This is a genomic window from Pandoraea terrigena (genome assembly GCF_902459705.1).
Lineage (GTDB): Bacteria > Pseudomonadota > Gammaproteobacteria > Burkholderiales > Burkholderiaceae > Pandoraea > Pandoraea terrigena.
Genome location: NZ_CABPRU010000012.1, coordinates 57,672 through 173,014, shown reverse-complemented (window position 1 = coordinate 173,014; position 115,343 = coordinate 57,672). Strand labels below are relative to the sequence as shown.

At 63.3% G+C, this 115,343-nt stretch carries 85 protein-coding genes, 1 tRNA gene, 2 pseudogenes and 2 riboswitches (1 of these 90 only partly in view); of the genes and pseudogenes, 37 read left to right on the top strand and 51 right to left on the bottom strand.

Annotation, left to right across the window (positions count from 1 at the left end; translation table 11 throughout):
* The 10 genes from PTE31013_RS20590 to PTE31013_RS20545 all read right to left on the bottom strand — a co-directional run.
* Nucleotides 1-736, bottom strand: the 5' portion of a protein-coding gene (locus PTE31013_RS20590; protein ID WP_150614493.1) for an ABC transporter ATP-binding protein. Its footprint begins 35 nt before the window's first position; 736 of the gene's 771 nt are visible here — the first part of the coding sequence; the start codon lies at nucleotides 734-736; the stop codon falls past the left edge of the window.
* Complete coding sequence (locus PTE31013_RS20585) at nucleotides 733-1,707, bottom strand: branched-chain amino acid ABC transporter permease (protein WP_150614492.1); 975 nt, start codon at nucleotides 1,705-1,707, stop codon at nucleotides 733-735. The genes PTE31013_RS20590 and PTE31013_RS20585 overlap by 4 nt, the downstream gene beginning before the upstream one ends.
* 8 nt (nucleotides 1,708-1,715) lie before the next feature.
* Nucleotides 1,716-2,636 carry a branched-chain amino acid ABC transporter permease gene (locus PTE31013_RS20580; protein ID WP_150614491.1) on the bottom strand — a complete coding sequence of 307 codons (921 nt, stop codon included), beginning with the start codon at nucleotides 2,634-2,636 and terminating at the stop codon, nucleotides 1,716-1,718.
* Nucleotides 2,633-3,505, bottom strand: coding sequence for an alpha/beta hydrolase (locus tag PTE31013_RS20575; RefSeq protein WP_150614490.1), 873 nt, complete (start codon nucleotides 3,503-3,505; stop codon nucleotides 2,633-2,635). The genes PTE31013_RS20580 and PTE31013_RS20575 overlap by 4 nt, the downstream gene beginning before the upstream one ends.
* Nucleotides 3,506-3,661: 156 nt before the next feature.
* Nucleotides 3,662-4,855, bottom strand: coding sequence for an ABC transporter substrate-binding protein (locus tag PTE31013_RS20570; protein WP_150614519.1), 1,194 nt, complete (start codon nucleotides 4,853-4,855; stop codon nucleotides 3,662-3,664).
* 209 nt (nucleotides 4,856-5,064) lie between these two features.
* On the bottom strand, nucleotides 5,065-6,060 hold the full coding sequence (locus tag PTE31013_RS20565) for an amidohydrolase family protein (protein WP_150614489.1): 996 nt from the start codon (nucleotides 6,058-6,060) through the stop codon (nucleotides 5,065-5,067).
* Nucleotides 6,061-6,097: 37 nt separating this feature from the next.
* Nucleotides 6,098-6,652 carry a 3-hydroxyanthranilate 3,4-dioxygenase gene (locus PTE31013_RS20560; protein ID WP_150614488.1) on the bottom strand — a complete coding sequence of 185 codons (555 nt, stop codon included), beginning with the start codon at nucleotides 6,650-6,652 and terminating at the stop codon, nucleotides 6,098-6,100.
* A gap of 47 nt (nucleotides 6,653-6,699) precedes the next feature.
* Nucleotides 6,700-7,134 carry a RidA family protein gene (locus PTE31013_RS20555; protein ID WP_150614487.1) on the bottom strand — a complete coding sequence of 145 codons (435 nt, stop codon included), beginning with the start codon at nucleotides 7,132-7,134 and terminating at the stop codon, nucleotides 6,700-6,702.
* Between the two features lie 88 nt (nucleotides 7,135-7,222).
* Nucleotides 7,223-8,695 carry a 2-hydroxymuconic semialdehyde dehydrogenase gene (locus PTE31013_RS20550; RefSeq protein ID WP_150614486.1) on the bottom strand — a complete coding sequence of 491 codons (1,473 nt, stop codon included), beginning with the start codon at nucleotides 8,693-8,695 and terminating at the stop codon, nucleotides 7,223-7,225.
* Nucleotides 8,696-8,868: 173 nt separating this feature from the next.
* Nucleotides 8,869-9,435, bottom strand: a complete 567-nt coding sequence (locus PTE31013_RS20545; protein ID WP_150614485.1) for an SRPBCC family protein — start codon at nucleotides 9,433-9,435, stop codon at nucleotides 8,869-8,871.
* Between the two features lie 304 nt (nucleotides 9,436-9,739).
* Between PTE31013_RS20545 and PTE31013_RS20540 the strand changes: the two genes are divergently transcribed.
* The 6 genes from PTE31013_RS20540 (at nucleotide 9,740) to PTE31013_RS20515 (ending at nucleotide 15,614) form a co-directional block, all read left to right on the top strand.
* Nucleotides 9,740-10,783, top strand: coding sequence for a LacI family DNA-binding transcriptional regulator (locus PTE31013_RS20540; protein WP_246174765.1), 1,044 nt, complete (start codon nucleotides 9,740-9,742; stop codon nucleotides 10,781-10,783).
* Between the two features lie 194 nt (nucleotides 10,784-10,977).
* Complete coding sequence (locus PTE31013_RS20535) at nucleotides 10,978-11,991, top strand: extracellular solute-binding protein (RefSeq protein ID WP_150614483.1); 1,014 nt, start codon at nucleotides 10,978-10,980, stop codon at nucleotides 11,989-11,991.
* Nucleotides 11,992-12,046: 55 nt separating this feature from the next.
* Nucleotides 12,047-12,871 (top strand): ABC transporter permease, encoded by an 825-nt coding sequence (locus tag PTE31013_RS20530; RefSeq protein ID WP_150614482.1) that lies wholly within the window; start codon nucleotides 12,047-12,049, stop codon nucleotides 12,869-12,871.
* Nucleotides 12,811-13,692: an ABC transporter permease gene (locus PTE31013_RS20525; RefSeq protein WP_425495580.1), complete on the top strand. Its 882-nt coding sequence runs from the start codon at nucleotides 12,811-12,813 to the stop codon at nucleotides 13,690-13,692. Before PTE31013_RS20530 ends, PTE31013_RS20525 begins: the two co-directional genes overlap by 61 nt.
* A gap of 43 nt (nucleotides 13,693-13,735) precedes the next feature.
* Nucleotides 13,736-14,779: an ABC transporter ATP-binding protein gene (locus PTE31013_RS20520; RefSeq protein ID WP_150614480.1), complete on the top strand. Its 1,044-nt coding sequence runs from the start codon at nucleotides 13,736-13,738 to the stop codon at nucleotides 14,777-14,779.
* Between the two features lie 7 nt (nucleotides 14,780-14,786).
* The gene (locus tag PTE31013_RS20515; protein WP_150614479.1) at nucleotides 14,787-15,614 is read left to right on the top strand and encodes a phosphodiesterase; all 828 of its coding nucleotides are present in this window, start codon (nucleotides 14,787-14,789) and stop codon (nucleotides 15,612-15,614) included.
* A 91-nt stretch (nucleotides 15,615-15,705) separates the two neighbouring features.
* Here PTE31013_RS20515 and hmpA read toward each other — a convergent pair whose 3' ends face one another.
* From hmpA to PTE31013_RS20500, 3 genes are all read right to left on the bottom strand, one after another.
* Nucleotides 15,706-16,908, bottom strand: coding sequence for an NO-inducible flavohemoprotein (hmpA, locus tag PTE31013_RS20510; RefSeq protein WP_150614478.1), 1,203 nt, complete (start codon nucleotides 16,906-16,908; stop codon nucleotides 15,706-15,708).
* A 276-nt stretch (nucleotides 16,909-17,184) separates the two neighbouring features.
* On the bottom strand, nucleotides 17,185-18,690 hold the full coding sequence (locus PTE31013_RS20505; protein WP_150614477.1) for an ankyrin repeat domain-containing protein: 1,506 nt from the start codon (nucleotides 18,688-18,690) through the stop codon (nucleotides 17,185-17,187).
* A 383-nt stretch (nucleotides 18,691-19,073) separates the two neighbouring features.
* Nucleotides 19,074-20,279: a hypothetical protein gene (locus PTE31013_RS20500; protein WP_150614476.1), complete on the bottom strand. Its 1,206-nt coding sequence runs from the start codon at nucleotides 20,277-20,279 to the stop codon at nucleotides 19,074-19,076.
* Between the two features lie 157 nt (nucleotides 20,280-20,436).
* Between PTE31013_RS20500 and PTE31013_RS20495 the strand changes: the two genes are divergently transcribed.
* Entirely contained in the window at nucleotides 20,437-21,114 is a 678-nt protein-coding gene (locus PTE31013_RS20495; RefSeq protein WP_246174762.1) for a DUF1415 domain-containing protein, read from the top strand.
* A 727-nt stretch (nucleotides 21,115-21,841) separates the two neighbouring features.
* Here the strand turns inward: PTE31013_RS20495 and PTE31013_RS20490 are convergent.
* Nucleotides 21,842-22,387: pseudogene (locus PTE31013_RS20490) on the bottom strand (transposase); the annotation flags it as partial.
* A gap of 185 nt (nucleotides 22,388-22,572) precedes the next feature.
* Here PTE31013_RS20490 and PTE31013_RS20485 point away from each other — a divergent pair.
* The 8 genes from PTE31013_RS20485 to rffA all read left to right on the top strand — a co-directional run bounded on the left by PTE31013_RS20485 (nucleotide 22,573) and on the right by rffA (nucleotide 32,857).
* A complete protein-coding gene (locus PTE31013_RS20485) occupies nucleotides 22,573-24,783 on the top strand; it encodes a glycosyltransferase family protein (protein ID WP_150614474.1) in 2,211 nt (736 codons plus the stop codon).
* A gap of 716 nt (nucleotides 24,784-25,499) precedes the next feature.
* A complete protein-coding gene (locus tag PTE31013_RS20480; protein WP_150614473.1) occupies nucleotides 25,500-26,426 on the top strand; it encodes a glycosyltransferase family 2 protein in 927 nt (308 codons plus the stop codon).
* Entirely contained in the window at nucleotides 26,423-27,199 is a 777-nt protein-coding gene (locus tag PTE31013_RS20475; RefSeq protein ID WP_150614472.1) for a sulfotransferase family protein, read from the top strand. Before PTE31013_RS20480 ends, PTE31013_RS20475 begins: the two co-directional genes overlap by 4 nt.
* Nucleotides 27,196-28,194: a lysylphosphatidylglycerol synthase transmembrane domain-containing protein gene (locus PTE31013_RS20470; RefSeq protein WP_150614471.1), complete on the top strand. Its 999-nt coding sequence runs from the start codon at nucleotides 27,196-27,198 to the stop codon at nucleotides 28,192-28,194. Before PTE31013_RS20475 ends, PTE31013_RS20470 begins: the two co-directional genes overlap by 4 nt.
* 66 nt (nucleotides 28,195-28,260) lie before the next feature.
* Nucleotides 28,261-28,779 carry a class I SAM-dependent methyltransferase gene (locus PTE31013_RS20465; protein ID WP_150614470.1) on the top strand — a complete coding sequence of 173 codons (519 nt, stop codon included), beginning with the start codon at nucleotides 28,261-28,263 and terminating at the stop codon, nucleotides 28,777-28,779.
* Nucleotides 28,763-30,064 (top strand): DegT/DnrJ/EryC1/StrS family aminotransferase, encoded by a 1,302-nt coding sequence (locus PTE31013_RS20460; protein ID WP_150614469.1) that lies wholly within the window; start codon nucleotides 28,763-28,765, stop codon nucleotides 30,062-30,064. The genes PTE31013_RS20465 and PTE31013_RS20460 overlap by 17 nt, the downstream gene beginning before the upstream one ends.
* Nucleotides 30,048-31,682, top strand: a complete 1,635-nt coding sequence (locus PTE31013_RS20455) for a GMC oxidoreductase (RefSeq protein WP_150614468.1) — start codon at nucleotides 30,048-30,050, stop codon at nucleotides 31,680-31,682. Before PTE31013_RS20460 ends, PTE31013_RS20455 begins: the two co-directional genes overlap by 17 nt.
* Complete coding sequence (rffA, locus tag PTE31013_RS20450; protein WP_150614467.1) at nucleotides 31,679-32,857, top strand: dTDP-4-amino-4,6-dideoxygalactose transaminase; 1,179 nt, start codon at nucleotides 31,679-31,681, stop codon at nucleotides 32,855-32,857. The genes PTE31013_RS20455 and rffA overlap by 4 nt, the downstream gene beginning before the upstream one ends.
* Nucleotides 32,858-33,109: 252 nt before the next feature.
* Here the strand turns inward: rffA and cysN are convergent, their stop codons facing one another.
* Nucleotides 33,110-35,026 carry a sulfate adenylyltransferase subunit CysN gene (gene cysN, locus PTE31013_RS20445; RefSeq protein WP_150614517.1) on the bottom strand — a complete coding sequence of 639 codons (1,917 nt, stop codon included), beginning with the start codon at nucleotides 35,024-35,026 and terminating at the stop codon, nucleotides 33,110-33,112.
* Nucleotides 35,027-35,034: 8 nt separating this feature from the next.
* Nucleotides 35,035-35,982 carry a sulfate adenylyltransferase subunit CysD gene (gene cysD / locus PTE31013_RS20440; protein WP_217426250.1) on the bottom strand — a complete coding sequence of 316 codons (948 nt, stop codon included), beginning with the start codon at nucleotides 35,980-35,982 and terminating at the stop codon, nucleotides 35,035-35,037.
* Nucleotides 35,983-36,794: 812 nt separating this feature from the next.
* On the opposite strand from cysD, the gene PTE31013_RS20435 reads away from it, so the two are divergent.
* Nucleotides 36,795-37,574: a sulfite exporter TauE/SafE family protein gene (locus tag PTE31013_RS20435; protein ID WP_150614465.1), complete on the top strand. Its 780-nt coding sequence runs from the start codon at nucleotides 36,795-36,797 to the stop codon at nucleotides 37,572-37,574.
* 544 nt (nucleotides 37,575-38,118) lie between these two features.
* On the opposite strand, the gene PTE31013_RS20425 is transcribed toward PTE31013_RS20435, so the two are convergent.
* The 3 genes from PTE31013_RS20425 to PTE31013_RS20415 all read right to left on the bottom strand — a co-directional run bounded on the left by PTE31013_RS20425 (nucleotide 38,119) and on the right by PTE31013_RS20415 (nucleotide 40,860).
* Nucleotides 38,119-38,194 (bottom strand) — tRNA-Thr (locus tag PTE31013_RS20425).
* A 202-nt stretch (nucleotides 38,195-38,396) separates the two neighbouring features.
* Complete coding sequence (locus tag PTE31013_RS20420) at nucleotides 38,397-39,410, bottom strand: class 1 fructose-bisphosphatase (protein WP_150614463.1); 1,014 nt, start codon at nucleotides 39,408-39,410, stop codon at nucleotides 38,397-38,399.
* 166 nt (nucleotides 39,411-39,576) lie between these two features.
* Nucleotides 39,577-40,860, bottom strand: coding sequence for an aspartate carbamoyltransferase (locus PTE31013_RS20415; RefSeq protein ID WP_150614462.1), 1,284 nt, complete (start codon nucleotides 40,858-40,860; stop codon nucleotides 39,577-39,579).
* 135 nt (nucleotides 40,861-40,995) lie between these two features.
* Between PTE31013_RS20415 and PTE31013_RS20410 the strand changes: the two genes are divergently transcribed.
* The 3 genes from PTE31013_RS20410 (at nucleotide 40,996) to PTE31013_RS20400 (ending at nucleotide 44,507) form a co-directional block, all read left to right on the top strand.
* Nucleotides 40,996-41,937, top strand: a complete 942-nt coding sequence (locus tag PTE31013_RS20410; RefSeq protein WP_150614461.1) for a LysR substrate-binding domain-containing protein — start codon at nucleotides 40,996-40,998, stop codon at nucleotides 41,935-41,937.
* A 500-nt stretch (nucleotides 41,938-42,437) separates the two neighbouring features.
* On the top strand, nucleotides 42,438-43,856 hold the full coding sequence (locus PTE31013_RS20405) for an MFS transporter (protein WP_150614516.1): 1,419 nt from the start codon (nucleotides 42,438-42,440) through the stop codon (nucleotides 43,854-43,856).
* A gap of 57 nt (nucleotides 43,857-43,913) precedes the next feature.
* Nucleotides 43,914-44,507: a class I SAM-dependent methyltransferase gene (locus PTE31013_RS20400; RefSeq protein WP_150614460.1), complete on the top strand. Its 594-nt coding sequence runs from the start codon at nucleotides 43,914-43,916 to the stop codon at nucleotides 44,505-44,507.
* Between the two features lie 34 nt (nucleotides 44,508-44,541).
* Here the strand turns inward: PTE31013_RS20400 and PTE31013_RS20395 are convergent, their stop codons facing one another.
* Nucleotides 44,542-45,465 (bottom strand): LysR family transcriptional regulator, encoded by a 924-nt coding sequence (locus tag PTE31013_RS20395; protein ID WP_150614459.1) that lies wholly within the window; start codon nucleotides 45,463-45,465, stop codon nucleotides 44,542-44,544.
* A 132-nt stretch (nucleotides 45,466-45,597) separates the two neighbouring features.
* Here PTE31013_RS20395 and metE point away from each other — a divergent pair, with 132 nt between their 5' ends.
* Nucleotides 45,598-47,904 carry a 5-methyltetrahydropteroyltriglutamate--homocysteine S-methyltransferase gene (gene metE, locus PTE31013_RS20390; RefSeq protein ID WP_150614458.1) on the top strand — a complete coding sequence of 769 codons (2,307 nt, stop codon included), beginning with the start codon at nucleotides 45,598-45,600 and terminating at the stop codon, nucleotides 47,902-47,904.
* 116 nt (nucleotides 47,905-48,020) lie between these two features.
* Here metE and pepN read toward each other — a convergent pair whose 3' ends face one another.
* Nucleotides 48,021-50,732, bottom strand: coding sequence for an aminopeptidase N (pepN, locus tag PTE31013_RS20385; protein ID WP_150614457.1), 2,712 nt, complete (start codon nucleotides 50,730-50,732; stop codon nucleotides 48,021-48,023).
* A 200-nt stretch (nucleotides 50,733-50,932) separates the two neighbouring features.
* Between pepN and PTE31013_RS20380 the strand changes: the two genes are divergently transcribed.
* Nucleotides 50,933-51,541 (top strand): DUF4136 domain-containing protein, encoded by a 609-nt coding sequence (locus tag PTE31013_RS20380; RefSeq protein WP_174978650.1) that lies wholly within the window; start codon nucleotides 50,933-50,935, stop codon nucleotides 51,539-51,541.
* A gap of 116 nt (nucleotides 51,542-51,657) precedes the next feature.
* Here the strand turns inward: PTE31013_RS20380 and PTE31013_RS20375 are convergent, their stop codons facing one another.
* The 7 genes from PTE31013_RS20375 to xdhA all read right to left on the bottom strand — a co-directional run bounded on the left by PTE31013_RS20375 (nucleotide 51,658) and on the right by xdhA (nucleotide 61,740).
* Nucleotides 51,658-52,215 (bottom strand): TMEM165/GDT1 family protein, encoded by a 558-nt coding sequence (locus tag PTE31013_RS20375; protein ID WP_150614515.1) that lies wholly within the window; start codon nucleotides 52,213-52,215, stop codon nucleotides 51,658-51,660.
* 16 nt (nucleotides 52,216-52,231) lie between these two features.
* Nucleotides 52,232-52,415, bottom strand: a riboswitch (yybP-ykoY riboswitch).
* Between the two features lie 251 nt (nucleotides 52,416-52,666).
* Nucleotides 52,667-53,995: a guanine deaminase gene (guaD, locus tag PTE31013_RS20370; protein WP_150614455.1), complete on the bottom strand. Its 1,329-nt coding sequence runs from the start codon at nucleotides 53,993-53,995 to the stop codon at nucleotides 52,667-52,669.
* Between the two features lie 19 nt (nucleotides 53,996-54,014).
* Complete coding sequence (locus tag PTE31013_RS20365; RefSeq protein ID WP_246174761.1) at nucleotides 54,015-55,439, bottom strand: NCS2 family permease; 1,425 nt, start codon at nucleotides 55,437-55,439, stop codon at nucleotides 54,015-54,017.
* A gap of 261 nt (nucleotides 55,440-55,700) precedes the next feature.
* Nucleotides 55,701-56,741: an adenosine deaminase gene (locus tag PTE31013_RS20360; RefSeq protein ID WP_150614454.1), complete on the bottom strand. Its 1,041-nt coding sequence runs from the start codon at nucleotides 56,739-56,741 to the stop codon at nucleotides 55,701-55,703.
* Nucleotides 56,742-56,827: 86 nt separating this feature from the next.
* Nucleotides 56,828-57,907, bottom strand: a complete 1,080-nt coding sequence (gene xdhC / locus PTE31013_RS20355; protein WP_150614453.1) for a xanthine dehydrogenase accessory protein XdhC — start codon at nucleotides 57,905-57,907, stop codon at nucleotides 56,828-56,830.
* Nucleotides 57,907-60,255, bottom strand: a complete 2,349-nt coding sequence (gene xdhB, locus PTE31013_RS20350; RefSeq protein WP_150614452.1) for a xanthine dehydrogenase molybdopterin binding subunit — start codon at nucleotides 60,253-60,255, stop codon at nucleotides 57,907-57,909. The genes xdhC and xdhB overlap by 1 nt, the downstream gene beginning before the upstream one ends.
* Before the next feature lie 12 nt (nucleotides 60,256-60,267).
* Complete coding sequence (gene xdhA / locus PTE31013_RS20345; RefSeq protein ID WP_150614451.1) at nucleotides 60,268-61,740, bottom strand: xanthine dehydrogenase small subunit; 1,473 nt, start codon at nucleotides 61,738-61,740, stop codon at nucleotides 60,268-60,270.
* A 189-nt stretch (nucleotides 61,741-61,929) separates the two neighbouring features.
* On the opposite strand from xdhA, the gene PTE31013_RS20340 reads away from it, so the two are divergent.
* Nucleotides 61,930-62,895, top strand: coding sequence for a LysR substrate-binding domain-containing protein (locus PTE31013_RS20340; protein ID WP_150614450.1), 966 nt, complete (start codon nucleotides 61,930-61,932; stop codon nucleotides 62,893-62,895).
* 99 nt (nucleotides 62,896-62,994) lie between these two features.
* Here PTE31013_RS20340 and PTE31013_RS20335 read toward each other — a convergent pair whose 3' ends face one another.
* From PTE31013_RS20335 to PTE31013_RS20320, 4 genes are all read right to left on the bottom strand, one after another.
* Nucleotides 62,995-63,507, bottom strand: coding sequence for a disulfide bond formation protein B (locus PTE31013_RS20335; RefSeq protein ID WP_150614449.1), 513 nt, complete (start codon nucleotides 63,505-63,507; stop codon nucleotides 62,995-62,997).
* Nucleotides 63,508-63,728: 221 nt separating this feature from the next.
* Nucleotides 63,729-65,114, bottom strand: coding sequence for an amidase (locus PTE31013_RS20330; protein ID WP_150614448.1), 1,386 nt, complete (start codon nucleotides 65,112-65,114; stop codon nucleotides 63,729-63,731).
* Nucleotides 65,115-65,116: 2 nt separating this feature from the next.
* Nucleotides 65,117-65,824, bottom strand: coding sequence for a GntR family transcriptional regulator (locus PTE31013_RS20325; protein WP_425495579.1), 708 nt, complete (start codon nucleotides 65,822-65,824; stop codon nucleotides 65,117-65,119).
* A gap of 76 nt (nucleotides 65,825-65,900) precedes the next feature.
* Nucleotides 65,901-66,587 carry a DUF2848 domain-containing protein gene (locus PTE31013_RS20320; RefSeq protein ID WP_150614447.1) on the bottom strand — a complete coding sequence of 229 codons (687 nt, stop codon included), beginning with the start codon at nucleotides 66,585-66,587 and terminating at the stop codon, nucleotides 65,901-65,903.
* Nucleotides 66,588-67,061: 474 nt separating this feature from the next.
* On the opposite strand from PTE31013_RS20320, the gene PTE31013_RS20315 reads away from it, so the two are divergent.
* Nucleotides 67,062-68,843, top strand: a complete 1,782-nt coding sequence (locus PTE31013_RS20315) for a cation:proton antiporter (RefSeq protein ID WP_150614446.1) — start codon at nucleotides 67,062-67,064, stop codon at nucleotides 68,841-68,843.
* A 135-nt stretch (nucleotides 68,844-68,978) separates the two neighbouring features.
* On the opposite strand, the gene ribB is transcribed toward PTE31013_RS20315, so the two are convergent.
* Nucleotides 68,979-69,653, bottom strand: a complete 675-nt coding sequence (ribB, locus tag PTE31013_RS20310) for a 3,4-dihydroxy-2-butanone-4-phosphate synthase (RefSeq protein WP_246174768.1) — start codon at nucleotides 69,651-69,653, stop codon at nucleotides 68,979-68,981.
* A 184-nt stretch (nucleotides 69,654-69,837) separates the two neighbouring features.
* Nucleotides 69,838-70,017, bottom strand: a riboswitch (FMN riboswitch).
* A gap of 217 nt (nucleotides 70,018-70,234) precedes the next feature.
* Nucleotides 70,235-70,435, bottom strand: coding sequence for a heavy-metal-associated domain-containing protein (locus PTE31013_RS20305; RefSeq protein ID WP_150553128.1), 201 nt, complete (start codon nucleotides 70,433-70,435; stop codon nucleotides 70,235-70,237).
* Nucleotides 70,436-70,705: 270 nt separating this feature from the next.
* Here PTE31013_RS20305 and PTE31013_RS20300 point away from each other — a divergent pair, with 270 nt between their 5' ends.
* The 4 genes and pseudogenes from PTE31013_RS20300 (at nucleotide 70,706) to PTE31013_RS20285 (ending at nucleotide 75,252) form a co-directional block, all read left to right on the top strand.
* A complete protein-coding gene (locus PTE31013_RS20300; protein WP_150614444.1) occupies nucleotides 70,706-73,258 on the top strand; it encodes a heavy metal translocating P-type ATPase in 2,553 nt (850 codons plus the stop codon).
* 176 nt (nucleotides 73,259-73,434) lie between these two features.
* Nucleotides 73,435-74,241 (top strand): endonuclease/exonuclease/phosphatase family protein, encoded by an 807-nt coding sequence (locus PTE31013_RS20295; RefSeq protein ID WP_150614443.1) that lies wholly within the window; start codon nucleotides 73,435-73,437, stop codon nucleotides 74,239-74,241.
* A gap of 7 nt (nucleotides 74,242-74,248) precedes the next feature.
* A pseudogene (gene cueR, locus PTE31013_RS20290) lies at nucleotides 74,249-74,638 on the top strand (Cu(I)-responsive transcriptional regulator); the annotation flags it as partial.
* 473 nt (nucleotides 74,639-75,111) lie between these two features.
* Complete coding sequence (locus tag PTE31013_RS20285) at nucleotides 75,112-75,252, top strand: DUF3563 family protein (RefSeq protein ID WP_017234185.1); 141 nt, start codon at nucleotides 75,112-75,114, stop codon at nucleotides 75,250-75,252.
* Between the two features lie 349 nt (nucleotides 75,253-75,601).
* Here PTE31013_RS20285 and PTE31013_RS20280 read toward each other — a convergent pair whose 3' ends face one another.
* From PTE31013_RS20280 to PTE31013_RS20270, 3 genes are all read right to left on the bottom strand, one after another.
* Nucleotides 75,602-76,267 carry a DUF799 domain-containing protein gene (locus tag PTE31013_RS20280; protein WP_150614441.1) on the bottom strand — a complete coding sequence of 222 codons (666 nt, stop codon included), beginning with the start codon at nucleotides 76,265-76,267 and terminating at the stop codon, nucleotides 75,602-75,604.
* Nucleotides 76,264-76,635 (bottom strand): DUF4810 domain-containing protein, encoded by a 372-nt coding sequence (locus tag PTE31013_RS20275; RefSeq protein ID WP_150614440.1) that lies wholly within the window; start codon nucleotides 76,633-76,635, stop codon nucleotides 76,264-76,266. The genes PTE31013_RS20280 and PTE31013_RS20275 overlap by 4 nt, the downstream gene beginning before the upstream one ends.
* A gap of 128 nt (nucleotides 76,636-76,763) precedes the next feature.
* Complete coding sequence (locus PTE31013_RS20270; protein WP_150614439.1) at nucleotides 76,764-77,405, bottom strand: CsgG/HfaB family protein; 642 nt, start codon at nucleotides 77,403-77,405, stop codon at nucleotides 76,764-76,766.
* A 295-nt stretch (nucleotides 77,406-77,700) separates the two neighbouring features.
* Here PTE31013_RS20270 and PTE31013_RS20265 point away from each other — a divergent pair, with 295 nt between their 5' ends.
* On the top strand, nucleotides 77,701-78,177 hold the full coding sequence (locus tag PTE31013_RS20265) for a nuclear transport factor 2 family protein (protein WP_150614438.1): 477 nt from the start codon (nucleotides 77,701-77,703) through the stop codon (nucleotides 78,175-78,177).
* A 45-nt stretch (nucleotides 78,178-78,222) separates the two neighbouring features.
* Here PTE31013_RS20265 and PTE31013_RS20260 read toward each other — a convergent pair whose 3' ends face one another.
* The gene (locus tag PTE31013_RS20260) at nucleotides 78,223-79,533 is read right to left on the bottom strand and encodes an Nramp family divalent metal transporter (protein ID WP_150614437.1); all 1,311 of its coding nucleotides are present in this window, start codon (nucleotides 79,531-79,533) and stop codon (nucleotides 78,223-78,225) included.
* 148 nt (nucleotides 79,534-79,681) lie between these two features.
* Here PTE31013_RS20260 and imuA point away from each other — a divergent pair, with 148 nt between their 5' ends.
* From imuA to PTE31013_RS20245, 3 genes are read left to right on the top strand one after another with little or no spacing between them, the layout of a single operon-like run.
* Nucleotides 79,682-80,551, top strand: a complete 870-nt coding sequence (imuA, locus tag PTE31013_RS20255) for a translesion DNA synthesis-associated protein ImuA (protein ID WP_174978649.1) — start codon at nucleotides 79,682-79,684, stop codon at nucleotides 80,549-80,551.
* Nucleotides 80,481-82,010, top strand: a complete 1,530-nt coding sequence (locus PTE31013_RS20250; protein ID WP_174978648.1) for a Y-family DNA polymerase — start codon at nucleotides 80,481-80,483, stop codon at nucleotides 82,008-82,010. Before imuA ends, PTE31013_RS20250 begins: the two co-directional genes overlap by 71 nt.
* A 21-nt stretch (nucleotides 82,011-82,031) precedes the next feature.
* Nucleotides 82,032-85,322: an error-prone DNA polymerase gene (locus PTE31013_RS20245; RefSeq protein WP_150614434.1), complete on the top strand. Its 3,291-nt coding sequence runs from the start codon at nucleotides 82,032-82,034 to the stop codon at nucleotides 85,320-85,322.
* Nucleotides 85,323-85,393: 71 nt separating this feature from the next.
* Here PTE31013_RS20245 and PTE31013_RS20240 read toward each other — a convergent pair whose 3' ends face one another.
* The 6 genes from PTE31013_RS20240 to PTE31013_RS20215 form a co-directional block, all read right to left on the bottom strand.
* Nucleotides 85,394-86,764, bottom strand: a complete 1,371-nt coding sequence (locus PTE31013_RS20240) for a nucleobase:cation symporter-2 family protein (protein ID WP_150614433.1) — start codon at nucleotides 86,762-86,764, stop codon at nucleotides 85,394-85,396.
* 445 nt (nucleotides 86,765-87,209) lie between these two features.
* Nucleotides 87,210-88,727, bottom strand: coding sequence for an HDOD domain-containing protein (locus PTE31013_RS20235; protein ID WP_150614432.1), 1,518 nt, complete (start codon nucleotides 88,725-88,727; stop codon nucleotides 87,210-87,212).
* Nucleotides 88,728-88,745: 18 nt separating this feature from the next.
* Complete coding sequence (locus PTE31013_RS20230; RefSeq protein WP_174978647.1) at nucleotides 88,746-90,518, bottom strand: putative bifunctional diguanylate cyclase/phosphodiesterase; 1,773 nt, start codon at nucleotides 90,516-90,518, stop codon at nucleotides 88,746-88,748.
* A 472-nt stretch (nucleotides 90,519-90,990) separates the two neighbouring features.
* Complete coding sequence (gene cuyB, locus PTE31013_RS20225) at nucleotides 90,991-91,746, bottom strand: cysteate racemase (protein ID WP_150614430.1); 756 nt, start codon at nucleotides 91,744-91,746, stop codon at nucleotides 90,991-90,993.
* Between the two features lie 61 nt (nucleotides 91,747-91,807).
* Nucleotides 91,808-92,710 (bottom strand): transporter substrate-binding domain-containing protein, encoded by a 903-nt coding sequence (locus PTE31013_RS20220; RefSeq protein ID WP_150614429.1) that lies wholly within the window; start codon nucleotides 92,708-92,710, stop codon nucleotides 91,808-91,810.
* A gap of 199 nt (nucleotides 92,711-92,909) precedes the next feature.
* Nucleotides 92,910-94,166, bottom strand: a complete 1,257-nt coding sequence (locus tag PTE31013_RS20215) for a D-amino acid dehydrogenase (RefSeq protein ID WP_150614428.1) — start codon at nucleotides 94,164-94,166, stop codon at nucleotides 92,910-92,912.
* 222 nt (nucleotides 94,167-94,388) lie between these two features.
* On the opposite strand from PTE31013_RS20215, the gene PTE31013_RS20210 reads away from it, so the two are divergent.
* The gene (locus PTE31013_RS20210; RefSeq protein ID WP_150614427.1) at nucleotides 94,389-95,348 is read left to right on the top strand and encodes a LysR family transcriptional regulator; all 960 of its coding nucleotides are present in this window, start codon (nucleotides 94,389-94,391) and stop codon (nucleotides 95,346-95,348) included.
* 15 nt (nucleotides 95,349-95,363) lie between these two features.
* Here the strand turns inward: PTE31013_RS20210 and PTE31013_RS20205 are convergent, their stop codons facing one another.
* The gene (locus PTE31013_RS20205; RefSeq protein ID WP_150614426.1) at nucleotides 95,364-95,975 is read right to left on the bottom strand and encodes a hypothetical protein; all 612 of its coding nucleotides are present in this window, start codon (nucleotides 95,973-95,975) and stop codon (nucleotides 95,364-95,366) included.
* Between the two features lie 75 nt (nucleotides 95,976-96,050).
* Complete coding sequence (gene dbpA / locus PTE31013_RS20200; protein WP_150614425.1) at nucleotides 96,051-97,463, bottom strand: ATP-dependent RNA helicase DbpA; 1,413 nt, start codon at nucleotides 97,461-97,463, stop codon at nucleotides 96,051-96,053.
* 177 nt (nucleotides 97,464-97,640) lie between these two features.
* Here dbpA and PTE31013_RS20195 point away from each other — a divergent pair, with 177 nt between their 5' ends.
* Entirely contained in the window at nucleotides 97,641-102,656 is a 5,016-nt protein-coding gene (locus tag PTE31013_RS20195; RefSeq protein WP_150614424.1) for an NAD-glutamate dehydrogenase, read from the top strand.
* A gap of 259 nt (nucleotides 102,657-102,915) precedes the next feature.
* Nucleotides 102,916-104,136 (top strand): MFS transporter, encoded by a 1,221-nt coding sequence (locus PTE31013_RS20190; protein WP_150614423.1) that lies wholly within the window; start codon nucleotides 102,916-102,918, stop codon nucleotides 104,134-104,136.
* Between the two features lie 18 nt (nucleotides 104,137-104,154).
* On the opposite strand, the gene pdxR is transcribed toward PTE31013_RS20190, so the two are convergent.
* Nucleotides 104,155-105,774, bottom strand: coding sequence for a MocR-like pyridoxine biosynthesis transcription factor PdxR (gene pdxR / locus PTE31013_RS20185; RefSeq protein WP_246174757.1), 1,620 nt, complete (start codon nucleotides 105,772-105,774; stop codon nucleotides 104,155-104,157).
* A gap of 239 nt (nucleotides 105,775-106,013) precedes the next feature.
* On the opposite strand from pdxR, the gene PTE31013_RS20180 reads away from it, so the two are divergent.
* Nucleotides 106,014-106,739, top strand: a complete 726-nt coding sequence (locus tag PTE31013_RS20180) for a GNAT family N-acetyltransferase (protein WP_150614422.1) — start codon at nucleotides 106,014-106,016, stop codon at nucleotides 106,737-106,739.
* A 107-nt stretch (nucleotides 106,740-106,846) separates the two neighbouring features.
* Here PTE31013_RS20180 and PTE31013_RS20175 read toward each other — a convergent pair whose 3' ends face one another.
* The 3 genes from PTE31013_RS20175 to PTE31013_RS20165 form a co-directional block, all read right to left on the bottom strand.
* Nucleotides 106,847-108,139, bottom strand: a complete 1,293-nt coding sequence (locus PTE31013_RS20175) for an NCS2 family permease (RefSeq protein ID WP_150614421.1) — start codon at nucleotides 108,137-108,139, stop codon at nucleotides 106,847-106,849.
* Between the two features lie 91 nt (nucleotides 108,140-108,230).
* On the bottom strand, nucleotides 108,231-109,271 hold the full coding sequence (locus tag PTE31013_RS20170; RefSeq protein WP_150614420.1) for a porin: 1,041 nt from the start codon (nucleotides 109,269-109,271) through the stop codon (nucleotides 108,231-108,233).
* Nucleotides 109,272-110,416: 1,145 nt separating this feature from the next.
* Nucleotides 110,417-111,256 (bottom strand): metal-dependent hydrolase, encoded by an 840-nt coding sequence (locus tag PTE31013_RS20165; protein ID WP_150614419.1) that lies wholly within the window; start codon nucleotides 111,254-111,256, stop codon nucleotides 110,417-110,419.
* A gap of 158 nt (nucleotides 111,257-111,414) precedes the next feature.
* Here PTE31013_RS20165 and PTE31013_RS20160 point away from each other — a divergent pair, with 158 nt between their 5' ends.
* Entirely contained in the window at nucleotides 111,415-112,065 is a 651-nt protein-coding gene (locus tag PTE31013_RS20160; RefSeq protein WP_246174754.1) for a TetR/AcrR family transcriptional regulator, read from the top strand.
* Nucleotides 112,066-112,202: 137 nt separating this feature from the next.
* Here PTE31013_RS20160 and PTE31013_RS20155 read toward each other — a convergent pair whose 3' ends face one another.
* Entirely contained in the window at nucleotides 112,203-114,443 is a 2,241-nt protein-coding gene (locus PTE31013_RS20155; RefSeq protein WP_150614418.1) for an NADP-dependent isocitrate dehydrogenase, read from the bottom strand.
* Between the two features lie 289 nt (nucleotides 114,444-114,732).
* Here PTE31013_RS20155 and PTE31013_RS20150 point away from each other — a divergent pair, with 289 nt between their 5' ends.
* Nucleotides 114,733-114,942 carry a hypothetical protein gene (locus tag PTE31013_RS20150; RefSeq protein ID WP_150614417.1) on the top strand — a complete coding sequence of 70 codons (210 nt, stop codon included), beginning with the start codon at nucleotides 114,733-114,735 and terminating at the stop codon, nucleotides 114,940-114,942.
* Nucleotides 114,943-115,343 lie beyond the last annotated feature (401 nt).

Here is a 115,343-nt window from a genome sequence, read left to right as displayed (position 1 = left end):
CGTCCCCGAGATAGGCTTCGCGCACGCCCGCATCATTGCGGATAGTGTCGGCGTTGCCGCAAGCGATGGCGCGTCCGTAGACGAGCACGGTGATGCGGTCGGCCAGGGCGAAGACGGCGTCCATGTCGTGTTCGACCAGAACGATGCCGTAGTCACCTTTGAGATCGGCAAGCAGATGCGTCATCTGTTCAGACTCAGCCTGTGACATGCCGGCCATCGGCTCGTCGAGCAGCAGCAATTTCGGACGCCCCGCGAGTGCCATGGCCAGTTCGAGCTGGCGATGTTCGCCGTGGGCGAGGGCGCTGGCGGGCACATGCATGCGCGCGGCCAGTCCGGTGCGCGCCAGGATCTCGCGCGCGGGTTCGACAAGCGCCGCTTCGCGAATGGCCGGCCGCCAGAAACCGAAGCTATGGCCCTGCATCGCCTGCACGGCCACCAGCACGTTCTCCAGCGCGGTGAACTCGCGAAACACCGACGTGATCTGGTACGAGCGCGTGAGCCCCGCGCGGGCGCGCTGCTCGATCGGTAGGGTCGTGATGTCGTGCCCGTCGAAATGAATGGTGCCTTCGTCGGCGCGCAGCTCGCCGGCCAGTTGGCCGATAAGCGTGCTCTTGCCGGCGCCGTTCGGGCCGATGATGGCGTGCAGCTCACCCGGCGCGACGTCGAGGCAGAAGTGATCGGTGGCGGTCAGCCCGCCGTAGCGTTTGACCAGTTGGTCGACTCGGAGCAACGTCATGCTTTGCCCTCCGCGGTACGGGCACGGCGCGCGAGCCGCACCTGCAGGTCGCCGAGCAGGCCATACAGGCCGCGCCGCGACACCAGCACTGCCACGACGATGAGCGCGCCGAAGATGATCATCCAGTGCTCCGTCATGCCCTTGAGCCATTCCTCGATCAGCAGCATGGCGGCACTGCCGAGGACCGGTCCGAAGAACGAGCCGAGCCCGCCGAGCACGACCATCACGATCAACTCGCCCGAAGCCGTCCAGGCCATGTACGCGGGCGAGACGAAGTGCGTGAGATTGGCGTAGAGCATGCCCGCTACGCCGCAGGTCATGGCGCTGATGACGTAGGCCACCAGCTTGTAGCGCAGCGTCGGATAGCCGAGCGCGCGCATGCGACGATCGTTCTGGCGGGCGCCGCGAAGCACCATGCCGAAGCGTGCATCCACCAGCCGGCGGCCGGCCCACACGCACAGGCACAGCACCGCGAATGCCACGTAATACAGCGCGGCGGGGTCGTCGAGCGTGATGTTGCCGAAGCGGCTGCCGGCCGAGACCGGCAGGCCGTCGTCGCCGCCGTACTGCCTCAGTCCGACGGCGAGGAAGTAGAACATTTGGGCGAACGCCAGCGTAATCATGATGAAGGCGATGCCGGTCGTGCGCAGCGACAGCAGGCCGGTGACGGCACCGACGACCGCGCACAGCAGCAGCGTCACCCCGAGATGGAGGAAGCCGTTGTCCATGCCGTGATAGCTGAGGATGCCGACGACATAGGCGCCCAACCCCAGATACAGCGCGTGGCCAAAACTCACCATGCCGCCGTAGCCGAGAATCAGGTCGAGCGAGACCGCCGCGATGGCGAACACGACGATGCGCCCGAACAGCGTGAGATAGAACGGTTGCTGGGCAAACGTCGCGTAAAGGGGCACCAGCGCCAGTACGGCGAGCAACAGCAGCGGCACGGCGGTGCGAAGATTCAGTTTCATTTCCATCGTCAACCGTGTTTGACCGGGAAGAGACCTTGCGGACGCACGGCAAGCACGGCGGCCATGACAAGGTAGATGAGCATCGAAGCGAGGGCGGGCCCGGCGGTGTCGGCGGTGCTGCGCTCCATGAGGCTGCGCAGCAGCGTGGGCAGGGCGGTACGCCCCACCGTATCGACCACACCGACGATCAGCGCAGCGAGGAATGCCCCGCGCACCGAGCCGATGCCGCCGATCACGATGACGACCATCGTCAGGATCAGGATCGGCTCGCCCATGCCCGGCTGCACCGACAGGATGGGGCCTGCCATGAGCCCGGCAATCCCGGCGAGAACCGCGCCCAGGCCGAACAGCAGCGAGTTGAGCAGCACGATATTCACGCCGAGCGCGCCGACCATCTGGCGGTGTGTCGACCCGGCGCGGATCAGCATGCCGATGCGCGTACGGTGAATCAGCAGATAGCAGCCCAGCGCCACCGCCAGCCCCACCACGATGATGAGGAAGCGATACGCCGGATATGCGAGGCCGAACAGGTCCACCGTGCCGGAGAGCCAGTCGGGCACTTCCATGTAATACGGCGACGGCCCCCAGATCATGCGTGCCAGCTCGTTGAAGAACAGGATCAGGCCGAAGGTGGCCAGCACCTGGTCGAGGTGATCTCGGTCATAGAGCGTCTTGAGCGCGACGAATTCGACGATCAGGCCGATCAGCAGCATGGCGGGGACGATGGCGATGGCGGCGAGCGCGAACGACCCTGTGTAGTTGTATACGGTCGCGGCGATGAACGCCCCGATCATGTAGAGCGAGCCGTGCGCGAGGTTGACGAAGTTCATGATGCCGAACACCAGCGTGAGGCCGGCGGCCATCAGGAACAGCAGCACCCCCAGTTGCAGCCCGTTCAGGCACTGCATGATGAAGAGTGTCAGACTCATGCGGCCTCCCGGGGCAGCCCCATCAGACGGAAGATGGCTTGCGTGAGCGGGCTGGCGGTGTCGTTGAGCGTGAGCACGATATCGAAGTGATTGGTACCGGGCATCGGGACATATTCACCCGCGAAGCCGCGGGCGCGCCATGCCGCGAGGTAGTCCGCGCTCTGACGCTTGAACTCCGCCGTCTCGCTCTCGCCGTACGACACCACGATCGGGCAGCCGTGCGCGGGCAGGTGGAAGTGAGGGCTGTTGCGATGTGCATCGTCGCCGGACAGCTTCATCCACGCGTTGATGTGCGTGAACGGGATCGGGGTGAGATCGAACAGGCCGGAGAGCGGGATGGCGCCGGCGATGACGTCGTTCGGCACGCCGTAATCGTTGTGCCAACCGTGGGCGAGAAGCATGCCCACGAGGTGGCCGCCGGCCGAACTGCCACAGATGTAGAGGCGGCGCTCGTCGCCGTGATGCTCGCCAATGTGGCGGTACACCCACGCCAGGGCGCGGCGCGTCTGGTCGACGATGGTGTCGAGCGAGGCGCCGGGCGCAAGCGAATAGTTGATCGTGACGACGGTGGCACCCGCGCGCGTGAACGCCGGGGCCATGTTGCTCGAATCGTCCTTGCCGAGCGCGCGCCAGTAGCCGCCGTGAACGAAGAAGAACACGGGGGCGCCGGGGGTCGGCGACGGGAAGATGTCGAGTGTCTCGTCGGGGTGATCCCCGTAGGCGACATCGAGGACACAGGGCGTGGTCGCGCGGGCGTGCGCGCTCTCGGTGGCGTACTGCGTCAGGATGTCGAGAACGTTGGGGGTGGTGGCGCGAGCGTTGTACTGCACGTCCAGCTCGGCTTCGTCGAAATTGCGGTAGCGCTTCATAAACCCTCGATATTGCTCAGGTACGGCTCGGGTCGTGCAACGGCAGTGCCGCCGGCGGATCGCGTCGTCTCGCGTCCTCCCTGGGGGCCGGGCGGCACATCAGCAACCGCGGGCAGCGCACGCGTCAGACCGCGCGCACGATGCCCGCGTCTCGTGTTACGACTTGATCTTGCACTGCGAGGCCAGGTCGGCACGCGTCTTGATATGAATCTGCCCCTTGGTCGCGAACTTGGCGCCGTTGGCGTCCTTCACGACATCCACGCGATAGAACTGCGCCACCGGGAACTGGTTGCTGGCGAACTTGAACGGCCCGCGCACGGACGCAAAGTCGGCCGCCTTGAGCGCGGCGCGCAGGGCTTCGCGATCGGCCACGCTGCCCTTGGTCTTCGCCAGTGCCGAGTCGATCAGGTTGGCGGCATCGTACGACTGCGCGGCATACATCGACGGCGCGCGGTGGTACTTCTTCTGAAAGGCGGCGACGAACTGCTTGTTCTGCGCGTTGTCGAGATCGGGCGAGTATGGCGCGCTGGTGATCGCTCCGACCGCGAGTTCCTTGAGGGCGGGCAGGGTCGAGCCGTCGATCGTCGACACGGAGATCAGCGGAATCTTGCCGAGCAACCCGGCCTGACGGTATTGCTTGACGAAGTTCACGCCCATGCCGCCCGGATAGAACACGTAGACGGCGTCGGGCTTGGCGGCCTGCAACTGGGCGATTTCGGCCGAGTAGTCGGGCTGGTTGACCTGCGTGTACACCTCGTCGACGATCTGGCCTTTGTAGTCTCGCTTGAAGCCGTGTACGGCGTCGCGTCCGGCCTGATAGTTCGGGGCCATCACGTACATCTTCTTGTACCCCAGGTCCGTCGAGAGCTGACCGCCGGCTTCATGCAGTTCGTCGTTATCCCATGATGTCGAGAAGAAGTTCGGCGAGCATTGCGCACCGGCAATCGGGGTCGGGCCGGCGTTCGAGCCGACCATGACCACGCCCGCGTTCGTGACGCTCTTGTGGATGGCCATCATGACGTTCGAGAACGTCACGCCGGTGATGAGCGACACCTTGTCGCGCTCGACCAGCTTCTGCGCGGCCTGCACGCCGACGTCGGGCTTGAGCTGGTCGTCTTCCTTGATCACCTGCACCGGCACGCCGCCCAGTTTTCCCCCCTTTTGCTCGATGGCGAGCATGAAGGCGTCGTACTGGTCCTGGCCGAGCGCGCCGCCCGGGCCGGAGAGCGTACCGATGAAGCCGATCTTCACCTGGGCGTGCACGCCGCTCGAGGCGAACATCGCCGCGCCTGCGGCTAGGGCGCCCAATACGGCGATGGCTTTGCGTTGCGTGGTCTTCGTTCCCGTCATCATGGTCTCCAAACTAAGTTCCGAAACTGGCAAACACTTACCGCAGAGGACTCGCGCCGGCAGACTTGACCGCTTCTTCCCGTCGGTCATCGCAGGTCTGGCGCGTCAGATGCATTAAATTGTTTAAGCATCAAATATTTAAGTGCCCAGCGTAAACGACGCCTTTTGCGTAGGCAAGCGATTTCAAAAACACTTCGGGAAAGCCCCAGTTACAGCCCGAAGAACTCGCGGGCGTTCGCTGCCAGGATGCGATGCCGAGCCGCGTCGTCCAGATCGGGGTGGCTGGCCACCAGGCGCCCGATATCCTGCTCGCCGAGCGGGAACGGATGGTCCGAGCCCAGCATGATGCGCTCCACCCCCATGGTGTCGACCAGCAGGCGCAAGGCCCGCGGGTCGAACACGGCGCTGTCCACGTAGAAGCGATCCAGATAATGGGAGGGCGGGTGCGGGCTGTCGGCGCGCACGATGTCGCGGCAATGCCAGGCGTTCTCGGCGCGGCCCAGCAGATACGGGAAGGCGCCGCCGCCATGCGCGAAGCACAGTTTGAGCGAGCGGGGCAGGCGCTCGAACGCGCCCGAGAGGATCAGCGAAAGGATCGAGAGCTGCGTCTCGGCGGGCATGGCGACCAGCCACGGCATCATCCATCGCTTCATGCGGCCGTCGGTCATCATGTCCCACGGATGGACGAGCACGGGAATGTGTTCGTTGCCGCAGTGCCGCAAGAACGCCACCAGTGCTTCGTCGTCCAGGTCCTTGTCGCCGAGATGGTTGCCGATCTGCACGCCGATATGGCCGCTCGCCTTGGCGCGCGACGCCTCCGCGCAGGCCAGGTCGAGATCCTGCAGCGGGACTTGCGCCATGGCCTTCAGGCGCGTTGGCGCGTAGGCACAGTGCGCCAGTGCCAGATCGTTCATGCGCTGCACCCATTCCATGACCGCGTGCCCGTCGTAGCGATAGCCGAACATGATCGGCGTGGCGCACACCACTTGCAGGTCGATGCCGTGACGGTCGAGTTCTTCGACGCGCAGCGCAGGGTCCCACAACGCGCGGTAGACCGGGCGGAAGGCGCGGTCGTCGAGCATGATGTTGCCGGTCTCGCCGCCCTCGTCGATGCGCAGCCAGGGCGCGGTGGCGGGGTCGAGGCGGGCCGCGTCCTCCCGCGTGATGCGCGGGAAGAAGTGGGCGTGCATGTCGATTTTCTTCATGACGTGACGTGTGAGGTTCGGGGCACGGCGCCGCGGGTCAGGCGCGCGACGCGGCCGGGGTCTTGGGTTGGGCCGCGCGGCCTGGATGGATCTCGCCGCAGCTCGGGCAGCGGCGCAGCGACTCGGAGCCATAGAACGCTTCGAACAGCGGCGGCAGGTCGGTCACGATGCTCTTGAGTTGCACTTCCACGCGGTGTACCTGCGTGCCGCAATGGAGGCAGTACCACTCGAAGCCGTCGAGCCGTCCGGGCGGGCGCTGGCGTTCGATCACCAGGCACAGGCTCCCCGCCTCGGGCCGCTGCGGCGAGTGGCGCACGTGCGGCGGCAGCAGGAAGATGTCGCCTTCCTTGAGGTCGATGCGCTCCGGGCGGCCGTCTATCCAAAGATTGACCCACGCGTTGCCCTTGAACTGATAGAAGAACTCTTCGAGCGGATCGTCATGGTAGTCGGTGCGGTGGTTTGGTCCGCCCACCACCGTCACGATGAAATCGCTGTCCTGCCAGACCTGCTGATTGCCGACGGGCGGCTTGAGCAGATGCGCGTGATCGTCGATCCAGCGCTGGAAATTGAACGGCTTGCCATACGTCAACATGCTGTCTCCCGGGTCATGTGGCGTCAGGTGGAGTGCTGGGCTGCGCTTCAGCGCGAACGCGGCGCGTAGGCCACGCACTTGATTTCGATGAGCAGCAACGGATGCGGTAACTGGTGCACCGCCACCGTGGTGCGCGTCGGGCCGCTTTCGTCGAAATACTCGCCATACACGGCGTTGTAGCCACCGAAGTCGTTCATGTTCACGAGGAACGCGCCGACCTCGACCACGTCGGCCAGCGTGGCGCCTTCGCTGGCAAGAATGTCACGGAGGTTTTCGATGACGGCGCGCGTCTGCTCGCGGATGTCGAGTTGCGTCACGCCCAGCGCATCGACCTGTGCGCCGGCGTAGGTGTTGTCCGGGCGGCGCGAGCTGGTACCCGAGACGAACAGGAAATCGCCAGCGCGCTTGATGTGCGGGAACCTGCCGCGCGGCTTGGCCTTGCCGGCCACCACGCGGGCCTGCGTGTCTTGTGATGCGCTCATGAGTCGTCAGTCTCGGTTGTGCTTTTTTCTTGGAATGGCGCACGGCGACGGGGGGCTCGACCCCCATCGATTCCCCCGCACCGTTGCCTCACAGTTTGATGCAGATGTTGGTGATTTCGGAATAGAAGTCGAGCGAGTGGCGTCCGCCTTCGCGGCCCAGTCCCGAGCGCTTCACGCCGCCGAATGGCGTGCGCAAGTCTCTCAGGAACCAGGTGTTCACCCACACGAGTCCGGTCTGGAACCGACGCGACACGCGATGCGCGCGCGACAGATTCGTGGTCCATACGCAACCGGCGAGGCCATAGTCGCTGTCGTTGACCCGGCGGATCACTTCGTCCTCGGTATCGAACGGGGCGACGTGGCACACGGGACCGAAGATCTCTTCGCGCACGCAGCGCGCCGTGTCGGGCAGGCCGGTCCAGACCGTCGGCTGAACGAAGGCCCCGTCGTCGCGGGCATCGCCGAAGACTGGCACGCCACCGCCGGTGACGACCGTTGCGCCTTCTTCAACCGCCAGGCGATAGTAAGCGAGCACTTTGTCACGATGCTTGCGGGATACGAGCGGACCCATCTGTACGCCTTGGGCGTCGGGCGCATCGACGCGCAGCGCGGCGGCGCGCTCGGCCAGCGCGGCCACGAACCGGTCGAAGATCGGCCGCTCGACATAGACGCGCTCCGAACACAGGCACACCTGGCCCGCGTTGGTGAACGACGAGCGAACCACACCGTCGAGCGCGCGTTCGAAGTCGGCATCCGCGAATACGACGGCAGCGTTCTTGCCGCCCAGCTCGAACGAGATTTCCTTCACACCGTCGGCCACGGCCTTCATGATGGCGCTGCCGGTGCGCGACTCGCCCGTAAAGGTGATTGCCGCCACGTCGGGGTGTTTCGTCAGGTGCTCGCCGGCCGAGTCCGGCCCGAAGCCGTGCACGAGATTGAAGACCCCTGGCGGCACGCCGGCGGCGTCCATCACCTCGGCAAGCAGCGTGGCGGAAGCGGGCGTCTCCTCCGACGGCTTGGCGACCACGCAGTTGCCCATGGCCAGCGCGGGGGCCACCTTCCACGTGAAGAGCAGCAGCGGCAGGTTCCACGGCGAGATGATGCCGATCACCCCGAGCGGTTTGCGTGTGACATAGCTCATGACGTCGCCACCGTCGGCAGCGCGCATGTCGTACATCTCGTTGCCGGCCGTCTTGACGAGGTCGGCGAACATGCGGAAGTTGGCGATGCCGCGCGCGATGTCGAGGGTGCGGGCCTGCTCGACGGGGCGGCCGGTGTCGGCCACTTCGGCCGCGACGAAATCGTCGAAGCGCGCCTGGATGCCGTCGGCGATCCGATGCAGCACGGCCGCGCGCTCGGTGGGCGTAGTTTTGCCCCACGGCCCCTCGTGCAGGGCGCGCCGCGCGGCGCGTACGGCACGGTCGACCGTGGTGGCGTCGGCTTCGCAGACCTTCGCGACGAGCCGCCCGTCGACGGGGCTGACATTATCGAACTGGCGATCGGTGGTGAGGAACGCACCGTCCACGTAGTGCCGCAGCAGCGGCGAAGTCGCAAGGCTCACGAGGTCTCCTGGAGCAGAGTGATTTTTGCAGGGCGGCACGGGCACGCACACCAAGGCACGACCGCCGGATGCCCTCCAGTCTAGGCATCCGGATATATAAAAAATAATGAAAACTACTGGATCGTCTATTCCTGAATGGAATAGCAGGGATCGACAGCGATCCGCGGGAAGACTCAGTGATGGGTGTCGTGGCTCATGCGTGCGCGCGCTTCGCGCAGGTCGCGCGGATTGCGCTCTTCGCCAATCGCGGCGGGCGGCAGGTCGGTATCGAGACACTCGACGAGATGGGCATTGAGCAACGCCGCGAGGCCTTCGCCGCCACGTCGCATCACGTAGTTGTGATTCCAGCGGAACAGCGGACGGGCAATGGGCGCGAGCTTGTTCATCCAGACGCGCTCCGTATGCACATCCCAGGCATAGCGCACGACAGTGATCGGCCCTTCCGTGTCGAGGAACCAGACGCCGGTGCCTTCCAACTCGCCTGACGCGACACTGCGCACCTCGCGCATCGGGTCGACGTGCGTCACACGCGTCTCGATGGTGAGCGAATAGGGCAGTGCGCCGTGCCATCTCAGCACGCGCACGGCGCCCACGCCATTGGCGTCGCCCGGATCGAGCGTGCGCACGTCGCGCACGCATGGCCACCACCGCGCCCAATGGTCGACGTCGCGAATCGCGTCCCAGACTTCGTCGAGCGGCGCGGTGAGCCGCCACAAGGTGAGGAAGTGATAGTCGTTCATGGCCGATCCCGGTCGTGGAGGGAGGGGGTGCCGTCATGCCCCGTCGGGCGGGGGAATTCCAGTATAGGCGCCATCCCGACGTTAGGCGTGCCGCCTGTGTCGATGCCGCCCGGCCGCGCGTGCGACGACGCGGCGCGCAGATCGGCATGCGACGCGACGGTACCTGTCCGTCGTTGTGCCTTGTCACGAAATCATCACATCGTATCCATAGAATCCCGAAGTGAAAACGTTTTCGTAAACGTTTACATTTGCTCAAAATCCGTCAACGGCAAGATTCGACGGCATGACACACAAGGAGAACGGCGTGGCAGATATCCGGGACGTGGCGCAGCGCGCGGGGTGTTCGATTGCGACGGTATCGCGCGCGCTCAATTCGCCCCAGTTGGTGCGTCCCGAGACGCTGGCGCGGGTGCAGGCGGCCGCCGCCGCGCTGAAGTTCCGTCCCAATGCACTTGGCCGTCAGTTGCGCGGCGAGCGCACGGGATTGATCGGCGTGATGCTGCCCACGCTGGGCAACCCGGTCTTTGCCGATTGCCTCGAAGGCATCGAAGCCGCCATCGACGGCACGGGGCGGCGGTTGTTGCTCGTTACCACGCAATACGACCCGGAGCGTGAGCGCAACGCCATCGAGACCTTGCTGCAACAGCGCGTGGACGGTCTGCTGCTCACGTTGGCCGACGCCGAGCACAGCGTGCTTCTCGACGATCTCGCCGCCGAGGGGGTGGCGTGCCAACTCGTCTATAACGACGCCCCGGAGCGTCCGTGCGTCTCCGTGGACAACCGGGCTGCCGCCGCGCAGGGGGTGGCCATGCTGATCGAGGCGGGGCATCGCGACATCGTGATGGTGACGGGCGCGTTGCATGCGTCCGACCGGGCGAAGCGCCGCTATCTCGGCTACGGCGATGCCATGCGGGCCGCCGGTCTGACGCCGCTGCCGGCTTTCGAAATCGACTTCAACAGCGGGGCCCGCGGTGAGCGGGTGCGCGAATGGCTGGCGCAGCGCGAGCGCGACGGCGCGCGCCCCACGGCACTGTTTTGCTCCAACGATCTGCTCGCCCTCGGCGTGATGCGCGCCCTGCGCGAGGCCGGTCTGCGCGTGCCGGACGATATGTCGGTGCTGGGCTTCGACGGGCTGGCCGTGGGCGAGTTGCTCTCGCCCACGCTCGCCACCGTCGTGCAACCGAGCGTGGAGATCGGCCGCCACGCCGCGCAACGCTTGCTCGCCCAGATCGACGCGCGCGGGGGGGCGACGCCCTCGCACGACGCCTCACTCGGGCATGCCTTGATGCTGCCGCACGAGATTCGTCGCGGCGGCACGGTATCGGCGCCGCCGCGACGGCAGGACTGACGCGATATCGAACGACAGGCAACGGTAACCCACGGTTTTGAAGTGAATGCAGTCGCAAGGAAAGCGGCCGACGACTGGCTCCGTGAAGAGAGTCCAGCGCCGGCCAAGGCAATCAGGCATCCGGGCGCGAGGCCCGCACTTAACCGGCGGCACGAGAGTGCCGCCACCGCTCAGACATTCAGGAGCCTACCGACATGAAGCTTTGGATCACCCGCGCCGCTCGCACGCTGGCGCTATTTACCCTGCTGGGCGCTGGCGCCGCGCAGGCCCAGCAGAGTGCCATCTGCTACAACTGCCCGCCGGAATGGGCCGACTGGGCCGGCCAGGTCAAGGCGATTGCGCAGGACACCGGCATTCGCGTGCCGCTCGATAACAAGAACTCGGGCCAGGCGGTCGCGCAGTTGATCGCCGAGCAGAAAGCGCCGGTGGCCGACATCGTCTACCTGGGCATCACCTCGGCCATCGAGGCGGCGAAGAAGGGCCTGCTCGCGCCGTACAAGCCGGCGAACTGGGATCAGGTGCCGGCCGCCATGAAGGATCCGAACGGCATGTGGACGACCATCCACTCGGGCACGGTCGGCTTCTTCGTGAACCGCGACGCCCTGGAAGGCAAGCCGGTGCCGCGTTCGTGGGCCGACCTGCTCAAGCCGGAATATCGCGGCATGGTGGGTTACCTGGATCCGAGCAGCGCGTTCGCCGGCTATGCCGCCGCGATTGCGGCCAACCAGGCGCTCGGCGGGTCGATGGACAACTTCGGTCCGGCCATCGGCTACTTCCAGAAGCTCAAGGCCAATGCGCCGATCGTGCCGAAGCAAACGGCGTATGCGCGCGTGCTCTCGGGCGAAATCCCCATCCTGATCGACTTCGACTTCAACGCGTACCGCGCCATCTACAAGGATCGCGCCAACGTGCAGTTCGTGATCCCGAAGGAAGGCACCGTGTCGCTGCCGTACGTGATCGCGCTCGTGAAGAACGGACCGCACGCGGCGAACGGCAAGAAGGTGATCGACTACACGCTGTCGGACAAGGGCCAGGCCCATTGGGCGCAAGCGTTCCTGCGTCCGGTACGTGCGAGCACGATGCCGGCGGATGTCGCCGCCAAGTTCCTGCCGGCGACCGACTACGCACGGGTGAAACCGGTCGATCTGCAGAAGCTCGCCGCGCAGCAGGAAGCGTTTGCTCAGCAGTATCTGAAGAACGTGCGCTAAGCACGTTGGGCCGGTTCGGCCCGTCGTTCAACGAGGAAGAGGAGCAAAACAAGCGATGCGTGACTTGACCCTGCCGCGCGGCTGGCGCGTGGCACTGCTGCTACCGGCGCTGGCGGTCTTTCTGGCGTTCTGGCTGTTGCCGATGGCTGCCCTGGTGCAGGTCAGCGGCGACGGTCACGCGTTCGAGACCTATCGCGCCATTCTCACCAATGCGCGTTATCTCGACAGCCTGTGGCAGACCATCGTGCTCTCGGCACTGGTCACATTGGCCACGCTGGCGTTATCGCTGGTGGCGGGCCTCTTCCTCACCCGTCACGACTTCCTGGGGAAATCGGCCCTCGTGTCGATGCTGACCTTGCCGCTGGCGTTCCCCGGCGTCGTGGTCGGCTTCATGGTCATCATGCTGGCGGGGCGTCAGGGCCTCATCGGCGATCTGACGGCGAAACTCCTCGGCCACAAGCTGGTGTTCGCCTACTCGCTTGCAGGGCTCTTCATCGGGTACCTCTACTTCTCGATTCCGCGCGTGATCCTCGCCGTGATGGCCGCGGCGGAGTCACTGGATCACTCGCTCACGGAAGCGGCGGCGTCGCTGGGCGCCGGGCCGTTCGCCATCGCGCGCGACGTGACGCTGCCCGCGCTGGCGCCGGCGTTGATCGCGTCGGGCGCGATGTGTTTCGCGACCTCGGTCGGCGCGTTCGGCACGGCCTTTACGCTGGCGACCGACATCGACGTGCTGCCGATGACCATCTACACCGAGTTCACGCTCAACGCCAACGTGGCGACGGCGGCGGCGCTCTCGGTCATTCTCGGCATCGTGACATGGGCGGTGCTCATGCTGGCCCGCAATTTCACGGGCCAGACGGTTGCCGCCGGAGGTTGATCCGCATGCTCAAGAAAACGCTCTTCACGCTGCAACTGCTGCTCACGCTGCTCATGTGTGCGTTCCTGCTGGTGCCTGTGGGCATGTCGATTCTCGCCGGGCTGTCGGTGAACTACTTCCGGGGGCCGTCGGCCGGCCTCACGTTCAAGTGGGTGATCCAGGTCTGGCAGGACTATCACGACGCGATTCTGAATTCGCTTTACGTCGGTGCCGCCACGCTCGTGGTGGTGACGCTGCTCGGCGTGCCGGCCGGCTACGTGCTGGCGCGCTGGCGCAGCCGCATGGCGCGCTGGATCGAGGAATTGCTGACGCTGCCCATCGCGCTGCCGGGGTTGGCCAGTGCGCTTGCGCTGATCAGCGTGTACGGCGGCATGCGCAGCTTTCGCGAAAGTCTGGCGTTCATCGTCGTGGGACACGTGATCTTCACGCTGCCGTTCATGGTGCGTGCCGTGGCGGCGGCGTGCGCCGACTCGCGCATCAAGCTGATGGAAGAGGGCGCGGCGAGCCTCGGCGCGGGCTTCCTGCGGCGCTTCGCGACCGTCGTGCTGCCCAACATCCGCAGCGAGATCGTGGCGGCCGCGCTCATCGTGGTGACGCTCTCGCTCGGCGAATTCAACCTGACCTGGATGCTGCACACGCCCGACACCAAGACGCTGCCCGTGGGCCTGGCGGACGCCTACGCGTCGCTGCGCCTGGAGATCGGCAGCGCGTATACGGCGGTGTTCTTCGTGCTGATCGTGCCGTTGCTGGTCGTCATGCAGATGACGGCGCAGCGTGCCAAAGTGTCGAATGGGAAAGCCTCGACGCGTGGCCGCGCTTGATCCGACGGAGCCACGTATGTCACCGAATGCCAAGGATATGACGATGAAACTGACTTCCATCCCGATTCATCTCGAACGCTGTGCCAAGACGTTTCACGGCAACACCGTGCTGCAACCGCTCGACTTGACGATCGGGGCGGGCGAGACGCTGGTGCTGCTCGGTCCGTCGGGGTGCGGCAAGACCACGACCCTGCGCATGATCGCCGGACTCGAGCGGCCCGATGCCGGCGGCCGCGTGCACTTCGGCGATGAGGACGTCACGCGCCTGCCCATCGAGAAGCGTCGCGTGGGCATGGTGTTCCAGAACTACGCGCTGTTCCCGAACTTCACCGTGCGGGGCAATGTCGCGTACGGCCTGAAGCTGCGTGGGCTGCCGGCCGCGCAGATCGACAAGCGCGTGAACGAGCTGCTCGATCTGGTGCAGCTCACCCCGTTTGCCGAGCGCGCCATCGCGCAACTCTCGGGCGGTCAGAAGCAGCGCGTAGCGCTGGCGCGCGCGCTCGCACCGGAGCCGCGCGTGCTGCTGCTCGACGAACCGCTGACGGCGCTCGACGCCAAGCTGCGCGAGACCGTGCGCGCCGATATGGACCGTCTGCTGCGCGGGCTGGGAGTCACGACGGTGTATGTCACCCACGATCAGGACGAGGCGATGGCGCTGGGCGATCGCATCGTGGTGATGAGCGCGGGGCGCATCGAGCAGATCGGCGCACCGCGCGACATCTACTATCAGCCCGCTTCGCGCCACGTGGCCAACTTCGTCGGCACGCTCAACCGGCTGGCCGGCGTATGGCGCGAGGGGCATTTCCATCTGGAGGGCGGACGTTTTGCCTGCCCGAACGTGCGTACGGACGTACAGGAGTTGTACTTCCGTCCGGAAGACGCGGTGGTGGTGCCTGCGGTCGATGCGCCGCTCGTTGGCCGTATCGAGGAAGTGCAGTTTCTCGGCGACCGCACCCGCCTGACGCTGGGCGGTGTGTCCGCTGCCGGGTCGGTACTGGTCGAAGTCTCCAGCCGTCGAGAGTGCCGCGTCGGCGAACAGGTGGGGTTGTCGTTGCCCGCCGCCCATGTCTTTTCGCTTCACGGATAATCTACCCATGCTGTTCGCGCAAATCAGCGACCTTCACATCAAACGGCCCGGCAAGCTGGCCTATCGGCGCGTGGATACCGCCGCCTATCTCGAACGCTGTGTGGCGCGTCTGAATACGCTGGTGCCGCGTCCCGACTTCGTCGTGCTGACGGGCGATCTCGTTGATTTCGGCGCGCGCGAGGAATACGAGCACCTGCGTCGTCTGCTCGCGCCGTTGCAGATCCCGTATTACTTGGTCATCGGTAATCACGACGGGCGCGACGCACTACGCGAGGTGTTTCCCGAGCACACGTATCTCGGCCAGCCGGGCAGCTTCGTGCAATACACGGCGATGCTCGGCGCGCTGCGGCTCGTGGCGCTCGATACGCAGGACCCGCCCAACGGCGGCGGGCGGTTGTGCGACTCGCGTCTGCAATGGCTGGAAGCGACGCTCGCGAGCGATACCGCCACGCCGACCGTGATCGCCATGCATCATCCGCCTTTCGCTTGCGGTATCGAGCACATGGACATCCAGGCGCTAAATACCGCGGATGCCGCGAAGCTCGCCGCCGTCGTGCGCCGATTCGACAACGTCGAGCGTTTGATTTGCGGCCACGTTCATCGCCCGATTCACGTGCGCTTTGCGGGCACGATTGCAAGCGTATGCCCGTCACCGGCGCACCAGGTTGCCCTGGATCTGCGCGAGAGCGGGCCGTCCGCGTGGGTGCTGGATCCGCCAGCATTCCAGTTGCATCGGTTCACGCCGCAGATCGGGCTGGTCTCGCATCTCGCCTTCGTCGACGATGCGGGCGGCTCGCATCCGTTCTATGACGCGTCGGGCGCGTTGATCGACTGAGGTGCCGTCGGCGGCGTGGCTGGATTCCGAGTGCAAAACGACACGAGGCCCCCGAATTCGGGGGCCTCGTGTCGTTTACCGCGGCGCGGGCTTAGAGCAGGTGGTCGAGGGCGTCCGGACCGAAGACTTCACGATGCAGACGCTCGGCCGGCACACCGGCGTCGCGCAAGGCACGCCATTGCTCTTGCATGAACGGCACCGGACCGCACAGCAGGTAGTCGGCGTTGGCGGGCAAGGCGAGCCGGGTGATGTCCATCCGACCGGCGTAGGTATAGTCGGTGCCTTCGTGCTCGTGACTTTGCGGCGTTTCGAAGAACGTCGCCACGCGCAGGTTCGGCAGTTGCGTTGCGGCGAACGTCAGGTGACGGCGCAAGGCGACGTGCGAGCCATGGCGCGCGGCATGAGCGAACAGGATCTCGCGGCGCGATCCCTTGGCGGCCAGCGCGGCGACCATCGACATCATCGGCGTGATTCCGACGCCGGCGCTGAGCAGCACGAGCGGGCGAGCCTCGTCGAGCGACGTCGTGAATTCACCGTACGGCGCGCTCACAAGCAGACGATCGCCGGCCTTCACGTTGGCGTGCAGCCAGTTCGAGACCTGGCCGGCCGGCTTCGTTTCATCCGCGGCCTCAGCCTTGACGGTGATGCGCCAGTGCGCGGCTTGCGGTGCATCGGACAGGCTGTATTGACGGCGCTGTTGCAGGCCATCGGGCAACGTCACCGAGACGCTCACGTATTGTCCCGGCGCGAAGTCGCCCGGCGAGCCGCCTTCGGGCGTGGTCAGGTAGTACGACACGATGTGATCCGTTTCGCGGTCGACATCGGCCACGACCAGTTCGCGTAGCGCGCCCAGCGGGGAGTGCGTGCGCTCGGACAAACGCGCTTCTGCGGCGATCAGTTCGCCCGCGAGCAGCCAGTAGGCTTCGTCCCAGGCGGCGATCAATGCGGGCGTGGCGGCGTCGCCCAGCACGTCCTTGATGGCGCCGAGCAGATGGCGGCCGACGATCGGGTAATGCGACGGCGTGATGCCGACCGACACGTGCTTGTGCACGATGCGCTCCAGCACGGGACCCAGCGCCGCGGCGTTGTCGATGTTCGCTGCATACGCGAACACGGCCGAGGCGAGCGACTGCTGCTGCGCGCCGCTGGCTTGATTGCCCATGTTGAAGAGGTTGCGCAGCTCAGGATGTGCTTCGAACATGCTCGCGTAGAAGTGGCGCGTGATCGCAAGACCGTGCTCGCGCAAAACGGGAACACTCGCATCGATGTAGGGGCGGGAAGCTGCGGAAAGCATGGCAAAAACTCCTGAGTTTGTAAGATGCAATTCATATGCATCTTTTTTGTCGCACTTGTGGGTATTCCATCAGCACCGCCGGATCTCATTGTGCGGAAGATTCTCGGTGCGGCATTCGGCCGCCGGTATCCCTCGGCTCACAACACGACAACCACTTGAGGGACCCGGCGAGCGCATTATAAGATGCAAATTAAATGCATGTTATGGGGATGCGACGGAATGTCGCATTGGCGCGACGCAGAGCGACGGCGGGGGCGACCGATGATCGGGCGCGCGCTACCGGCGCTGGGTGGCCTTCTGTTGTGCGCTGTTGCGCGTCTCGGTAACGAACGCGAAGCTGGCGCGCACAAATCGGGTGCGCTCGGCCGACAGAAAGGAGAGCGCCGTATCCCCGGATCGGTTGGGCCGGGTGGGATCCCCGCCATACCGCAGTGCGGTGGTGAGCATGTAGTCGGCGAGAATGGCGCTCTCACGCATGCGTGTTGCGCCTGCCAGGGCGTGCATGAGCGTATTGCCGCCTGGCCCGCCGACGTTGGCATTCGGGTGGAGCGCGAGCAGGACTTCCGCGGCGCCGCAGTATCCCTGCCGCGCTAGCCACAGCACAGGGAGGGTACCGTCAGCGTGCGGTTGTGCGAGATCGGCGCCGTCGCGCTGAAAGGACATCCCCAATTGAAAGAGCGATTCGTGAGGAAGCAGCGGGTCGTGCCCCTGTGCGTTGAGGCGATGCGCCTCGGCGGCCAAGGCGGCGACGAAGGGCGGCACATGGCGGTCGGCGTTCGGTGCGCTCGGCGGCGTGGCGGCCGACACGCCACGCCTTGCCCGCTCGCGTGTCTGCGCAATCATTGTCTGGTTGAGCCGCAGGTACTGCGCGAGGCCGTCGCGTAGCAGCGCGCGCGGTGTCGTGCCTTCACGGTTGGGTTCGTCGGGATTGCCGCCGAATCGCAATGCGAGGTTGAGCAGGAAAAAGGCAGAGACGGCGTGCTGCCTGAGATGGGTGACTGCCGCGAGATAGTGCATGAGCGTGTTGCCGTTGCGGTCGGCGTTAAGGCAACACGCGCCAAGCGAAAGCAGCGCTTCTGCCGCTGCGCAATAGCCGTTCAGCGCGAGCAGCATGACGGGCGGAGACCCTGTGCGAGAGCGCAGCGACAGGTCGGCCCCGTGTGACTGCAACGTCGCGCCGAGTTGGCGAAACGACACATGCGGGACGAGCAAATCATGGCCTTCGAGGTAAAGGCGTTGGGCCTGGGCCGCCAGTGCGGTGGCCACCAGTGGCACACCGCTGGCGGTGCGCTGATTGGCGTCGGCGCCGAAGCGCAGCAGTGAAGGCAACCATTCGGGGGCGACTTGGCTGCACACATGCGAGAGCGGCGCGTGGACATTGCCGGGCACTTCAGACGCCGCGACGTCGTTGGTCGTGTCGCGGCCGCTGGCGACCAGCACCCGGAGCGCCGCAGCGAGTGTTCCCGTCGGTTCGGTGGGGGCGGGGGCATTCAGGATCGAATCGACAAACACGTTGAGGTAGGCCGATGGTGACGCGGCAAAGCGGAGCCAAAGCTGCAGTCCTTCGTCGCTCAATAGCAAGGCGGCGTCCTCGGGACATAACTGCTCGCGGCGCGTGCGGTCAATGAAGATGCCGGCGTCGTCGAGTTTGGCAAGGGAGCGCTCCTGCGCCGACATGCAGAACAGCGTGGCCATCGAAAAGGCCATTTCCTCGGGGCGGGACGCGCCGCCAATCAGGCAACTGTCACGTAGCTCGCGACCCGCCGTCGTGTTCAGGTTCATCAATATTTCCCATGCCTGCTCCGGCGTGCATTGCGCATGACGTTTGGCGTCCAGCAGGCGCCCGAGCGTCATTTCGGGCAGGGCCGGGGATGGATCAGTGACGGCTGAACCGTCGGGGCGGCCGTCGGCACTATTGCACTGCGGCGCGGGGCTCGGACACGGGGCGCCAGCATAAGCGGGCGCCGCCGCCAGTGGGGATTGAGGCATTTCGGAAATGGGTGCGTGAAAAATGTGAGCGATGGGCCATACGAGGGCAGAGGGTAGCGCGGTGCGTCGAACCGCAGGCGCGAGACGCTCGGCGTCGCAGGGCATGGCGATAGCCGCCGGGCCGGCAGGTGGGCGGGATGACGGCGGATCTCGGCCCGGTGGATGCGCTGGACGAGTTAGATAAGTGCGCGAATCCGTCGGCGTGCGGTGGTTCTGACGGCGTCGAGGCTCGGATCGCCGAATTGCGGGGCGGCGGGCAAGGGTTCGGGGATCCACGAACGCGGCGTTTGTCCCGCGTGGTTGGGGCGGGTCATGTCGCCGTCATAGCAGGATGCGACGACGAGGGCATGACGCGCGAGGCACGCGCAGTCGATGCTTGCCGGGTCGTCTTGCAAGCGAACGACGTACGCGAGATGGTGCATCAGTGTGTTGCCGTTCCGGTCGGGCACGTTCGGGTCGGCCCCGGCGGCGAGCAAGGCTTCGGCGGCGCCGCCGAGCCCGTGGAACGTGAGCAATGCCGGCGCGGGCATGCCGTCTCGATTCGATTGCGCGAGATCGGCGCCTTGGCGCCTGAGCAGTTGTGCGAGCTGGTGCAGCGAGTCGTGGGCATCGAGCGGATCGTGATCGGCGGTGTACAGGCGAAGCGCCTGCGCGCGCATGGCGACGACCGTCAGCGGCATGCCCTGGTCGTTCATCTGCTCGGGGCACGCGCCGAGTTGGAACAGTCGGCGCAGCCATTGCGGGGCGGTCTGGCTGCACAAATGCGCGAGGGGATTGCGAGGTGTCGTGGCGGTCGGATTCGCTGGCGTGGCGTCGGTCGCGTCGCGCCCGACCGCTACCAGCACGCGGAGGATCTTGTCGATGCGTGCGCGGCTTTTGGTAGTGGCTTCGCCGAAGACGTCGGAGCCGTCGAACACACTCTGATAGCAGGTCGGTGATGCGGCATATTGCAACCAGAGTTTCAGCCCTTCATCGCTTCGCAACAGGGCGGCGTCGTCGGCGCGTAGTTGCCGGGCGCGTTCCGGCAAGACGAAGATGCCTACGTCAATCAATCGATCCAGTGTGCGCTCCTCCTCGGGCGTGGTAAGCAGCGTCGCCATCTGAAGGAACAACGGTCCGTTGGGGCAGGCGCTTTCGCAAGCGAGCCGCAACTCGCGACTTGCGTAGGTTTGCGGGTCGACCAGAGCACGCCAGATGTCGTGGGTCCAATAGTCGCGCGACTTCTGGGCGTCGAGCAACTGGCTTAGTGTCATGGCCGCCAACGGTGCCGTATCGCTGTTGTAGATGCGGCGCTCAGCGTCGTTGCCGGCAGGGGCCGGGGCGGGCGAAAGGCGTTCTGGCGTGCTGGCGGCGGGAGAGGGGATGGGCGACGGACCGGGCATAGTCGTTGGGCGCGTGGCGGTGGAAAAGCCGCATGGTGGCGCATATGCCGGTGTTTGGTTTTGGCATTCGTGCCCAGGGATTATCGGTGGCGGGCACGCGGGCTGGGAGCGGTGGGAATTACAATGCAATCTTCATGATTCATCGCCAAGGGCTTGTATGACGGAGAAGACTCTTCCAGCCGCTGACGCCACGCGCCCCTCGGGGGAAGCGCCGGCCACTGAGGCCGTGATAGCGGCGACCCGCCATTGGCTCACGCGTGCGGTGATCGGGCTGAATCTTTGCCCGTTCGCGAAGGCGGTGCACGTCAAGGGGCAGATTCGCTATGTCGTGAGCGCGGCGCGCGATACCGAGGGCGCGTTGCGCGATCTCGAACGCGAGTTGCAGTGGCTGGCGGAGGCCGATCCGCAAGCCGTGGACACGACGCTGCTGATCATGCCGGGTGCGCTGCTCGATTTTCACGAGTACAACGACGCCTTGTTCTTCGCGCAGCGCATGCTCAAGCTGTTGCATCTCGACGGCGAATTGCAGATTGCGAGCTTTCACCCGGAGTATCAATTCGAAGGTACGTCCCCGGGCGACGTGGAGAACTACACGAACCGCTCGCCGTATCCGATATGGCACTTGCTGCGGGAGTCGAGCATCGATCGCGCGGTCGAAGCGTTCCCCGAGGCCGAGGCGATCTTCGAGCGCAACGAAGCCCTCATGCGGCAGATGGGCGTGGCGGGCTATCACGCATGGATGGCGCGGACGGCGGAAGACGAAGACGGGGCGAACGATAATGCGGTGGGCGGTGCGATCGATACCGGGATCGATGGCGCCCAAGAGAAGCGCTGAGCGGCGGGGATGTCGCGCGTCAGATGCGGGCGGCTTTCTTGTTGCCTGCTAAAGACGTTGTCTTGCTTGCATGACCACGGAACTAAGAAGTCGCTGGTGTGGAGAGAGGTATCGACCCCCGACCGTCTCATGACGAATGAGATGGCAATGCTATTTACCTGCGTTGATTCGCAACGTTTTTAGCAAAAGAAATCAACGAAATCTGTCCGCCCGACAAGGCGCAAGCCTTCCTGCGCGTCGCCGTCGGGGATGCAGCTAAGCGCGCGGCTCCGACTGCGCTCGAAACGGACGGGCTTCTGTTCCGAAACGAATCAGATCGCCAGAATAACAAGCATCATGTGAAGGCGCTCTCTCGTCGAACAGGTTTCTACGCGATCCGAGCGCGGATACCTGAAACGCACCAACTGCCGTCGACTCGGCAAGCGCGGTCGAAGGCTTGATGTTCTGAGGCGCCGGCGGGTGATGAAGCGCGAATTGAAAGTACAATCGCGAACTGAGTTCGCCACGCCGGCCGCGAACAGGCTGCGGACTCGCGATGCGGATGAGCGGGCATGTGAAGTGTGCTTGAAGGGCGCTGTACGTTGCCTAGCAGGCCGGTGAAATTCCAGGCGTCGTCATAACGCCGTCTTTCGAACGTGAACGATGTTCGAGACTTCGCGAGCGATGGTCGCTCCATTTCTTTCATTCTGAGACAAAGGTAATGTCGCCGTCGACCGGGATTCTGCCGCTACGCCGTACCGTAGGCCAGCGTTCGCATGCGCATCAAGCCGTACGCTGCATGCACAAGCGGAAACAGCGGTTCGACCCGCTTACGGCCTCGATATATCGCCTACCGAGCGCGACCGGTCATTTTGCCCCATCCAAACGCTTGTTCGAACCCTCTGCGTTTCGGTCGCCTTATCTCGTAGCCGAGCCAGCGTGTCGTCCAGCCATTGATGGCCGAGCCGCGCTGACGCGCGCTGTTCTGCGCCACAGGCGGAGTAGTACGGTAGGCGCCACAGCTTGCTACGAAGCTCGTCGTGTCATAGTTCTTGTCAGCGCGGACCCTGATGGGCGTCGACGCCACGTCGGCGGCATCGGCAAGCATTTCGGCCGCCGCATCACGCTCAGCGACCCCGTTCGCCAACGTGGCCGGTGCGTTGACCACCAAGCCGTGCCGGTGATTGTTCAGTCCATGGCCCATATAGCAAAGCACGGCGCCGATCGCTTTACGCTTGCAAAACAGACGCGCCGGGTCATCGATCGTCGATGCATGCGAGGTGTTGCGGCGTTTCCGGTCGCGGCAGTGGTCGCCGGGCGAGAATCTCACGTACCGGCGCGTAGGCCCGAGCGGCGATCCGCATTAGGGGGCTGAGACGCGTGACGAATCTCGCCAAGCCGCAGTTGATCGATATCGCTCGAATAACAGATCGCAAGAGTCCCCTGTCTTCACGCTAGATTTATAGAAAATGCTTAAATATGGAGATGAAAATTTCTAAATACCAGAGGTCTTATGGCTGGAAATGTTGCAATTCATTGGACTTTGGAAGTGTTGCAATTGTAATATTCTTCTTGCTTTTGCATTTTACATTTTTTAATGCAAACATATTTGGGAAGAGTTATACGGGGTGGGATACGCACGACTGGAGTTTTGTGAATTTCGTGTATTTTAGCGATGCACTCAGAAGTGGAAGTGTTCCACTGTGGACTCATTTTATTCAGTCTGGGAATTTTTTTCCGAGCTTCAATAATGTGGGCTTGTACACGCCGTTTCAGTTGATATTTATAGTGATTGCATGGGTGATTAATCCCCTGCAATCCTATGAATTTATGATCCAAGCCGCAATGCTTGTCGGTGCCTTGGGAGCATATTCTCTGTTTCGAGCCCAAGGCGCGGGGCGAGTAGTGGCATTATTCGGTGCTGCCGCGTTTGATCTCACTGTTCAGCTCCCCATTCCCGGGCAAATGGTTTTTGTTTTTTCATTTGGCTCGCTGCCCTGGTTGTTGCTCGGTTGTTTGAACTTTATTCAAGGTAACTCGCGCCGTGCATACGTTGTTATTTTCCAGGCGGTATGTTTTGTTTTGTATATCGCTTCAGGATATCTGTGGCTGAACATTGTCAACCTGATTATTGCCTTTCTGTTTGCCGGTGGCATATACCTATCTCGCGTGAGGGGGGCAAGCGCCGAACAGAGAATCGTTTTGCGGAGAGGTATATTAAACGTTGGATTGTTTTTTTTGGTCATTGGAGTCCTGTATGCGGGATTGATATTGCCGGGCATTATCAATCTCAGTAGCTATTATGAAAAATTTCATGGAGATTTTGTTGCGCCTGATCCAAGATTGCGCAGTCTATCTCCTACGGCAAATTTTTCTTATAACTCAATTTTTCATGCTGTGGTGGCTGCGATCGATCCCCGCATTGCGGCGAATGATCCGATTTGGATGGCAGACATACAAGCTGCCTGGCCCTATGGTGCCGGCTGGGTCCTGTGGATTGTCGTGTTGGCGACACCCTGGACAAGAAAGGTGTTTTCAGGTCAGAATTTCTGGTTGATATTGCTTTTCGTTGCATTGCTTTATTCAACCGGTAATCGCTACGGTATTCATAATATTATCGCGCTAGTTCCTGTACTTAAAGCAAATCGCTGGTGGTTTGTAGGCGGGTACTACTGTTCGATAGCACTTTGCATGCTTGCGGTCTTGAAGTTGAATGCTCTGTCAGCAAGTGCTACTTTCCGTCAGGCGGCCTCGCGGATTTGCTTGGTGTTGGTTCCAATTGCTGCTATTTTCATTGCCCTAGACACGCCGATTGAGCAGTACCACGTTGTGGCTGAAATTGCTTTTCTCTTCTGGCTGATGAACGTAGTATCCGATCGGCTGTTAAGAAATGTATTGCTAATGGGGCTGGTTTGCGCGAGTGCGCTTTCGTTTCTCGAGATGTCTAAAACAATTCCGACCCATAACTACTCGAGGATTCCGGATGCATCTGGATATGTCGATAAAATGGCAAGGCGAAAGGTGAATGTTGAAATTACTGAAAATTTCCGTAAACTTTCAACCGCACATGACTATGTATTTGATGATGAAGGCTGGTTGCTGGAGAAAGTACCATTTGCGCATGGCTATAATCATTTAAGTAATCCAATTTACTGGTATGTGAAGAATGATGCATTTTTATCCAAGATCGCATTTTTCGCTCAGGGTGAGCGAGTCGATAAAAAATTGAACCGGCGCGATTTTCCGAGTGATAACGCGTACGCAGAAGCGCTCGGTCAGCAGATATCATTGTCTCCTCTTTATCCAATTGTGGACGCCGCGAATTATCATGGAACCGCATATGCGGATGCCAAGAGTGGACGCATAGATAAAATCAGTATTTATCCAAATTCGGCGAAAATGACCGTGGTGACGAACTCCCCGGCGTTGCTGGTGTTTAATAATGTAAGTTATGCGGGGTGGCGCGCTTATATAGATGGAAAGCCGGTGGAGTTGATTTCGACGAATTTGATCTTTCAAGGGGTCTGGATTCCCGTGGGAGGTACCCATACGGTTGAATTTGTTTTCAGGCCTTATTTCACGATTTTCATGTTGGCCTTGCCTTATTTTGTGTGGCTCTTGTGCGCGTTGCTTTTTTTGAGGAGGCGCGCGCTAAACGAGCGGCTGAGTAGCGTCGGTGTGGGAGCCTGAATCAGCGTAGTGCTTATGGGGCATTCGGGTAGCCTGCGAAATGAGGAAACCACAAGCCGCGGCGCGTGTAAGCGGCCGCGGCCATCTGTTAGCCTTGTTGTGCCGTAACGAAATGAGGCTTGATACAATGATCGCCGCATTGCTGCACGAATCGAATGTGAAGGTAAGGGGGGATCTGTGATTCGAGCGATACGGATGGACTGCGGCCGCGCGCGAGTCGTCATGTGGGGCGGTTCCCTCGCCGGGCGTCTCGTCGGGGCATGGCGTCACTCCTTTGCGCGGCTGAATTGCAGGTTGGGTGCGACGCGGGGTAATCGTTGCGTGACGCTATTTCGGACCGTACACATCGTCGACACTGTCAACGTCATGATGTGTCGTCGTCGCCGCTCACACCTGAGCCGATTTCACGCCCTTTGCGGATACACCTGGCGACAGGCATGTTGGCTACGCCTCTCATTTGCCTTCGCCGTAAGATTGCAAACGCGTCCTATCCACGAGCTTTACGCGCGAACATCACCTTGCCGCACAGCGACGGGGTTTGTGGGGGATGCTGAAACTCTGGAATTAAAGCTGAGTTGTTGATTTCGTTGAATGATTTTTTTTGAGATCGATTTTATTGGCGATGGCGCTATTTTGTAATTGATTTGTGGCGTGTTGTTATGATGGGTCGAGGGGGATGATTCATCGATTTTTAAAAAAATGAACGATGATGAACTATGGGTAAATTATATAGCGTTGTTATACCGGTTTATAATAGTTCCGGCATTGTCGCCGAAACCGTAAGGCAAGTTCGCGAATATTTTCTGACTGCGGAAGAATCGTTTGAGATCGTTCTTGTGAACGACGGTAGCAAGGACAATAGTTGGTCCGTAATATGCGACCTCGCTCTTAAATATAGTGAAATTGTTTCAATAAACTTGCTAAAGAATTACGGACAGCATAGTGCAAATCTATGTGGTTTTCGGGAGTCAAAAGGCGATTACGTCATCACGATGGACGATGATCTGCAGAATCCGCCAGAAGAGATCGGAAAACTAATTGATGCTGTGCGCGATGAATATGATCTTGTAATCGGGAAATTCGAGGCAAAACGGCATTCGATTGTGCGCCGAATGGGTAGTCAATTCGTCGGATGGCTTAACCGAAAAGTGTTCGACGTAGGTGATGATTTGGTTTTGACAAATTTCAGAATCATTCGAAGGGACGTTGTCGACCGTGTTTGCCGTGACAATTCATATGCGCCATATATTCCCGGACTCGTTCTCAAGTACTCTGGACATCGGCGTAATGTATTGGTTCGCCATCAACCGAGAGCCGAAGGTAAAAGCAACTATACGGTGAGACGAATTTTGCGATTGGTTGCATCGATTTTATTTAATCATTCGGTGCTCCCGCTGCGTTGTTGCGCTGCATTGGGATTTGTCATTTCCGCGGTTGGGTTTGTGCTCGGTTTTTATTTTCTAATCGATGCAATAGCTAACGGGACAAGAGCTCCGGGGTGGGCGTCGTTAGCAGTGCTGCTTTCCTTCTTTAACGGGATTTTAATTCTTCTGTTGAGTGTTATGGGAGAGTATCTTGGCAGGATTCTGCGTGAATTAGGGGCGCAGCGTAGCTATGAGGTCAGGGAGACCGTGCGTCAATGAAAAATCTGTTTATCGTCGGTGCACAGCGTTCGGGTTCCACCTACTTGTATCAGTTATTGGACGAACATCCATGCGTGAGTATGGCGCGTCCAGTTCGCCCAGAGCCGAAATTCTTCCTGAATGACGAATTGGTATTGAAGGGGCGGGAGTATTACGAACGTGAATACTTCACGGACTGTGAGGCACGAACAGTTTATTTTGGCGAAAAGAGCACCTCGTATATCGAGAAGCCCGACGTCGCAAAAAAAATAAAACAATTTTATCCTGACGCTAGAATTTTGATGATTTTGCGTGATCCTGTGTTGAGGGCTTATTCAAATTATCGCTTTAGTGTCGAGCACAAAATAGAAGATCTTTCTTTCGCTGCTGCTCTGGCTGCCGAGCCCGAGCGACTGAGCGGCGCAAAATTCTCCACCTCAGTGTCACCGTTCGCCTACCGCCGGCGCGGAAACTATATTGATTATATCGAGAGCTATCTGGAGGTGTTTGACGCCAAGCAGATTCGCGTCGTCATTTTCGAAGAGATCGTAGGTAATCTACAGGAAGTGCAACTGCTGTACCGTTGGCTCGAATTGGACGACACCGTTGTACCCGAGGCATTGCATAGGGTATTCAATTCGGCCACTGTGCCGAAGGGAAATGAAGGTCGGGCTTTTCGGGGGTTGGTAGCAGACTATCAGGATAGTATCTTGCGATTGGAGGAGTTTCTTCAGCGAGATATAAATGTTTGGCGGGAGCATCACAAAAAAATTCAATGTAACGAGGAAATATGAAGCAGGCGTTGAAATTTCTGGTTAGCGTCGCGCTTGTTGTTTTTGCCGTGTCGCTTTTGGATTTTCATTCGATGCTTCGAACTCTCAAAGAAGGGTCGTTGGCGAGCTTCGTGATCGCGATTTGCATTAATATCCTTACCGTCTTCATTCTGGGGTTCCGCTGGCATAGATTGTCCGTTTCCCAGGTACATCTTTCATTCCGATCGCAACTCTCAATCTATTTCAGGGCCAACTTCTTAAACACGTTTACGCCTGCAAACCTTGGGGGAGACGCTTATCGTCTGGTGAGATTGAGGCGGCCTTCTCTTTCGAGTGCAGATTTGGTGAAGCTGTTATTGCGTGAACGGATTATCGGATTCTATGGATACATATTGGTATTTACCATCGCCTATATCTACCTGCTGATCCAATCCGGATTTCGTACGGTTTGGATAGAGAATCCGTACATCTATGGCGCCATGATTGCAATCGTTGCTCTCGGACTTCCCATTGTTGCCAAGCCTTTGATGCGTTGTACGATCGCCATCTTGCACGTTGTCAAAGGCGGGCGACGATTCATGGCCTTCGAGCGCTGGATCGTTGTCGTCTTTAGTCTGCTGACCACAACAGGCGCGTTGCCAATGCTGGGGATTACCTTTCTTGGGATATTCTCATGGATTGCCTCCATCCAAGTGATTGCCCATGGATTTGGCATTTCTGTTTCCTGGGCCCAGTTGGCCGCGGTAGCGACTTTGGTGGAACTGATCCGTCTCATACCCATTACTGTTCAGGGCGTTGGCCTGCGCGAAGGGGTGTTTACGTACCTGTTGGGGTATTGGGGATATAGCCACGAAAATTCTTATGTGATCGCGATAATGGCGTACTTGGCGTTAAGTGTATCGATTGTGCTTTGTGGGCCGATAAGTTACGCAATTGATGCGGTAAGTACGGAGCGCATAAGCGCGTTTCTCCGTAGAATCGTCGCGGGGCGAAATAGAAGTGATGACAGACAATAATTTAAGATTATTGGTAAATTAATTCTGCTGAGACTGGGAAGATTTTGATTGTCAAAAGGGGGTAGGATGAAAGGGGTGACAAGTTACTCCGGAGTGGCAGGATTCTATTTTCGGCACTTGTTAAATCAGATTGTTCGCATCGGCGAGTTAAATAAGCCAGGTCTGATAACATTGGATTTCGGCTGCGGGAACGGGGAGTTGAAACGGTTGCTGAAGGATGGAGTGGTTGGATACGACATCATCCCGGAATTAAGCGACGTCCCCGATTGGCGGAGCGTTGAGTTTGATGTGCTTGTGGCGAATCAGGTATTTTATAGTTTTGATGAGGCGAGCCTCGAGAAATTATTGATTGAATTAATCGATAGAAATCGAAAAATAAAGCTGGTTGTCGGAATCAGCCGGCAGGGATGGATGAATAAGATCGGAAAATATCTCCTGGGTAGGCCCAATGCTCATTCGGCAACGAAAATTTCTCCGCAGGCCGAAATTGGATTGCTTATGAAGTATGGTTCGATTATTCGAAAAAAGAGCATCTTCGGGCTATCGGATGTTTTTCTGTTGGTCTTGAATGAAAAAAGACCATGATCTTTTGATGAAAAAAGATGAAATGAATTCTTTTTTAAAAAAAATACCCAGAGGCGTTATCTATCACAAGGTGACAGATAGCGTTCGTTATTTTCTGGCTTCTATGCTTGCTCCACTTCATCGGAAGGAGAAAGTTATAGAGTTTGAGAATATCTTCGCCAGTTATTGCGAGCGTAAGTACTGTGTTGCGTTCCCGTTTGCGAGAACTGCAATTTACTTTGTTCTGAAGGCCCTGGATTTGCCTAAGGGGGCTGAAGTCATTCTGCCTCCAATCACGATCAAGGGGATTGTCGATGTTGTCGTGGATCTTGGCCTCACGCCCGTATATGTGGATTTGGATGTTGAGACGATCAATTTCCGACTGGATCAGCTGCGCGAGAAGCTCAATCCAAACGTCAAGGTAGCGATCATCACGCCGCTGTTCGGCTTGGTTCCCGATGTATCCGCTATGGTGGCTCTGCTCAAGGCGAATGGTGTTTTCGTTATCGAGGATTTTTCGCAATGCTTGAACGGTCGATACGACAACAAGCGTGTCGGGACTTTTGGTGATGTTGGGATTTACAGCGCTTCGTCGATCAAGACCCTGGATACACTGGGAGGCGGGCTTGCGATCACAGATGACCAAGTCGTTCACGACCGACTGAGGAATGCGCAGGCTGGATTGATGCCTGCGCGTAGGACGGCGTTGATCAAGAAGGCCTGGGTCAATCTCATACGTAACGTTGCAACCAGCGAGCCGGTGTTCTCCTTTCTGACGTTTCCGGTACTGCAACTCATTCGCCAGCGAAATCCGGAGGCTGCTCTCAAGCAAACCGGGCATCGCGACAAAGGACGGCTTGCGACGCTGCCGCTTCTATGGTTTTGTCGGTATACATCGGTACAAGCGCAGATCGGCATTGAGCAGATCAAGGGCGTTATTGCTCAGGACGCCGCGAGAGTGGCAAATGTCGAGTTTCTGAAAGCGTCTTGTGAAATTGATGATTTCCCAAAGACTACTCAGGAATCGCGCAATGTTTACTGGCAGTTGATTCTTCCAGTGTCCAATGCACTTGAAGCTCAAGCTTACTTTGCGAAACGAGGTATTGACAGCGCGACTTCAAGCTTGGAACTGGTTTGCGCATTAAAAGATTATCCGAATCGTGCCGACTTGCAAACAGCGCAACGTATTTATAGAAATGGGATATTCATCCCCTGTTTCCCACACCTCAGTCAATCGGATATGCGGCGAATTGTCATGGCTGTGAACGGCTATTTTCAAGAGCGTGGGCATGCAAAAGAAGGCTAACCCCGATCTGGACACCATGAGCGTCGCGATCATTGGCAGCGGCCTTGCGGCGGTTGGTGCGATCAAGGCACTGAGGAACCTGGGCATTCGGCCGACCGTGTTCGATTGGGGGGAGGAGCTGGATCAGGACCGCGAAAAGAGGGTTGTGGCATTGGCGGCTACGTCGCCCGTGGCGTGGACGCCAGCGGACAGGAAGTGGCTGAATGAGAACCACACGCTAAGGGATGGCTCTTCTATCCCTAAGAAGCTGGTATTCGGCTCAGACTATTTTTATGGCGCATCGCGAGCTGAAGCCCCTGTCAAGGCGACAGGGAATGTCCCTCCGTTCAGTTACGCGCTCGGAGGACTCAGTAGCGGATGGGGGGCCGCAGCGCTACCTCCTCAGTCCTGCGATCTGTCTGACTGGCCGGTTGGTGCGGATGAGCTGCAAAAGTACTGTGAAATAGTCCTCGCAGACGTGCCATATTCCGCTGCCGATGACGCGCTGAGTTTGAATTTCCCGCTTTCATCGCGCAATGCGGTACCTCTACAGCTTAGCCAGGCTTCAGAAAAACTGCTGAGGGCGCTACATAAGGCGAAGGTGCTGAAGGAGGGGGAGACTATCTTTGGGCAGGCCAGACTACTGGTAGACGCCGAAACTGGCAGCGAAGGGGCGGGCTGCAGGTATTGTGGTCAATGCATGTCTGGTTGCGTTTACGGTTCCATTTACAAGGCTGCACGCGATATCCTGGCCCTGCACGAGAGGAATGAGATCGAATACGTCCCGGGGTGTTTGGTCGATGGGCTTGCCGAAGAGGGGGAGCATGTTTCGGTCCGCTATTTTGATGCCGGCGGGGAGCTACGTACGCGAGGCTTTGATCGGGTGTTTGTCGCGGCGGGGGCTGTGAACAGCGCCAGGATTGTCCTCAATTCGTTGGGCGAGTTCAATAGGAAAGTGCAACTCAAGAGCCGCGGCGGCTTCGTACTGCCGGTGTTTAGCTTGCAACGATTGCCGATAAACTGGCCACACTGCAATACTCAGCCGGGTCTTTTCCTCGAACTAAAAGGCAAGGGACTTGAGCACTGGGTGCACGTGCAAATCTCAACTGAAAATGAACTGCTGATGCAAAAGCTCGGCGTGTCGGCCGAGAAAAAAAGCATCGTCAGCCGCGTTAAGCGCTTCATCGCGGAACACACTTTTCTGCTGTTGGTAAACTATCATTCCGACCACGCGGGGACTTACGAGTTGAGTGTTGCGACCGCAGCAGATCAGGAGATTGGCAATCCGCTTCATTCGGTTCAACGGAAGTCGTTCCCTCAGACGAAGGTGATGTGGGCATCTGCCATCAGACTGCTAAAGCTGTTTTTGCGGATTGGTTGCCTGCCGCTATTTCCATTCGCAAAACTGAACAGTGGCGCCTATCATGTCGGGGGGACGCTTCCTATGAGATCGGAAAGGGTTGACAACTTGGAGACTGATACCTTGGGTAGGATTCACGCCTGGAAGCGTGTTCATATAGTAGATACGTCGGTATTCCCGTCTTTACCGGGGACGACGATAGGCTTGCTTGCGATGGCGAATGCTTACCGGATTGTCGATAATATTCAGTGGTCCAAGGATATCGGAGCGTCAGAATGATTCGTTTCAATTTTCCTTGTCTGGCCGGTTCGGAACTGGAGTATTTGCAGGATGTGCTTGAGCGGGGGCGCCTTGCCGGAGATGGAGAGTACACGAAAAGATGCTCTGAATTTCTCGTCAATTACCTGGGTGGTCCCGCCGGCGTTCTGCTAACCCATTCTTGCACCGCGGCTTTGGAAATGGCTGCGTTGCTTGCAGATATTCAGCCTGGTGATGAGGTGATCATGCCCTCGTACACCTTTGTTTCCACCGCGAACGCCTTCGTTCTGCGTGGTGGGATTCCGGTTTTCGTTGATATTCGTAAAGATACGCTTAATATCGACGAAAATTTGATCGAATCTGCGATTACGCCGAGGACCAAGGCTATCGTTCCCGTGCACTACGCGGGTGTCGCTTGTGAGATGGACGTGATCATGGACATCGCGAAGCGTCATGGCTTGATGGTGATCGAGGATGCGGCGCAAGCGCTGGGTAGCGATTACCGCGGACGGAAACTCGGGACGATCGGCGATTTGGCTGCATTCAGTTTTCACGAGACCAAGAATATCGTCTCCGGCGAAGGTGGCGCGCTTGTCATCAATAATCCAAGGTTCATGGAGCGCGCAGAAATCATCCGTGAAAAAGGCACGAACCGCTCCCGATTTTTTCGTGGTGAGGTTGATAAGTACACTTGGGTCGATGTTGGCTCTTCATATCTGCCCAGCGAACTCGTGGCCGCCTTTTTGTATGCTCAACTTCGGAGTGTTGATGAGATCAACAGTCGTCGTTTAGCGATCTGGAATCGATACCATAAGATGTTTCGTGAGAGTTTGGGGCATGATGAATCGATCGGGCTCCCCTTTGTTGCCGAGGGCATTACCCATAACGCTCACTTGTTCCACGTCATAACACGCGATCCTGAAGAGCAGGAGCGGGTACTTGCTGGCCTGAAGGCAAGTGGGATTAGCGCCGTCTTTCACTATGTTCCGCTTCACTCGTCTGACGCCGGAAGGCGGTTTGGCCGCGTGGCCTCGGGCATGCAAGTTACCGAAAGTATGTCGGCAAGATTGGTACGATTGCCCCTTTACCCCGATCTGCGCGAATCGGAGGTCGTTGAGATTGCGGAAAAGACACTTGCACTCTTGACGACATCCAACTCACGCGGAGATTTTCCCGTTTCTGGCGCTCGCCAGTGACCTGACTGGTTTTTCATACCACTGGTGCCTGGAGATTCACGGCACCGGTGGTTGAACTACCTTCTTCGCTAGCCTGGCCCGGGGAAATTCTGCCCAGGGTTAGGTACTGCAAACTCGAATGCGTACGCACTTCGTTGTAATGAAAACGCAGTCTCGATGTTCTCCGACATAGCCCATTGCATAGCGCCGTACTAACAAGTTCCGGGCGGCTGCCCGAGCGAATCGAGCCGGCGATACAAAGGTGGCCTGCAATCAGGCGAGTTCGAGGAGCGTTTTTGTAATCGTTTCAACCGCGTATTCAGTGGGTTGATCCTGACCTCCCACGATGAGTTGCGGGTGCTCCGGGGGTTCGTAGGGGCTATTGATCCCAGTCATGTTGGGGATTTGGCCCGAACGAGCTTTCTTGTACAAGCCCTTCGGATCTCTCGCTTCGCACACGGAGAGCGGGGTGTTTACGTATACCTCAAGAAAATTTTCCGCCCCAATCAGCTCGCGAGCCATTTCACGTTCGCGTTTAAACGGCGAGATGAACGCGGTCATCACGATCATGCCGGCGTCCATCATTAACTTTGCGACTTCGGCAATACGTCGAATGTTCTCTACGCGATCACCTTCGGTGAAGCCCAGATCCTTGTTCAACCCCTGCCGCACGTTGTCGCCGTCAAGGAGGTATGTCCGCATCCCTCGTTGATGGAGTGCGATTTCCAGTGCGTTGGCGAGCGTTGATTTGCCGGAACCGGACAACCCGGTAAACCAGATGACCCTGCCTGAGTGTCCGTTCAGTTTCTCTCGATCGACACGCGCAATCGACAGCGGTTGCCTATGGACGTTTTCCGCTCGGCGCAGGCTATGGCGAATCATCCCTGCCGCGACGGTGGTGTGACTAAAGCGGTCGATAAGAATGAAGCTGCCGAGCGCGGGGGAGTTGTCGTAGGTGTCAAAGACCAGTGGTTTGCTCGTCGCGATATTGCACGTCGAGATATCGTTGAGCGCAAGATTCTTACTGGCTTGGTGGGAGGCGGTATTGATGTCGATGCGATGCTTGATTGTCGTAATCGATGCCGATGCCCATTGGGTGGACAGTTTTATATCGTAACTGCGGCCGGTGAGGCCTGCGTCCTCATGCATCCAGACCAGTGTGGCTTCGAATTGGTCTGTGGTCTCCAAGGGGGATTGGCTTGACGAGATCACATCGCCACGCGAAACATCGATTTCCCGATCGAGTCGAAGTGTCACTGCGTCGCCGCTTGTCGCCACGTCAAGCGAGCCGTCCATGGATATGATTTCGGAGACGATTGCCTTGTGCCCGGATGCCGTCACGCGAATTTCTTCACCGACCCGCACACTTCCTCCGGCGATCGTGCCGCAAAAGCCCCTGAAATTTGAGTCTGGCCGGTTGACCCACTGCACCGGAAATGCGAAACGATCCGTATGCTGCGGTGACACCGTGACGCTTTCCAGGTATCCCAGCAACGTGGGGCCGTTGTACCAAGGGGTTTGCGAGGAGCGCTCGGTGATGTTGTCGCCTCTCAGCGCGCTCAGAGGGATTGCGGAAATCGACGCAAAGCCAAGCGGTTTGGCGAAGGCATCGAAGGCTTCTCGGATCTCATGGAAGGTCTCGGCCTTGAATCCCACCAGGTCCATTTTATTGATGGCCAGGGCCACGTGGCGGATCCCCAATAGGGATACGAGGAATGCGTGACGTCGTGTCTGTGTGAGTAGGCCGTTTCTTGCATCCACCAGTAGGACTGCGACATCGGCGTTGGATGCGCCGGTGACCATATTGCGCGTATATTGCTCGTGCCCGGGAGTGTCAGCCACGATAAATTTCCGCTTGCTGGTGCCAAAGAAGCGATAGGCCACATCGATGGTGATTCCCTGTTCTCGCTCGGCCGCCAAGCCGTCAACCAGTAGGGCAAAATCGACCTCGTCACCTTGTGTCCCATACTTCTTGGATTCTGAGCGCAACGTGACGATCTGGTCGTCGAAGAGTTGCTGCGCCTCCCATAGCAGTCGACCGATCAGCGTACTCTTCCCATCGTCGACACTGCCGCAGGTTATAAACCGAAGCAGATCTTGGTCGCGCTGTTGTGCAAGGAAGGCTTCGATGGTGCCGACTTGGTCGATTTGCCTTGGCAGGCGCAGCTTGTCCTGAGATTTGTTTGGCATGCGGCTCATCAGAAGTACCCCTCTTGTTTTTTCTTTTCCATGCTGGCGTTACTGTCACTGTCGATCGCCCGACCTTGCCGTTCCGAAGTGCGAGTATTGATGAGTTCGAGAATGATTTCAGGTACCGACTTGGCATTCGATTCGATTGCGCCGGTGAGTGGATAGCAGCCAAGTGTGCGGAAGCGGACCATTTTCTCTGTAATCTCTTCGCCGGGCAGTAGGCGGAAGCGATTGTCGTCGACGAGAAGGAGGGTGCCATCGCGCACAACCACGGGGCGTACCTTCGCGAAATACAGCGGCACAATTGGGATATTTTCCTGAAGGATGTATTGCCAGATATCGAGTTCAGTCCAGTTTGACAGCGGGAAGGCGCGGATGCTTTCGCCGCGGCTCTTTTGGGTGTTGTACAAATTCCATAGCTCGGGACGCTGGTGCTTTGGGTCCCAACGGTGCGTTTGCGTACGAAACGAAAAAATGCGCTCTTTGGCTCGAGACTTTTCCTCGTCGCGTCGTGCGCCGCCGAAAACGACATCGAACTTATATTTGTCCAATGCTTGTTTAAGCCCTTCTGTCTTCGTGATATTCGTGTGAAGTGCAGACCCGTGATCAAATGGATTAATGCCCTTGGCAATGGCCTCGGGGTTGACATGCACCAACAGATCCTGGCGACTGACTTCGGCCAGGCGATCACGGAACAAGTACATTTCCTGGAATTTCCATCGCGTGTCGACATGCAGGAGCGGAAAGGGCGGCGGCGCCGGATGGAAGGCCTTGCGCGCAAGATGCAGCATCACCGAGCTGTCTTTGCCGATGGAGTAAAGCATCGCGGGGTTGTCCGCTTCTGCGACCGCCTCGCGAATAATATGGATGCTCTCAGCCTCCAGGCGCCTAAGGTGCGGTGTTGCTGCGAAGTGCCTTGGCGCTATTGCGCTCTGGAGCGGTGCCACAATCGGCATGTAGGCGTTGGGCGTGAGCGTGACCCATTGCGTAGAGGTCACTTCGCGCAGCCAGCGGACAAGTTCGCCGTGAGGGAAAACGGCAACCTCTTTGCCTACGTGTTGCTGAATGCGCTGTAAGGCTGCAAGCAATATCGCGGTGCCGAGGGGCGCATCGACGATAGGAATCCAGTAAACGGCGCCACGTGCGTCATTGGCTTGGAGGCTGGTGACGCCATTCGGCATTTCGTGCAGTTGCGCGAAGAGGGGGAGCTTGCGCTTGCTTCGGGATTTGTCCAACGCCCAGGCAAGCACGAGGTTGTTCGCCGGCCGACCTAGTTCGTCTTCCAGAACATCCTCCTTAAGCTCCCCGGCGAGAACACCCAAGTCGCGCAGGCGTCGCTCCGCTGTGCGCTTGGTACTGACCTCGCCCAGTGATTGCAGATGTTGGAAGGCTGTTTCGGTGTCCCAGACCCGGTTTGCATCAAGGCCGAAGATGACAGAAGTCGTCATGCGCGTTGTCTCAATATTCAATTGAATGGAATTCCTTTGTGCTTTTCTATTATTAGGCACTTCTTGATGAGTATAATCCACCAATTCACCATAATGCGACAAGCAGCCCAGATCATGACAGGACGTCGGACTCAAATTGTCAGGTTAGCCGGGGAGGTGTTTTCGGGGCCTTCTGCCCTCTCGATTGGCAAAGCTGCTGGGCGCAGTCATGCGGTCGTGGAGCCAAATGCAGATGAGCATCCTCAGGCGATGGCCGAGTTGTCCCCCCGTTTTGTCTCGCCGATTGCGGTTTCCGTCTCACTCTCGGATTTGAGGCGGCTGTGATCGAAGCGACTTTCGTCCTGGCGGGGGCGGTCACGGGCTTCGTTGTCGGAGTGACCGGAATTGGTGGTGGGGCGCTCATGACTCCCATCTTGCTCCTCATCTTTGGCGTCGCTCCGACCACGGCAATTGCGACAGACCTTTGGTTCGCTGCCATCACAAAGTTGGTCGGTGCTCGGATCCATTACCGTGCGGGCCAGGTGGATTGGCAGGTGGTGAAGCGATTGTGGGTGGGCAGTTTGCCCGTTTCACTTGGTGTGGTCTTGCTGGTGAGTGCAGGTGGGGTGGTTGTCAAGGCCGAATGGCTCACCAACATTGTTATTGGGGTGGTGATGCTGACTGCCTTTGGCCTGATTTTCGCACCTCGTCTATTCGCAGCGGCGCGTAGCCGACGACTGAGCAATCCTGATCGGTTCAAGGCGATGCAGCCCACGCTGACGGTGCTGGTCGGCGCGACGCTGGGTGTGTGCGTCGCGCTCACTTCCGTTGGCGCCGGTGCTTTGGGTACTGTCATGTTGATGAATCTATATCCGCTCCGCATGACACCGCATCGTTTGATCGCCACGGATCTCGTTCATGCCATTCCATTGGCGGTCGTCGCCGGTACCGGGTATTTGCTTGCCGGTGCCGTGGATTGGCGAATGCTCGCCAGTCTACTGGTTGGCTCGATTCCGGCGGTTATTGTTGGCAGTCGGTTGGCGGGAAGAATGCCGGGCCGATGGCTGCAGGTGGCCCTTGCATTGGTATTGCTGTCCACAGGACTCAAAGTGCTGATCTGAGTCGTCTATCCAGGTTTGGTGCGCGCCAGCAATGCTTTGTCCTGATCGCCGCAATTCGACTCCTCCACCGGGTTGTTCCAAATTTGCGTAGCGGCGAGCAGTCAGCATGACAAGAACTGTAATGTGCCAGGCACGCCGTCGTCAGGGTGGACTTCGGTTGATAAATGGTGCCGTCGCGCAGCATGGAAAACATGATGTCACAGCGACGCCTGGCCAGGGCGATGAGCGCTTGGTTGTGGCGTTTGCCTTGTTGAATCTTGCCGCTCAGGGCCTGAACAATTTCGGCCGCGAGGCCCTTGCCCATGCGCGGGGGCGAGCCTGATCAGGCGGTTGGCGAGCGACTTCTCGCTGGTTGCAGCAAGCGCAGCCGGCGACAGGGGGGGGGGCATCGGTCGCGAGAGGCTCAGTTATGCCCCCAAAAATGCCCCCAGATTGATTGAGATTAGGGGGCATTGCATGGTACCTCGCAAGACAACAAAAAACCCGCTAAGCCTTTGCTGTAGCGGGTTTTTAGGACTTCACTGCATCCAACGATTCAAGTCGCTGGTGCCGGAGAGAGGAATCGAACCCCCGACCTTCTCATTACGAATGAGCTGCTCTACCGACTGAGCTACTCCGGCGCTGCGAAGAAGTGAGATAATAGCAGACTTTGCGGGTTTGTCACTACTTTTTCCAAAGATTTCTTGCCGTCTCTGCGTGAGTCACGCGTAAATCTTTGAAATTTCAGACATTCCGCGCTTTCGTCGTCGCGAAGCATTTTTCCCAATCGCGCGCTCGCACCACGCGGCCTTCGCAACGACAATGATTCGGCCTCATTCCGCCTTATTTCGCGCCCGCTTCGTGGTGATAGCGCGTCACGCGCTCGACTTCATTTTTCGAGCCGAGGATGACGGCCACGCGCTCATGCAGCTTCTGCGGTTGAATCTCAAGGATGCGCTGCACGCCGTTCGTCGCCGCGCCGCCCGCCTGCTCGACCAGCAAGCTCATCGGGTTGGCTTCATACATGATGCGCAGCTTGCCCGGCTTGTCCGGATCGCGCTTGTCGGCCGGGTACATGAACACGCCACCGCGCGTCAGAATGCGATGCACGTCCGCCACCATCGAGGCGATCCAGCGCATGTTGAAGTCCTTGCCGCGCACGCCTTCCTTGCCCTGCCGCAGCTCATGGATGTAACGCTGCACCGGCGCATACCAATGACGCTCGTTCGACATGTTGATGGCGAACTCCCTGGTGTCTTCCGGAATGCGCATGCCTTCCTGCGTGAGCACCCACGACCCCATCTCGCGATCGAGCGTGAAGCAGTTCACGCCGTGCCCCGTCGTCAGCACCAGCACCGTTTGCGGCCCATACACCGCATAACCGGCGGCGACCTGTTGCGTGCCGGGTTGCAGGAAGTCCTTTTCCGTCGGATCCGTCACGCCCTCCGGGCAACGCAGCACCGAGAAAATCGTGCCGATCGACACATTCACGTCGATGTTCGACGAGCCGTCGAGCGGATCGAACATCAACAGGTATTCACCCTGCGGATAACGATTCGGAATGTGGAAAACGTCTTCCATCTCTTCCGACGCCATCGCCGCCAGATGCCCGCCCCATTCGTTCGCTTCCAGCATGATCTCGTTGGAGATCACGTCGAGCTTCTTCTGCACTTCGCCCTGCACGTTCTCGCTGCCGGCGCTGCCCAGCACGCCGCCAAGCGCGCCCTTGGACACGGCATGGCTGATCGACTTGCACGCGCGCGCGACCACTTCGATCAGCAAGCGCAGCTCGGCAGGAATGTTGTCGAACTCCCGCTGCTGTTCGATGAGATATTGGGTAAGGGTCTTGCGCCGCATGTGGGCCTCCGGGAAAGCAAAAAAGCGTACCGATTCGAGATGGACGCAATTTTACTCGTAAAGACGGACTGCCCCCGCGAAAAATCCTTGGGGGCAGTGCAATATCGGGATTGGCTGATGCGCGGCTCGGCGTTATCCGAATGCTGGCCGAGCGGGCGCCGATCGATCAGTCCAGACCGTCGAACAGCGCGTCGTCCGGGCCGATGTGCGAGGGCGAGCGCCATGCGGCGTCGCGCATGCTGTGCTGCACCTGCTTGTCCACGCCGAGCAGGATCGCGAAGATCGCCATGCGCACCGGAATGCCGTTGTCCGTCTGGCGGAAGATTGCCAGACGCGGATCGTGATTCAGGTCCGTCGACAGATCGTTGGCGCCCGGCCGGCTGTCACGCGGCAGCGGGTGCATGATGATCGTGCGGGCGTCGCAGTGCTGATTGATCAGCGCTTCGTTGATCTGGAAGTCCGGCGTGTAGCCCTCGATGGCCTCGTCGGCAAAGCGTTCCTTCTGGATGCGCGTGGCGTAGACGACGTCGGCACCGTTCAGATCGGCCAGCGAGTGGCTCTGCGCGATCACATGACCGTTCTGCGAGATTTGATCGAGGATGTACGCCGGCATTTCCAGCGACGGCGGCGAGATCAGCGTGAACTTCAGGCCGCGGTACAACGCGAGCAACTTGATGAGCGAGTGCACCGTGCGGCCATAGCGCAGGTCGCCGACCATCGCGACGTGGGCGCCGTCGACCAGCTTGCCCAGGCGCGAGAATTCGCGGCCGATCGTGTACAGATCGAGAATCGCCTGGCTCGGGTGTTCGCCCGGGCCGTCGCCGCCGTTGATCACAGGGATGTTCGTGGCACGGGCAAATTCGGCGACCGAGCCCTTTTCGGGGTGACGCACGACGAGCGCATCGACGTACCCGCTCATGACACGGCTCGTGTCGTAGATCGATTCGCCCTTGGCCATCGATGAAAACGTGAAGCCGGTCGTGTCGCACACCGAGCCGCCCAGGCGGCAGAAGGCCGCGCCGAAACTTACGCGGGTACGCGTGCTGGCTTCGAAGAACAAATTGCCTAGCACCGCGCCTTCGAGCACGCGCGAGATCTTCTGCCGGCGCGCTATCGGTTGCATGATATCGGCGACGTGGAACAAGGCTTCGAGCGAATCGCGCGAGAACTGGTCGACCGAGATGAGATGCGGCTTGCCGTCGAGGCCCATGCGTTCGCGCAGCGGCTTGTGTGCGCTTTGCGTAGATTCGGCGGACGGCGCTTCGCGACCGAGGATCTCGCCGACGAATTTCTCCACGATGCTGGGCATCGTGCGATATTCGCTCGAGTCCTCCGGCAGCAGCCAGGTGTCGAGGGCGCGCCGGCGAACGCCGATGCGCTCGGCGAAGCTGTCGCGGGTCATGTTCAGGCGACGCATCGCGTCGCGCAGGAAAGTCTGCTGTGCACTCATGGTCGGGTCGGCAGGGAGGTGTACGCGATGCGTATAATAGGCGTCGATTCGACGTTTGTCCAGCAAAAGACGTGCCCCGCGTGGGGCCTCGCCAGCCGGGCGTTTCCGGCATTTTCGGCGTATCGCCGTCAGGGTATGGAAAACCTTCTCCGCAAGCTAGACCTCACCTCGTTGCGCCTTTTCGTGGCCGTGTGCCAGGAGCGGAGCATGGCGCGCGCCGCCGAGCGCGAGTTCATTGCGCCGTCGGCGATCAGTCGTCGCATCGCCGACATCGAGGCGATCGTCGGCCTTCCGCTCATTGCGCGTCATCAACGCGGTGTTACCGTCACGCCGGTCGGCGAGACGGTGCGCCGCTATGCCGAACACATTCTCGGCACCATCGAATCGCTGGGGGCGGAGTTGTCCCAGTTCCACGAAGGGGCGCGCGGCAGCGTGCGCATGGCGGCGAACCTGTCCGCCATCGTGCAGTTCCTGCCGGAAGATCTCGCTGCGTTCGGCCGCGTGTTTTCCGCCGTGGACGTCGAACTCGACGAGCAGCACAGCAACGAAGTGCTCCAGCGCGTGGCGGAGCGGGCCGTGGACGTGGGCATCTGCAACGCCGTCGAAGGCATCGAGGCTTTCACGATGGTCCCGTACCGCCGCGACCGGCTCGCCGTGATTCTGCCGGTCGGACATCCGCTGGCCGCGCGTACGGGCGAGATTCCGTTCTCGGCTTGCGCGGGCGAGACGCTGGTCGGCCTTCAGGGCAATAGCGCGCTCACGCAGTTGCTGCGCCAGCAGGCGAGTGCGGCGGGCACGGCGCTGCGGATCAAGATTCGCGTCTCCAGTCTCGACGCGTTGTGCCGTATGGCGCATGCCGGCCTTGGCATTGCCATCGCGCCCGAGCAGGTCGGTCAACTGTACGTGGGCAAGCTCGATGTGGTCGTGCGCCCACTGACCGACGAATGGGCGCATCGCCAGCTCTGGCTCGTGTTCCCCTCGCGCGAGCAGTTGAGCGCAACGGCATCCGCCGTGGTGAATTTCCTCGCGCAAGGGCAGGCGGGGCCGGGGGCGATATCGGTAATTCACGACGCTTGAAGGCCCGTCAGCGGCGCATCAGCGGCGCATGAGCAGGCGCGCATGAGCGCGTCACCAGCGGGCCCACGAGCGGCCCACATCGACGCGCCGATCCTGTGATCCCCGCCGCGCGTGTCTCACTTCGCGAACGGTCACGCCGGGCTTGCCGAGACGGCACGGCAGGGCGCAAGGCTCGCCGCTATGCTGTCTTCCGGAACACATGGCGGCAGCGAAGACTTCCTTCGCTTCGACGGCGGCTTTCGGTTCCTGTCCAACGGTCCGGCCATCGTGCGCCGGGTTAATGAAGATCGAAATTTTTCGTAGTACGTGGCAAAGGTGACAGGCGCGGCGTCGTTCGTGGCACAATTTCGCCCGCTTGCCTGTCGATTCATGGTTTATCCGATGCACCGGCCACTGCGGGCGATGGCCTGACGGTCGACCCGGATGCCTCGGACAATGATCTGTTCGGCCATGACCGAACGGGCCCGGAGACGATTTCCATGCTATCCCCTGACGCTTCGATGCCTTCCATGCCTCGGGCCGCCCAAGCTTCTGCGGCGGCAACTCGCCTGAGCGCCGGCGATATTTCCGCCCGTCTCGACCGTCTGCCGCCGACACGCACCGTCTGGAGACTGGTGGTGCTGCTCAGTCTCGGCTTCTTCTTCGAACTCTACGACCTGCTCTACACCGGCTACGTGGCGCCGGGGCTGGTGAAGAGCGGCATCCTGACACCCACGACACAGGGCCTGTTCGGCATGACGGGCGTGGCGAGCTTCATCGCCGCGCTGTTCACCGGGCTGTTCATCGGCACCATCGCCTGCGGCTTTCTCGCCGACCGGTTCGGCCGTCGCGCCGTGTTCACCGGCTCGCTGCTCTGGTACACGGCGGCAAACGTCGTGATGGCGTTTCAGGACACGGCCACGGGCCTCAATTTCTGGCGCTTCGTGGTAGGTCTCGGCATCGGTGTGGAACTGGTGACGATCGGTACCTATATCGCAGAACTCGTGCCCAAGCAGATTCGCGGCCGCGCATTCGCGTGCGAACAGGCGGTTGGTTTCAGCGCGGTACCGGTCGTTGCGCTGCTCGCCTACTGGCTCGTGCCGCGCGAGTTCCTTGGTCTGGAAGGCTGGCGCTGGGTGGTGCTCATCGGCGCCCATGGCGCGTTGTTCGTCTGGTGGATTCGCCGCGCGCTGCCGGAAAGCCCGCGCTGGCTGGCCCAGAAGGGACGTCTCGACGAGGCCGACCGCGTCCTGTCCGAACTGGAGGCGAAGGTCGCCCGCGAGTACGGCAAGCCACTGCCGCCGCCGGGTGAGCCGGAGCGGGTCGTGCCGAAGGGCGCCTTTCGCGACATGTGGGCGCCGCCGTATCGCAAGCGCGCCATCATGATGATTCTGTTCAACATCTTCCAGACGGTCGGCTTCTATGGCTTCGCCAACTGGGTGCCGACACTGCTCATCAAGCAGGGGATTACCGTGACGACGAGCCTGGCGTATTCCAGCGTGATCGCGCTGGCGGCGCCCGTCGGCCCGCTGATCGGGCTGTGGATGGCCGACAAGGTCGAGCGCAAGCATGCCATCGTGTGGACGGCCGGCATCGGCATCGTGTGCGGCATCGCGTTCTCGCAGGTGACGTCGTCGTTCCTGCTCGTGGCGATGGGTATCGGCCTGACGCTCGCGAACAACATCATGTCGTACAGCTATCACGCGTATCAGACCGAACTGTTCCCCACGGGGATCCGGGCGCGCGCTGTCGGTTTTGTCTATTCGTGGAGCCGCTTCTCGGCGATCTTCACAGCGTTCCTGATCGCCGCCGCGCTGCGCCATTTCGGGGTGACCGGCGTGTTCGCATTCATCTCGTGCGCGATGCTGATCGTCATGCTCGCCATCGGTCTGATGGGTCCGCGCACGCGCGACATCGCGCTGGAGAAGATTTCGCAGTAAAGCATAGTGCCGCGCGCCGACGCGGTCATTTCCCGCATGCTTCCGGAGACGCCGATCATGACGGATTTGCAAACAGAAGCGGCCTACGAGGCCAACGCCGTTCGTTACAACGAGGACTGGCGCAACCAGCCGCCGCCGGACGACATGTACGCGCTGCTGATGCGCCATTTCGTTGCCGGCGGACGCACGATCGATGTGGGCTGCGGCAACGGACGCGATGCCGCCTGGCTCGCGCAGCAAGGGTTCGACGTGGTTGGCTACGACAGTTCGCCCGCACTCATCGAACTGGCGCGTCAATCGTTTCCGTGGGTGACGTTTCACATCGGGCACCTCCCGGGACTGGAAGGCGTGACGGCGCAGTTCGATAACGTGGTCTGCGAGACGGTGCTGATGCATCTGCCCGCGAATGAAGTGCCGCAGGCGGCCGCCCGGCTCTGGAGGCTCGTGCGTCCGGGGGGCGTGCTTTACGTGTCATGGCGTGTCACCGAGGGTGACGATCTTCGCCATGAAGACGGACGGCTCTATAGCGCCTTCTCGCCCGACGTGGTGCGCGCTGCCCTTCACGACGGCGTTGCCCTGCACGAGGAAGACGTCACCAGCGCCAGTTCCGGTAAGCGAGTGTGCCGTCTGGTCGTGCGTCGCCCGGCCTGACACCGGGCATGGCCATCGACTGCACGACGCCGCGTCAGAGCAATTCGATTTCCGGTAGCGTGAGCAGGCTCGTCTCGCGCATGAGCGAGACGAATTCGCCGATATAGGGACGCGCGGTAATCGTTGGCAATGTCGCCGCCCAGAGTTCGGCAGTGAGCCCCTGCGGCGTGATCGGGCGCGCGCTCACATAGCGTCGCTCGAGATACCCCGTGACGGCCCACAGCGGCAGGGCAGCCAGCCCGCGCCGGCTGGCGACCAGTTGCAGAATCGCCACCGTCAACTCGGTGGTCCGGCGCGTCGGTTCGATCCCTGCGGGACGCAGCACCTGACGCACGATATCGAGCATGTCGTCGGGCACGGGATAGGTGATGAGCGTTTCGTCACGGAAGTCCATGGCGTCGAGGTACGGCTTGCCGGCGAGCGGATGATCGTTCGCCATGAGCGCCATCATCTGGAAGCGGAACAGCGGGTGGAAGTCGACCGCCTCGCCTTCCTCACGTTCGGAAATGATCGCCAGATCGGCGCGGTCCTGATGCAACAGCCCGATGGGGTCGGCGTGAAAGCCCGACACGATGTCGAGTTCGACTTCCGGCCAGCGTTGCCGAAAGGCATCCATCGCGGGCATCAGCCAATCGAAACACGTGTGACATTCGACCGCGATGCGTAGCGTGCCCTGCGTGCCTTGCGCCAGCCGCGTGAGGTCGCGGCCCGCTTCATCGACCGCCGGCACGACTTCCTCCGCCAAGGCTAGCAGGCGCTTGCCTGCGGGGGTGAACACCAGCGGCGACGACTTGCGCACGAACAGCGCCAAGCCGTAAAAATCCTCCAGTGCCTTGATCTGATGCGAGAGCGCGGACTGCGTCAGGTGCAGCCACAGCGCGGCACGCGAAACGCTGCCGGTATCGCGCAGCGCGAGCAGCGTCTGCAGATGACGAAGTTCGATGGGCGTTCGTTGCATGAATAAAATTAATGATAAATGGCAAAAACTTTCGTTTGAATAATACATGAGTGACCGGGATACTGCCAGCCTGGGCGGGCATTGCCCGCAGACGACTTCGCAACATCGCACGCTCCCGGAAGGACACCCCCCATGGCTCAAGCCCACGTACTCGGATTGCCGCGCATCGGCGCACAACGTGAACTCAAATTTGCCGTCGAGGCGTTCTGGCGCGGCGAGATGAGCGCCGCGGCGTTGCAGGAGACCGGGCGGCGGATTCGCGCGGCCAACCGTCGCGCGCAGCGCGAGGCGGGGCTTGACTGGATCACCGTCGGCGACTTCCATTGGTACGACCACGTCCTCTCGACGCTGGCGCTCGTCGGTGGGCTGCCGGCGCGCTTCGGCACAGCGGCGTGCGCGCCGACCCTTGCCGACTGCTTCGCCGCCGCGCGGGGCGATGCTGGCCAGAGCGCGATGGAAATGACGAAGTGGTTCGATACGAATTACCACTATCTCGTGCCGGAATATTCGCCGCAGACGCGCTTCGGTGAAGGCACCGAGTGGCTCTTCGACGACGTGGCGGAAGCGCTGGCCGAGGGCGGGAACGTCAAGCCGGTGCTGCTCGGGCCGCTCTCGCTGCTGTATCTGGGCAAGGAGAAAGGCGGCCTGGCGGACCGTCTCTCGTTGCTGCCCGCGCTGCTCGCGCAATATGAGCGGGTGCTGGCGCGTCTGAAGGCGCAAGGCGTGACGTGGGTGCAGATCGACGAGCCGATTCTCGTGCTCGACCTGCCCGGGCCGTGGCGCGACGCCTTCGCGCTGGTGTACCGACGTCTCGCCCCCGTCGCCCCGTCGTTGCTGCTCGCCACGTATTTCGGCGATGTCAGCGAACACGCGGCCCTGCTGACGGCATTGCCCGTGGCCGGGGTGCATCTTGACGGCGTGCGTGCACCGGCGCAACTCGACATGTTCGCCGCGCAGTGGCCGCAGGACAAGGTGCTGTCCGCAGGCGTGGTCGATAGCCGTAACGTCTGGCGTTGCGATCTGGCAAAGGCGAGGGCGCTGCTCGCGCCGCTGGCCGAGAGGCTTGGGGACCGGCTGTGGGTCGCGTCGAGTGCCTCGCTGATGCACTGCCCGGTCGATCTGGCGAGCGAGGCACGTCTGGACAAGGAAGTGCGCACGTGGCTCGCGTTTGCCGTGCAGAAGCTGGGCGAAGTCGCACTGCTGTGTCGCTCGCTGGACGCCGCGGAGTTCGCGAGCGCCGACGTACGGGCCGCCTTCGTCGCGGATGCTACCGCGCACGCCGCGCGCCGGACGTCGCCGCGCATCCACAACAGCGTGGTGCAAAAGCGGCTGGCGGCGCTCACGGACGCGGACGCGCGCCGTGCGTCCGACTATCCTGCGCGTGCCCGCGCGCAACGCGCATGGCTCAAGCTGCCCGTATTGCCGACGACGACCATCGGATCGTTCCCGCAGACGGCGGCAATTCGCCAGGCGCGGGCCGATTTCAAACGACGCGCCCTGTCGCATCTGGATTACCTGGAGACGATGCGCGCGCAGATTCGCCAGGCCGTCGAGAAGCAGGAAGCCTACGGCCTCGACGTGCTCGTGCATGGCGAGGCCGAACGCAACGACATGGTCGAGTACTTCGGCGACCTGCTCTGGGGTTTCGTGATTACCGAGCATGGCTGGGTGCAGAGCTACGGCTCTCGCTGTGTGAAGCCACCGGTGATCTATGGCGACGTGTATCTGCCCGAACCGATGACCGTCACGTGGAGCGCTTACGCGCAGCAACTGACCGACAAGCCGGTCAAGGGCATGTTGACCGGGCCGGTGACAATGCTGCAATGGTCGTTTGTGCGCGACGACCAGCCGCGCGAACTCACGGCGCTGCAGATTGCGCTGGCGCTGCGCGAGGAAGTGGCGGCGCTGGAAAAGGCGGGCGTGCGGGTGATTCAGATCGACGAACCTGCACTGCGCGAGGGGCTGCCGCTGCGCGAGAGCGATTGGCCGTCGTATCTCGCGTGGGCGGTGCGCGCGTTTCGCGTGTGTTCATCGGGCGTGGCCGACGACACGCAGATCCACACCCATATGTGCTATTCGGCGTTCCAAGACATTTTGCCGTCGGTTGCCGCGCTCGACGCTGATGTGATCTCCATCGAGACCACGCGCTCGGACATGGCGCTGCTCAGTGCCTTCGAAGCCTTCGCGTATCCGAACGAGATCGGCCCGGGTGTGTACGACATTCACTCGCCGCGTGTGCCGTCGCAGGCGGAAATGGAGCGTCTGATCGAGGCGGCGCTTGAGCGCATTCCGGCAGAGCGTCTGTGGATCAACCCCGATTGTGGTTTGAAGACCCGTGACTGGTCGCAGGTCGACGGTGCGTTGATGAATATGGTCGCGGCCGCGAAGGCCGTGCGGGCGCGTCTATCGGCGGGGCAACAACAAGCGCTGGCGGCCTGACACGCCGCGTCCCTCGCCTGCGTATGTCTGCGTATGCCCACGCATGGCGCCGAAGGCAAAACGCCGCCGATGCGGGGGCGCATCGGCGGCGTGTCGTGCTTGCGGGGCGGGGCGGTTCAGGCGAGCGATTTATCGACGATCTCGCGCACATCCTTCGACAACGCGGTGTGCTGGGAGACCTGCTGCAACGCCTGGCGCATATGGTCGCGCAGGGTCGGCGTGTACTTGCGCCAGCGGTCGAGCACGCGGGCCAGTCGCGCGGCCACCTGCGGGTTCAGCGCGTCGAGTGCGAGCACCTGCTCGGCCCAGAATCGATAACCGGAGCCATCAGCCGCGTGGAACTGCGCCGGATTGCCGCTGCAGAAGCTGAAAATCAGTGAACGCGCGCGGTTGGGATTCTTGAGCGTGAAGGCCGGATGTCCCATGAGTGCACGCACGGCGTCGATCACGCAATGGCCGCCGTCGCCGCGTTGGATGGCTTGCAGCGCGAACCACTTGTCGACGGCGAGCGGCTCGTGCTCGAAGCGCTGATAGAAATCTGCCAGCGCCTCGGCGGCATGGTTCGACCCATGCGCCGCATCGCTCTCGCGCGCGGCGCCGCCACGTTGTACGAGCGCGGTGAGCGCGGCGAAACGGTCCGTCATGTTGTCGGCCGAATCGTATTGGGTGCGGGCGGTGCGCTCCACACTGGCATCCGAGGGTTCCATCAGGTACGACAGCGCGAGGTTCTTCAGTGCGCGCTCGCCTGCCGAGGCGGCGTCGGGGCGGTACGCGCCCGGCACGCGATGGTTGTGATACGCCGCGAGCCACTCGGTATGCAGCGACGCGGCCAGGCGCTGACGCAGATACTGACGCGCGGCGTGAATGGCTGCCGGGTCGATTTCCGTCATCTGCTCACCGAGGTACGATTCGGCCGGTAGCGTGAGCGCTTGTGCGCGGAAGGCCGGGTCGAGCGTTTCGTCGCGCAGCACCTGGCGGAAGGCTTCGAGCACATAGCTGTCGACGCTCGGCAACTGGCCCATCTGAATCGATTCGACGAGCGCCAGCAACTGACGCGTGGCCAGACGCTGTCCCGCTTCCCAGCGGTTGAACGGATCGCTGTCGTGCGCCATCAGGAACGCGAGTTCGTCGATGGTGTATTCGTGCTCGACGATCACCGGCGCCGAGAACCCGCGCAGCAGCGACGGCATTGGGTAATGCGGCACGTCGACGAACGTGAAGCTTTGCCGTTCCTGCGTGAAGTCGAGCACATGCGTGGTGAGCGCCGGGGCGTCGTTGGCATGGCCGGTCAGGCGCACGGCCATGTCGCGTCCGTCGCGATCGAGCAGGCCGACGGCGAACGGGATATGGAGCGGCTGCTTGACGAGCTTGCTGTCCTGCAGCTCTACGCCGACCTTCGGGCAGCGCTGGGTGAGCGTGAGCGTATAGGTGTGCGCGGCCTCGTCGTAGGCGGCCTCGACCGTCACGCGCGGGGTGCCCGCCTGGCTGTACCAGCGGCCGAACTGCGTGAGATCGCGCTGATTGGCATCGGCCATCGCGGCGCGGAACTCGTCGCACGTCACCGCCTGGCCGTCGTGACGCTCGAAGTACAGGTCCATGCCCCGGCGGAAGCCGTCGCGCCCGAGCAGCGTCTGATACATGCGCACGACTTCGGCGCCCTTTTCGTAGACGGTGACCGTGTAGAAGTTGTTGATCTCGACGTAGCTCTCCGGACGCACCGGGTGCGCCATCGGACCGGCATCTTCCGGGAACTGGGCTTGACGCAGCACGCGTACGTCGTCGATACGCTTGACGGCACGGCCCGACTCGGAGCCCATCATGTCGGCCGAGAATTCCTGGTCGCGGAACACGGTCAGGCCTTCCTTCAGGCTCAACTGGAACCAGTCGCGGCAGGTCACGCGATTGCCGGTCCAGTTATGGAAGTACTCGTGGCCCACCACGGCTTCGATGTTGCCGAAGTCGTCGTCGGTCGCGGTGGCGGCATCGGCCAGGACATACTTCGTATTGAAGATGTTCAGGCCCTTGTTTTCCATCGCGCCCATGTTGAAGTCGCTCACGGCGACGATCATGAAGCGGTCGAGATCGAGCACGCGGCCGAAGCGCTGCTCGTCCCAACGGATCGAGTTGACCAGCGAGTGCATCGCATGTTCGGTCTTCTCCAGATCTTGCGGCTGTACCCAGACCTGAAGCAGCTTCTCGCGGCCGTCACCGGCAACCAGGCGCTCCTCACGGCATACCAGCCGGCCAGCGACCAGCGCGAACAGGTAGCTCGGCTTCTTGAATGGGTCGTCCCAGACGGCGAAGTGACGGCCGTCGGGCAGATGGCCCTGGTCGATCAGGTTGCCGTTGGCCAGCAACACCGGATACGCGTCGCGATCGGCGCGCAGCGTCACCGTGTACGTCGCCATCACGTCCGGACGGTCGAGGAAGTACGTGATCTTGCGAAAGCCCTCGGCCTCGCATTGCGTGAAGAAGTTGCCGCCCGAGACATACAGCCCCATGAGCGACGTGTTTTCCTGTGGGCGGCAGCGCGTGACGAGCGTGAGGTCGAACGCCTCGGGCGGCGCGTCGACCGTGAGCGTTTCCTCGCCAGTGCGGTAGCCGTCCCAAGGCTTGCCGTCGAGTTCGAGACTCACCAGTTGCAGGCCTTGGCCCACCAGTTCGAGCGCGCCACCGGGACCGGCCGGGTTGCGGCGCACGCGCAGTCGGCTGGTCACGGTGGTGACGTCGGGGGCGAGGTCGAAGTCGAGTTGAACGGTGTCGATCAGATACGCCGGGGGCGTATAGTCGGAGCGTTGGATGACACCTGCGAGGTCGGTTCTGAGCATGGACGGTGTTTTGCGGACGGCCAAGGATGGGTAAATTGTAACGGACTGGCGGCGCGTTCGCGTTCATCCGTGCGATTTGCTGAATTTTGCTTCCGCGTTGCCGTCAAAGGTATCGGATGTGCGCACTGCGCCGTCCTATGCTTAAATCGGCGCGAGCGGCGCGCAGCGGTGCGCCCGGCCTTTCACTGGAGCAGTCGATCATGGGAAAACGATGGGCCTTGGCGACGTTGGCCGTCGTCAGCGTCTTGCTGGCAGGGTGTGCCAGCACGGTCACGAGCCAGGTGACCGCGTTTGGCGGTTCACCGGGCTTCGACGGTCCGCGGACTTACGCGCTCACGCGCACGCCCGAACAGCAGAACAATCAGGAGCACGCCACTTACGAGCAGTGGCTGCGCACACGTCTGGCCGGAGACGGATTCAGCGAGCAGAGTCCGTCGAGTGCACATTATCTGATCGGGATGCGTTACGGCATCACCCAGCAGATGATGCGCGTGACCGAGCCAGTCTACGAGCCGATGTTTGCGCCCGGCCCGTGGGGGCCGTGGGGGCGTCCGTGGGGCGGGTACGGCTATCCGTTCGGCGCGCCGCCAGCGTACGTCGAGCGCAATTATCCCTATGGGCTGGCCGGTTTGCAGTTGCGCTTCACTGACCGGGCGAGTGGCAGGGAGGTCTACCGAGTGCAGGCCAATACCAGCGACGCGGGCACGTCGCTCGCGTCCGCCATGCCGTACCTGATCGACGCTGCCCTGCGGCAGTTGCCGTTCCCGAGCGGGCGCACGGTCAATGTTGAGCAGAAGGTCGGGCAGTAGGTAGGTATCCGGCGGGCGTCAGGCACACGCCCGGCGGGCTGCCGGCAAGCGACCGTCTCACGCCGAGGCGAGACGATGCGTCATCGAGACGCGCGCCTCGCCTCGGCGTTTGCCGTTTACTGCATCAACGTGATGATGCCGAGCACCGCGAAGATCACGGCGGCGACGGCGTGGACGGCCCGGGTCGGCAGGCGGCCGGCGAATTTGTGGCCCACGAGCACGGCGGGCACGTTGGCGAGCATCATGCCAAGGGTGGTGCCTGCGACCACGCCAAAGAAGTCCTGGTAGCGTGCGGCGAGCATCACCGTGGCGATCTGCGTCTTGTCGCCCATCTCGGCAATGAAGAACGTGAAGACGGTCGTCACGAACACGCCGAACTTGCGACGCGTGGTCGTCTCGTCTTCATCGAGCTTGTCGGGGATGAGAATCCAGATTGCCATGCCGAGGAACGACGCGACGACGGCCCACTTCATGACGGTGGGACTGATCGCCGTGGAGAGCCATTCGCCGACGGCACCGGCAAAGCCATGATTGGCGAGCGTGGCGACGAGAATGCCGAGAATGATCGGCACGGGCTTCTTGAAGCGCGCAGCGAGCACGAGGGACAGCAGTTGGGTTTTATCGCCGATTTCGGCGAGCGCGACCACGCCGGTCGAGACGAGGAAAGGGGACATCTTGTTATGTATCTCCGCCGGGCCGTGAATATGCGAGCCAATGACCATGCGTCCCGGCCCGGATGGCGGAAGCATCGTCATCGGTCTCGCCAGGCCCGAGGGCTGCGCACGCCATAGCCGGAACCGGCCAAGTCTGTTGACGTACGCCCCTGTCGAGACAACTGTCCCCGACAGGGCGGCTACTCCCCAATGAATCGGAGCGGATTATAGCATTCGTCGCGTGCTGCGCGTACGCCGGGGGCGCGATGGCCAAGGAAAAAAGGGCAGCCGATCGGCTGCCCAAGGAGATCCCCGGCCGCATGCCCCTTGCGCGCAGCCGGTGACCGCGAGGGAATGCGCGTCGTGCCAAGGCGACGGCGCGCGTTCTCTCGCGTAAGACGTGACGCTGCGTGATATCGCGAAGCGTCCCGAACGTCCGCGCGGATGTCCGGCGCGTCAGTGCGTCAATGCGTCAATGCGTTTTGCGGCGATGCACCGGCTGGCCGGCGGCGTAGGTCGTGGCGATGGCGCGATCGTCGCCGAGCATGGCGAACGCGAACAGCAGTTCTTCGAGCGACTCGGCCAGTGCCGTGCGGCGCGCGAGCAGCGGCGTGGCCTTCGGGTCGAGCACCACGAAATCGGCCTCCGCGCCCACGGCCAGCGTGCCGATGGTGCCGTGCAGGTCCAGTGCGTGCGCGGCGCCTTCGGTGGCCAGATAGAACATACGTTCGGCCGAGAGGTGATAGCCCGACAAGCGTGCCACCTTGTGTGCCTCGTTCATCGTTTGCAGCATCGAGAAGGTCGAGCCGCCACCGACGTCGGTCGCGAGCGTGACCGGCATACGGCTCGCTTCCGCCGCGGCAAAGTCGAACAGGCCGCTGCCGAGGAACTGGTTCGACGTCGGGCAATGCGCGGCGACGGCGCCCGTCTCGAACATGCGGCGGCGGTCATGCTCATCGAGCCAGATGCAATGCCCGTACACGGCGCGCTTGCGCAGCAGCTTGTAGTGGTCGTACACGTCGAGGTAGCTACGGTGCCCCGGAAACAGCGAGCGCACCCATTCGACTTCGTCCGTGTTTTCGGCCACGTGGCTCTGGATGAATACGTCCTGGTACTGTGCGGCGAGTTCGCCGCAAACGCCCAACTGGGCTTCCGTCGACGTCGGCGCGAAGCGTGGCGTGAGCGCGTAGAGCTGACGCCCGTGGTGATGCCAGCGCTGAATCAGCGCCTCGCTGTCGCGCGCGCCGCTCTCGGCCGTGTCGCGCAGGAACGCCGGGCAGTTGCGATCCATCATCACCTTGCCGGCGATCATGCGCAGATTGCGCGCATCGCTCGCCTTGAAGAAGGCGTCGGCCGAGCCGGGGTGCACCGTGCAGTACACCAGCGCGCTCGTGGTGCCAACGCGCAGCAGTTCGTCGAGGAAGAACTGGGCGACGTCGGCCGCGTACGCCGGATTCTCGAACCGGCGCTCGGTCGGGAACGTGTACTTCTCGAGCCAGGGCAGCAGCCCCGGCGCGGGCGACGCGATCATGTCCGTCTGCGGGTAGTGGATGTGCGTGTCGATGAAGCCGGGCGTGACGACCTTGTCGCGCAGGTCTTCGATGGGCGTGTCGTCGGGCAGCGTAGGGGCCACCTTGGCGTAGTCGCCAACGGCGGTGATGCGGCCGCTTTCAAAGGCGACGAGGCCGTCGGTATGGTGCACGGTGCCGGGCGAGCCATCGAGATAGGCGCGCGCGGGATCGTGCGTGAAGTAGACCAGTTGCGCGCGCACGGCGCGCAGGGCTTGGTGTGTCGTGGACATGTACAGGGTCCTTGCCTCGTTACATTTGCGTGAGCAGCAGCACTGCCAGCGCGGCGACGATCCACATCGCCGGCTTGATCTCCTTGACGCGCCCCGTGAACAGCTTGAGCACGACGAACGCGAGGAAGCTATAGGCAATACCGTCGGTGATCGAGTACGAAATCGGAATCATCACGACTGCGATGAAGCTCGGAATCGCCTCGTCCATGCGGTGCCATTCGATGCGCGCCACGGACTCCATCATAAACACCCCGACCAGGATCAGCGCCGGCGCCGTCGCGATGGCGGGCACCAGCGAGAGCATCGGGGACACGAACAGGAACGGCAGAAACAGCAGGGCGCATACGACGGCGGTCAGCCCGGTGCGCCCGCCTTGTGCGATGCCGGCAGCCGATTCGATGTAGGCGTTCGCCGGGCTCGTGCCGAGCGGGCCGGAGATCAGCACCGAGAACGAATCGACGATCATGGCCTGGCGCATATTGCGCGGATTGCCGTCGCGATCCTTCATGTTGCCGGCCTCGGCAATGCTCATGAAGGTCGAGAGCGTATCAAAGAACGCGGTGAAGAGCATCACGAAGATGAACGGCAGGTACGCGACCTTGAGCGCGCCCAGCAGGTCGAGCTGGCCGATGCCCGAGAAGTCGGGCGCGGCGAAGAAGCCGTGGAAGTTCACCAGCGTGGCCGTGGCGATTTCCTTGGGGAAATACGCGCTCCCGTCGCCCCACAGACGCCCGACCGGAATGGCCATGAGCGTGGTCGCGATGATGCCGATCATCAACGCACCGTTCACGCGGCGCGCGACGAGCACGGTCGTGAGCGCCAGCCCGATGAGGAACGTGACGGTCGGCGGCGACAGGTGGGCCAGGCGCACGACCGTGACCGGGTCGCCCACCACGAGCCTGGCGTTGACGAGGCCGATCACGGTGATGAACAGGCCGATACCGCACGAGATCGCGTAGCGCAGGTTCGCCGGGATCGCCTCGACGACGAAGCGTCGTACATTGAGCGCGGCGAGCAGCGCGAAGAGGATGCCCGACCAGAACACGCAGCCGAGCGCCGTCTGCCAGGGCATGCCGACGCCATGCACCATGGTGAACGCGAACAGCGCGTTCAGCCCCATGCCCGGCGCGACCAGCACCGGATTGCGGGCGTAGAGCCCCATCGCACAACTGCCGAAGAAGCTGATGAGCACCGTGGCGGTCAGTGCCGCCGGGAACGCCATGCCTGTCTTCGACAGAATGGCCGGGTTGACGACGATGATGTACATCGCCGCGAGGAATGTCGTGATACCCGCGATCACTTCCGTGCGGAACGTCGATCCGAGCGCAGTGATGCCGAAATATCGGTCGAGGGTCGAGACAGGTTGCGCGCCCGCCACGCGCGTGCTGTCGTGGGCCGCTTCGGGCGCGGCACGGCCCGCAGGAGGGCTGAGTGATGAGTCCATGGGGTGTTGTCTCCGATGTTCTAAGGTGTCGTGCGCGCAACGCCGCGGGTGTGGGGGCACCACGTGACGCCTATCTGGGCACGCTCGAAAAATAGCATCGGGCCTCGACGAAAATATTCCCCATGCGGCATGTTCCACATCATCGCGAGGTGATGTGGCGATGCGTCGGGGGCGCGGTGCGCGACGTGCGGGAATGAAAAACGCCCGAAGGGCTGAACTGGCCTTCGGGCGTCGTGCGTGTCGACGGGGTCCCGCGGGCGCCTACCCCGCCTGCGCGGCGCGAAAGCGCGTGAGTTCGTCGACCCGCCGCCGTTTTTCGCTGTCGTCGATGAACGAGGCTTCGAAGCTGTTCCTTGCCAACGTGTAAGCGTCGTCGATCGTCATGTCCAGCGCGTCGAACGTGGCGAGGAAGTTCTCGTTCAGGTAGCCGCCGAAGTACGCCGGGTCATCCGAGTTGATCGTGATGGCCAGTCCGCGCTTGAGCAATGCATGCAGCGTGTGCTGCCCCATGTGGTCGAACACCTTGAGACGGACGTTCGACAGCGGGCACACCGTCAACGCGATCTTCTCCCGCGCCAGACGCTCGAGCAGCGCCTCGTCCTCAATCGCGCGAACGCCGTGGTCCACGCGCTCGACGTGCAGCACGTCCAGCGCCTCGTAAATGTAAGCGGGCGGCCCTTCTTCCCCGGCATGTGCCACGAGGTGCAATCCCAGCGCGCGGCACCGCGCGAACACCCGTGCGAACTTGGCGGGCGGGTGGCCCTGCTCGGACGAATCGAGGCCCACGCCGACGAGCCGGTGCCCGTGGCTGCTGAAATACGGCAGCGCCGTCTCCAGCGTTTGCAGGGCGTCCGCTTCGGGCAGATGACGCAGGAAGCAGAGGATCAATCGGCTCGTGATGCCGTACTGTGTCTCGGCTTCGGCCAGCGCGCGTTCGATGCCGTTGATGACCGTGGCGATCGAAACGCCGCGCGCCGTGTGCGTCTGCGGATCGAAAAAGAGTTCCGTGTGGCGGATGTTGTCGGCGGCCGCGCGCGCAAGATAGGCGCGCGTCATGTCGTAGAAATCGTCTTCGGTGAGCAGGACGCTCGCGCCCGCGTAGTAGATGTCCAGGAACGACTGCAGATCGGTGAAGGCGTAGGCGTCGCGCAGGGCCTCTACACTCGGGTAGGGCAACGTGACGTGGTTGCGTTCGGCGAGCCGGAAGATCAGTTCGGGTTCCAGCGTGCCCTCGATATGCACGTGCAGCTCCGCCTTGGGCATGGCGCAAAGGGTCTTGGCGAGTTCTGGCGTGAGTGGCATGAATAGGCCTTGTTGAGGGGAATGGACGGAATTTTACCGTCGCCCGCGACGGCGGTGCGCCCGGCGTCCCGGATGACAGGCGAGCGTCAAGCGGGGGCGCCGGTGGCCTGCGACGCCGCGGGGCCGCTTTGACGCATCTGTTGCTCGCGCACGCGCAAGAGCTGCGCGGCGACGGCAATCGCGATCGTCGCCGGCGCCTTGCCGGTGATGCCGGCCACGCCGATGGGGCAGATCATCTGCGCGAAGCGCTCCGGCGGCACGCCGCGATCGCGCAGGCGATGCTCGAACTGACGGCGTTTGGTCATCGAACCGATCAGGCCGAAGTAGGCGTAGTCATCGCGCTTGAAAATGGCCTCGCACAGGCGCTGATCCAGCGCATGGTTGTGCGTCATGACAAGAAAATACGTGCCCGGCGGCGCGTCGGTAACCACGGCTTCCGGGGTGTCGGTCGACTCGACGGCCGTGTTCGGCGGCACCGTCTCCGGGAAGGTTTCGGTCCGCTCGTCGGCCCAGGTAACGCGGCACGGCAGCGTGGCCAGCACCTGCACGATGGCTTGTCCGACGTGGCCTGCGCCGAACAGCACGATATGAAAATCGCTTGGCGCGAGCCGCTCGCTCAACCAGAGCCAGCCGTCGCTGCCTTGCCAGAACGAGCAGGCGGCGTCGTCGGCGTCGCAGGTGAGCGTATGCGGATGCGCGAGCGGCTCGTTCGGATCGAGCGCCGTCAGCAGGACAGGGCCGCCTTGCTGCTGGCTGGCCGCCGCATCGGCCCCGGGTGCCCCGAACGCCACGCTGCGCAGGCTCGCCTCGCCGGCTGCGAGCCGCTTGTGCAGGGCGCTCACCCACGCCAGGTCGGCGAGCGTGAGCACCTCGAAGGCGAGGGTGACGGCGCCGCCGCAGCATTGCCCGAGACTCGGGCCGAGCGCGAAACGCTCGACGTGCCGCGCGCCTTGATGTCCATACTGGCGCAGCAACTGGCGCGCGACGTCCATCGCCCGCCATTCGAGATGGCCGCCGCCGATGGTTTCCCAGACGTGCTCGCGTGTCACGAGCAGATGCGTGCCCGCCTCGCGCGGCGCGGAGCCTTCCACGCGCGCGATCGTCACCAGTACCGCGGCCTCGCCGCGGACCAGCAGCTTGTGGGCGGCGTCGACCCAGCGATGCATCAGGCGGCACTCCGCGCGCGCAGCTCGGTGATCGCCATGAGCAGCGCTTCGGACGTTGCCGGGGCATTGAGCACCGGCTCGTCGCGATAGTCGTTCACGCTCGCCACGGCGTCGCGCAAGGCGTTGAACACCGAGAACGGCAGCAGCAGCGGCGGCTCGCCGACGGCCTTGGAGCGGTGGATGGCATCCGAGACGTTCGTGTTCTCGAACAGCGCCACGCGGAAGTCCGTCGGGCAATCGCTGATGCCGGGGATCTTGTACGTGGACGGCGCATGCGTCATGAGCTTGCCCGCCGGGTTCCACCACAATTCTTCGGTCGTCAGCCAGCCCATGCCCTGAATGAACGCCCCTTCGACCTGCCCGATGTCGAGCGCCGGGTTGATCGACTTGCCGGCGTCGTGAAGCACGTCGGCGCGCAGCAGGCGCCACTCGCCCGTGAGGGTGTCGAGCACCACTTCGGAGACGGCCGCGCCGTAGGCGAAGTAGAAGAATGGGTTGCCGTTCATGGTTGCGGCGTCCCACGACAGGCCCGGCGTGGCATAGAAGCCGTCAGACCACAGTTGCACGCGCGCCCAGTAGGCTGCTTCCACCAGATCGGGGAACGGGATGTCGTGGCCGTTCGCGCTCACCACATCGTTGGCAAACTGCACGTCGTCGGGCGAGCCGCCGTACTTCTGCGCGGCAAACGCAGCCAGGCGCTGGCGAATCTGCCACGCGGCGTTCTGCGCGGCCTTGCCGTTCAGGTCGGCGCCCGTCGAGGCAGCCGTGGCCGACGTGTTCGCCACCTTGCTGGTGTCGGTCGCCGTCACTCGCACGTGCGAGAGATCGACGCCCAGTTCGTGCGCCACCACCTGCGCGACCTTCGTGTTCAGGCCCTGGCCCATCTCGGTGCCGCCGTGATTGACCAGCATCGAGCCGTCACGATAGATGTGCACCAGCGCGCCTGCCTGATTGAACGCCTGCACGTTGAACGAAATGCCGAATTTGAGCGGCGTGAGCGCGAGTCCCTTGCGCAGCACCGGACTCGTGCGGTTGAACTCGAGCACGGCATCGCGTCGCGCACGATATTCGCTCGTTCGTTCGAGTTGCGCGACGAGTTCGTGAATGACGTTGTCCTTGACGACCTGCCCGTATGGCGTGACGTTGCGCTCGGTCTTGCCGTAGAAGTTCACGCGGCGCACGTCGAGCGCGTCTTTGCCCAGGCGCCGTGCGATGGCGTCCTGCACGACTTCCATGATGAGCGCGCCTTGCGGGCCGCCAAAGCCGCGAAACGCCGTGTTCGATTGCGTGTTCGTCTTGCCGCACAGCGCGCGAAGGTCGGCGTCGGGCACGAAGTACGCGTTGTCGAAGTGGCAGATGGCGCGCGTGGCCACTGGTCCGGACAGGTCGGCCGAGAAGCCGGCGCGCAGCGTCATGTCGACCTTCGCGCCCGTGATGCGGCCGTCGTCGTCGAAGCCGACGTCGTAGTCGAAATAAAAGCCGTGGCGCTTGCCGGTCATCATGAAATCATCGTCACGATCCAGACGCAGCTTGACGGGGCGTTTCAGACGCGTGGCGCACAACGCGGCGACACAGGCAAACAGCCCCGATTGTGATTCCTTGCCGCCGAAGCCGCCGCCCATGCGTCGGCATTCGACCTGCACCTGGTGGCTGTGCCAGCCCAGCGCGTGCGAGACGAGGGCTTGCATCTCGGTCGGGTGCTGCGTCGAACAATAGACGTGAATGCCGTCGTTTTCCTTCGGAATCGCGTACGAAATCTGTCCTTCGAGATAGAACTGCTCCTGCCCGTTGCATTCGAACGTGCCGCTCAGGCGGTGCGGCGCGGCTTGCAGTGCGGCGTCGGCATCGCCCCGGCGCAGTTGGTAGGGCGGCAGCACGCTGGCCCCCGCGGCCTTGGCGGCTTGCGGTGTGAGGATGGCGGGCAGGTCTTCGTATTCGCCCTTGGCCAGACGCGCGGCGCGGCGGGCCGCGTCATGCGACTCGGCCACCACGGCGAACATCGGCTGACCGATGTACTGGACGAGACCATCCGCGAGAATCGGGTCGTCGTGAATGACCGGACCGCAATCGTTCACGCCGGGGATGTCGGCGGCGGTGAGCACCGCGACCACGCCTGGCGCACGACGCACGGCGTCGAGATCGAGCGAGAGGACGCGCGCGTGCGCCCTGGGCGATGCCCCGAGCGCGCAGTGCAGCGTGCCTTGCAGTTCGGGAATGTCGTCAGTGTAGGTGGCCTCGCCGGCCACGTGGAGTGCGGCCGACTCGTGGGGCCGCGAGCGGCCCACCTGTGCGCTGGCGCCTGCCGCGGCACCGGTCTGCGTCATGAAGCCTTCGACTTGCGTGTTCATGGGCAACTCCGGTTAGACGTTGGCGAACGCGTTGACTTCGTGTGCCGCAAGCGGCGCATCGAGGCGCGTCTCGAGGAAAAAACGATACAGCAGATTCTGGGCGCCGGCGAGCCGGTAAGCGCTCGTCGCACGCATGTCGGAGAGCGGCTGGTAGTCGGCCGGCAAGGCCGCCATCGCCGCGCGCACGGTGGCGTCGCGCCAGGGCTGGCCGATCAGGGCCGCTTCGACGGCGCTGCCGCGCTTGGGCGTGGCCGCCATGCCGCCGAAGGCCACCCGCGCCGAGCGCACGGTCTCGCCGTCGAGTTCGATCGCGAAGGCGGCGCACACCGCCGAGATGTCCTGATCGAACCGTTTGGCCAGCTTGTAGGTGCGAAAGCGCTGCGCCGCCCTCGGCAGCGGCACGCGGATGCCCTGCACGAATTCGCCCGCGTCGAGCGCGTTCTTCTGATAGGCGACGTAGAAGTCTTCGAGCGGCATCTCGCGCATGATCCCGTCGCGATGCAGCACGATGCGCGTGCCGAGCACGATCAACGCGGGCATCGAGTCGCCGATGGGCGAACCGTTCGCGACATTGCCGCCCAGCGTTCCGGCGTTGCGGATCGGGAACGAGGCGAAGCGCTGACGCAGCTCGGCCAGATCCGGGTAGTGGTTGACGAGCGCATCGAACGCATCGTTGAGCAGGGCGCCTGCACCGATGTAGAGACCGTTCGGATCCTCGGAAATCTCGCGCAGTTCCGCCACCTGTCCGATATAAAGCAGATGCTTCAACTCGCGGAATTGCTTGGTGACCCACAGGCCAACGTCGGTACTGCCGGCCAGAATGCGAGCGTCCGGGTGCGCGGCGCGCAGGCGGCCGAGTTCGGCCAGCGTGCGCGGGGCGTGGAAGACCTGGCCATTGTGTTCGTACGACAGGGTGTCGTCGCGCCGCAACGCCTGAAGCTGCTTCGCCAGTGCCGCGCGGTCGAATGCCTGGTGCGGTAGATCGAACATCTGCTGGGCGGCGTCGATGATCGGACGATAGCCGGTGCAGCGGCACAGATTGCCGGAGAGCACGTCGTCGATCTCGCGGCGGGTCGGGCAGCCGGTCCCTTCCGGGCGGTTCACGTACATGGCCCACAGCGACATCACGAAGCCCGGCGTGCAGAAGCCGCATTGCGAGGCGTGACAGTCCACGAGCGCCTGTTGCACCGGATGCAGCGCGCCGTCGGGCGCGCGCAGGTCCTCGACGGTGAAGAGCGCTCGGCCGTCGAGCGTGGGCAGGAACTGGATGCAGGCGTTGACCGCCCGCAGCGCTACGCTGCCATCGTCGGCCAGTTCGCCGATCACGACGGTGCAGGCGCCGCAATCGCCCTCGGCGCACCCTTCCTTGGTGCCGGTGCAGTGCAGGGCTTCGCGCGTGTACTGAAGCACGGTACGGGTCGTGGCTTCGCCAGTGACCTCGTGCACCTTGCCGCGGTAATAGAAGCGGATGGCTTGTGTCTCCATGGTTCTCAGTGTAGTGCAGTGGGATTGCGGGCGCGCCGGGACATGGCCGGCGTGGGAATGGGCTGAAGATAGCATCGGCGGCGGGGGTAAATATTTCGCGGCCATGATGATGCCTATTCGGTCGCCCCGATGACGTGGCATTGTCATAAACTATGGCTCGACCCCCAGCCTCGCAGAGCGCGCCCGCCCATGCAAAGACCCCGCGAACAGATCGACGCCTACCTGCTGCGGGTACTGCACACGCTGCTCACCGAGCAGAGTGTCTCGCGCGCCGCCCTCAAGCTGGGCCAGTCGCAGCCGGCCATCAGCAACTCGCTGCGCCGCCTGCGCGAGATCACCGGCGACGCCATCCTGGTGCGCGGCAAGAGCGGCATGGTGGCGACCGAGCGCGGCCGGGAACTGCTGGGCTACGCGACCGACGCGCTCGCGGCGATCGAGCGCATCACCCATCCTGCCACGGAATTCGCGCCGCAGACCACCACGCGGGCGTTCCGCCTCGGCGCCCCCGATTACCTGGACGCCGTCTTCCTGCCCAATATCGCCGAAGTGTTGCGTCGCGACGCTCCGTCGGCGCGGCTGCACGTGCAGCCGATCAACTCGGCCTTCGACTATGCGGGGGCGCTGGAGAACGGTTCGCTTGATGTGGTGATCGGCAACTGGCTGGAACCGCCGCCGCAACTGCACATGTCCCGGCTGTTCGACGACGAGGTGGTTTGCATGCTGGGCGCGCAGCATCCGCTCGCGAACAAGGGCATTTCGCTTAAGCATTATCTGGAATTGCCGCATCTGGCGCCGACGCCATACGTGGCCGAGCGACAGAGCTTTATCGACGGCTGTCTGGCCGAGCAGGGCCTGCGTCGCAATATCCAGATGACGATGCCGTACTTCGGACTCGTGCCCTACGTGCTCATGCGAACCGACCTGGTGTTCACGACGGGGCGACAGTTCGCGCAGCACTATGCCAGGTACCTGCCGATTCGCGTGTTGCCGTCGCCCTTTGCCTTCCCGCCGATGCGCTTCTATCAGCTATGGCACGAGCGTACGCACGCCGCACCGGAGGTGACGTGGCTGCGCCGGCGGGTGGCGGAAGTGGCGACGGAACTCGATGCCGCGAACGGCGGCGGGACGCAGGCGCCTGTGCCGGCGCGGCCCTGAGGGCAGGGCGGACGGCTGAACGACCGCGGAATGGCGGAAAGGGGGACGGCGAGGTGTGGCCGCCGCCCGGAGGCAGACGGACGGCGAGACCCGCGACGCTCAGCGCAGCGAGATCGCGCGGCGCGGACGATGCAACGCCAGCGACAGGAAAATCACGACAAACGCGGCGAGCGACCACATCGGCAGCGTGAGACCGAGGATCGGCGGGTACATCGTCTGGCACATTCCCTGGACCTGGAAGACTTGTGGGAGCAGGCGCGACGTCGGCAATGCGTCGACGAATGCCTCGACCACGTCGTACCCGCAACTCACCAGGGGGTTGGCCTGCACGTAGATCAGATATCCCGATGCGGCCATGCCGCCGACGGCCGACAGGGCGGCAAGCACGCGGGCGAACTGAATGCCCGCCCAGCCACGCGAGACCGCGCCCGCCAGGCCGAAGATCGCGATCAGCACGAGCGCGTAACGCGTCAGAATGCAGAGCGGGCACGGGTCCTCGTGACGCACGTACTGGAAGTACAACGCGCCGCCCAACAGGGCGAGGCAGACGACGGTGAGCAGGAGATACCGCAGACGTTCGCGGCGCAGGGCCGGGTCGATTTGAGCGTTCATTTCACTTCGGGCGGTGGGCCATCACGAATCCCGCACAATCCCGCATGACGCCGGGTGGCAGGCACTTGGGCAGGCATTGTAACCCCAGCCCGAGGCGTACGTGAGTCGAAAAATTACGGAACTATTTGCCCGAAAATCAGACGTTTGCGCGCGTTGCGCCGACGGTCACGGCCCCGTGTTGCGGTGCCGCGCGGGCAATGCGGCCGCCCGCGCGGCCGGCCTCACCGGCCCAGGCCTGCGGCGCGCAGGGCGTGCTCGATGGCACGTCCGACCGGGAACAGGCGTGCATCGTCGCCCGCCGCACCGCTGACCATCAGGCCGATGGGCGCTTCGCCCAGGGCCTGGCACGGTAGCGAGAACGCGCAGCCGTCGATCATGTTGATGGCCGTGGGGTTGCGCAGCGCCAGGGCGTTGGTGGCCGTGAAGGTGTCGTCGCTCGCCTCGAGCGGCGCGATGGCCGGTGGCGTGAGTGGCACGGTCGGGCACAGCACCGCATCGAAACCTTGCCAGACGGGGGTTGCCGCAGCGATGAGCGTGGCGCGGGCGTTCAGCAGGTCGATGTAGTCGGCGGCGCTGGCCGGTTCTCCCTTGCGGATGCGCACCAGCACGCGCGGATCGTAGTCCTGCGCACGCTCGGCCAGTAGCTTGCGGTGCCACGCATAAGCCTCGATTGGCGAAAAGCCGAAGCGGTTGATGGCGGGCAATTGGTCGAACGGCGTGAATTGGAAGTCCAGTAGCGTCGCCCCCGCCTTGGCGAGCGCGGCGAGGGCGCGTTCGTAGATGGCGATGGCTGCGGGTTCGGCGCCGTCCAGCACGAAGTTCGTCAAGACGCCGAAGCGCATGCCGCGCACGTCGCGCGGTGCGGGCCGCGACTCGTCGACGGTATGGCCCGAGAGGATCGCATCGACCCAGGCGCAGCAGTCGACCGAGCGGCCGATGGGGCCGACCGAGTCCAGCGACGTCGACAGCGGCAGGGCGCCGTCGCGCGGCGTGCGCGCCGCAGTCGGCTTGAAGCCGGTCAGGCCGCAGAAGGCCGACGGAATACGGATCGAGCCGCCCGTATCGGTGCCGAGTCCGACCGCCGCCATGCCATCGGCCACCGACGCCGCCGCGCCCGACGAGGATCCCCCGGCGATGTGGCCGGCCTTGCGCTGCCACGGCGAGCGCGGCGTGCCGTAATGCGGGTTCAGGCCGAGGCCGGAAAAGGCGAATTCGGTCATGTTGGTACGGCCGATGATGACAGCGCCGGCCTGACGCAGGCGTGCCACGGCAAGGGCATCTTGCTTGGCCGGGGCGGCGTCCGACAGGGCTTTGGAGCCTGCGCGCGTGACCTGCCCCGCCACGTCGAACAAATCCTTCACCGACACGGGCACCCCCATGAGCGGCGACAGGCGCGCGCCCGCCCGGCGCAGGGCGTCGAGGCCGTCGGCGGCGGTGCGCGCGGCTTGCGCGTCGACTTGCGTGAACACGATCGTGCCCTGACCCGCCGGATCGGCGATGCGCGCGAGCGCCTGCTCGGTCAGCGCGCGGCTGGTGGTGCGCCCGGCGTCGAGCGCGGCGGCGAGTTCGGACAGGGGGCGTTGCAGATCGATGGCGTCGGTGCTCATGGTCAGATCGCTTTCAGGATGTGGGTGCGGAATTCTTCGATATGCCGGGTGATGGCCCGGCGAGCGCGCTCGGCATCGTGCGCGGCGAGTGCCTCAAACAGTTCGAGGTGCTCCTCGTAGACGCCTTCCAGATGGCTCGGCGTCGACAGGGCGAGAAACCAGAAACGCAACGAGCGCTCGTGCAGGCCGCGCAGCAGCTCGGCGAGCGTCTGGTTGCGCGAGGCGCGCGAGATGGCCAGATGGAAGTCGCGGTCGATACGCATCATCGCGGCCACGTCGCGCGCGGCGATGGCCGCGTGCGAGCGCGCCAGCACGGCCTCGATGGCCGCAAGGTCGTCGGGCGTGGCGGCGCGCGCCGCCAACGCCACGCAATACGTCTCGTTGATCATGCGCACGTCGATGATCTCGAGCGCATCGTTGAGCGAGACTGGCGCGACCATGGCCCCCTTGCGCGGCAGGATGACCACCCACCCTTCGAGCGCGAGGCGGTGCATCGCCTGATGCACCGGGGTGCGCCCGAGTGCCGTCGACTGCATCAACTGGGCTTCGTTGAGCGTCTCGCCAGGGCGCAGACGCAGCGTGATGATGTCGTGCTTGATCGCGTCGTACGCGCGCTCGGTCAGGCTGCGACCATCCGAGGCCATCGCTGGCGTAGCGGACGCGGGCGGTTGGGGCGCGAGCAGGGTGTCGTCGAGGGTGTCGTCGGGCATCGGGGCGGGTCGGTTCGGTCGGCCGGCGTCGACGTCGGGCAGCGCTTGCGCGGGCTCCGGTCGGCGCGAGTCGGCGTTAGTCGGCAATCGCCAGCGCCTGTGTGGCGTAGCAATGCCGGATCGTGCGGCCGAGGACCGGGTCGAGCAGTTCGATCTCGAACCGCTCGCCGCCAGCCACGCCGCCAATGGCAGCGAGTGTGCCACAGAACATGGCGGCGCCCGCTGGCAGGCCGTCCGGCCCGAGCATTTCCATCAGCGCCTGCGGCGAGAGCAGGCTGGCCACTGTGCCTTCCTGATAGAGGCGCCGTTCGCCGTCACGCGTCACCCAGGCGCGCAGCGTCAACTGATCCCAATGTGCGGCGACATCGGCAAAGCGCCACGCGTCGCGCGCCACCGGCTTGGCGCAGACCTGCTTCGAGACAGTCACGCCATACGCCTCGACTTCGCGGTCGGTGTGATCCGAGCCCACGCTCACGAGCAGATCGGCGCCGTGGCGCACGAGCACGCATTCGGCTTCGCCACTGCTCGTCTGGCCGACAACGTCGATGGCGTCGTCTTGCGCCAGCAGCGCGGGCGCGAGCCGGTAGAAGCACGGCGTGCTCGACGGACGGCGCACGCCCAGCGCGGCCAACTCGGCAATGTGGTGCTCGACGGCGTCGCGATCGCGCCCGGCCCAGCCAGCGATGATCAACGTGTCGACGGGCACGTCGACAGACTGCTGGGTGCCGTCGCCGAACACCGTGAAGGACAGGCGGGAACGCATACGAGGATGACTCCTGTGAAATTCGTTTGATATTTATGTGATATTTCACATGCGCAAGCGACAAAAAGCAAGCAGAAAAATTTCGACGAGGGTGGCGAATGACGGGAATTTTTTATGAAAAGCCCCGTCAATCTTGGGTTGCGCGTGTGTCAGCCCATCGCGTATATTGATCCGGCGCTCGTCGCTGGCCGGAGATTCGTCTGGTTCTTGCCGATCCGGTCCGATCACGGGGCCGGAGATCCTTCGGGAGGATCCATAGGCGCGCGGCCCGAGGGCAAACGCCCCAGCGTCGACCGCGCGAGCGGGTGAACGCGCGCAACGTCTATCAAGCTGGCGGCACACGGCCGGCTTCCCACCTTCATCAAGCATCACGTCTTGCCTCATCGCGGCGGCCCGTCAGGGACGCGGCGCATGGCGGGCGTGAGATCAAGAACAGCAAAATCGGCGCAACGCGCTGCGGGGAGAACGTATCGGATGCATCACGCCATCGACTTCATTCAGGATCTGGCCGTCATCATGCTGCTGGCAGGCGTCGTGACGGTCATCTTCAACCGGTTTCGACAGCCAGTCGTGCTCGGCTATATCGTGGCGGGCGTGATCATCGGCCCGTACACACCGCCGTTCGCGTTGATACATGACGAGAAGACGATCGGCATCCTGGCCGAACTCGGTGTCGTATTCCTGATGTTCTCGCTGGGGCTGGAGTTCAGCGTGCGCAAGCTCGCGCGGGTGGGGGTGACGGCATTCGTGGCAGCGATCACCGAGATCGTCCTGATGCTTTGGCTCGGCTACGAGATCGGCCGTTTCTTCGGCTGGAAGGCGATGGACTCGATCTTCCTCGGCGCGATGCTCGCCGTCTCGTCGACCACCATCATCGTCAAGGCGCTCAATGAACTCGGCATGAAGCAAGAGCGTTTCGCCCAGCTCATCTTCGGTGTGCTGATCGTGGAAGACGTGCTCGCCATCGGCATGATCGCGTTGCTCTCGGGCATCGCCATCAGCGGCTCGGTGGATGCCGGCGAGGTCACCTTCACGCTGGGCAAGCTGCTGCTGTTCATGGTCGTGTCGCTCGTCGTCGGCATTCTGCTCGTACCGCGCATTCTCGCGTACGTGGCGAAATTCAAGAGCGACGAGATGCTGCTGGTCGTCGTGCTCGGCCTGTGCTTCGGCTTCTGTCTGCTGGTGATCAAGATGGGGTACAGCGTGGCGCTCGGCGCGTTCCTGATCGGCGCGATCATGGCCGAGGCGCGTGAGCTGCATACCATCGAACGGTTGATTGCACCGCTGCGCGACATGTTCAGCGCCGTGTTCTTCGTCACCATCGGGCTGCTGCTCGATCCGCTCGTGCTGACCACTTACCTCTGGCCGATTCTCCTCATCACCCTTGCGGTCGTGCTCGGCAAGATCGCGTCGTGCGGGCTGGGGGCGTACCTCTCGGGTCAGGACGGCCGGACCTCGATGCGCGTGGGCATGGGCCTGTCGCAGATCGGTGAGTTCTCGTTCATCATCGCGTCGCTCGGGCTGTCGCTCAAGGTGACGAGCGACTTCCTTTACCCGATTGCCGTGGCAGTGTCAGTCATCACGACGCTACTGACGCCGTACCTGATCAAGAGCGCCGATCCGTTCACCGGTTGGCTCGGCCGCGTGATGCCCGGGCGCCTGTCGTATGTGCTGGGCCAGTACACGCAGTGGTTGCAGAGCATTCATCTGACGGGGGATAGCGCGGCGCTTGTCACGATCGTGCGTCGCATCGTGGCGAGCGTGGCGATCAACCTGGCGCTCGTCGTGACGATCTTCCTCGGCGGCGCGTTCTTCTATCGGCGCCTGGCCGAACTGATGTCGCCGTGGGTGCGCGATCCGAGCCTGCAAAGCGCGGTGGTCTGGGGGGGCGCGCTCGTGCTGTCGCTGCCGTTCCTGATCGCGGTGTACCGCAAGCTCAAGTCGCTCTCGCTCTTGCTCGTGGAACTGTCGGTGCCACCGAGCCTGACCGGACGCTACACGTTCCAGGTACGTCGTGTGGTGGCCGAGATTCTGCCGATTGCCGCGATGGTCGGGGTGATCTTGCTGGTGGCGGCGTTGTCGGCGAGCATCCTGCCGTCGACAGAGATGGTCACGCTGATCGTGGCGGGCACGGTGGTGTTGGCGATCGTCATGCGAAGCTGGTTCGTGCGCATGCACGCGAAGCTCCAGATCGCCCTCAAGGAAACGCTCGAACACCAGCCCGATAGAGAACAAGGCGGCGGCTCCCCGCATTGAGCGACGGTACGTCGAAGCTCAGGCGAGGGGGCGTGCGTGTACCGCGTGCCGTCCGGGCCCATGATGCGGCCCTCGACGATGCCGTGATTCGGGGCGCGGCAGTGTCGCCCCGCGTGTTCCGGCCGCGCCGCTCGCTCAGGCTGCCTGGGCGTGACTGAGGCGATAGTGCGCCAACTCGTCGATGGTCAGGATCGGCAGGCCATGCTGCTCGGCGAAGCGCTCGATGTCGGCGCCGCGCGTCATCGTGCCGTCCGGATTCATCAACTCGCACAGCACGGCGGCCGGTTTCAATCCGGCAAGCGTCGCGAGGTCGACCGAGCCCTCGGTGTGGCCGCGACGCGTGAGCACGCCGCCCGGCTGCGCGCGCAGTGGGAAGACATGGCCCGGACGGGACAGGTCGGCGGGCTGGGCGTCGTCGGCAATGGCGGCGCGAATCGTGGTGACGCGATCGGCGGCGCTCACGCCGGTGCTGACGCCCTGACGTGCTTCGATCGTCACGGTGAACGCCGTGCCGTAACGGCTCTGATTCTGCTCGACCATCGGCGGCAAATCGAGACGGCGAAGGGTCTCGTCAGGCAGACACAGGCACACGATACCGCTGCATTCGCGAATCAGCATGGCCATGGTGGCCGGGGTGATTTTCTCGGCGGCGACAATCAGATCGGCTTCGTTTTCGCGGTGCAGGTCGTCCATGAGAATGACGGGACGGCCCTCTCGCATGGCGTCGAGCGATGCGGCCAGACGAACGTCGACCGGCGCCAGATTGGCGAACGCCGGGTAGGCGAGCAGATCGTCGGTTGCGTGGGTCATACGGGGTGTGCCGGCGGCATCGGTCGTGTGGGAGGACGATGCGACGCCTTGTGGTACGGGTTGCCGGGTGCTTTGGATAACGGACATGAAACGCTCCTCGCGTCAATCAATAGGGCGAAAAACGTTTTCGGGGCATGCGAACGGACGCCTCCATGGGACGGCATCCCGTGGCGCGTGGGTATCGACGCATCTTCTCTCATCCGGACTATGACCGTCGGCTCTGGCTTCGCACCAGATCTGCTGACCCTGCCGGTGTCACGGAAGCGACGGTGGCAGGCGCTCGCGGGCTCATGACACACGCAGCTTGCACTGCGTGGCGCCATATACCGCCGGTGGGGACTTTCACCCCGCCCTGAAGACGTGTGTGCCGCACGCATGGCACCTCGCAGTCACTGATCGCGTGGCGTCGTTGCGTATTCGGCGAGAGAGAGCGTAGCACAAGGTGTCGCTGCGCTGCAGGGAAGACTGCGCAGCGCGTGCGGGTATGGCGAGGGGGCGGTCGGCGTCGATCGGGGAGGAAGGCAGGCGCGGACGTCGTGCCGATGCGAGCGTTGCACGACATCCGGGGTGCCGGGGGATGCTCAGGCGTGCGTGCCTTTGACCGTGTAGCCGGCGTCGGCGATGGCCGCGCTGACTTCAGTGGGCGAGAGACGGCTTTCGACGTCGACGCGGCCCGAGTCCAGATCCACGTTGACCTTGGCGGCGGGATCGCGCTCGGTGATCGCACGCGTGACGGCCTTGACGCAATGACCGCAGCTCATACCTTCGACTTGCACTTGCATGTTGTACTCCTTGAAAGCGGGTTCGGTGACAGTGATCAGACGAATCGATGATAGACCTTCCCACGGAAGGAAGCTCAAGCGCTATTTTCAGTGTAATCGTCGGATTGTCTGGACGTTGCCCAAACCCAAGCCACGCTGGGGGCGCTATCGTAGTCCATGACGAGACTGCCATGCCGGGGCGTGCGACATATTGACGCCGGCCGCTTGACCTTCCCTCGATGGAAAGGTCTATCCTCAATGCATGATGACAGTCCTCTTGGAGATCCTGAAATGATTCGGAACTGGTCGGTCGGTATCGAAGGCATGACCTGCGCCTCATGTGTGACGCGCGTCGAGAAGGCGTTGCGGCATGCGCCGGGTGTGGCCAGTGCCAACGTCAATCTCGCGACCGAGACGGCGGCCGTGGAAGCCGCGCCCGGCGTCACGCCTGGGGCGCTGCTTGGCGCGGTCGAGACGGCTGTCAATGACGCGGGATATCAGGTGGCCGAGCAATCGTTCGAGCTGGCGATTGGCGGTATGACGTGTGCATCGTGCGTGGGGCGTGTGGAGAAGGCGCTTCGCCAAGTGCCCGGCGTGGTCGAGGCAAACGTCAACCTAGCGACGGAGCGTGCCGCCGTGCGCGGCGTGCGCGGCGTGGTCGACATGGTGACGCTCACGGCGGCGGTCGAGCAGGCGGGATACGAAGCGTCGCCAGTCGCCGATCCGGCGCAGGCGGCCACGTCCCATGACGGTCCGGCGTGGTGGCCAGTGGCCGTGGCGGCGGCGTTGTCCCTGCCGCTATTGGTGCCGATGCTGATCGAGCCGTTTGGCATTCACCTGATGCTGCCGCCGTGGGTGCAATGGCTGCTTGCGACCCCGGTGCAGTTCTGGCTCGGCGCGCGGTTCTATCGGGCGGGTTACAAAGCGGTGCGCGCCGGCACCGGCAATATGGATTTGCTGGTGGCGCTGGGCACATCGGCTGCCTATGGGCTGAGTCTCTACGAGTGGTGGCGCGCGCCGGCGCAGAGCATGGCGCACCTGTATTTCGAAGCGGCGGCCGTGGTGATCACGCTGGTATTGCTCGGCAAGTGGCTGGAAGCGCGGGCAAAGCGTCGCACGGTGGAAGCGATCCGTGCGCTGGCCGCCTTGCGTCCCGAGACGGCGCGCGTGTTGCGCGATCCGCACGGCGCGGCGAGCGAGGTGATGGTGCCGTTGGGTCAGGTGAAGGTGGGCGACTGGGTGGTGGTGCGCGCCGGTGAGCGGGTGCCCGTCGACGGTGTCATCCGCGAGGGGGCGAGCCAGCTCGACGAATCGCTGCTGACCGGCGAACCGTTGCCCATCGACAAAGCGGGCGGCGACGGAGTCGTCGGCGGCTCGATCAACGGCGCCGGTACGCTGCGGGTGGAAACGACGGCCGTCGGCGCCGATACGGCGCTGGCCCGCATCATCCGCATGGTCGAAGACGCGCAGGCGGGCAAGGCCCCGATCCAGCGGGCCGTCGATCGGGTGGCTGCGGTGTTCGTGCCGGTGGTGGTGCTGGTCGCCGTCGTGACACTGGTCGTCGGCTGGGGGCTCGGCATCGGCCTGGAGGCCGCGCTGCTCAATGCGGTGGCGGTGCTGGTTATCGCGTGCCCATGTGCACTGGGGCTGGCAACGCCTGCCGCGATCATGGTGGGCACCGGCGCGGCGGCGCGCCAGGGCATTCTCATCAAGGACGCCGAAGCGCTTGAACTGGCGCACCGGATTCGTGTCGTGGCGTTCGACAAGACGGGGACGTTGACCGAAGGCAAGCCGCGCCTCGTGGCTTATCTGCCGGTGTCGGGAACGCGTGCCGATACCTTGCTGCGGTGGGCCGCTGCAGTGCAGTCGGGCAGTTCGCATCCGTTGGCGAAGGCCGTTACGATGGCCGCGGCGGAAGCCGGGCTGACCTCGGCGGTGCCGACGGCATCCGACATCGTCGCGCTGCCGGGCCGAGGCATGCGGGCGCGTATCAAGGAAGTCGAGGATATTAAGGTCGCGGGAGATGGCGGGGCGGGGAAGAATGTGGGTGCCTCGAGCGACATTCACACGCTGCAGTTGGGGAACGCGCGGTTGCTTGAGGAACTGGGCGTCTCGCAAGGGGCGTTGGCGCAGGAGGCGTCGCGTCTGGCGAGCGAGGGTCGCACCATCTCGTGGCTGGTCGAGACCGCTGAGGGGGGCGCCGGTGTCGATGCGCCGGCGCGGTTGCTCGGCCTGTTGGCATTCGGCGACACGCTCAAAGCGACGGCGCGGTCGGCTGTCGAGCGCTTGCATGCGCTGGGCGTGCGTTGCGTGATGGTGACGGGTGATAACGCCGGGAGCGCCAAGGCGGTGGCCGATGCATTGGGGCTCGACGAAGTGCATGCCAATGTGCTCCCGGAGCACAAGGCGACGGTGATCGCACAACTCAAGCGCAGTGGCGCGATCGTAGCGATGGTGGGCGACGGCATTAACGACGCCCCGGCGCTGGCAGCGGCCGACGTCGGCATCGCCATGGGCTCGGGGACCGATGTGGCCATGCAGACGGCAGGCATCACGCTCATGCGCGGCGATCCGCTGCGGGTTGCCGATGCGATCGATGTCTCGCGTCGCACATGGTCGAAGATCCGTCAGAACCTCTTCTGGGCCTTCGCTTACAACGTGGTCGGGATTCCGCTGGCGGCATTCGGGCTGTTGAGCCCGGTGGTTGCGGGTGCCGCGATGGCGCTCAGCAGCGTCAGTGTGGTGAGCAACGCGCTGCTGCTGCGGCGCTGGCGCTCGTCAACGCAAGCGGCCACCCCCGGCCCGGCCGCGCGGATTGGCGAGACCCGTCGCGCCAGCGCCTGAGGACCGGTTGCCCGGGCGCAAGGCGAACGGCGCATAATGATTTCGTTAGGGAGACGCAACGGCAGAGACTGGCGGGTGCGTCGCCCGGGTTTTTTTATTTGGCTTGAATTACGTCGAAAGCGGCATCATTTGACTGATATCGTCTGCCTTCCGGCGCGGAGTGAATGCTGCCGAACATGAATAGTCTCCATATCGCGAGTTACAACATCCACAAGGGCTTTTCTGTATTCAACCGTCTGCGCGTGCACGAGCTACGTGCCGGGTTGGAAGGGCTTGCCCCCGACGTGGTTTTCCTGCAGGAAGTGCAGGGCCTGCATCAGGGGCATGCGGTGCGCCACAGGAATTGGCCGGTGCAGCCGCAACACGAGTTCCTGGCGGGAGCCACATGGCGCGATCACGCGTATGGTCGCAATGTCGTCTACGAACAGGGGCATCACGGCAATGCGATTCTGAGCCGTTACCCGATCGTCAGGTCGGACAACCATGACATCACGACCTATAGTTTCGAGAAGCGCGGCATGCTTCACTGCGAGATTGCCGTGCCGGGTCTGAAGCAACCGTTGCATTGCCTGTGCGTGCATTTGTCGTTGGCCGGCCGCGGTCGCCGCCGCCAGTTTGAAATGTTGACGGAACGTGTGGCCGAGGCCATTCCCGCGGATGCTCCGCTGATCATCGCGGGCGACTTCAATGACTGGAGCAATCAGGCAGATCGGTTGCTGGCGGACAGGTTGGCGCTGACCGAAGTGTTTCAGAACCGCGCCGGGCGTCCGGCGCGCAGTTTTCCGAGCGGCTTGCCGCTTTTACGACTTGACCGCATTTACGCACGAGGCTTTCATATCGAAGGGGCGCAGGTTTTACACGGACGCCCCTGGTCACGGATTTCCGATCACTCGCCGATCAGCGCCCGACTTGTGCCGTCCGACGCAGACAAGACGATGAACGGGTCCTCCACCCCGTCGTTCAACCCGCGTTCCCCCCAGTGAGGCAGCCATGAACATCGGACAAGCGGCGCAGGCCAGCGGCGTGACGGCCAAGATGATCCGGTACTACGAAAGTATCGGCCTGATGCCCCCGAGTCCCCGCTCCGAGGCAGGTTACCGGCGATACGGCGAGCAGGATCTCCACCTGCTTCGCTTCATTCGTCAGTCAAGGCGGCTGGGTTTCGGGATCGATCAGATCCGCCAGTTGCTGGCGCTATGGCAGGATCGCGACCGATCCAGCGCGCAGGTGAAGGCGTTGGCGCAATCTCATGTCAATGAACTCAACCAGCGCATCGGTGAGTTGGTGGCCATGCGCGACACGCTCTCCCATCTCGCCGCGCACTGTCACGGTGATGATCGTCCCGACTGTCCGATACTGGATGGGATTGCTGCCGCCGAACTTCCCGGCCATCCGGGCGGCAAGGCGGAGCGTCCCGCGAGCGCAATGGTGTCGGCCGCGGCGACCGATGCCCCGACTGCGTCGGGCGGGGCGGGCGGCTCGGTCGGTGACGGCGAGGGGCAAGTTCGTCACGTCCCGCAGACGTAAATCGTCAAGCCCAGGCGTCATGCCACCGACATGATGGTCTGGTGCCCAACCTCCCGTACGACGCGCCGCAGCAGCGGCGTTTTTTTTGTCTCGTTAATTTTGACACCCCCTGCGACAGAGGGCCGCAGCGGGGGTGTTGTGCTGTGTTGAAAGTCTTTTATCTTGTTGATTTTAAATGATATATTTTGAAATCAAAGGCATTCGAAGCGAGCCTCTAGCAGATTTTGTGTGTTTTTCGCAAATAGGGTCTAACCCTTAACGGGAAAACCCTATATAATGCGAAGCACTGCTGCGATGCAGCACACTAAATGAACTGGAGAAACGTCATGGTTGCCGCCCTGTTTGAAGTCGTGAACACTTGGTTTGAAACTGCTGAGCGTCGTCGTCGTGAAGCGTTCCTGGCTGAGTCGAAGGACATCATTGAGCTGGAACAACGTATCCGCGCGCTCGAAACCGCCGGTTACTAAGCAAGTCTGTCGCAAGTTCTTCTGGACAAACGGTCGTCGCTGGCGCAATCAGGCAAGTCGATCGTCACAACGGGCGATTCCCGTCATTCATGCGATGACGTGCGACGGCGCCCAACCGTGAGTCCGGATGCCAATCCCAGCCGTTTCGGGGTTGGTGCCTGCAAGCCCGCCACTCTTGGCGGGCTTTGTCGTTTACGTCCTTCCCTTTCGCGTAGCCGGGCGGGCCCGCATCGACTTCTCGATCCTGAACTCGGTGGAAGGTGCCGCACCGTTGGCGAGTGAGCGCACGCCGTAGTATGTGTCGCTCGTGACGGTGAGCAACGCACCGCCACGAGCGTGCGGGATGGCCTCAGTCGGTGCCGTACTTCGGCGACCGCGGGCCGTAGAGCAGGCCGTTGGCGTGCCCGGCGGACAGCAAGCGCGCATTGGCGGTGCCCGCGACCGTGTAGCCGGCGTTCGACACGCTGTTGACGATCTGCTTGACCGCTGCCGTGATCAGCATGCCGATCAGACCGCCGCCACTATTGTTGTTCCCCTCGTTGTTCGATGCGCTGGCCGCACCGCTCCATAGTTTGGCACCGTTGCGCAGATCAATGAGGTCGGCCGAGACCGTCACCACCGTGGCGCTGTCGAGCACCATGTACTTCGTGCCGTATTGCGTGATCTTGATGTAGAGCGCGGCGTCGGCCCCGAAGATCTCGCGCAGCTTGGCCGGACTCACCTGGTGGATGTCGCCGGCCACGGTCAGGCCGTTCTGGCGAAATGACTCGTCGACCAGGGCGACGGGCATCACATAGTAGCCAGCCTCACCCAACGGCACAGTGACCTGCGAGAGTACGCTGTAGGTCGCATCGATGTCGGGCGATTCGTTCAGCGGCGGCAACACCAGAATCGACTTCGGCCGGCTTTCCTTGAACGCGGTGTAGTCGTACGGCTTGGCCTGATGCACCGCGCAACCGGACATGACGGCGGCCAGTGCCGCTACCGTCAGCCATTGACAGAGTCGAACGATCATTGCTTGGCCTCCGGGGTCTTGTGCTTGAGGAGAAAGTCGATGTAACCGGCCGACTCGGGGAACAACTGCTTCTCGGTCTGGAATTCCTCGACCATCCTGTCGGACTTGCCCACCGACGCGTAGAGCAAGCCAAGCTGGGCGTGATAGCCCGGCGGCACGGCGCGATTGGCGGCCTTGATCTTCTCGAGATCGCGCTCGAGCGCGATGATCTGCGCTTCCTTCGATTCTCCCTTGAAGTATTCGTAGACTTGAGGCTGGTAGCTTTCCCAGTCGTACAGGGGCTTGGGCGGCGTGGCGCAGCCTGTGAGCAGCGCGCCACCGAGGATGGCCACCGCGGCGGCACGGCTCGATGAGAACTTGCGATTCATGGCGATAGATATCCTGACAGGCTAGCGGCGGCGCACGTCAGCATCGCGCTCCGCCTGCACGTGACGTGCGAGGTCGGGCGCGTCATGAACGACGCACCGCTGCATGCGAAAACGAAGGGGCGGCGGACTTACTTGCCGGGCTTCCAGGCACCGCTTTCGATGCCTGCGACCAGGTTGTTGACGGCTTCGCGCATGGCCAGGTCAAGGACCTTGCCGTTGAGCGTGGAGTCATAGCCCGCGGTGCCACCGAAGCCGATCACTTCACGATTGGACAGCGCAAACTCTCCCGCGCCGCCGCTCGAGAAAACGACTTCCGAGGTGGCGATGTCGACCACGTTCAGGTTGACCTTGGCATAGGCGATCTGCTCGCGGCCCCGGCCGAGAATGCCGAAGAGTTGCTTGTCGCCCACTTCCTTGCGGCCGAACTCGACGACGTCACCGGTGATCACGTAGTCGGCGCCCTTGAGCGTTTGCTGGGTCTTCTTGATGTCGGCTTCCTGACGGATCTCGGCCATGTTGTCGCGGTCGAGCACGTTGAAGCGGTGGGTCTGCTGCAGATGGGTGATCAGGATCGTCTTGGCCTGGCTGCCGAGGCGGTCGACATTATCGGAAAAAACGCCACGCATGTACGCGGAACGGTTGTCGAACTTGCCGACGGCGATCGGGGTGCGCACGCCGACGTAGGGACGGCTGGCACTTTCGACCTTGGCGACTTGCAAGGTACGCGAGCTTTCGGTGGCGCAGCCGCCGAGCACGCCGGCGGCGAGCATGACGGCGCTGAACAGCGCAATGCGGGACTTGCTTTTCTGCACGGTGATACCCCTGTATGTGTTATTACCCGGCGGGCGAAGCGCGGTGGCGTCGGCCTGCGACGGGCATCTGGTTCCCTTGCCGATCGACTGGCTTTGCTTTTGTCAGGTTTGGTAAGGGGTGCTGATCTTAGCATGCACAATCGTCGTGTCGGTGCGCTGCGGGAGGTGTGCGCGGGCCTGCGCCAAGCGGCGAGTGCAGCTTGGCGATACACTCGCACGGTCTTCCCCTCACAGTTTTGATAGGAGTGTTGTCATGGCCGACAGTGATGCCCGCCCGCCGTTTCCGCCATTCACGCGTGAGACTGCAATTCAGAAAATTCGTATGGCAGAGGACGGTTGGAACTCGCGTGATCCTGCGCGGGTTGCGTTGGCCTATACCGTCGACAGCCGCTGGCGCAATCGCGCCGAATTTCCGCGTGGCCGCGAGCAGATCGTCGAATTCCTGACGCGCAAATGGCAACGTGAACTCGACTATCGGCTGATCAAGGAACTGTGGGCATTTACCGAGAACCGCATCGCGGTGCGGTTCGCATACGAATGGCGAGACGATTCGGGCAGTTGGTTCCGTTCGTATGGCAACGAGAACTGGGCGTTCGATGCGCAAGGCCTCATGGCCGAGCGCCATGCCAGCATCAACGACTCGCGCATCACCGAAGGCGAGCGCCTGTTCCATTGGCCGCAGGGACGGCGTCCCGACGATCATCCGGGATTGACCGAGCTCGGGCTGTAAGACGGACTGGGACGCTGGCGCGCGTCGCGTCGCCGTTCATGCGCCTCAGTCCAGCCCCACGATGAGCAACAGGTTGGTGGCGGTGATGACGGCGAAGAGGCCCCACGAGAGCACTTGGGCGGGACGTCCGAGGGTGTTGCCGTTCATCAGGCGCGGGTCGCTGACCGAGCGGATGAGCGGCCACATGGCGAATGGCAGTTGCAGGCTGAGCAGCACCTGACTCCACACCAGCAGTTTGCCCACGGCGCCGTCGCCGAGCCACAGCACGCCGATCAGCGCGGGCACGAGTGCCAGCCCGCGCGTGATCAGTCGACGCTGATAGCAGGGGATCCTGGCGTGCAGAAAGCCGTCCATGATGACCTGCCCGGCGATGGTCCCGGTGAGCGTGGAACTTTGTCCCGACGCCAGCAGGGCGATGCCGAACAGGAATGCCGCCGCGCTGCCCGCCATCGGCGTGATGAGCCGATACGCCTGCTCGATGTCGGTGACGTTGGTCTGGCCGCTGGCGTGAAATACCGAACCCGCCAGTATCAGAATGGCCGCATTTACACACATGGCGAGCGCGAGCGAGACCCAGGTGTCGAGGCGCACCAGTGCGAGGGTGTCGCGCACGTCGCCGCGTTTGCCGCCGACCACCCGCCGCGTCTGCACGACCGACGAATGCAGGTACAGGTTGTGCGGCATGATCGTGGCACCGACGATACCGAGTGCCAGCACGATGGCCTCGTGCCGGTCGTGGCTGGGCGCGCCCGGCACGAGGCCGGCGGCCACCGCGTGCCAGTCTGGCGGCGCCATGGCCACTTGCGCGACGAAGCACAACGCCATCGTTCCGATCAACCCGAAGACGATGGCTTCGATCTGACGGAAGCCCTTGCCTTGCAGGCCGAGCACGATCATCGTGTCGAACGCGGTGAGGGCGATGCCCCAGGCGATCGGCACCCCCAGCAACAGCTTGAAGGCGAGCGCACAGCCCAGGACCTCGGCGATATCGCAGGCGACGATCGAGATCTCGGCCGTGATCCATTGGACGAGGCGCCCCGCCCGCCCGTAGCGATCGTAGCTTGCCTGCGCGAGGTCGCGCCCGGCGACCAGCCCCAGCCGGGCGGCGAGCATCTGGAGAAAGATGGCGGCGAGGCTCGAGAGCGCCACCACCCAAAGCAGCGAATAGCCGAATTGCGACCCGGCCTGGATGTCCGTCGCCCAGTTGCCGGGGTCCATGTAGCCGATGGCGACGAGCAGGCCCGGGCCGGCAAAGCGCTTGAGTTTGATCCAGCGCGGTTCGCGTGCGTCGATGACGATGCTGCCTTTGACTTCGGAAGGACAGAAGGGTGCAGTGGCAGTGGTCGGTAGCGGCATGAGGGAAGGCAATCGGTCGATGACGCCAACGGTAGCCGGGCTGGCGCCCGCCCGCAAGCACGATCATGACGGCGGGCAAGGGCACGGATATCCGGTCAATCGCAGAGGAACTGCTATACTGTACATTCATACAGTATTTGGGTGCGCGATGACCCTGCCGCTTTCCTCCTTGCCTGCCGGGCTGTGGCGTGCCAGTGAACTAGCGCATTGCCACCGCGCTGGCCACACCACCGGCTTTGCCGCGCTCGACGCCGAGTTGCCCGGCGCCGGGTGGCCGCATGGCGCGCTGACGGAGTTGTTGAGCGAGCGGTCCGGAATCGGTGAATGGCGGTTGCTGGCCCCGGCATTGCGCGATCTCACGCAGGCGGGCCAGCCGGTGGTGGTGATTGCGCCGCCGATGCTGCCGTATGCCCCGGCGCTGGCGGGATGGGGGATCGATCTGCGCTGGCTCAGTGTGGTGATGCGTCCAGTGCATTCGGCACGTCAGGCGTCTCGGGCGCGCGGCGGGCATGGCATGAAGGCGGAGGATCGCGACATGCTCTGGTGCGCCGAGCAGGCGCTCAAGAGCGCGTGCTGCGGCGCGGTGCTCGCCTGGCTTCCGGCTGCGACGCCGGAACAGATCCGGCGGCTTCAGGTGGCGGCCGGTGGCGGCGAGACGCTGGCCTGGGTAGTGCGCGGACCCGCCGCCGTCGCGAGCGCCTCGGCGGCACCGTTGCGGCTGGGGCTTGCCGTCGGGCAGGGGAGCCGCCTCGGCGTGCAGTTTCACAAGCGGCGCGGGCCACCCCGCCTCGAACCGCTCTGGCTGACGTTGCCCGCGCCATACGCGTCTGTCCCGCAATCGGTGACGGGGGCGGCTGACGATGCGAGGCCGGTGCCTGTCAGGCCGGGTCCCGCACCTTCGTCCGCACCGTCTACGGTGTCTTTGGTTTCTGCTTCCGGAGTCTCGCATGGCTTGCTGGATCGCCCTGCATCTGCCGTATCTGGCGCTCGAGGTCGCGTCAGCGCTCACACCCGCTGATGCGCTGACCGACACGACGGTCGTGCTGGCACAGTCGCGTGTCTGGCAGGCGAGTGAGGTGGCGCAGGCCGCCGGGGTGCAACCCGGTATGCGCCGTGGCGGTGTGCTCGCGTTATTGCCGCTGGCGCGATTTCACGATCGTGACGAAGCGGCCGAGACGGTCGCGCTCGAAGCGCTGGCGCTGGCCTTGTTGCGCTTCGGTCCTGACGTCGCCATTGCCTCGCCGCAAAGCGTGCTGATCGACGTCGCACCGAGCCTGCGCCTGTTTGGCGGCCTGGCATCGCTGGCGGCGCAGGTGCGCGAGAGTGCCGAGGCGCTCGGGCATCGGGCGTCGTTGGGCATTGCCGCCACGGCCAGCGCGGCGGTGCTGCTCGCGCGTGCCGGCGTCCCCTGCGAGCATCCGTTGCCACCAACGCCGATGGCGCTGCCGCCCTCCCTCGATCCGCTCTCGGTTGCCTGGCTGCCCGAGGCGCAGCCGTGGCTCGACTGGCTCGCGCAAATCGGTTGTGCGACGTTGGGCGAACTGCGCGCGCTGCCTGCGGCGGGCGTGAGGCGCCGCTGCGGCGCGGAATTGCCCGCTGCGCTTTCCCGGGCCTATGGCCAGATGCCGGAAGCGCCGGCCTGGTATCGCGCGCCGCCGCATTTCGAGGCGGTGCTGCCGCTGCCGTCGCTCACGCATGACGTGGACGTGCTGCTCTTCGGTCTGCGCCGTCTGCTCGCCCAGCTCACGGGATGGCTTGCCGCCGGGCAACTGGCCACGCGCGCGCTCACGCTGGTGCTCGAACACGAACCGCTTGGGCGGCAGACGCTGGCACCGACGCGTTTCGACATCCGCCTTGCCGAAGCGAGTGCGGCGCCCGCGCACTTGCTGTCGTTGTGCAAGGAACGGCTGGCCCGCTCGCCACTGGTGGCCCCGGTGCTGACGTTGCGGCTCGATGTCACGCAGACGGCTCACCATGTGCCGCAAAGCGGCTCGCTCCTGCCGGAGCCGGGACGCGCCCGGCAGGATTTTGTGCAACTGATGGAGCGTGTGGCGGCGCGGCTGGGCGACGCGTCTGTGCGGCGTCTGCAGGTACGCGGCGATCACCGGCCCGAGGCGGCGTTCGTCAGCCTGCCGTATGGGGCACCCGACAGCCCCGCCCATGCCTCCCACGGCACGGCGTCCGGCGCGGGCCGTCATCTGCCCGATGGCGGTGAGTGCCTGCCGCCACCGCGTCCGGCGTGGCTGCTCGAAGCGCCGCAGCGCCTTGGTGTGCGTCAGGAGCGCCCATGGCGGCAGGGGCCATTGCAACTGGTGAGTGGTCCTGAGCGTATCGAAGCCGGCTGGTGGGAGCCGGGCACCGTCACGCGCGACTACTTCATTGCGGCCGATACCACCGGGGCGTTACTGTGGGTGTTTCGTGAACGGCCCGTGAATGGGGCGGATGCCGCGTGGTACTTGCATGGCCTGTTCGGTTGAGTCCGGCGGGTTCGCTGCGTGATGAATTTCGACGATTTCCTGCCGTGGCAAGGCCCGACCGAAGGGCTGGCCGCCAATGACGAGCCTGCCGATACCCCGGGCGCCGATCCGCGTGCCGCCGACGATGGCAGCCTGCCGGCCTATGCCGAACTGCACTGTCTGTCGAATTTCTCGTTTCAGCGCGGGGCGTCGCATCCGGAGGAACTGATCGCACGGGCCGCGCACCTGGGCTACACCGCGCTGGCCATGACCGATGAGTGCTCGCTGGCCGGTGTTGTTCGCGCGCTCGCCGAGGCGGTGCAGCATCCGTCGGTGTCGTTGATCGTGGGCAGCGAGTTTCGTCTGACGCCCGAGGACACCGCATCCGCGCTGGGCCGCGTGCACCTGGTCGCGCTTGCGCAGCATCGCGAAGGCTACGGCAATCTCTCCGAGATGATTACACTCGGTCGCATGCGCGGCCCGAAGCGCAGTTATCGTCTGCATGCGCGAGACTTCAGCGCGCCGGCAGCCGGGCAGGCCCATCTGCGCGGCCTGCCGGGGTGCCTGATCATCCTGGTGCCGGAGGCCGGTGCGAGTTCCGAGCGCACGCTGGCCCAAACCCGCTGGGCGGCGCAGACGTTCGGCGCAGGACGCGTGTGGCTTGCGCTCGAACGCCGTCACCGAGCCGACGACGACGCGCATCTGGCCCGGCTGCGCGCGATCTCCACCGAGTGCGACGTGCCGCTCGTCGCCACTGGCCATGTCCTCATGCACGTGCGCTCGCGCAAGCCGTTGCAGGACATGCTCACCGCCATTGGGCTGGGCAAACCGGTGCAGGCTTGCGGGTTGGCACTTGCCGCCAATGCGGAGCAGCATCTGCGCACGCGGCTGCGGCTCGCATGGCTCTATCCGCCGGACGCCCTGGCGCAAACGATCGCCATCGCCTCGCGTTGTCATTTCGATCTGCGCAGCCTGCGTTACGAGTATCCGGAGGAACTGGTGCCCGCCGGGCATACGCCGGTGACGTATTTGCGTCAGGAAGTCGAGGCCGGGGTGGCGCAGCGCTATCCGAACGGGGTGCCGCAGAAGGTGCGTCATCTCATCGAGAGCGAACTGACGTTGATCCGGGAACTGGAGTACGAGCCGTATTTCCTGACGGTCTACGACATCGTGCGTTTCGCCCGCAGCCAGAACATCCTGTGTCAGGGGCGCGGGTCGGCGGCCAACTCGGCGGTGTGCTATTGCCTGGGGATCACGGCCGTCAATCCAGACGAGGTGCAGGTGCTGTTCGGGCGGTTTCTGTCGAAGGAGCGCAACGAGCCACCCGATATCGATGTGGACTTCGAGCATCAACGGCGCGAAGTGGTGATCCAGTACATCTACGACAAGTACGGCACCGACCGGGCGGCGCTGGCCGCGACGGTGATCTCGTATCGCATGCGCAGTGCGGTGCGCGACACGGGGCGGGCGCTGGGCATCGATCTGTCGATTGTCGAGCAGGTCGCGCAGAGCCAGCAGTGGTGGGACGGTCGCGAGAATCTGCTCGCGCGCATGGCGGCGCAAGGGCTGTCGCCCGATGCCCCGACCACGCGGCTATGGGCCGATCTGGTCGCACGGCTGATCGGCTTTCCCCGGCATTTGTCGCAGCACGTGGGCGGCTTCGTGATTTCGCGCGACAAGCTCTCGCGGCTGGTGCCGATTGCGCCGGCAGCGATGGACAAGCGCTACGTCATTCAGTGGGACAAGGACGATATCGAAACGCTCAAGCTGCTCAAGGTCGACGTGCTGGCGCTTGGCATGCTGAGTGCGTTGCGCCGCACGCTCGATCTGCTCGGCGAATGGCGCGGTGCGCCGATCTCGCTGGCGGACATTCCGCGCGATGATCCGGCGACGTACGGCATGATTCGTCGCGCCGATACCGTCGGTGTCTTCCAGATCGAGTCGCGTGCGCAGATGAGCATGTTGCCGCGCCTGAAGCCGGACAAGTTCTACGACCTGGTGATCGAGGTGGCGATCGTGCGGCCGGGGCCGATTCAGGGCGGGATGGTGCATCCGTACCTGCGTCGCAAGCAGGGCAAGGAGGACGTGGTCTATCCACGCGAGGAGATCAAGGCCGCGCTCGAGCGCACGCTGGGCGTGCCGATCTTTCAGGAGCAGGTGATGCAGATCGCGATGATCGCCGCTGATTTCTCGCCCGGTGATGCCGATCAGTTGCGTCGTTCGATGGCGGCCTGGAAGCGCAAGGGCGGGCTCGAGAAGTTCCAGACCCGCATCATCGACGGGATGCTGAAAAACGGTTATCCGCGCGAGTTTGCCGAGGCCATCTGTCGCCAGATCGAGGGCTTTGGCGAGTACGGCTTTCCGGAGAGTCATGCGGCGAGCTTCGCGCTGCTCGCCTATGCGAGTGCGTGGCTCAAGTGCCATGCGCCGGAGATGTTCCTGTGCGGGTTGCTCAACAGTTTGCCGATGGGATTCTATTCGGCGTCGCAGTTGGTGCAGGATGCACGGCGGCATCATGTCGAGGTGCGCCCGGTCGATGTTTGCGTGAGCGATGTCGAATCGCGTCCCGAGGCGCGCATCGGGCGGTATGGCAATGCCCGCCGGCCGGCGGTGCGACTGGGGCTGTCGCTGGTCAAGGGCCTGTCCGACGACGGGGCGCGGGCGATCGAGCGCGCGCGTCGGCAGCGGCCGTTGACCGACATCGACGATCTGACGGCACGGGCCGCGTTGTCGCGTCGGGATCTCGACGCCCTGGCGGCCGCCGATGCGCTGTCGGCGTTGCTCGGCGGTCGGCGGCAGGCGCGCTGGACGGTCGCCGCATGGCAGCCGCCCACGCCGCTGCTGGGGGCGACGGCCTTGCGCGACGCGGCGCCGGGCAGTGCCGACGAGCAGGTGGCGCTGCCGCCGATGCCCGAGGGGCAGAACATCGTGGCCGATTACGCGAGCACGGGGTTGACGCTGCGGCGTCACCCTCTGCTGCTGTTGCGCGAGACGCTCACGAGGATGTGGGTGCGAACGGCGCAGGATTTGCAGACAGAGGGCGTACACGGGCGCCGGGTGCGCACGGCGGGCATCGTGACGGGACGGCAGCGCCCGGGCACGGCCAATGGCACGGTTTTCGTCTCGCTGGAAGACGAAACGGGCGTCATCAACGTGATCGTCTGGCCCGATCTGGTCGAGTCGCAGCGCAAGGCGTTGTTGGCGTCGTCCTTATTGGGGGTGGAAGGGGTATGGCAACGCGAGGAGCGTGTGACCCATCTGGTGGCCCATCGCCTGGTCGATCTCTCGTCGATGCTCGGCGAACTCACGGTCTCGAGTCGGAACTTTCACTAAGGGGACTTCAACGGAATACTCCCGCGACATCCGCCGGCGCCGCCACGCGCCGACGGATGTCGCGCCGTCGCTCAATGCGAGGCGTCGGCCTGCTTGCCGGCCGCTTGCGCGAGTGCGCTCGCTTCGGCTTCGCTGCGCAAGCCGTTGAAGTGCGCGTTGAGCAGCACCGCGCTGATCGACGCGAGCAGAATGCCGCTATGGAAGAACGGGGCGAGCGCATGCGGCAGTTTCATGAAGAACTTGTCCGACGCCACCGGAATCATCCCCACGCCAATACTGATCGCGATGATGTACAGGTTGTAGCGATTCTTCGAGAGATCCACCGTCGAGAGGATCTTCACACCCGTGGCCGTCACCATGCCGAACATCACGATGCCCGCGCCCCCCAGCACGAACTGCGGCACCGACGCCACCACATGCGCCACCTTCGGAAACAAGCCCAGCACGATCAGGATCAGGCCGCCCATCGCACACACCCAGCGGCTCTTCACCCCGGTCACGCCCACCAGCCCCACGTTCTGCGAGAACGAGGTGTACGGGAACGTGTTGAAGATGCCGCCGATCATCGTGCCCAGCCCGTCGACACGCAAGCCGCGCACCAGCGTCTTCCTATCGACCGGCCGGCCGACGATGTCGCCCACCGCCAGGAACATGCCGGTCGATTCGATGAAGGTCACGAGCATGACCAGCGTCATCGTCGCGATGGCAATCGGATCGAAGCGCGGCACGCCGAAATGGAACGGCATGACGAAGCCGAACCACGGTGCCTCGGACACGCCCGCAAACGACACCTTGCCGAGCGCCATCGCCACGATCGTGCCGAACAGAATACCCAGCAGCACCGCAATATTGGCGAAGAAGCCGCGCACGTACTTGGTGACGAACAGAATGCACAGGAGCACGGCGAACGATACGCCAAGATAAAGCGGATTGCCGTAGTCGGGATTGCCGAAGCCGCCGGCCGCCCAGTTGATGCCCACGCCCATGAGCGAGATGCCAATCACCGTGATGACGGTCCCGGTCACCACCGGTGGAAAGAGCCGCAGCAGCTTGCCGATGAGCGGCGCGATCAGTATGCCGATCAGGCCAGAGGCAATGGTCGCGCCATAGATATCGAGCAGTCCGAGATCGGGATTCGTGCCGATGGCGATCATCGGTGTGACGGCGGTAAACGTCACCCCCATCATGATCGGCAGACGCAGGCCGAAGATCCACAGGCCGAGTGTCTGGATCAAGGTGGCGATCCCGCAGGCGAACAGATCGGCGTTGATCAGGAACGCAACCTGATCGACCGACATCCTGAGCGCGCCGCCAATGATCAGCGGCACCGCCACCGCTCCCGCATACATCACCAGCACATGTTGCAGGCCCAGCGTGAACAACTTGGGGAGCGGCAGGCGCTCGTCAACCGGATGCACCGGTACAGCAGCGGATTGCGTCATGTCTTCTCCAGGTGCGACGGAACGAATTGATTTACACGGTGGAACCGAGCGTAAATTTTTTACCGGAGCACAGCGAGAGCGGTCAAAAAGCAAAACGGACCGTCGGGCGGGCGGCGTGACCGGTCATCGGCGCGCCGTCACGGAAAAAAGCTGAGGCATCGTGACAGGGTACGCTTGTCGGCGCGGCCGTGGTCGACGGCTCGGGAAGCCTTATACCGTAAGGAGAAAGCGCCACGGGGTGCGGCTGATGAGGCGCGGCGGGTAGCGATTCGCCGCGTGCGAATCGTCCAGCGCCGGACGGCCGACGCCCGCCGGGCGCGGAGGATCATATCGAATCCGCAATACTAAAGATTGCGGTTGACGTATGAATCTTGGAGACACCGAGATATGGGAATGCCGGCATATGGGAATGCCGGGATGCCGCAACGCGGCGAGGCCGGGCGACTCAGCGTCCGCCGGTCGTGCCTGAGGCCTTGCGGGTGAGCATGTCGCTGGCATGGCCGGGATTGCCCGCATGGCCCGCGCTGACATTTTGCTGCGACACGCTCTCGAGCTTGCTGGAGATCTCGTCGCCCATGTGCTGCAGGAATTCCAGCTCTTTCGCGCCGATGCCTCCCGCGCACAGCGCGCCGCCCCAGTCGCCGTAAAGCAGCGCCACGGTCTGGTTTCGTTGGCGAATCGGTAGCAGGAAGAACGACTTCACGTCCGAGAAATGCTCACGATGCCACAGCGGAATGCGAGGCACGATACGCGGCTCACGGGCGTTGTCGATCAGAATCGCGCGGCCGTTGGTCAATGCCAGATGGAAGACGTCCGGCGCGAAAGCTTCGGGAAACGACAGGCCGAGCACGGGCTGCACGTCGCGACCAATGCCGAAGCGCATCTCGAACGACTTGTTCGCCTGCACGCGCACGAAGGCCGCGCAGTTGGAGAAGCCCAGCGACTGCATGATCGCTTCAAGCGTCAGGTTGAGCAGACCGACGGCGTCCGTCTCGCCGGTGGCAGCCCGCACTTCCGAGAGGCCAGCCGCCAGACGCCGCGCCGAGTCCAACGGCTTGCCCACGGGGGCCTGACCCGCGCTCGACGCCCGGGTGCTGATCGCCATGAATTCCTGGTGGCTCGAGTCGCGCACCATTTCCTCGCTCACGGATACCACGTCCCTCACGTCCAGGGCGAGCCGGTCGGCATAGCGCTCCGCCAGTTCGGCCAAACGCTCCGGGTCGGCCCCGCGCGTGAGTTCCGTCACCATCTCGTTGGACATGTTCGCCACGGCGCACAGCCAGTCGGCGTGCGAGAGCGGGGCGTCGCCCTCAAGGTCGATCGGACGCATGCTCGTCGCGATTGACTCCGGCAAGCCCCACTTGCGGGCCGCCGCTTCGGCCAACTCGGGGAACGAGATGGCCAGCACCTGCTCGCAGGCGTCGCTGTCGCTGATGCCTTGCTCTGCGGCGAGGGCCTGGATTTGCTGCCATTCGGCCGGGAAGCAATAGGTCACGAGCAATCGTGCGACATGGTGCAGCAGCGTGCAGACCACGGCTTCTTCACCGTCGCGAATGCCGTTCTTGGCCGTGATGTCGCGCGCGAAAGCACTGGCGAGCGTTGCGCGCGCGAGTTCGCGCGCCATGTCGTCGCGGTGTGCTGCGACTTCGCTGAAACCCTCAAGCAGTTTCAGGCTCAGGGCGAGGTGACCGATCGTATCGACGCCCAGAATCATGATCGCGCGCGAGACCGTTGTCACGTTGCAGCCGAACGGCGCATACATGGCAGAGTTGGCCAGGCGGATCACCTTCTGGGTGAGGGCGAAGTCGGAGAGGACCGACGAGGCCAGATCGGCCGTGCTCGTGTTCTCGCTTTGCATGGCCGCCACGATGCCGGTGACGGAGCGTTGCAGCGACGGGAATTCGCCGCGCTCGGCCAGGCGCTGCCACAGCAATTCGAGCGTTTTTTCTTTGGTAGGGCTCATGGTAGCGGGTTTATCCGGTCAATGGCCGGCATCCACATTGAGACGCCCGCTCGCAAAGGCCGCCTCCAGTTCTCCCGCGGGCAGGGCCTTCGACACCAGCCAGCCCTGGATGGAATGGCAGCCGCGCTCGATCAGCATCTGCCGCTGTTCTTCCGTCTCGACGCCTTCGGCGACCGCCGACAGCCCCAGCTCGCGCGCCAGTCCCAGGACGGCGGTCACAATCGTACGGTCGTTCGGTGACGTGGGCATGTCTTTCACGAAGCTGCGGTCGATCTTGAGCGCGGAGAGCGGGAACCGCTTGAGGTATCCCAGGCTCGAGTAACCGGCGCCGAAATCGTCGACGGAAAAGCGCACGCCCAGCGTTTGCAACTCGCGCAGCACCAGGTTGGCCTGCTCCGGGTCGCGCATGAGCACGCTCTCGGTAATTTCCAGCACCAGTCGGTGACCCTCTACCCCGGAGTCGGCAATCGCCTGCCAGACCAGGCTCGGGAACGATGGATGGTGAAATTGTTGCGCCGAGACGTTGACCGACATGTACAGCCCGTCGAGCCGGGTGCGACCCCAGCGCGCGAGTTGCATGCAGGCCGCGCGCAACGCCCAGCCGCCCAGCAGGTTGATCAGGCCATTGGCTTCGGCCAGCGGAATGAATTCGGCCGGTGAGACCGGACCGAGCGTCGGATGCCAGCGCATGAGCGCCTCGACACCCTTCACGTTCAGTGAAATCGGATCGCAGATCGGCTGGTAATGCAGGCTGAATTCACCGTTGTGAATCGCCTCGAACATCGCCGATTCGAGCGAGAACGCCTTGCGATGCAGGTCGCCCAGATCGTCCGTATAGACGAACAGGCCGTTACGGCCGCGATCCTTGGCGCAGTACATGGCGGCGTCGGCGTGCTTGATGAGCAGGCCGGCCGAGTCGCCGTGCCGAGGATAAAACGACACACCGATACTCGTGGTCAGGTGCAGCAACTGGTCGCCGACCTGGAACGGTTGCTGCACGGCCGAGAGCAGGCGCTTCATGATGCCGCCGAGCGCCTGTTCGTCGTCGCAGCCGGGCAGCACGAGCACGAACTCGTCGCCGCCCATGCGCGCGGCCATGTCCGTCTCGCGGATCTGCGCGATCAGGCGTTGGCCGGCGTCGCGCAGGAGCTGATCGCCCACGTCGTGACCAAGCGAGTCGTTGACCTTTTTGAAGCCGTCCAGATCGAGCAGGGCGACGGCAAAGTTCGGCCCGCCTTCACGGGCGTGCTGGATGGCTTCGACGATGCATTGGTGAATGTACTGACGATTGCCCAACCCGGTCACCGCATCGCGCACCGCCAGATCGGACAGGCGCGCTTCGTTTTCCTTGAAGGCGGTGATGTCCTCGCCGTGCACGACGAAGGTTGCGCTCGCACCAGCGATACGGGGTGTGAACTGGGCAATGCGAAGACGCATCCAGACCCGGTCGGTAAGACCGCGCAGCAGGCGTACCGTGCACTGTTGGGGACCGAGCATCTGGGCGGCGGAGAAGGCGTCCTGCAGTACCGGCACATCTTCGATACCGGTCAGCTCGAAGAGCGTCGCGTGGTCGACATACTCGCGCGAATACTCGAGCAGGCGCAGGGAACTTTCGGCAATGAAAAGGAAACGGCCGTCGGCTGCAACATGTGCCGAGAGTCCGCCGGTCAGCTCGACCAGCGCCCGGGACAATGCCGGGGCCGGCGCCGGGGCGTGGGCCTCGACGATTGCCGGTGCCAGGGTCGAGGGTTCGACCAAAGGAACGCCGGCGGGGAGTCGATCTGAACTCATTGTTGTTGTCTGTGCATGCATCACGTCGAGCGCGCTGCGGCCCATGTGTTTCCCCGTTCAGGCAAAGGCGCTCATGGCCGAACCTTGGTCCGGCAGGTGTCCGATGGATTGTGGGCCATTATAACGAAAGACGCCAGCGATTTTGGTAGCGGGAATCCCCGATTCATGCCGCTTTCCACAGGTTTTCCCGCGTAGGGTTTTTTCTGACAAGGCGATCGGGGGTTATGCCTGCGTGACAACTGGCTTACGGCCGATATTTGGCCGGAAACGCTTGTCATATGGCATTTCTGCACATTGGGGCGCCCACTCGCGGGATTCTCTCGCGTGTCCTGGGCTACCCGGGCGCACGGCACATGAGGGGCGGCCACCACGCAATGTTGTCACCGTGGCGCAACACCGCCACCCCCGCAGCGGCCCGTGGCGCGGGGGCACGGCGCCGGCGTTCGCGCGTGGGCGACCGGCAGAGGCGGGGTTAAGCGCGAGCGGGTGTCTCGTGCGCGAGCGACCAGGCGATGCAGGCGCGCGCGAGGGCGGCCGAGGCGTCCAGGCCGAAGCGGCCCAGCGGTGTTTCACAGGTGGCCAGCGCGACGGGGATTTCCGTGCACCCGAGAATGACGCGTTGTGCGCCGGCCGCCAGCAGCAGCTCCATGGCCATGGCCAGTGCCTCGCCGCCGCGGCGACTCTCCCCGGCCTTCGTGAGCCGGATGCCTTCGTTCACGAGCGCCTGGTGCGCAAGCGGTTCGGCAACCTGAACGAAACGATAGCCCAGGGCTTCGAGCCGTGGCCGGTAGACGTTGGCGTGATGGGTGCCTTCGGTGGCCATCAGGCCGATGGAGGCGCCGGGCGCGACGCATTGGGACAGTTCGCCCGCGACGGCGTCGACCACATCGAGCACGGGAAGCCGGGTGCGATGACGCAGCGCCTCCAGCCAGGCGTGGGCCGTGTTGCAGGCGATGGCGATGCAGCCGACACCGGACTGTTCCAAGGCGTGAACGCCGTCGAGCATACCGTCGAGCGGGGACGCGCCGTCGCGCAGTAGCGCCTCGGTGCGGTCGGGGATCTGGGGAACCGAGTAGAGAATGAACGGGATGTGATCCTGATCGCGATGGGCCGGATGTTGATCAACGATCTTGCGGCAGAGGTCGATGCCGGCGGCGGGGCCCATGCCGCCGAGGATGCCTAGCGTGGCGTGCGAATTCATGGTGATGGCAATCAGCGGGAACAGCAAAAATCGGGATCGCGCGGTGCGCAGGGACCATGGCCCCTGCGCACCGCGGCGTCCGTCAGGATCAGTCGTAAGCCTTGGTGATCGGATCCTTGAACATGGTGCGCATTTCCGCCGTCATGGGGTAGTGCATGTTCTGGTTCTTCGGCGGAACCGGTTGCATGAACCACTTGTTGTACAGCTTCTCCATCTCGCCGGACTTCTCCATATTGGCGATGACCGTGTCTACGACCTTCGTGAATGCCGGATCGTCGCGGCGCAGCATGCACGCATAGTTTTCGAACTGGAGGTTCGGGCCGACGACTTCGTAGCCCTTCGCCTCATCGGCCGGCAGGGAGGCGCGCTGGCCATAGAGCAGCGGCTCATCCATCACGAAGGCGACGGCGCGGCCTTGCTTGACCGTCAGGAAGCCATCCGAGTGTTCCTTCGTCTGAATCAGGTTGAAGCCGATCTCGGCCTTCTTGCCAGAGAGAATCCGGTCGGCGGTCGTGCCGGCGGTCGTCGCGATCGTCTTGCCTTTCAAGCTGTTCAGGTCGGTGATGCCCGAGCCCGACTTGGCGATCATCTTGATCGAGTAGAGGAAAATGTTGTGCGAGAAGCCCACTTGCTTCGCACGCTCGAACGTGTGCGTGGTCGAGCCGCATTCCAGATCGATCGTGCCGTTCTGCACCAGCACGATGCGGTTCTGCGACGTGATCGGCGTCTCCGTGACCTTCAGGTTCGGCAGGTTCAGGTCTTTCTTGACGGCGTCGACGATCTTGAGTGCGATCTCCTGCGAGTAGCCAATCGTCTTGCCCGAGTTGTCCGTGTATGAGAACGGAATCGACGACTCGCGCACCCCGAGAGCGATCACGCCGGTGTCCTTGATCTTCTTGAGCGTGCCGGTCAGTTCCTGTGCGCTCGCGGTGTGCGCGAACAGGGCGGCGGCGGCGCTGACGAGCAGCAGGGGAGCAAACAGCTTCTTCATGGTCTCTGTCCTATCGGAAGTGAATGGCACGGTGGTCCGCGCCGTTGGTATGTCAACTGCCAAAAACACTGATATAACCCGATACGCCCGACACTTTCTCCCGCCGGTCCCCGTGGACGCGACGTCCCGGGCACCTCGTGTCGGGTCTCGTCATGACGGCCATCGACACGCGAGGTCGGCGATGGTCGATCACGGCGATTCACGCGGCCAGCCGGGCAAACCCTGCCAGGTCGACAGCGGGGCGTTTGCCGTCGATGGCATCGGCAATCACGCGCGCCGCGCCCATCGACAGGGTGAATCCCAACCCGCCATGGCCAACATTCAGCCACAGATTGCCCAGCGAGTGCCCGCGCTGGAGAATCGGGCGGCCGTGCGGCGTGGCCGGTCGCATGCCGGTCCATTCCAGCGGGGCATGCGCGCCGCCCAATGCGGGAAACAGCCCCGCCGAGAGCTTGCGCAGCGCCTGGATGCGCCGGGCCGCGATGCGATAGTCGTAACCCACCAGGTCGGCCATGCCCGCCACGCGCAGATGCTTGCCGAGGCTGGCGTAGACGACCTTGTTGTCGGCATCCGTCACCGACACCTGTGGACGCGCGCTGGCCGGGGCGTCGCGATACGTCAGGCTGTAACCCTTGAGCGGATACAGCGACACCGACTCACCGATCTTGCGCAGCAACGGCATGGCGGCCAGGCCGTTGGCGACGACGCAGGCATCGACGGCCACGTCGCCCATGTGTGTGCGAATCGACTGCACCGCGCCGCCACGCGCGTCGAAGCCGGTCACTTCGTGCCCATACAACAGCTTGCCGTCGGCGTGTGCATCGACGAGCCGCGCCAGTTCCTCGCACAACGACTGGCAGTCGCCGGTGCCTTCGCCCGGCGTGTGAATCCCGCCGGCCAACTCGCTGGCGATCTTCCCCAGCGCGGGCTCCAGCGTGGCGCATGTCGCGGCGTTGACGCGTCGCTGTGCGTAGCCGAGGCCGTTGGCCAGTTCGAGCGAGCGTTCGGCGGCGGCAAGCTTTTCAGCGCTGCGGTACACCACCAGCTTGCCACTCGGGCGGTAATCGAACGACACCGATTCCCGCGCCAGAAATTCTTGCATCACCTCACGGCTGTGCAGGCCAAGCGAGAGCAGACGCAACGTGGAACTGGCGTTCGCCTGCGCATTGCAATGCTTGACGAATTCGATCGACCAGCGCCAGAAGTCCGGATCGAACGACGGCTTGATTCTCAACGGCCCCGTGCGAGAGAACAGCAGCGAGGGCAGTTGCGAGAGTACGCCGGGGGCGGCCAGCGGCGACACGTACCCGTAGCTCAGTTGGCCGCCGTTGGCAAAACTTGTCGCCAGACCCGGACCGCGTCCGGCGTCGATGACCGTGACGGCGTGGCCAGCACGAAGCAACTGATACGCGCTGGTGAGGCCGACGATGCCCGCCCCGATGACTCCAATATGCATAGCGATGAATGACAACGAAAAAAGCCAGGGAATGCAAGGCCGGAAAATATTCGTGGCGGGAGGGCGATGGCCTCGCGGCCGTCTTTTTACACAACCTTTGCTACGCAGTGTAGGGGGAGAAAATTCGGTAACCTATGCGGATTTGAGGCAGCATATGTCTTTTGGCTATAGGGTCGGCACTGCCGCCGATCCGATATCGGCGACACGGGGACGACACCAGGCATGAAATTGCGGCATATCGAGACGTTTCGCGCGGTGGTACTGACGGGCTCGGCGAGCGGCGCCGCGCAATTGCTCAACGTCTCACAACCGGTCGTCTCGCGCGTGTTGCAGCATGCCGAACAGCAACTCGGCTTCAAGCTGTTCGACCGCGTCAAGGGCCGGCTCGTGCCGACCGCCGAAGCGCGTCGTCTCTATCCCGATGTCGAACGCATCTTCAGCGATCTGGAACGGCTGCGCACCACGTCGCGCAACCTGCGCCAGCATGGCGTGGGCCATTTGCGCATCGCCGCGACGCCAAGTCTTGCGCAAAGTCTCCTGCCGGCGGCCATCGAGCGCATGCGTCGCGCGCATCCCGATGTGGTCTTTGAACTCATCACGCACCACACCACCGAGATGATTACGGCGATCCTCACGTCGTCGGTCGATGTGGGCATCGTGTCGGCCCCGCCGATGGCGGCCGGCATCGTGAGCCGCCCGGTGGCGCAGGGGCATATCGTGCTGGCGGTGCCCGCGGCCTGGCCGAAGTTCTCGCGGCGCGGGCCGGCCAGTGCCGATTCGCTCGCCGGGCGCGATCTCATCAAGCTGCACGACGACACGCCGCTCGGCGCCCTGATCAACGAGCGTCTGGAGCAGACCGAATTGCTACAGGATGCGGAAGTGATGGTGCAGACGTATTCGCTCGCGGCGGCGCTTGTCGAGCACGGTCTGGGCTACGCGCTGCTCGATCAATTCACGGCAGCCAGTGCCCATGTGCAGGCGCAGCGTCTGTATCGCGTCGCGCCGGCCATCGAATTTCCGGTCGAGATGTTGCGGCCATCGCACGAACCCGAGTCGGTGCTTGCCGACACGCTGCGTCGGCATCTGGCGGACGTGGCTGGCGAACTCAGCGCGCGGGCCGAGGCGCTGTGCGAAGGCCGGGAGATCGTGCTCGCACCGGGCGAAGACGTCGAGGAGCAGTAAGCGCGCCGGCCGGACTCAGCGGCAGCCGGGTTCGCTTTTCACTTCGAAATAGGTAAACGGTTGCGCCTGGAGCTTGCCGGCCAGCGACGGATAGTTCGCCTGAACGAAGCGTCGTGCGCCCGCCATGTCGAATTCGGTGCGCAGCCACAGCTTGCCGTCGTGGCTATCGAGCACCAGCGTGCCCGCGTAGACCACATCGCCCCGGTGCACTTGCACCGTCGGCACCTTGCGGCCCTTGCAATAACGGAAGCGATAGCTGTTGTCGGCCGGCGTGAATTCCATCGGGCCGAAGCGCTCGTTACGCATGAGCGGCGAGACGCGCATGGCCACGAAGCCGTGTGTTGGCGGATTGCTGTTGAGGGTTCGCGTGACCTTGCCGCCGACGATGCCGTTCACCGTCTGCGAGAAGTCCGAGTAGTTCCACGGGCCCCACGTGCTTTGCAGCGGTGTGTCGAGGCCGACGATGACGATCGCGTACTCGTCGAGCGTGTCTTCGGTGAGGACAGGGTTGGGCGGCACGCCCTTGGTGCTGCATGCCGCCAGCCAGCCGGCCGCCACGACAGCAAGTGCCGAGCGTCGCGCACGGCGCGCGACAGGAGAGAACCACAGGGTACGCAGTGACCTCATTGCAGCCTCCTTGTCGCGCGTGGCGCGCCGGGGACGAACCGAAAACGGCGATGGACGTCGGGATCTGAACCGACCTTAATCCTGCAGGAATCGTACCTTGACCTTGCGGCCCTTGACGCGGCCGTCGGTCAGCTTGCGCAACGCGACCGGGGCGATGTCGCGCTCCACCGCAATATACGTGAAGTTATCCAGAACATTGATCTTGCCGATCTGGGTCGCGGCAAAGCCGGCTTCCCCGGTGAGGGCGCCGAGTACGTCACCTGGACGGATCTTGTCCTTCTTCCCGCCCAGCATCTGGATCGTGACCATCGGTGGCATCAAGTGTCCGCCCCCCGACGGCGTGAGTTCCGAGAGCTTGTGCCACGGCACTTCGTGGCCCAGGGCGGCCTCAAGGTTACCCACGCGGCCCATCTCGTCCATGCTCGCCAGGCTGAAGGCCCAGCCGTCTTCGTCGGCGCGGCCCGTGCGGCCGATGCGGTGCACGTACACCTCCGGGTCGGGCGTCACATCGACGTTGATCACGGCTTCGAGTTGCGCGATGTCCAGGCCGCGGGCGGCCACGTCGGTGGCGACCAGCACCGAGCAACTGCGGTTCGCGAACTGAATCAGCACCTGGTCGCGTTCACGTTGTTCCAGCTCGCCATGCAGCATCAGCGCGTGAAAGCCTTCGGCGCGCAGCACGTCGGTCAGGTCGCGGCATTGGGCGCGCGTGTTGCAGAACGCGATGGTGCTGACCGGCCGGAAATGATCGAGCAACTGGCCCACGGCGTGCAGGCGTTCGTCGTCGCGCACTTCATAGAAGCGCTGGCGAATCTTGCTGGCGTCGTGCTTTTCGGCCAGGCGAATTTCACGCGGTGAGCGCAGCAGGCGTTGTGCGAGCTTGGCGATACCCTCCGGGTACGTGGCCGAGAAGAGCAGCGTCTGGCGCGAGGCGGGCGTCTGACGCGCGACGGTGGCGATGTCGTCGAAAAAACCCATGTCGAGCATACGGTCGGCTTCGTCGAGCACCAATGTCTTGAGCCCGGCGAGCGAAAGCGTGCCGCGCTCCAGGTGATCCATGATGCGGCCCGGCGTGCCGACGACCACGTGCGCACCGTGGGCGAGGCTTTCCGCCTGCGGACGCAGCGGTGCACCGCCGCACAGCGTGAGGATCTTGATGTTGTCTTCGGCGCGCGCGACGCGTCGCACCTCCTGCGCGACCTGCTCCGCAAGTTCGCGGGTGGGGCAGAGCACGGCGGCCTGAACTGCGAAATCGCGGGCGTCGACCCGCTGGAGCAGGCCGAGCGAGAACGCGGCGGTTTTGCCGCTGCCGGTCTTGGCCTGCGCAATGAGGTCGTGCCCGGCGAGCATATCGGGGAGCGACGCCTGCTGGATGGGCGTCATCAGAACGTAACCGAGCCGTGCGAGGTTCTCCTGCATGGCAGGTGAGAGCGGCAGGCTCGAAAAGGGGGCGCTGTCGGCGCGCGAATCGGTGGCTTTTGTGTTCATGCGCAATTATACCGGGGCAATCGGGACCGCCGACGTTGGCGCTGACATTGGCCGTGCCGCCAGCGCTGTCGTCGGCGCTATTGTCGGGTTAGGGATCGCGCCGTTGCCAGTCCGGGGCCGCAGGGCGTAGCATGGCTCTGCTTGTCGATGTCTCGTCCATTCCAGCAGAGGTTGCCCATGCCCGTGAATCCGGAAGAGAAAGTCCGTCAGTATATGGCGGAGGTTGTCGCGATGGCCGGTGAGCGTGCGCCCGACGTGGCCGCGTTGTTCGAGCCCTTCGTGCGGCATTACTATGGTCTGGCCGATGCCGAGGACGTCGTCTCGCGCAGTGTCGCCGACCTGTATGGCGCGGCGATGGCGCATTGGCAGCTCGGCCAGAAATTCGTCAGCGGCGAGCCTCGCATCCGCATTTACAACCCGACGCTCGATCAGCACGGCTGGCATTGCAGTCATACGGTCATCGAGATCGTCAATGACGACATGCCGTTTCTCGTCGATTCGGTGACGATGGAAATCAACCGGCAGGGGCTCGCACTGCATTCCGCATTTCACCCCGTCTACCGCATCCAGCGCGACGCTGGCGGACGCCGCCTCGCCGTGGCGCCGGGTGGCGGACTCGGCCAGGCGGCGTCCGCGGGAGATCGTGCTGCGGACGCCAACGGTGATGACGTCGGGGCGCTGCTGGCGCCCGGCGCCACGGCGCAGAGCGGCGGCGAGGCCACCGCCGACGGCAGCCATTTCGAATCGTATATCCACATCGAAGTCGACCGCTTTTCCGAGCCGGAGCGCCTCCAGGCACTGGCCGACGGTCTGCAACGTGTGCTTGGCGACGTGCGCGCGGCGGTCGAGGACTGGCGTGCGATGCAGGCGGCCGCGCATGCGGCCATCGAGTCGCTGCGCCAGCGTGCCGAGCAAAAGAGCGTGAGTCCGCCGGAGCGCGCGGAAATCGACGAGGCGCAGGCGTTTCTCGACTGGATGCTGGCCCGTCACTTCACGTTGCTCGGCTATCGCGACTACGCGCTGGTCGTGCGCGACGGCGAGCACTACCTGCAAGGCGTGGTGGGCACCGGTCTTGGCGTGTTGCGCGAGGCCCGTCGCGACGCCAGCAGCCCCGACGAGACGCGGCTATCGCCCGGTGCCATCGGCGTGGCCCGCACGAGTACGCCCATCTTCTTGACGAAGGCCAATTCGCGGGCAAGCGTCCATCGCCCTGGCTATCTTGATTACGTGGGCGTCAAAAGCTTCGATGCGCAGGGGCGCGTGTGCGGCGAGCGGCGCTTCCTTGGGCTTTACACCTCGAACGTCTACATGGTGCCGGTCGAAGAGATTCCGCTCGTACGGCGCAAGGTTGCCGAAGTGATCGGACGCACCGGCTTCCTGCCGAATGGGCATCTGGCCAAGACGCTCGCCACGATCCTCGAACAATACCCGCGCGACGAACTGTTCCAGATCGACGTCGATCCCCTGGCCAATATTGCGCTGGGCATCCTGCGATTGCAGGAGCGTCAGCGCACGCGGCTGTTCGTGCGACGCGACCGTTTCGATCGCTTCGTGTCGTGCCTCGTGTTCGTGCCGCGCGAGAAATTCAACACGGATTTGCGTGTCCGTGTGCAAAACCTGTTGCAGGCGGCCTATCACGGGACCAGCGTCGAATTCACGCCGCAGCTCTCCGAGTCGATGCTCGCGCGCATTCACATCACGGTGCGCACCGAGCCGGGAAACGTGCCGGATGTCGATGTGAACGAACTGGAAATGCGCATCGTCGAGGCGACTCGCCGCTGGCAGGACGATCTGTCCGATGCGCTGCGCGAGCAGTTTGGTGAAGAGCGCGGCACGCGCGCGCTGCGCCGGTACGCGCAGGCGTTCCCCGCGGCGTATCGCGAGGACTACGTGGCGCGCATGGCGGTGCGCGATGTCGAGTTGATCGAGCCGCTGCTGAGTCCCGGACGGACGGTGCCCGCCGAGTCCGCCGGCGCCACGCCGCTGGCCATGCAGCTCTACCGGCCGCTGGAGGCCGCGCCGGGCACGCTGCGTTTCAAGATCTACCAGGCGGGCGAGCCCATCGCGCTCTCGCGCAGCCTGCCGATGCTCGAGCACCTCGGGGTACGCGTGAACGACGAGCGTCCCTACCGGATCGAGCCGGCTGACACCGGTGTCGTCTGGATGCACGACTTCGGCATGACGAGCCTCGATGGCGCGGACGTCGACCTGGAGCATGCCCGCTTGCGCTTCGAGGAGGCGTTCGCGCGCATCTGGGCGGGCGACGTCGAGAACGACGACCTCAACCGGTTGGTCTTGAGCGCCGGTCTCACGTGGCGCGAAGTCCGCATTCTGCGCGCCTACGCGAAGTACATCCGCCAGGTGGGATCGACCTTCAGCAACGCGTACATCGAGAATGCGCTGACGGGCAATGCGTCGATATCGGGCATGCTCGTGCGGTTGTTCCTCGCCCGCTTTGATCCGGCGTTGGGCGCGGAGGCCAGTGCGTCGCAGGCGGCGCGACTGCGGGCCCAGATTCACGCGGCGCTCGAAGACGTTCCCAACCTCGACGAGGACCGCATCCTGCGTCAGTTCCTTGGCGTGCTCGAAGCGACCTTGCGCACCAACTACTTCCAGACGGGCAGGGACGGCGTGACGCAGAAGACCTACCTGTCGTTCAAGTTCGATCCGTCGAAGGTGCCGGGCTTGCCGGAGCCGAAGCCGATGTTCGAGATCTGGGTGTATTCGCCGCGCGTGGAGGGGGTACACCTGCGTGGGGGGCGCGTGGCGCGAGGTGGCTTGCGCTGGTCGGATCGCCGTGAGGACTTCCGCACCGAGGTCCTGGGTCTCGTCAAGGCGCAGATGGTGAAGAACACCGTCATCGTGCCGGTCGGCTCGAAGGGCGGTTTCGTGGTGAAGCAGCCGCCCGCGCCGGGCGACCGGGACGCCTATCTGGCCGAGGGCGTGGCGTGTTACCAGACGTTCCTGCGCGGGCTGCTCGATCTGACCGACAACTATGTCGACGGGCAGTTGGTGCCGCCGCCGCAGACCGTGCGGATCGACGGCGACGACCCCTATCTCGTCGTCGCGGCCGACAAGGGCACGGCGACATTTTCGGATTATGCCAATGGCATTTCGGCAGAGTACGGGTTCTGGCTTGGCGATGCCTTTGCGTCCGGTGGCTCGGTCGGCTACGACCACAAGAAGATGGCCATCACGGCGCGTGGTGCGTGGGAGTCCGTCAAGCGTCACTTCAGCGAGATGGGTGTCGACACGCAGACGCAGGACTTCACGGTGGTGGGCATCGGCGATATGTCGGGCGATGTTTTCGGAAACGGCATGTTGCTCTCGAAACACATCCGGCTCGTGGCGGCGTTCGACCATCGGCACATCTTCCTCGACCCCACGCCCGATGCCACCGCGTCATATGCCGAGCGCGAGCGCATGTTCCAACTGCCGCGTTCCAGTTGGGCCGATTACGACACGCGGTTGATTTCGGCGGGCGGGGGCGTGTTCCCGCGCACGGCCAAGGCCATCGCGCTCTCGGCACAGGTGAGAGCGCTGATCGGCACCGAGGCGACGGAAATGGCGCCGAACGATCTGTTGCGCGCGTTGTTGAAAGCGCCGGTCGATCTGCTCTACAACGGCGGTATCGGTACCTACGTGAAAGCGAGCACCGAGACGCATGCGCAGGTGGGCGATCGTGCCAACGACGGCTTGCGCGTGAATGGCGCCGAACTGCGCTGCAAGGTCGTGGCCGAGGGGGGCAACCTGGGGCTGACCCAGCTCGGGCGCATCGAATATGCCCAGCAGGGCGGACGCATCAACACCGATGCCATCGACAATTCGGCGGGTGTCGACTGTTCCGATCACGAGGTCAACATCAAGATCCTGTTGGGCCTGGTGGTGACGGACGGCGAAATGACGCTGAAGCAGCGCAACACGTTGCTCGCGGAAATGACCGAGGAAGTCGGCACGCTCGTGCTGCGCGACAACTATCTGCAGACGCAGGCGCTCTCGCTGGGACGGCTGCGAACGGTGGCGTCGCTCGACGACGAGGCGCACTTCATGCGGTACCTGGAGCGGGCACAGCGGCTTTCGCGCGCCATCGAGTTCCTGCCCGACGACGAAACACTCGATGCGCGGCGTGCCGCGGGCACGGGGCTGACCTCGCCCGAGCGTGCGGTGCTCATGGCCTACAGCAAGATGTGGCTCTACGACCTGTTGCTCGCGAGCGATCTGCCCGACGCCGACTTCGTTGCCGAGGACCTGCCGTCGTACTTCCCCACGCCGCTGGCGAGCCGATGTGGCGCCGCGATGGGGCGCCATCCGCTCAAGCGCGAGATCCTTGCGACGATGCATGCCAATGCGCTCGTCAATCGGGCGGGGGTGACGTTCGTCCATCGCCTCAGCGAGGAAACCGGGGCCGAGCCGGCCGATGTCGTGCGGGCGAGTCTGGCGGCGCGCGGGGCCTACGACCTTGGCACGTTGTGGGGCGAGATCGATGCGCTCGACGCGCGCGTCTCGCACGAGACGCAGGCGTCGCTCTTTGCGGCGATTGCGCAGTGGCATGAGCAGGCCACCTTGTGGTTCCTGCGGCGGCGCCTGACCCAGGTGCCCGAGACTGTCGAGCGACTGCGCGGCGTGCTCGCGCCCATCCTGCCGACGCTGGACACCCTGGTCAGCGGCGCGGCTGCCGATGATGCGCGGGCGCAATCCCAGGCCATGGTCGACGCGGGCGTGCCCCCATTGCTTGCCCAGACCGCGGCGGGCGTCGGCGCGCGGGTGGCGTTGCTCGACATTGCCGAAGTGGCGAGCACCGGCGGGTGCGACGCGTCGCTGGCCGCGCAGGTGTACTTTGCCCTCGACGCGCCGCTTGGTTTCGGCTGGCTCCAGACCGGTGTGCTCGGCCTGCCGATGCAGACGCACTGGCAGCGACTCGCGCGCGCCACGCTGCTCGAAGAATTGTCGGTGTTGCGCCGCCGACTGACGGCCAGCGTGCTGGCGGGCGGCGAGGCGGAACACGATACGGACAATGCCGGCGAAGGCGCCACCCAAAGTCCGGCGGGCAGTCGCGTCGCCCACTGGGAGACGCTGCATGCGGAGGCGCTGGCGCGCTACCACCGCGTGCTGGCCGATCAGGTGGCGGCGGGCAATGCGGACCTGGCCATGTTGTCGGTCAGCCTGAAAGCGCTGGCGGAAGTGGGGCGCTGAGCGGTGTAGGACGCCGGCCCCACACGGGCCGTAACGGCGGTTGGGGCCTGGGCGTCTGAGGGCGTAGGCAGGATCGGCGCGGTGCGCGACGGGCTATCGTCGGAAACCGTCGCGAGATCATTGTTAAGCGTTTACACAAAAGTCGGGAAACCGCGTATCATCCGGGAAAACCCTAGGATTGAGTTGGCCCGTGCGGATGCTTGCCCATCGCGCGGGTTGGCGCGTCCTGGGGTTTCGTCGATTCCTGAACTCCTGCGCAATGCCCAACGACACCCGCTCCGCGAACCCGCCGATCGCCACGACGGTGCAGATCGTCTCCACCGTGTTCTTCACGTTCCTCTGCTATCTGACGATCGGATTGCCGCTCGCGGTGTTGCCGTCGTTCGTGCATGTCGATCTCGCGTACAGCTCGGTCATTGCCGGGCTGGCCATCAGCGTTCAGTACCTTGCGACGCTGCTTTCTCGGCCTTATGCCGGGCGCACGGCCGACGCCTGGGGACCTAAACGTACGGTGTTGTGCGGGATCGTAGCCTGTGGCGCGTCCGGGTTGCTCGTGGCCTTGGGCGGCATGTTTTCCGGTGTGCCGTGGCTGGCGCTTCTCACGCTGGTTTTCGGGCGTCTCGTGCTTGGCTTTGGTGAGAGCTGGGTATCGACGGGCGCGATCATGTGGGGCATTGGCCAGGTGGGGCCGTCGCATACGGCGCGCGTCATCTCGTGGAACGGCGTGGCGACTTACGGTGCGCTTGCGCTGGGCGCGCCGCTTGGCGTTGCCCTCGACAATGCATACGGCATCGAAGTGCTTGGCGTGGCGATTGCGCTGGCGGGCGTCGTTGGCTTGCTGCTCGCGCGCATGAAGCGTGCGACGCCCGTCATCCATGGCGAGCGTCTTGCATTCCGGGCCGTGCTCGGCCGCGTGTTGCCGTTCGGCATGGGGCTCGCGCTGGGATCCATCGGTTTCGGCGCCATCTCCACGTTCGTCACCCTCTACTACGCGAGCCATCATTGGGACAACGCGGCGCTGGCGCTGACCGCGTTCGGCTTGTGCTTCATGGGCGTACGACTGCTTTTCGGCAGCAGCATCGGGCGCTTCGGCGGCTACCGTGTGGCCATGACGTCATTCGCGCTCGAGGCATTCGGCCTGATCGTGCTCGGGATAGCGCCGACGGGATTCACGGCGTTGCTGGGGGCGGCGCTCTCGGGGGCTGGATTCTCGCTCGTGTTCCCGTCCCTGGGCGTGGCGGCCGTCAACCTGGTGCCGGCACAAAACCGTGGCGCGGCACTTGGCGCGTACTCCGTGTTCCTCGACGTGGCGCTGGGCGTGACCGGGCCGGTGGCGGGCCTGATCGTGGGTGCCTATGGCTATGCCGAGGTCTACCTGTGTGCGTCGGTGGCTGCGGTGGCGGCCGTCTTGCTCACGCTGTGGATGGCGCGAGCCGAGCAGGCTCGCGACGCCGACAAGAAAGTCGTGCAGACGGCGTAATGCCGGGCGGCGGCAGATTCAATCCACCGCCAACGTCGCGACCTTCCCCACCTTCTGCGTTGCCACGATCGCGGCGAGCCGCTTGATCAGGCCGGGGATGCGTGGCGCGTCCGTATCGCCGTAGCCGATCACCAGTCCGTTATCCGTGGGGTGGGGATCGAGTGCGAAGCTCGACAGGGCGCGGGGGCCGATGCCTTCGCGCTGCGCAGCGGCCACGATGGCCTTGTCCGGGAACGCGGGGTCGAGCCGTACCGTCAGGTGCAGGCCGCAGCGCTCGCCGATCACCGCATACGCCGGGTCGAAATGGACGGCCAGCGCGTCGCGCAAGGCCGTCTGACGTTCCCGATAGAGTCGTCGCATGCGACCGAGATGCCGGGCAAACTGGCCGCTGCGAATGAATTCCGCGAGTGCCAGTTGTTCGAAACGATGACCGCCGCGCAGGAGTTCGTCGAGGGCGTCGCGGGCTTGCGAGGCAAGTGCCGTCGGCAGAATCAGGAAGCCGAGGCGCAGCGCGGGAAACATCGTCTTGCTGAACGTGCCCACGTAGACCACGGGCGCATCTGACACCATCCCCTGCATCGCGGCGATCGGCTCACCTTGATGGCGAAACTCGCTGTCGTAATCGTCTTCCAGAATCCAGGCACCATGGCGCCGCGCCTGCGCGATCAGATCAAGACGGCGCGAGGCTGACAGCACGCTACCGAGCGGATACTGGTGCGACGGCGTGACATAAACCAGTCGCGGCGGCGTGCGTTCCCACGCTCCTTCCGGAATCACGACGCCCTCATCGTCGACGCGCAGGGCATGAAGGCGGACATCGCCTGAATGGAAAGCGGCCTTCGCGCCGCGATAGCCAGGGTCTTCCATCCACACCGTATCGCCGGGGTCCGTGAGCAGGCGGACGCAGAGAATCAGCGCCTCGTGCGCGCCTTCCGTGATCACGACTTGCGTGGCATCGCAACGTACCCCGCGCGAGATACGCAAGTGGGCGGCAATGGCATCCCGCAGCGCGGGTTCGCCGAGGGGGTCGCCGTAATGATAGTGGCGAGGTTGGGCGTCGCGCATCACGCGTTCGAGCGTGCGCCGCCAGGTACTGGTCGGAAAGCGGGTGAGCGCTGGGACGCCTGGCGTGAACGGCAGGGGCGTTTCGTCGGCGCGGGCGGCGTGGCGCGTTGCGGGCAGGCGTTGGATGCGGCGGGAGGCGAGTGGTGTCGCGGCATGATCGTCCTGTGCGCGGGCGGGGCTTGCCACCGCGTCATTTGCCTTCGATGTCGGCGCGTTGGCGGTGTTTGGGGCTTTGTCGGCGAAGTGTGGATCGAGGGAGAGTTGGGCGACGCGGGTGCCAAGTCGATGGGGCACGACGAAACCTTCGGCGGCCAGTTGGTCGTAGACGATCGAGACCGTGTTGCGTGAAATGGCGAGGTCTTCGGCGAGCGTGCGTGAGGCAGGCAGTCGGGCACCGGCGGGCAGACGGCCTTCGAGAATGGCGTGTTTGAGACGAGAGAGGAGTTGTTTTTGGAGGGAGGTGCCTGCGCGCCTGGGTCCGATCGTCAGGGGGCTATCGAACAGTGCGGCGACGTTCTCCGGAAGCGCATCCGGGGTGCCGGGACGGGATTTGGGGGACGCGGAGGCGGACATGTCGGGAGCGAGAGGCGAGTGGTGTTAGGGGGAAGGCGTGTATGGTTGGACCGGAGCCCCGTCCCGCTGCGCGTTGGCGCACGGTTTGAGTGGCGGGGCTTCGGTCTGGCTTGCCGAGCGGTGGATTAAGTGTATGGCACCATGAGATCGTCAAAGTATGGTGCTTTTCATCGTACCACTGAAGCGATACTTTAGACCTCACGCCTTGCGTGTTGCGCTAACTTCCGGAGACGAGCGAGATGACTGACGCCCCGAATTTCAACGAGTACGACCAACCCATCGGTGCATCGTTACCGGACTGGACACCCCGTGCCCAACCACCGCGCGCGCCGATCGACGGGCGTTACTGCCGGATAGAGCCGATCGACGTGGAGCGTCATGCGAAGGACTTGTACGAGGCATATGCCAGTGCTGCGGACGGTCGCGACTGGACCTACATGAGTGCGGGCCCGTTTCCGGATTTCGATAGTTATTACGCGTGCGTGACCAAGATGGCGGCGTCCAGCGATCCGTTGCATTACGCGATCATCGATCGGGAGACGGGGCGGGCGGTGGGGACGTTGGCGCTCATGCGCATCGACGTGGCGAACGGGGTGATTGAAGTCGGGCACGTGGCGTACTCGCCGTTGCTCAAGCGCACGCGTGCTGGCACGGAGGCGCAGTATTTGCTGATGCGTCGGGCGTTCGACGCGTTGGGGTATCGCCGATACGAGTGGAAATGCGATGCGCTCAATGCCCCGTCGCGGCGCGCGGCGGCGCGCTACGGCTTCACGTTCGAGGGCATATTCCGACAGGCGATCGTCTACCGGGGGCGTAGCCGGGACACCGCGTGGTTCTCGATCACCGATGGCGAATGGCCGGCCGTCAGCCGGGGGTTCGAGCAATGGCTTTTGCCGGAGAACTTCGACGCGCAGGGCCGCCATCGTACTGGGCTTGCCGAATTGATCTCGGCGGCGAGGGCGTGAGCGGCGCGCAGGGTGGGTAGGACGGGGACGGCGAGAAGGCTCCAAAAGCAAACGGCCCGCCGGCGGATACGCCGGTGGGCCGTCGTGCTATCGGGACATCGTATCGATCAGCTCGGGAAGAACGCGTACTTCAGCACGAAGAGGACGGCGATCACCCAGGCGGCCGGGTGGACATCCTTCGCGCGGCCCGTGAACAGCTTGAGTACGGCGTACGAGATGAAGCCGAACGCCAGACCGGTGGCGATCGAATACGTGAACGGCATCGCCAGGGCGGTCAAGGCGGCCGGGGTGGCTTCGGTGATGTCGTCCCATTCCACGTCGAGCAGTTCGCGCAGCATCAACCCGGCCACGTAGAGCAATGCCGGTGCGGCCGCGTAGGCGGGCACCGAACCGGCCAGCGGCGCGATGAAGAGGGCGAGGATGAAGAGCGCGGCGATCGTGAGCGCGGTGAGGCCGGTGCGTCCGCCCGCCTGCACACCCGAGGCGCTTTCCACGTAGGCCGTCGTGCTGCTCGTACCCAGCAGCGAGCCGAAGAAAATCGCGATCGAATCGGCGAAGAGTGCGCGGCCGAGGCCCTTGTAATGGGTACCTTCGAGCAGTCCGGCCCGCTTGGCCACGCCCATCAGCGTACCGGTTGCGTCGAACACTTCGACCAGCACGAAGGCCAGAATGACGTGAATGAAGCCCGCGTGCAGCGCGCCCGGGATGTCGAGCTTGAGGAACGTCGGCGCGAGGCTCGGCGGCATGGCGAATACGCCCTGGAACTGATTCAGGCCGAGCACCATCGAGAGAATCGTCACGACCAGGATGCCGATCAGGATCGCGCCACGAACGCGCAGGGCGTCGAGCACGGCAATCAGGAAGAAGCCGAAAATTGCGAGCAGGGCTTGCGGGGCGTGGAGATCGCCCAGGCCGATCTTCGTTGCCGGATTGGCGACGACCACGCCGGCGTTACCGAGCGCGATGATGGCGAGGAACAGGCCGATACCGGCGGCAATCGCACATCGCAACGATTTCGGTACCCCGGCAATTAGCCAGGAGCGTATGCCCGTCACCGTCAGGATGATGAACAAGCAGCCTGAGATGAACACGGCTCCCAGGGCTTGCTGCCACGAGTAGCCCATTGCGCCCACGACCGTGAAGGCGAAGAAGGCGTTCAGCCCCATGCCCGGCGCCATGCCGATCGGGTAGTTGGCGATGAGCGCCATCACCACCGAGCCGATCGCGGCGGCGAGACACGTCGCCACGAACACGGCGCTCTTGTCCATGCCCGTGGTGCCGAGGATATTGGGGTTGACGAAAATGATGTACGACATGGTCAGGAAGGTCGTGAGACCTGCCACCATTTCGGTGCGTACATTGGAGCCATGCTCCTGGAGTTTGAAGAATTTAGTCAGCAACGTGCTCTCCTTGTGCCTTTGTTATGCCGTTGTCCGTGTGCAGCGGGGGCGCGCGCATTTTACTGTGAGCGAGCCCGTGCAGCGGAGTTTGTCAGAACTTGGTACGCATGCCCACCCCAAAAGTATTCCCGGCTTCCAGCCCGGACACCTTGTCGTTCAGATAGGCGACGTAAAGATCTGTGCGCTTCGAGAAGTTGTAGTCGTAACCGACGGCCCAGGTATTTCGGCTGACGTCGTTTCGTCCTGAATTCTTCGTATAGGCGTACGACGCGATCGCACTGCCTGCGCCGAGTGGCACCGAAATCCCGAACTGCGCGCCGTTCGACGTCAGGTTGCCGCCGGTGATCGTGTTCTTGATGTACTGATATTGGCCATAGAGCTTGACCACATGAAAATCGTAGGTCAGGCCAGCCTGGAGCGCTTGCTGATTGCGAAAGCCGGTGATGCCGGCCTGATCGTCGGGCGTGGAATCGAACTTCACCTGCTGATAGGCGAGCGTGGCGGCGAGCGGGCCGTGGAAATACATCGCGGCGGCGCTCCACTTGTTCTGTCCGGTCTCACCGGCCTTGTTGCCGAAGGCATAGGAGACGCTTGCCCCGAGTCCCTTGTAATCCGGCGTGGCGTACATCACGGCGTTGTTCCATCCCGAATCACCGACGATGCCTTGACCCGCGAGGCCGACGAACGTCTGATAGACCATCGGGCTAAACGTATAGGAGTCAACGAACGGGTTGAACAGGATCGTCGAGACGAAATACGACGTGGTGAGACGGCCCATCGTGACCGTACCGAGCGTATTCGACTGTAGGCCGACATAGGCATTGCGGGAGAAAAGGCTGTCGCCCGTGAAGCGGCCATAATGTCCGCTTTGGGGCAGGAAGAAATCCTCCAGCGCGAAGATCGCCTTGAGGCCGTCGCCGAGATCTTCCGTGCCCTTCATGCCCCAGTACGACGTGGACATTCCGCCGCCGCCTTGCGTCCAGGCGCGCTCGCCGCCGGGCGTTTTGGCGGCGCCGACCCAGGCGTCGACCTGACCGTAAAGCGATATGTTCGATTGCGCATGGGCGACGCCCGCTACGCCGCAGACCGCGAGGGCGAACGCGCCCCGCAGCCAACCTGCTGCCTTGCTCATGTCTGTGTCTCCGTCTCGTTTTGATTTGTGCGTGCCTCTGAACTTCGCTTCTCACCGAACGGTGCAAGGGGGCACGCCTGAGTCATTGACACACTGACTTCACGTTGCGCGGGTCTCGGTGCTGCTTTGAGGCGTGATCATTATTATCAAGATGCCGCTTGTGGCATATCACTCGGCGTTGATACTCGGTATTCCGTTGTTTGGGGCACATCTTTGGGGCGTACGCGGATACCGGGCCTACCCCGCGCCAACCTCTGCGGTCGGACGCCGGGCCGGCACCCGTTTTCGTCGCTCCACGAAATTCGCTTTGGAAAACGGGTACCGGCCCGACGTCTCGAAACACTCCCCCCCATCGTCGCAACCTCCCCAAGCACCCACCCCGCCACAATCGCCAATCTCTCCGTCACGATGACACCGCCTCTTCATGCGCCCAGGGTCTCGCCGCCCGTCCCCACGTGCTGCGCATCTGCTGGTGACGGACGGCGAGACCCTCGACATCTCATCAGTACCTCTCGCCGCCCAGTCCACATAGGCCATGGCTGCCGACGACGCTGCAACACAATGGGACTACCCCGGACCTGAAGCGTTTCGCTACCACGCCACGACGCCAGGCTCGACCAGGTGTTTCGGAATGGGCCTAATCAAGGCGAGAAACACGTTACGACGACATCACGATGCCGGGCGTGGCGAAGCGCTTCGCAATGCGTTCTACCAGAGCCTGAAACGGTTCGCGACGACATCGCGATGCCGGGGCGTGGCGAAGCGTGTCGGAACGCGTCCGCGTAGAGCGAGAACCATTTCACGATGACGTTGCGATACCGGGCGTGGGGAAGTGCTTGGGGGATGACGAGGCTCTCGCCGATCGTCACCAGCAGATGCGAAGCACGTGGGGACGGTCGGCGAGAGCCTGGGCGCAAGAGAAGACGGTGTCATCGTGACGATGATGCGCGGGAGTACGGTGAGGTGGGGAGTGGGGGAGGTTGCAACGATGAGTGGGCGCGTTTCGAGACGTCGGGCCGGTACCCGTTTTCCAAAGCGAATTTCGTGGAGCGACGAAAACGGGTGCCGGCCCGGCGTCCGACCGTAGAGATTAGCGAGGGGTAGGCCCCCAGCAGCAGGAAACAAACAGGAGAATCGAGCGAAAGTCAGCGAACCGCCCGCCACTTGTCGTGATGCGCCGCAAGCCATCTTTCGGCGAGCGCCGGATCGCCGTGACGGTTCGGATGAAACGAGGGCAGAAGGTACTTGAGCATTGGCCCGGTGCTGCGCCAGACGACGCCATCGCGTCCGAAGAACATCGTGGCGAATCCCCACCAGGTGCGGGGTTTGAAGAGTGTGCCGTCGTGCCAGAGGTTATTGATCGTCTGCGCGTGACTCTCAAGCGCAAACATGAACAGCACGTAGAGATAGGTGAGAACGCGTTGGCGCTCGCTGCCGCCGAGTGCGCGATAGAGGTCGAACGCCACCGCCTTGTGCTCGGTTTCCTCAGCCGCGTGCCAGCGCCACATCAGGCGCATTTTCGGTTCGGCCTTCGCGAGCCAGCGGTCGTAACGAAGGGCCCCATCCCCAAATACGGCGGTGCAGTGCTCGTATGCAGCCGTCACGGCCAGCATGTACATCGGCGAAAGCTTGCGGCGGCGAGCCCACTGGATGCGCGCTGTCGCCCAGTTCTCCCAGTGATTCACCAGTCCCTGTTTCGCCAACTGTGCGTTGTACTGACCGTGCAGGTGACGATGCGTCGCTTCCTGACCGATGAACTGGGCGATGTCGGCACGCAGTGTGTCATAGCGCACGTCGGCGGGCAAACGATCCATTGTGTCGCGTACCGAATCGATGAACGACTGCTCTCCCACCGGAAAGCTCATCGACAGCGCGTTGTAATACATGGTGCGGTAAGCATCGCCGCTATGCCAATGCCGCGCGAAGCCACCGGCCAGATCAACAGTCAACTTACGTACGGTCAGGGCAGAAAGGTCATGGCTCATGGTGTCTTGCCTCTGCGGCGATATTGAGGGATTCGCGGCGCCGAGGTGGCTCAGAAGGCGCTTTTTCATCGCCGTCTCTTGAACTTCGCAGCGAATGTGAGCATTATTCATTTTTCCGGCGTCTTGCCGCAACTCGCTTCCCGCTCAGGTTTTTCGATATGGTCACACCCAAGCCACCCGCGCCCCAGAACGCCTCGTCCGCCATGCGAAAGCGGCCAATGCAGGCGCGCGCTCAGCACACCGTAGAGACCATTTTCGAAGCCACCGCTCAGGTTCTCGACGAAGAAGGCGAAGCCGCACTCACGACCAATCGCATCGCCCGCAAGGCCGGCTTCTCCATTGGTACCCTGTACCAGTACTTCCCGACCAAAGAAGCGATTCTGCTGGCGATGATTGCGCGCGAGCGGCGCCGGGTGATGGACGAACTCAACGAACGCATCGCACGTGCGGCGGAAGAGGGCGCCGACCCCGAACGTGTGATTCGCGAGCGGCTGCGGGTGCTGATCGAGGCCTTTGGCGCAGGTGGGCGCGTGAAACGTTCTCTCATCAAGATGGCGTGGCAGCTCGATCACCACGAGAACATCATGCAAGCCATGCGTGAGGCGGCCGAACATATCGCCATCGCCATGTCGCGACGTGACGCGCCCGAAATGCGTCCGCCCACCGCCGCCACCGTCTTCGTGCTCACACGCGCCGTCATGGGCACGCTGCGCTCGGCTGCGCTTGAAGATTCCCCCCTGCTTGGCACCCCAGAATTCGAGGACGAGCTTTACCGGTTGTGCTGGGGGCTGCTGCGCGCGGACGGCTAGGGCCACAGGCGGCCGCGCAGCGCTGCCCTGTTTTGAAGAAGGCAACAAAAAAGCTGGCCTCAGCCAGCTTCTTTGTCAGGACTACCGGGCGATCGTTGACGATCGCCCGTCGTTCGACCTGCGGCGCTACGTCTTCATTACGCCTTCGCGATGCCTTCCAGCGCAGCGTTGAACGTCTTGCTCGGACGCATGACCTGCTCGAGCTTCTCGAGGTCCGGCTTGTAGTAGCCGCCGATGTCCGCCGGCTTGCCTTGCACGTCGGCGAGTTCGCCCACGATGGCCTTCTCGTTCTCGATCAGTTGCTTGGCGAGCGGTGCGAAGTGCTTGGCCAGATCGGCGTCGTCCTTCTGCTCGGCCAATTCCTGCGCCCAGTACATCGCCAGATAGAACTGGCTGCCGCGGTTATCCAACTGGCCGGTCTTCGGCGACGGACCCTTGCTGTTGTCGAGCAGCTTGCCAGTGGCAGCGTCGAGCGTCTTGGCGAGGATCTTGGCGCGCTGGTTGCCCGTCTTGATGCCCAGGTCTTCGAGCGAAACCGCCAGCGCCAGGAATTCACCCAGCGAATCCCAACGCAGGTGGTTCTCTTCCACCAGTTGCTTGACGTGCTTCGGTGCCGAGCCGCCTGCCCCCGTCTCGTACATGCCGCCACCCGCCATGAGTGGCACGATCGACAGCATCTTGGCGCTGGTGCCCAATTCCATGATCGGGAACAGGTCGGTCAGGTAATCGCGCAGAATGTTGCCGGTCACCGAGATGGTGTCCAGACCGCGGATCACGCGCTCGAGCGTGTAACGCATGGCACGCACTTGCGACATGATCTGGATGTCGAGACCGTTGGTGTCGTAATCCTTCAGATACGTCTCGACCTTCTTGATCAACTCAGCCTCGTGCGGACGGTACGGGTCGAGCCAGAACACGGCCGGCATGCCCGAGTTGCGCACGCGGTTCACGGCAAGCTTCACCCAGTCACGGATCGGCGCGTCCTTGACCTGGCACATACGCCAGATGTCGCCGGCTTCGACGTTCTGCGAGAGCAGCACTTCGCCGGTGGCGATGTCGACGATGTTCGCCACGCCGTCTTCGGCGATTTCGAACGTCTTGTCGTGCGAACCGTACTCTTCGGCCTTCTGCGCCATCAGGCCGACGTTCGGCACCGTACCCATCGTGGTCGGGTCGAAGTTGCCGTTCGTCTTGCAGAAGTTGATGATTTCCTGATAGATGCGCGCGAACGTGCTCTCCGGGATCACGGCCTTCGTGTCCTTCGGACGGCCATCGGCGCCCCACATCTTGCCGCCGATGCGGATCATGGCCGGCATCGAGGCGTCGACGATCACGTCGTTCGGCGCGTGCAGGTTCGAGATGCCCTTGGCCGAGTCGACCATCGCCAGCTCCGGACGATGCTCGTGGCAAGCATGCAGATCGCGGATGATCTCTTCGCGCTGCGTGCTCGGCAGCGATTCGATCTTCTCGTACAGGTTCACAAGGCCGTTGTTGACGTTCACGCCCAGTTCGTCAAACAGCTTGCCGTGCTTCTCGAAGGCTTCCTTGTAGAAGATCTTCACGGCGTGGCCGAACACGATCGGGTGCGAGACCTTCATCATGGTGGCCTTCACGTGCAGCGAGAGCATCACGCCAGTCTTGCGTGCATCTTCCATCTGCTCTTCATAGAATTCGCACAGCGCCTTCTTGCTCATGAACATGCTGTCGATGATTTCGCCGTCGAGCAGCGCGACCTTCGGCTTGAGCACGATCGTCTTGCCGCTCGTGGTGACGAGTTCCATCTTGACGTCACGGGCGCGATCGAGCGTCATCGACTTTTCGCCGTGATAGAAGTCGCCATGCTTCATGTGCGCCACGTGCGTACGCGACGCCATGCTCCACTCGCCCATGCTGTGCGGGTGCTTCTTGGCGTAGTTCTTGACGGCCTGCGGGGCGCGACGATCCGAGTTGCCTTCACGCAGCACCGGGTTCACGGCCGAGCCGAGGCATTTCGAATAGCGCTTCTGGATGGCCTTCTCTTCGTCGGTCTTCGGGTCTTCCGGAAAGTCCGGCACCTTGTAGCCCTTCGATTGCAGTTCCTTGATCGCGCTCTGTAGCTGGAACACCGACGCGCTGATGTTCGGCAGCTTGATGATGTTCGTATCAGGGTCTTGCGTCAGACGGCCCAGCTCGGCGAGGTTATCCGGCACGCGCTGGTCTTCCGTCAGGAATTCGGGGAATTCGCCGAGGATACGGCTCGAGACTGAAATGTCGCTGGTCTCGATCGACACGCCCGCCGGTGCGGTAAACGTGCGAATGATCGGGAGGAAGGCGCTGGTGGCCAGAAGCGGGGCTTCGTCGGTCAGGGTGTAGATGATGCTGGGTTGCTGCGTGCTCATCGCTGGTCTCGGATTCAAGAATCAGGGAAAGGTGGGGGAACGCCGCCGACTGGGGTAACAGTCCGCTAGCCATGACGAATTTTTCCGATTGTGACACGGGTCGGGGGCAAAACTGAAATGCCTTTTCGTAATGTGAATGCCTTGGTCTTATATAAGACTGGCACTGTAGGCCTCATAACTTCGTGCAAAACCCCGCAACGTGGGGTGCAGCTTGGGTAACGCGGTGCGTGGAGGGGGGGCGGTGGGAGGATAAATGTTGATGAATTTTTCAGTTTCATAGAAAAAATCTATGAAAAAAGTGCGCCGAAGTTGGATTCAGCAGGTGGACCTTGAGCGAATGCGGTGGGCGCGCGCATTGATGCGAACGAAGTCGCCCGACGCGGCCTATGCGGCACTCGTTCCGCTGGAGGGCCGTCTGGCCGGGGATTCGGAGTATGGCTATCCGCTGGCATCGCCGCTGCGGATACCCGTCATCTCGATGTTGCCGAATGTGCGTTGAAACGCGGTGCCGCAGCGCGTGCCGACGATGGCCCCACGCCTCTCGAGCTTGCCAGGACCTATTTCCTGTTGGGGCAACGCTAGAACGCGCGACGCGAATTCGAAAGCTTGGTCGCCGGCGATGTGCCGGCAGGTGTGCGTCCGGTCATTCAGGCTTATCTGAACGCGATCAATGCGCCGGCGGGCGTGCCGGCAAGTGGCTCTGGCTATTACCTGATGAACTGGGGCCCGGACGGTCTTGGCAATCTTGGCTCGGGAACGGCGAGGTTCAACGGGCTGCACTGGCTCACGAACTTCACGGGATCGACCATGCCGTTCGCCGCGAACTCGAAATTGACGGCAGTTAAGGTTGGCAAACTTGACGACCTCGGGTGGGGGCGATGGACGTCGGGGAGTGTGTCC

What these genes read in the sequence shown, in the direction of transcription:
- PTE31013_RS20585 (WP_150614492.1), bottom strand. Translation starts at nt 1,707, where the DNA reads ATGAAACTGAATCTTCGCACCGCCGTGCCGCTGCTGTTGCTCGCCGTA.
- PTE31013_RS20580 (WP_150614491.1), bottom strand. Translation starts at nt 2,636, where the DNA reads ATGAGTCTGACACTCTTCATCATGCAGTGCCTGAACGGGCTGCAACTG.
- PTE31013_RS20575 (WP_150614490.1), bottom strand. Translation starts at nt 3,505, where the DNA reads ATGAAGCGCTACCGCAATTTCGACGAAGCCGAGCTGGACGTGCAGTAC.
- PTE31013_RS20570 (WP_150614519.1), bottom strand. Translation starts at nt 4,855, where the DNA reads ATGACGGGAACGAAGACCACGCAACGCAAAGCCATCGCCGTATTGGGC.
- PTE31013_RS20565 (WP_150614489.1), bottom strand. Translation starts at nt 6,060, where the DNA reads ATGAAGAAAATCGACATGCACGCCCACTTCTTCCCGCGCATCACGCGG.
- PTE31013_RS20560 (WP_150614488.1), bottom strand. Translation starts at nt 6,652, where the DNA reads ATGTTGACGTATGGCAAGCCGTTCAATTTCCAGCGCTGGATCGACGAT.
- PTE31013_RS20555 (WP_150614487.1), bottom strand. Translation starts at nt 7,134, where the DNA reads ATGAGCGCATCACAAGACACGCAGGCCCGCGTGGTGGCCGGCAAGGCC.
- PTE31013_RS20545 (WP_150614485.1), bottom strand. Translation starts at nt 9,435, where the DNA reads ATGAACGACTATCACTTCCTCACCTTGTGGCGGCTCACCGCGCCGCTC.
- PTE31013_RS20535 (WP_150614483.1), top strand. Translation starts at nt 10,978, where the DNA reads ATGAAGCTTTGGATCACCCGCGCCGCTCGCACGCTGGCGCTATTTACC.
- PTE31013_RS20530 (WP_150614482.1), top strand. Translation starts at nt 12,047, where the DNA reads ATGCGTGACTTGACCCTGCCGCGCGGCTGGCGCGTGGCACTGCTGCTA.
- PTE31013_RS20525 (WP_425495580.1), top strand. Translation starts at nt 12,811, where the DNA reads ATGGGCGGTGCTCATGCTGGCCCGCAATTTCACGGGCCAGACGGTTGC.
- PTE31013_RS20520 (WP_150614480.1), top strand. Translation starts at nt 13,736, where the DNA reads ATGAAACTGACTTCCATCCCGATTCATCTCGAACGCTGTGCCAAGACG.
- PTE31013_RS20515 (WP_150614479.1), top strand. Translation starts at nt 14,787, where the DNA reads ATGCTGTTCGCGCAAATCAGCGACCTTCACATCAAACGGCCCGGCAAG.
- hmpA (WP_150614478.1), bottom strand. Translation starts at nt 16,908, where the DNA reads ATGCTTTCCGCAGCTTCCCGCCCCTACATCGATGCGAGTGTTCCCGTT.
- PTE31013_RS20505 (WP_150614477.1), bottom strand. Translation starts at nt 18,690, where the DNA reads ATGAACCTGAACACGACGGCGGGTCGCGAGCTACGTGACAGTTGCCTG.
- PTE31013_RS20500 (WP_150614476.1), bottom strand. Translation starts at nt 20,279, where the DNA reads ATGCCCGGTCCGTCGCCCATCCCCTCTCCCGCCGCCAGCACGCCAGAA.
- PTE31013_RS20495 (WP_246174762.1), top strand. Translation starts at nt 20,437, where the DNA reads ATGACGGAGAAGACTCTTCCAGCCGCTGACGCCACGCGCCCCTCGGGG.
- PTE31013_RS20485 (WP_150614474.1), top strand. Translation starts at nt 22,573, where the DNA reads ATGGAGATGAAAATTTCTAAATACCAGAGGTCTTATGGCTGGAAATGT.
- PTE31013_RS20480 (WP_150614473.1), top strand. Translation starts at nt 25,500, where the DNA reads ATGGGTAAATTATATAGCGTTGTTATACCGGTTTATAATAGTTCCGGC.
- PTE31013_RS20475 (WP_150614472.1), top strand. Translation starts at nt 26,423, where the DNA reads ATGAAAAATCTGTTTATCGTCGGTGCACAGCGTTCGGGTTCCACCTAC.
- PTE31013_RS20470 (WP_150614471.1), top strand. Translation starts at nt 27,196, where the DNA reads ATGAAGCAGGCGTTGAAATTTCTGGTTAGCGTCGCGCTTGTTGTTTTT.
- PTE31013_RS20465 (WP_150614470.1), top strand. Translation starts at nt 28,261, where the DNA reads ATGAAAGGGGTGACAAGTTACTCCGGAGTGGCAGGATTCTATTTTCGG.
- PTE31013_RS20460 (WP_150614469.1), top strand. Translation starts at nt 28,763, where the DNA reads ATGAAAAAAGACCATGATCTTTTGATGAAAAAAGATGAAATGAATTCT.
- PTE31013_RS20455 (WP_150614468.1), top strand. Translation starts at nt 30,048, where the DNA reads ATGCAAAAGAAGGCTAACCCCGATCTGGACACCATGAGCGTCGCGATC.
- rffA (WP_150614467.1), top strand. Translation starts at nt 31,679, where the DNA reads ATGATTCGTTTCAATTTTCCTTGTCTGGCCGGTTCGGAACTGGAGTAT.
- cysN (WP_150614517.1), bottom strand. Translation starts at nt 35,026, where the DNA reads ATGCCAAACAAATCTCAGGACAAGCTGCGCCTGCCAAGGCAAATCGAC.
- cysD (WP_217426250.1), bottom strand. Translation starts at nt 35,982, where the DNA reads ATGCCGATTGTGGCACCGCTCCAGAGCGCAATAGCGCCAAGGCACTTC.
- PTE31013_RS20420 (WP_150614463.1), bottom strand. Translation starts at nt 39,410, where the DNA reads ATGCGGCGCAAGACCCTTACCCAATATCTCATCGAACAGCAGCGGGAG.
- PTE31013_RS20415 (WP_150614462.1), bottom strand. Translation starts at nt 40,860, where the DNA reads ATGAGTGCACAGCAGACTTTCCTGCGCGACGCGATGCGTCGCCTGAAC.
- PTE31013_RS20410 (WP_150614461.1), top strand. Translation starts at nt 40,996, where the DNA reads ATGGAAAACCTTCTCCGCAAGCTAGACCTCACCTCGTTGCGCCTTTTC.
- PTE31013_RS20405 (WP_150614516.1), top strand. Translation starts at nt 42,438, where the DNA reads ATGCCTTCCATGCCTCGGGCCGCCCAAGCTTCTGCGGCGGCAACTCGC.
- PTE31013_RS20400 (WP_150614460.1), top strand. Translation starts at nt 43,914, where the DNA reads ATGACGGATTTGCAAACAGAAGCGGCCTACGAGGCCAACGCCGTTCGT.
- PTE31013_RS20395 (WP_150614459.1), bottom strand. Translation starts at nt 45,465, where the DNA reads ATGCAACGAACGCCCATCGAACTTCGTCATCTGCAGACGCTGCTCGCG.
- metE (WP_150614458.1), top strand. Translation starts at nt 45,598, where the DNA reads ATGGCTCAAGCCCACGTACTCGGATTGCCGCGCATCGGCGCACAACGT.
- pepN (WP_150614457.1), bottom strand. Translation starts at nt 50,732, where the DNA reads ATGCTCAGAACCGACCTCGCAGGTGTCATCCAACGCTCCGACTATACG.
- PTE31013_RS20380 (WP_174978650.1), top strand. Translation starts at nt 50,933, where the DNA reads ATGGGAAAACGATGGGCCTTGGCGACGTTGGCCGTCGTCAGCGTCTTG.
- PTE31013_RS20375 (WP_150614515.1), bottom strand. Translation starts at nt 52,215, where the DNA reads ATGTCCCCTTTCCTCGTCTCGACCGGCGTGGTCGCGCTCGCCGAAATC.
- guaD (WP_150614455.1), bottom strand. Translation starts at nt 53,995, where the DNA reads ATGTCCACGACACACCAAGCCCTGCGCGCCGTGCGCGCGCAACTGGTC.
- PTE31013_RS20365 (WP_246174761.1), bottom strand. Translation starts at nt 55,439, where the DNA reads ATGGACTCATCACTCAGCCCTCCTGCGGGCCGTGCCGCGCCCGAAGCG.
- PTE31013_RS20360 (WP_150614454.1), bottom strand. Translation starts at nt 56,741, where the DNA reads ATGCCACTCACGCCAGAACTCGCCAAGACCCTTTGCGCCATGCCCAAG.
- xdhC (WP_150614453.1), bottom strand. Translation starts at nt 57,907, where the DNA reads ATGCATCGCTGGGTCGACGCCGCCCACAAGCTGCTGGTCCGCGGCGAG.
- xdhB (WP_150614452.1), bottom strand. Translation starts at nt 60,255, where the DNA reads ATGAACACGCAAGTCGAAGGCTTCATGACGCAGACCGGTGCCGCGGCA.
- xdhA (WP_150614451.1), bottom strand. Translation starts at nt 61,740, where the DNA reads ATGGAGACACAAGCCATCCGCTTCTATTACCGCGGCAAGGTGCACGAG.
- PTE31013_RS20340 (WP_150614450.1), top strand. Translation starts at nt 61,930, where the DNA reads ATGCAAAGACCCCGCGAACAGATCGACGCCTACCTGCTGCGGGTACTG.
- PTE31013_RS20335 (WP_150614449.1), bottom strand. Translation starts at nt 63,507, where the DNA reads ATGAACGCTCAAATCGACCCGGCCCTGCGCCGCGAACGTCTGCGGTAT.
- PTE31013_RS20330 (WP_150614448.1), bottom strand. Translation starts at nt 65,114, where the DNA reads ATGAGCACCGACGCCATCGATCTGCAACGCCCCCTGTCCGAACTCGCC.
- PTE31013_RS20325 (WP_425495579.1), bottom strand. Translation starts at nt 65,824, where the DNA reads ATGCCCGACGACACCCTCGACGACACCCTGCTCGCGCCCCAACCGCCC.
- PTE31013_RS20320 (WP_150614447.1), bottom strand. Translation starts at nt 66,587, where the DNA reads ATGCGTTCCCGCCTGTCCTTCACGGTGTTCGGCGACGGCACCCAGCAG.
- PTE31013_RS20315 (WP_150614446.1), top strand. Translation starts at nt 67,062, where the DNA reads ATGCATCACGCCATCGACTTCATTCAGGATCTGGCCGTCATCATGCTG.
- ribB (WP_246174768.1), bottom strand. Translation starts at nt 69,653, where the DNA reads ATGACCCACGCAACCGACGATCTGCTCGCCTACCCGGCGTTCGCCAAT.
- PTE31013_RS20305 (WP_150553128.1), bottom strand. Translation starts at nt 70,435, where the DNA reads ATGCAAGTGCAAGTCGAAGGTATGAGCTGCGGTCATTGCGTCAAGGCC.
- PTE31013_RS20300 (WP_150614444.1), top strand. Translation starts at nt 70,706, where the DNA reads ATGATTCGGAACTGGTCGGTCGGTATCGAAGGCATGACCTGCGCCTCA.
- PTE31013_RS20295 (WP_150614443.1), top strand. Translation starts at nt 73,435, where the DNA reads ATGAATAGTCTCCATATCGCGAGTTACAACATCCACAAGGGCTTTTCT.
- PTE31013_RS20285 (WP_017234185.1), top strand. Translation starts at nt 75,112, where the DNA reads ATGGTTGCCGCCCTGTTTGAAGTCGTGAACACTTGGTTTGAAACTGCT.
- PTE31013_RS20280 (WP_150614441.1), bottom strand. Translation starts at nt 76,267, where the DNA reads ATGATCGTTCGACTCTGTCAATGGCTGACGGTAGCGGCACTGGCCGCC.
- PTE31013_RS20275 (WP_150614440.1), bottom strand. Translation starts at nt 76,635, where the DNA reads ATGAATCGCAAGTTCTCATCGAGCCGTGCCGCCGCGGTGGCCATCCTC.
- PTE31013_RS20270 (WP_150614439.1), bottom strand. Translation starts at nt 77,405, where the DNA reads ATGCTCGCCGCCGGCGTGCTCGGCGGCTGCGCCACCGAAAGCTCGCGT.
- PTE31013_RS20265 (WP_150614438.1), top strand. Translation starts at nt 77,701, where the DNA reads ATGGCCGACAGTGATGCCCGCCCGCCGTTTCCGCCATTCACGCGTGAG.
- PTE31013_RS20260 (WP_150614437.1), bottom strand. Translation starts at nt 79,533, where the DNA reads ATGCCGCTACCGACCACTGCCACTGCACCCTTCTGTCCTTCCGAAGTC.
- imuA (WP_174978649.1), top strand. Translation starts at nt 79,682, where the DNA reads ATGACCCTGCCGCTTTCCTCCTTGCCTGCCGGGCTGTGGCGTGCCAGT.
- PTE31013_RS20250 (WP_174978648.1), top strand. Translation starts at nt 80,481, where the DNA reads ATGGCTTGCTGGATCGCCCTGCATCTGCCGTATCTGGCGCTCGAGGTC.
- PTE31013_RS20245 (WP_150614434.1), top strand. Translation starts at nt 82,032, where the DNA reads ATGAATTTCGACGATTTCCTGCCGTGGCAAGGCCCGACCGAAGGGCTG.
- PTE31013_RS20240 (WP_150614433.1), bottom strand. Translation starts at nt 86,764, where the DNA reads ATGACGCAATCCGCTGCTGTACCGGTGCATCCGGTTGACGAGCGCCTG.
- PTE31013_RS20235 (WP_150614432.1), bottom strand. Translation starts at nt 88,727, where the DNA reads ATGAGCCCTACCAAAGAAAAAACGCTCGAATTGCTGTGGCAGCGCCTG.
- PTE31013_RS20230 (WP_174978647.1), bottom strand. Translation starts at nt 90,518, where the DNA reads ATGAGTTCAGATCGACTCCCCGCCGGCGTTCCTTTGGTCGAACCCTCG.
- PTE31013_RS20220 (WP_150614429.1), bottom strand. Translation starts at nt 92,710, where the DNA reads ATGAAGAAGCTGTTTGCTCCCCTGCTGCTCGTCAGCGCCGCCGCCGCC.
- PTE31013_RS20215 (WP_150614428.1), bottom strand. Translation starts at nt 94,166, where the DNA reads ATGCATATTGGAGTCATCGGGGCGGGCATCGTCGGCCTCACCAGCGCG.
- PTE31013_RS20210 (WP_150614427.1), top strand. Translation starts at nt 94,389, where the DNA reads ATGAAATTGCGGCATATCGAGACGTTTCGCGCGGTGGTACTGACGGGC.
- PTE31013_RS20205 (WP_150614426.1), bottom strand. Translation starts at nt 95,975, where the DNA reads ATGAGGTCACTGCGTACCCTGTGGTTCTCTCCTGTCGCGCGCCGTGCG.
- dbpA (WP_150614425.1), bottom strand. Translation starts at nt 97,463, where the DNA reads ATGAACACAAAAGCCACCGATTCGCGCGCCGACAGCGCCCCCTTTTCG.
- PTE31013_RS20195 (WP_150614424.1), top strand. Translation starts at nt 97,641, where the DNA reads ATGCCCGTGAATCCGGAAGAGAAAGTCCGTCAGTATATGGCGGAGGTT.
- PTE31013_RS20190 (WP_150614423.1), top strand. Translation starts at nt 102,916, where the DNA reads ATGCCCAACGACACCCGCTCCGCGAACCCGCCGATCGCCACGACGGTG.
- pdxR (WP_246174757.1), bottom strand. Translation starts at nt 105,774, where the DNA reads ATGTCCGCCTCCGCGTCCCCCAAATCCCGTCCCGGCACCCCGGATGCG.
- PTE31013_RS20180 (WP_150614422.1), top strand. Translation starts at nt 106,014, where the DNA reads ATGACTGACGCCCCGAATTTCAACGAGTACGACCAACCCATCGGTGCA.
- PTE31013_RS20170 (WP_150614420.1), bottom strand. Translation starts at nt 109,271, where the DNA reads ATGAGCAAGGCAGCAGGTTGGCTGCGGGGCGCGTTCGCCCTCGCGGTC.
- PTE31013_RS20165 (WP_150614419.1), bottom strand. Translation starts at nt 111,256, where the DNA reads ATGAGCCATGACCTTTCTGCCCTGACCGTACGTAAGTTGACTGTTGAT.
- PTE31013_RS20160 (WP_246174754.1), top strand. Translation starts at nt 111,415, where the DNA reads ATGGTCACACCCAAGCCACCCGCGCCCCAGAACGCCTCGTCCGCCATG.
- PTE31013_RS20155 (WP_150614418.1), bottom strand. Translation starts at nt 114,443, where the DNA reads ATGAGCACGCAGCAACCCAGCATCATCTACACCCTGACCGACGAAGCC.
- PTE31013_RS20150 (WP_150614417.1), top strand. Translation starts at nt 114,733, where the DNA reads ATGAAAAAAGTGCGCCGAAGTTGGATTCAGCAGGTGGACCTTGAGCGA.